Source organism: Vibrio sp. Vb0667 (assembly GCF_033391095.1).
The window spans coordinates 288,358-403,700 of record NZ_JAWPOL010000001.1; the positions used below are offsets into that span (position 1 = coordinate 288,358).

106 protein-coding genes and 1 riboswitch (2 of these 107 only partly in view) are annotated in these 115,343 nt (G+C 44.1%); of the genes, 49 read left to right on the forward strand and 57 right to left on the reverse strand.

Features of this window, described 5'->3' with window-relative positions; translation table 11 throughout:
* The 5 genes from R8269_RS01350 to R8269_RS01370 form a co-directional block, all read right to left on the reverse strand.
* Nucleotides 1-110, reverse strand: the 5' portion of a protein-coding gene (locus R8269_RS01350; RefSeq protein WP_017635149.1) for a diacylglycerol kinase. 247 nt of this gene lie to the left of the window's left edge; the window shows 110 of its 357 coding nt (coding positions 1-110); it begins with the start codon at nucleotides 108-110; the stop codon falls past the left edge of the window.
* Between the two features lie 127 nt (nucleotides 111-237).
* Nucleotides 238-630 carry a hypothetical protein gene (locus R8269_RS01355; protein WP_033906355.1) on the reverse strand — a complete coding sequence of 131 codons (393 nt, stop codon included), beginning with the start codon at nucleotides 628-630 and terminating at the stop codon, nucleotides 238-240.
* A 119-nt stretch (nucleotides 631-749) separates the two neighbouring features.
* Nucleotides 750-2,048 (reverse strand): ATP-binding protein, encoded by a 1,299-nt coding sequence (locus R8269_RS01360; protein WP_005373675.1) that lies wholly within the window; start codon nucleotides 2,046-2,048, stop codon nucleotides 750-752.
* Nucleotides 2,048-2,761, reverse strand: coding sequence for a response regulator (locus R8269_RS01365; RefSeq protein ID WP_005373673.1), 714 nt, complete (start codon nucleotides 2,759-2,761; stop codon nucleotides 2,048-2,050). Before R8269_RS01365 ends, R8269_RS01360 begins: the two co-directional genes overlap by 1 nt.
* Before the next feature lie 213 nt (nucleotides 2,762-2,974).
* Entirely contained in the window at nucleotides 2,975-3,271 is a 297-nt protein-coding gene (locus tag R8269_RS01370) for an isoamylase early set domain-containing protein (protein ID WP_005373671.1), read from the reverse strand.
* A 278-nt stretch (nucleotides 3,272-3,549) separates the two neighbouring features.
* On the opposite strand from R8269_RS01370, the gene R8269_RS01375 reads away from it, so the two are divergent.
* Nucleotides 3,550-3,930: a hypothetical protein gene (locus R8269_RS01375; protein WP_005373669.1), complete on the forward strand. Its 381-nt coding sequence runs from the start codon at nucleotides 3,550-3,552 to the stop codon at nucleotides 3,928-3,930.
* A gap of 83 nt (nucleotides 3,931-4,013) precedes the next feature.
* Nucleotides 4,014-4,613: a thiol:disulfide interchange protein DsbA/DsbL gene (locus R8269_RS01380; RefSeq protein WP_137282779.1), complete on the forward strand. Its 600-nt coding sequence runs from the start codon at nucleotides 4,014-4,016 to the stop codon at nucleotides 4,611-4,613.
* Nucleotides 4,614-4,683: 70 nt separating this feature from the next.
* On the opposite strand, the gene R8269_RS01385 is transcribed toward R8269_RS01380, so the two are convergent.
* The 14 genes from R8269_RS01385 to R8269_RS01450 all read right to left on the reverse strand — a co-directional run bounded on the left by R8269_RS01385 (nucleotide 4,684) and on the right by R8269_RS01450 (nucleotide 19,345).
* Complete coding sequence (locus R8269_RS01385) at nucleotides 4,684-4,929, reverse strand: hypothetical protein (protein WP_318222434.1); 246 nt, start codon at nucleotides 4,927-4,929, stop codon at nucleotides 4,684-4,686.
* Nucleotides 4,930-5,081: 152 nt separating this feature from the next.
* Nucleotides 5,082-5,525 carry a DUF3429 domain-containing protein gene (locus R8269_RS01390; protein ID WP_064376220.1) on the reverse strand — a complete coding sequence of 148 codons (444 nt, stop codon included), beginning with the start codon at nucleotides 5,523-5,525 and terminating at the stop codon, nucleotides 5,082-5,084.
* 10 nt (nucleotides 5,526-5,535) lie between these two features.
* Nucleotides 5,536-6,081: a glutathione peroxidase gene (locus tag R8269_RS01395; RefSeq protein ID WP_033906358.1), complete on the reverse strand. Its 546-nt coding sequence runs from the start codon at nucleotides 6,079-6,081 to the stop codon at nucleotides 5,536-5,538.
* Nucleotides 6,082-6,186: 105 nt separating this feature from the next.
* Nucleotides 6,187-6,843 (reverse strand): 3,4-dihydroxy-2-butanone-4-phosphate synthase, encoded by a 657-nt coding sequence (gene ribB, locus R8269_RS01400; protein ID WP_213906687.1) that lies wholly within the window; start codon nucleotides 6,841-6,843, stop codon nucleotides 6,187-6,189.
* A gap of 113 nt (nucleotides 6,844-6,956) precedes the next feature.
* A riboswitch (FMN riboswitch) is annotated at nucleotides 6,957-7,097 on the reverse strand.
* A gap of 104 nt (nucleotides 7,098-7,201) precedes the next feature.
* Nucleotides 7,202-7,819 (reverse strand): hypothetical protein, encoded by a 618-nt coding sequence (locus R8269_RS01405; RefSeq protein WP_005373653.1) that lies wholly within the window; start codon nucleotides 7,817-7,819, stop codon nucleotides 7,202-7,204.
* A gap of 117 nt (nucleotides 7,820-7,936) precedes the next feature.
* Nucleotides 7,937-9,790 carry an MFS transporter gene (locus R8269_RS01410; protein ID WP_193837919.1) on the reverse strand — a complete coding sequence of 618 codons (1,854 nt, stop codon included), beginning with the start codon at nucleotides 9,788-9,790 and terminating at the stop codon, nucleotides 7,937-7,939.
* Nucleotides 9,791-9,936: 146 nt separating this feature from the next.
* On the reverse strand, nucleotides 9,937-10,695 hold the full coding sequence (locus tag R8269_RS01415; RefSeq protein ID WP_213906686.1) for a helix-turn-helix domain-containing protein: 759 nt from the start codon (nucleotides 10,693-10,695) through the stop codon (nucleotides 9,937-9,939).
* The gene (locus R8269_RS01420; RefSeq protein WP_017819864.1) at nucleotides 10,696-11,334 is read right to left on the reverse strand and encodes an HD domain-containing protein; all 639 of its coding nucleotides are present in this window, start codon (nucleotides 11,332-11,334) and stop codon (nucleotides 10,696-10,698) included.
* A gap of 248 nt (nucleotides 11,335-11,582) precedes the next feature.
* Nucleotides 11,583-12,860: a cytosine deaminase gene (locus tag R8269_RS01425; RefSeq protein ID WP_213906748.1), complete on the reverse strand. Its 1,278-nt coding sequence runs from the start codon at nucleotides 12,858-12,860 to the stop codon at nucleotides 11,583-11,585.
* A gap of 9 nt (nucleotides 12,861-12,869) precedes the next feature.
* Nucleotides 12,870-14,108 (reverse strand): cytosine permease, encoded by a 1,239-nt coding sequence (codB, locus tag R8269_RS01430; RefSeq protein WP_213906749.1) that lies wholly within the window; start codon nucleotides 14,106-14,108, stop codon nucleotides 12,870-12,872.
* Between the two features lie 804 nt (nucleotides 14,109-14,912).
* Complete coding sequence (locus tag R8269_RS01435; RefSeq protein ID WP_213870048.1) at nucleotides 14,913-16,259, reverse strand: magnesium transporter; 1,347 nt, start codon at nucleotides 16,257-16,259, stop codon at nucleotides 14,913-14,915.
* Nucleotides 16,260-16,371: 112 nt separating this feature from the next.
* The gene (locus R8269_RS01440; RefSeq protein ID WP_258477210.1) at nucleotides 16,372-17,694 is read right to left on the reverse strand and encodes an ABC1 kinase family protein; all 1,323 of its coding nucleotides are present in this window, start codon (nucleotides 17,692-17,694) and stop codon (nucleotides 16,372-16,374) included.
* Nucleotides 17,695-17,795: 101 nt separating this feature from the next.
* A complete protein-coding gene (locus tag R8269_RS01445; protein ID WP_318222435.1) occupies nucleotides 17,796-19,019 on the reverse strand; it encodes an HlyD family secretion protein in 1,224 nt (407 codons plus the stop codon).
* A complete protein-coding gene (locus tag R8269_RS01450) occupies nucleotides 19,019-19,345 on the reverse strand; it encodes an MFS transporter (RefSeq protein WP_017635162.1) in 327 nt (108 codons plus the stop codon). Before R8269_RS01450 ends, R8269_RS01445 begins: the two co-directional genes overlap by 1 nt.
* A gap of 107 nt (nucleotides 19,346-19,452) precedes the next feature.
* Between R8269_RS01450 and R8269_RS01455 the strand changes: the two genes are divergently transcribed.
* Nucleotides 19,453-20,454, forward strand: coding sequence for an AraC family transcriptional regulator (locus R8269_RS01455; protein ID WP_005373633.1), 1,002 nt, complete (start codon nucleotides 19,453-19,455; stop codon nucleotides 20,452-20,454).
* 86 nt (nucleotides 20,455-20,540) lie between these two features.
* On the opposite strand, the gene R8269_RS01460 is transcribed toward R8269_RS01455, so the two are convergent.
* On the reverse strand, nucleotides 20,541-21,230 hold the full coding sequence (locus R8269_RS01460; RefSeq protein ID WP_186585458.1) for a hypothetical protein: 690 nt from the start codon (nucleotides 21,228-21,230) through the stop codon (nucleotides 20,541-20,543).
* 12 nt (nucleotides 21,231-21,242) lie between these two features.
* Nucleotides 21,243-22,784 (reverse strand): hypothetical protein, encoded by a 1,542-nt coding sequence (locus R8269_RS01465; protein ID WP_213907771.1) that lies wholly within the window; start codon nucleotides 22,782-22,784, stop codon nucleotides 21,243-21,245.
* A gap of 366 nt (nucleotides 22,785-23,150) precedes the next feature.
* On the opposite strand from R8269_RS01465, the gene R8269_RS01470 reads away from it, so the two are divergent.
* Both R8269_RS01470 and R8269_RS01475 read left to right on the forward strand, forming a co-directional pair.
* Nucleotides 23,151-23,843: a response regulator transcription factor gene (locus R8269_RS01470; protein ID WP_005373624.1), complete on the forward strand. Its 693-nt coding sequence runs from the start codon at nucleotides 23,151-23,153 to the stop codon at nucleotides 23,841-23,843.
* A gap of 3 nt (nucleotides 23,844-23,846) precedes the next feature.
* Entirely contained in the window at nucleotides 23,847-25,169 is a 1,323-nt protein-coding gene (locus R8269_RS01475; protein ID WP_053307230.1) for an ATP-binding protein, read from the forward strand.
* On the opposite strand, the gene R8269_RS01480 is transcribed toward R8269_RS01475, so the two are convergent.
* Entirely contained in the window at nucleotides 25,150-25,806 is a 657-nt protein-coding gene (locus tag R8269_RS01480; RefSeq protein WP_167416153.1) for a pyridoxamine 5'-phosphate oxidase family protein, read from the reverse strand. The two genes, R8269_RS01475 and R8269_RS01480, sit on opposite strands and share 20 nt — an antisense overlap.
* Nucleotides 25,807-25,906: 100 nt before the next feature.
* Between R8269_RS01480 and R8269_RS01485 the strand changes: the two genes are divergently transcribed.
* The gene (locus tag R8269_RS01485; RefSeq protein ID WP_053307231.1) at nucleotides 25,907-27,352 is read left to right on the forward strand and encodes a PLP-dependent aminotransferase family protein; all 1,446 of its coding nucleotides are present in this window, start codon (nucleotides 25,907-25,909) and stop codon (nucleotides 27,350-27,352) included.
* On the opposite strand, the gene yjeH is transcribed toward R8269_RS01485, so the two are convergent.
* On the reverse strand, nucleotides 27,353-28,615 hold the full coding sequence (yjeH, locus tag R8269_RS01490) for an L-methionine/branched-chain amino acid transporter (protein WP_042522677.1): 1,263 nt from the start codon (nucleotides 28,613-28,615) through the stop codon (nucleotides 27,353-27,355).
* 327 nt (nucleotides 28,616-28,942) lie between these two features.
* Here yjeH and R8269_RS01495 point away from each other — a divergent pair, with 327 nt between their 5' ends.
* The 4 genes from R8269_RS01495 (at nucleotide 28,943) to R8269_RS01510 (ending at nucleotide 31,736) form a co-directional block, all read left to right on the forward strand.
* Nucleotides 28,943-29,398 carry an Lrp/AsnC family transcriptional regulator gene (locus tag R8269_RS01495; protein WP_258477200.1) on the forward strand — a complete coding sequence of 152 codons (456 nt, stop codon included), beginning with the start codon at nucleotides 28,943-28,945 and terminating at the stop codon, nucleotides 29,396-29,398.
* Between the two features lie 40 nt (nucleotides 29,399-29,438).
* The gene (locus tag R8269_RS01500; RefSeq protein WP_005385616.1) at nucleotides 29,439-30,353 is read left to right on the forward strand and encodes a LysR family transcriptional regulator; all 915 of its coding nucleotides are present in this window, start codon (nucleotides 29,439-29,441) and stop codon (nucleotides 30,351-30,353) included.
* 109 nt (nucleotides 30,354-30,462) lie between these two features.
* Nucleotides 30,463-31,077, forward strand: a complete 615-nt coding sequence (locus R8269_RS01505; protein ID WP_005373611.1) for a LysE family translocator — start codon at nucleotides 30,463-30,465, stop codon at nucleotides 31,075-31,077.
* A 329-nt stretch (nucleotides 31,078-31,406) separates the two neighbouring features.
* Nucleotides 31,407-31,736: a hypothetical protein gene (locus R8269_RS01510; protein WP_005373609.1), complete on the forward strand. Its 330-nt coding sequence runs from the start codon at nucleotides 31,407-31,409 to the stop codon at nucleotides 31,734-31,736.
* Between the two features lie 125 nt (nucleotides 31,737-31,861).
* Here R8269_RS01510 and R8269_RS01515 read toward each other — a convergent pair whose 3' ends face one another.
* Together R8269_RS01515 and R8269_RS01520 are read right to left on the reverse strand one after the other, a co-directional pair.
* Nucleotides 31,862-32,083, reverse strand: coding sequence for a hypothetical protein (locus R8269_RS01515; protein WP_005373607.1), 222 nt, complete (start codon nucleotides 32,081-32,083; stop codon nucleotides 31,862-31,864).
* A gap of 240 nt (nucleotides 32,084-32,323) precedes the next feature.
* On the reverse strand, nucleotides 32,324-33,757 hold the full coding sequence (locus tag R8269_RS01520; RefSeq protein WP_005373606.1) for a glyceraldehyde-3-phosphate dehydrogenase: 1,434 nt from the start codon (nucleotides 33,755-33,757) through the stop codon (nucleotides 32,324-32,326).
* Nucleotides 33,758-34,372: 615 nt separating this feature from the next.
* Between R8269_RS01520 and R8269_RS01525 the strand changes: the two genes are divergently transcribed.
* The gene (locus R8269_RS01525) at nucleotides 34,373-37,009 is read left to right on the forward strand and encodes an ATP-binding protein (RefSeq protein WP_064369364.1); all 2,637 of its coding nucleotides are present in this window, start codon (nucleotides 34,373-34,375) and stop codon (nucleotides 37,007-37,009) included.
* A 71-nt stretch (nucleotides 37,010-37,080) separates the two neighbouring features.
* On the opposite strand, the gene R8269_RS01530 is transcribed toward R8269_RS01525, so the two are convergent.
* On the reverse strand, nucleotides 37,081-38,424 hold the full coding sequence (locus R8269_RS01530; protein ID WP_182015838.1) for an MATE family efflux transporter: 1,344 nt from the start codon (nucleotides 38,422-38,424) through the stop codon (nucleotides 37,081-37,083).
* A 121-nt stretch (nucleotides 38,425-38,545) separates the two neighbouring features.
* Nucleotides 38,546-38,860 (reverse strand): DUF496 family protein, encoded by a 315-nt coding sequence (locus R8269_RS01535; RefSeq protein WP_005373603.1) that lies wholly within the window; start codon nucleotides 38,858-38,860, stop codon nucleotides 38,546-38,548.
* A 220-nt stretch (nucleotides 38,861-39,080) separates the two neighbouring features.
* Between R8269_RS01535 and R8269_RS01540 the strand changes: the two genes are divergently transcribed.
* The 8 genes from R8269_RS01540 (at nucleotide 39,081) to R8269_RS01575 (ending at nucleotide 47,334) form a co-directional block, all read left to right on the forward strand.
* On the forward strand, nucleotides 39,081-39,305 hold the full coding sequence (locus R8269_RS01540) for a hypothetical protein (RefSeq protein ID WP_005385630.1): 225 nt from the start codon (nucleotides 39,081-39,083) through the stop codon (nucleotides 39,303-39,305).
* 165 nt (nucleotides 39,306-39,470) lie between these two features.
* The gene (locus tag R8269_RS01545) at nucleotides 39,471-40,121 is read left to right on the forward strand and encodes a YceH family protein (protein ID WP_005373594.1); all 651 of its coding nucleotides are present in this window, start codon (nucleotides 39,471-39,473) and stop codon (nucleotides 40,119-40,121) included.
* On the forward strand, nucleotides 40,118-40,435 hold the full coding sequence (locus R8269_RS01550) for a GIY-YIG nuclease family protein (RefSeq protein WP_005373593.1): 318 nt from the start codon (nucleotides 40,118-40,120) through the stop codon (nucleotides 40,433-40,435). The genes R8269_RS01545 and R8269_RS01550 overlap by 4 nt, the downstream gene beginning before the upstream one ends.
* Before the next feature lie 330 nt (nucleotides 40,436-40,765).
* Nucleotides 40,766-41,863: an autoinducer 2-binding periplasmic protein LuxP gene (locus R8269_RS01555; RefSeq protein ID WP_005385634.1), complete on the forward strand. Its 1,098-nt coding sequence runs from the start codon at nucleotides 40,766-40,768 to the stop codon at nucleotides 41,861-41,863.
* The gene (luxQ, locus tag R8269_RS01560) at nucleotides 41,863-44,439 is read left to right on the forward strand and encodes a quorum-sensing autoinducer 2 sensor kinase/phosphatase LuxQ (RefSeq protein ID WP_158155831.1); all 2,577 of its coding nucleotides are present in this window, start codon (nucleotides 41,863-41,865) and stop codon (nucleotides 44,437-44,439) included. The genes R8269_RS01555 and luxQ overlap by 1 nt, the downstream gene beginning before the upstream one ends.
* A gap of 295 nt (nucleotides 44,440-44,734) precedes the next feature.
* Nucleotides 44,735-45,190, forward strand: coding sequence for a transcriptional regulator SlyA (gene slyA, locus R8269_RS01565; protein ID WP_005373589.1), 456 nt, complete (start codon nucleotides 44,735-44,737; stop codon nucleotides 45,188-45,190).
* Nucleotides 45,191-45,225: 35 nt separating this feature from the next.
* Entirely contained in the window at nucleotides 45,226-46,284 is a 1,059-nt protein-coding gene (locus R8269_RS01570) for an HlyD family secretion protein (RefSeq protein ID WP_017635178.1), read from the forward strand.
* A gap of 12 nt (nucleotides 46,285-46,296) precedes the next feature.
* Nucleotides 46,297-47,334: a DUF2955 domain-containing protein gene (locus tag R8269_RS01575; protein WP_017635179.1), complete on the forward strand. Its 1,038-nt coding sequence runs from the start codon at nucleotides 46,297-46,299 to the stop codon at nucleotides 47,332-47,334.
* Nucleotides 47,335-47,336: 2 nt separating this feature from the next.
* Here the strand turns inward: R8269_RS01575 and R8269_RS01580 are convergent, their stop codons facing one another.
* Both R8269_RS01580 and R8269_RS01585 read right to left on the reverse strand, forming a co-directional pair.
* Nucleotides 47,337-47,999 (reverse strand): flagellar brake protein, encoded by a 663-nt coding sequence (locus R8269_RS01580; protein ID WP_213891466.1) that lies wholly within the window; start codon nucleotides 47,997-47,999, stop codon nucleotides 47,337-47,339.
* A 94-nt stretch (nucleotides 48,000-48,093) separates the two neighbouring features.
* Nucleotides 48,094-49,020 carry a DMT family transporter gene (locus R8269_RS01585; RefSeq protein ID WP_053307237.1) on the reverse strand — a complete coding sequence of 309 codons (927 nt, stop codon included), beginning with the start codon at nucleotides 49,018-49,020 and terminating at the stop codon, nucleotides 48,094-48,096.
* 148 nt (nucleotides 49,021-49,168) lie between these two features.
* On the opposite strand from R8269_RS01585, the gene R8269_RS01590 reads away from it, so the two are divergent.
* Nucleotides 49,169-49,624 carry an Lrp/AsnC family transcriptional regulator gene (locus R8269_RS01590; RefSeq protein ID WP_005373581.1) on the forward strand — a complete coding sequence of 152 codons (456 nt, stop codon included), beginning with the start codon at nucleotides 49,169-49,171 and terminating at the stop codon, nucleotides 49,622-49,624.
* A 5-nt stretch (nucleotides 49,625-49,629) separates the two neighbouring features.
* Nucleotides 49,630-50,253, forward strand: a complete 624-nt coding sequence (locus R8269_RS01595; RefSeq protein ID WP_017635182.1) for a class I SAM-dependent methyltransferase — start codon at nucleotides 49,630-49,632, stop codon at nucleotides 50,251-50,253.
* A gap of 526 nt (nucleotides 50,254-50,779) precedes the next feature.
* Here R8269_RS01595 and R8269_RS01605 read toward each other — a convergent pair.
* Nucleotides 50,780-51,328 (reverse strand): hypothetical protein, encoded by a 549-nt coding sequence (locus R8269_RS01605; RefSeq protein WP_064354859.1) that lies wholly within the window; start codon nucleotides 51,326-51,328, stop codon nucleotides 50,780-50,782.
* 103 nt (nucleotides 51,329-51,431) lie between these two features.
* Here R8269_RS01605 and R8269_RS01610 point away from each other — a divergent pair, with 103 nt between their 5' ends.
* From R8269_RS01610 to secF, 4 genes are all read left to right on the forward strand, one after another.
* Entirely contained in the window at nucleotides 51,432-52,100 is a 669-nt protein-coding gene (locus tag R8269_RS01610) for an SH3 domain-containing protein (RefSeq protein WP_005373574.1), read from the forward strand.
* Nucleotides 52,101-52,268: 168 nt separating this feature from the next.
* Nucleotides 52,269-52,748, forward strand: a complete 480-nt coding sequence (locus R8269_RS01615; RefSeq protein WP_005373572.1) for a hypothetical protein — start codon at nucleotides 52,269-52,271, stop codon at nucleotides 52,746-52,748.
* A gap of 164 nt (nucleotides 52,749-52,912) precedes the next feature.
* Complete coding sequence (gene secD, locus R8269_RS01620; RefSeq protein ID WP_005373570.1) at nucleotides 52,913-54,751, forward strand: protein translocase subunit SecD; 1,839 nt, start codon at nucleotides 52,913-52,915, stop codon at nucleotides 54,749-54,751.
* Between the two features lie 2 nt (nucleotides 54,752-54,753).
* A complete protein-coding gene (secF, locus tag R8269_RS01625; protein ID WP_005373567.1) occupies nucleotides 54,754-55,656 on the forward strand; it encodes a protein translocase subunit SecF in 903 nt (300 codons plus the stop codon).
* A 58-nt stretch (nucleotides 55,657-55,714) separates the two neighbouring features.
* On the opposite strand, the gene R8269_RS01630 is transcribed toward secF, so the two are convergent.
* Together R8269_RS01630 and R8269_RS01635 are read right to left on the reverse strand one after the other, a co-directional pair.
* Nucleotides 55,715-55,981 (reverse strand): hypothetical protein, encoded by a 267-nt coding sequence (locus tag R8269_RS01630; protein ID WP_005373566.1) that lies wholly within the window; start codon nucleotides 55,979-55,981, stop codon nucleotides 55,715-55,717.
* Between the two features lie 15 nt (nucleotides 55,982-55,996).
* On the reverse strand, nucleotides 55,997-56,617 hold the full coding sequence (locus R8269_RS01635; protein WP_021035942.1) for a LysE family translocator: 621 nt from the start codon (nucleotides 56,615-56,617) through the stop codon (nucleotides 55,997-55,999).
* 739 nt (nucleotides 56,618-57,356) lie between these two features.
* Between R8269_RS01635 and R8269_RS01640 the strand changes: the two genes are divergently transcribed.
* The 4 genes from R8269_RS01640 (at nucleotide 57,357) to phaC (ending at nucleotide 61,552) form a co-directional block, all read left to right on the forward strand.
* Nucleotides 57,357-58,097, forward strand: a complete 741-nt coding sequence (locus R8269_RS01640) for an SDR family oxidoreductase (RefSeq protein ID WP_005373555.1) — start codon at nucleotides 57,357-57,359, stop codon at nucleotides 58,095-58,097.
* A gap of 12 nt (nucleotides 58,098-58,109) precedes the next feature.
* Nucleotides 58,110-59,318, forward strand: a complete 1,209-nt coding sequence (locus R8269_RS01645; protein WP_318222444.1) for an acetyl-CoA C-acetyltransferase — start codon at nucleotides 58,110-58,112, stop codon at nucleotides 59,316-59,318.
* Between the two features lie 44 nt (nucleotides 59,319-59,362).
* Complete coding sequence (locus R8269_RS01650; protein ID WP_005373550.1) at nucleotides 59,363-59,710, forward strand: phasin family protein; 348 nt, start codon at nucleotides 59,363-59,365, stop codon at nucleotides 59,708-59,710.
* Nucleotides 59,711-59,776: 66 nt separating this feature from the next.
* Nucleotides 59,777-61,552: a class I poly(R)-hydroxyalkanoic acid synthase gene (phaC, locus tag R8269_RS01655; RefSeq protein WP_017819891.1), complete on the forward strand. Its 1,776-nt coding sequence runs from the start codon at nucleotides 59,777-59,779 to the stop codon at nucleotides 61,550-61,552.
* Nucleotides 61,553-61,722: 170 nt separating this feature from the next.
* Here phaC and R8269_RS01660 read toward each other — a convergent pair whose 3' ends face one another.
* From R8269_RS01660 to napF, 6 genes are all read right to left on the reverse strand, one after another.
* Nucleotides 61,723-61,857 (reverse strand): TIGR02808 family protein, encoded by a 135-nt coding sequence (locus R8269_RS01660; protein ID WP_005373546.1) that lies wholly within the window; start codon nucleotides 61,855-61,857, stop codon nucleotides 61,723-61,725.
* A gap of 11 nt (nucleotides 61,858-61,868) precedes the next feature.
* A complete protein-coding gene (locus R8269_RS01665; protein WP_005373542.1) occupies nucleotides 61,869-62,447 on the reverse strand; it encodes a NapC/NirT family cytochrome c in 579 nt (192 codons plus the stop codon).
* Nucleotides 62,448-62,475: 28 nt separating this feature from the next.
* On the reverse strand, nucleotides 62,476-62,931 hold the full coding sequence (locus R8269_RS01670) for a nitrate reductase cytochrome c-type subunit (RefSeq protein ID WP_005389061.1): 456 nt from the start codon (nucleotides 62,929-62,931) through the stop codon (nucleotides 62,476-62,478).
* A 78-nt stretch (nucleotides 62,932-63,009) separates the two neighbouring features.
* A complete protein-coding gene (gene napA, locus R8269_RS01675; RefSeq protein WP_005389060.1) occupies nucleotides 63,010-65,499 on the reverse strand; it encodes a periplasmic nitrate reductase subunit alpha in 2,490 nt (829 codons plus the stop codon).
* Nucleotides 65,496-65,804 carry a chaperone NapD gene (locus R8269_RS01680; protein ID WP_005373535.1) on the reverse strand — a complete coding sequence of 103 codons (309 nt, stop codon included), beginning with the start codon at nucleotides 65,802-65,804 and terminating at the stop codon, nucleotides 65,496-65,498. Before R8269_RS01680 ends, napA begins: the two co-directional genes overlap by 4 nt.
* A gap of 47 nt (nucleotides 65,805-65,851) precedes the next feature.
* Nucleotides 65,852-66,337: a ferredoxin-type protein NapF gene (gene napF, locus R8269_RS01685; RefSeq protein WP_080276949.1), complete on the reverse strand. Its 486-nt coding sequence runs from the start codon at nucleotides 66,335-66,337 to the stop codon at nucleotides 65,852-65,854.
* 247 nt (nucleotides 66,338-66,584) lie between these two features.
* Here napF and narQ point away from each other — a divergent pair, with 247 nt between their 5' ends.
* Entirely contained in the window at nucleotides 66,585-68,321 is a 1,737-nt protein-coding gene (narQ, locus tag R8269_RS01690) for a nitrate/nitrite two-component system sensor histidine kinase NarQ (protein WP_025767926.1), read from the forward strand.
* 4 nt (nucleotides 68,322-68,325) lie between these two features.
* Nucleotides 68,326-68,940, forward strand: coding sequence for a response regulator (locus tag R8269_RS01695; RefSeq protein ID WP_031777156.1), 615 nt, complete (start codon nucleotides 68,326-68,328; stop codon nucleotides 68,938-68,940).
* Between the two features lie 90 nt (nucleotides 68,941-69,030).
* Here the strand turns inward: R8269_RS01695 and R8269_RS01700 are convergent, their stop codons facing one another.
* Entirely contained in the window at nucleotides 69,031-69,204 is a 174-nt protein-coding gene (locus R8269_RS01700) for a hypothetical protein (protein WP_005373524.1), read from the reverse strand.
* Between the two features lie 261 nt (nucleotides 69,205-69,465).
* Here R8269_RS01700 and R8269_RS01705 point away from each other — a divergent pair, with 261 nt between their 5' ends.
* Entirely contained in the window at nucleotides 69,466-70,329 is an 864-nt protein-coding gene (locus R8269_RS01705; RefSeq protein ID WP_085569143.1) for a DUF6279 family lipoprotein, read from the forward strand.
* A 170-nt stretch (nucleotides 70,330-70,499) separates the two neighbouring features.
* Nucleotides 70,500-71,729, forward strand: a complete 1,230-nt coding sequence (pepT, locus tag R8269_RS01710; RefSeq protein ID WP_017819893.1) for a peptidase T — start codon at nucleotides 70,500-70,502, stop codon at nucleotides 71,727-71,729.
* Between the two features lie 82 nt (nucleotides 71,730-71,811).
* On the opposite strand, the gene R8269_RS01715 is transcribed toward pepT, so the two are convergent.
* Nucleotides 71,812-72,276, reverse strand: coding sequence for a dCMP deaminase family protein (locus R8269_RS01715; protein ID WP_005373515.1), 465 nt, complete (start codon nucleotides 72,274-72,276; stop codon nucleotides 71,812-71,814).
* Between the two features lie 419 nt (nucleotides 72,277-72,695).
* Here R8269_RS01715 and vmeY point away from each other — a divergent pair, with 419 nt between their 5' ends.
* Complete coding sequence (vmeY, locus tag R8269_RS01720) at nucleotides 72,696-73,823, forward strand: multidrug efflux RND transporter periplasmic adaptor subunit VmeY (RefSeq protein ID WP_054574704.1); 1,128 nt, start codon at nucleotides 72,696-72,698, stop codon at nucleotides 73,821-73,823.
* An 8-nt stretch (nucleotides 73,824-73,831) separates the two neighbouring features.
* Nucleotides 73,832-76,984: a multidrug efflux RND transporter permease subunit VmeZ gene (gene vmeZ, locus R8269_RS01725; protein ID WP_017635194.1), complete on the forward strand. Its 3,153-nt coding sequence runs from the start codon at nucleotides 73,832-73,834 to the stop codon at nucleotides 76,982-76,984.
* A 90-nt stretch (nucleotides 76,985-77,074) separates the two neighbouring features.
* Here vmeZ and R8269_RS01730 read toward each other — a convergent pair whose 3' ends face one another.
* Complete coding sequence (locus R8269_RS01730) at nucleotides 77,075-78,844, reverse strand: methyl-accepting chemotaxis protein (protein WP_005373505.1); 1,770 nt, start codon at nucleotides 78,842-78,844, stop codon at nucleotides 77,075-77,077.
* 100 nt (nucleotides 78,845-78,944) lie between these two features.
* A complete protein-coding gene (gene arfB, locus R8269_RS01735; RefSeq protein WP_017635196.1) occupies nucleotides 78,945-79,358 on the reverse strand; it encodes an alternative ribosome rescue aminoacyl-tRNA hydrolase ArfB in 414 nt (137 codons plus the stop codon).
* Between the two features lie 76 nt (nucleotides 79,359-79,434).
* On the opposite strand from arfB, the gene R8269_RS01740 reads away from it, so the two are divergent.
* Complete coding sequence (locus R8269_RS01740; RefSeq protein ID WP_205461075.1) at nucleotides 79,435-80,037, forward strand: beta-phosphoglucomutase family hydrolase; 603 nt, start codon at nucleotides 79,435-79,437, stop codon at nucleotides 80,035-80,037.
* An 88-nt stretch (nucleotides 80,038-80,125) separates the two neighbouring features.
* On the opposite strand, the gene R8269_RS01745 is transcribed toward R8269_RS01740, so the two are convergent.
* Nucleotides 80,126-81,118, reverse strand: a complete 993-nt coding sequence (locus R8269_RS01745; RefSeq protein WP_017635198.1) for an OmpA family protein — start codon at nucleotides 81,116-81,118, stop codon at nucleotides 80,126-80,128.
* Between the two features lie 202 nt (nucleotides 81,119-81,320).
* On the opposite strand from R8269_RS01745, the gene R8269_RS01750 reads away from it, so the two are divergent.
* From R8269_RS01750 to R8269_RS01765, 4 genes are all read left to right on the forward strand, one after another.
* Nucleotides 81,321-81,572, forward strand: coding sequence for a hypothetical protein (locus R8269_RS01750; RefSeq protein ID WP_017819898.1), 252 nt, complete (start codon nucleotides 81,321-81,323; stop codon nucleotides 81,570-81,572).
* Nucleotides 81,573-81,577: 5 nt separating this feature from the next.
* The gene (gene aroG / locus R8269_RS01755; RefSeq protein WP_017635200.1) at nucleotides 81,578-82,630 is read left to right on the forward strand and encodes a 3-deoxy-7-phosphoheptulonate synthase AroG; all 1,053 of its coding nucleotides are present in this window, start codon (nucleotides 81,578-81,580) and stop codon (nucleotides 82,628-82,630) included.
* A gap of 159 nt (nucleotides 82,631-82,789) precedes the next feature.
* On the forward strand, nucleotides 82,790-83,962 hold the full coding sequence (locus R8269_RS01760) for an MFS transporter (protein ID WP_021035943.1): 1,173 nt from the start codon (nucleotides 82,790-82,792) through the stop codon (nucleotides 83,960-83,962).
* A gap of 209 nt (nucleotides 83,963-84,171) precedes the next feature.
* A complete protein-coding gene (locus R8269_RS01765) occupies nucleotides 84,172-85,734 on the forward strand; it encodes a methyl-accepting chemotaxis protein (RefSeq protein ID WP_065275191.1) in 1,563 nt (520 codons plus the stop codon).
* A 140-nt stretch (nucleotides 85,735-85,874) separates the two neighbouring features.
* Here R8269_RS01765 and tkt read toward each other — a convergent pair whose 3' ends face one another.
* Together tkt and tal are read right to left on the reverse strand one after the other, a co-directional pair.
* Nucleotides 85,875-87,866 (reverse strand): transketolase, encoded by a 1,992-nt coding sequence (gene tkt / locus R8269_RS01770; protein WP_042522667.1) that lies wholly within the window; start codon nucleotides 87,864-87,866, stop codon nucleotides 85,875-85,877.
* 125 nt (nucleotides 87,867-87,991) lie between these two features.
* Nucleotides 87,992-88,942, reverse strand: coding sequence for a transaldolase (tal, locus tag R8269_RS01775; RefSeq protein ID WP_005373488.1), 951 nt, complete (start codon nucleotides 88,940-88,942; stop codon nucleotides 87,992-87,994).
* Nucleotides 88,943-89,408: 466 nt separating this feature from the next.
* Here tal and R8269_RS01780 point away from each other — a divergent pair, with 466 nt between their 5' ends.
* The gene (locus tag R8269_RS01780) at nucleotides 89,409-90,410 is read left to right on the forward strand and encodes a sugar-binding transcriptional regulator (protein WP_005387670.1); all 1,002 of its coding nucleotides are present in this window, start codon (nucleotides 89,409-89,411) and stop codon (nucleotides 90,408-90,410) included.
* 165 nt (nucleotides 90,411-90,575) lie between these two features.
* On the opposite strand, the gene R8269_RS01785 is transcribed toward R8269_RS01780, so the two are convergent.
* From R8269_RS01785 to moeA, 5 genes are all read right to left on the reverse strand, one after another.
* A complete protein-coding gene (locus tag R8269_RS01785; RefSeq protein ID WP_005373484.1) occupies nucleotides 90,576-91,406 on the reverse strand; it encodes a sulfurtransferase in 831 nt (276 codons plus the stop codon).
* Between the two features lie 140 nt (nucleotides 91,407-91,546).
* On the reverse strand, nucleotides 91,547-92,041 hold the full coding sequence (locus R8269_RS01790; protein ID WP_005373483.1) for a hypothetical protein: 495 nt from the start codon (nucleotides 92,039-92,041) through the stop codon (nucleotides 91,547-91,549).
* A gap of 12 nt (nucleotides 92,042-92,053) precedes the next feature.
* A complete protein-coding gene (locus R8269_RS01795) occupies nucleotides 92,054-94,159 on the reverse strand; it encodes an LruC domain-containing protein (RefSeq protein WP_031778828.1) in 2,106 nt (701 codons plus the stop codon).
* A gap of 176 nt (nucleotides 94,160-94,335) precedes the next feature.
* Nucleotides 94,336-95,085, reverse strand: a complete 750-nt coding sequence (gene moeB / locus R8269_RS01800; RefSeq protein ID WP_005373481.1) for a molybdopterin-synthase adenylyltransferase MoeB — start codon at nucleotides 95,083-95,085, stop codon at nucleotides 94,336-94,338.
* 9 nt (nucleotides 95,086-95,094) lie between these two features.
* A complete protein-coding gene (moeA, locus tag R8269_RS01805) occupies nucleotides 95,095-96,330 on the reverse strand; it encodes a molybdopterin molybdotransferase MoeA (protein ID WP_005373480.1) in 1,236 nt (411 codons plus the stop codon).
* A gap of 287 nt (nucleotides 96,331-96,617) precedes the next feature.
* Between moeA and folE the strand changes: the two genes are divergently transcribed.
* Nucleotides 96,618-97,271, forward strand: coding sequence for a GTP cyclohydrolase I FolE (gene folE, locus R8269_RS01810; protein WP_005373478.1), 654 nt, complete (start codon nucleotides 96,618-96,620; stop codon nucleotides 97,269-97,271).
* Between the two features lie 45 nt (nucleotides 97,272-97,316).
* On the opposite strand, the gene R8269_RS01815 is transcribed toward folE, so the two are convergent.
* The gene (locus tag R8269_RS01815; RefSeq protein ID WP_005373475.1) at nucleotides 97,317-98,264 is read right to left on the reverse strand and encodes a TDT family transporter; all 948 of its coding nucleotides are present in this window, start codon (nucleotides 98,262-98,264) and stop codon (nucleotides 97,317-97,319) included.
* Nucleotides 98,265-98,525: 261 nt separating this feature from the next.
* Entirely contained in the window at nucleotides 98,526-99,929 is a 1,404-nt protein-coding gene (clcA, locus tag R8269_RS01820; RefSeq protein ID WP_258477188.1) for a H(+)/Cl(-) exchange transporter ClcA, read from the reverse strand.
* 455 nt (nucleotides 99,930-100,384) lie between these two features.
* On the opposite strand from clcA, the gene R8269_RS01825 reads away from it, so the two are divergent.
* Nucleotides 100,385-100,999, forward strand: a complete 615-nt coding sequence (locus R8269_RS01825; RefSeq protein ID WP_080996737.1) for a hypothetical protein — start codon at nucleotides 100,385-100,387, stop codon at nucleotides 100,997-100,999.
* Here the strand turns inward: R8269_RS01825 and R8269_RS01830 are convergent.
* Complete coding sequence (locus R8269_RS01830; RefSeq protein WP_005387686.1) at nucleotides 100,980-101,393, reverse strand: helix-turn-helix domain-containing protein; 414 nt, start codon at nucleotides 101,391-101,393, stop codon at nucleotides 100,980-100,982. The genes R8269_RS01825 and R8269_RS01830 overlap by 20 nt on opposite strands.
* Before the next feature lie 95 nt (nucleotides 101,394-101,488).
* Between R8269_RS01830 and R8269_RS01835 the strand changes: the two genes are divergently transcribed.
* The 5 genes from R8269_RS01835 (at nucleotide 101,489) to R8269_RS01855 (ending at nucleotide 107,314) form a co-directional block, all read left to right on the forward strand.
* Complete coding sequence (locus R8269_RS01835; RefSeq protein WP_005387688.1) at nucleotides 101,489-102,397, forward strand: aldo/keto reductase; 909 nt, start codon at nucleotides 101,489-101,491, stop codon at nucleotides 102,395-102,397.
* Nucleotides 102,398-102,764: 367 nt separating this feature from the next.
* Nucleotides 102,765-103,769 carry a response regulator gene (locus tag R8269_RS01840; RefSeq protein ID WP_005373466.1) on the forward strand — a complete coding sequence of 335 codons (1,005 nt, stop codon included), beginning with the start codon at nucleotides 102,765-102,767 and terminating at the stop codon, nucleotides 103,767-103,769.
* A complete protein-coding gene (locus R8269_RS01845; protein WP_005373463.1) occupies nucleotides 103,769-104,206 on the forward strand; it encodes a PAS domain-containing protein in 438 nt (145 codons plus the stop codon). Before R8269_RS01840 ends, R8269_RS01845 begins: the two co-directional genes overlap by 1 nt.
* Nucleotides 104,207-104,292: 86 nt before the next feature.
* Complete coding sequence (locus R8269_RS01850) at nucleotides 104,293-105,834, forward strand: NAD(P)H-hydrate dehydratase (RefSeq protein WP_225474088.1); 1,542 nt, start codon at nucleotides 104,293-104,295, stop codon at nucleotides 105,832-105,834.
* 436 nt (nucleotides 105,835-106,270) lie between these two features.
* Nucleotides 106,271-107,314: a GMP reductase gene (locus tag R8269_RS01855; RefSeq protein ID WP_005373458.1), complete on the forward strand. Its 1,044-nt coding sequence runs from the start codon at nucleotides 106,271-106,273 to the stop codon at nucleotides 107,312-107,314.
* A 146-nt stretch (nucleotides 107,315-107,460) separates the two neighbouring features.
* On the opposite strand, the gene R8269_RS01860 is transcribed toward R8269_RS01855, so the two are convergent.
* From R8269_RS01860 to R8269_RS01870, 3 genes are all read right to left on the reverse strand, one after another.
* Nucleotides 107,461-108,750 (reverse strand): linear amide C-N hydrolase, encoded by a 1,290-nt coding sequence (locus R8269_RS01860; RefSeq protein WP_017635214.1) that lies wholly within the window; start codon nucleotides 108,748-108,750, stop codon nucleotides 107,461-107,463.
* Nucleotides 108,751-109,221: 471 nt separating this feature from the next.
* Complete coding sequence (locus R8269_RS01865; protein WP_005373454.1) at nucleotides 109,222-109,548, reverse strand: hypothetical protein; 327 nt, start codon at nucleotides 109,546-109,548, stop codon at nucleotides 109,222-109,224.
* A gap of 87 nt (nucleotides 109,549-109,635) precedes the next feature.
* Nucleotides 109,636-111,327, reverse strand: coding sequence for an FAD-binding oxidoreductase (locus R8269_RS01870; protein WP_005373452.1), 1,692 nt, complete (start codon nucleotides 111,325-111,327; stop codon nucleotides 109,636-109,638).
* Between the two features lie 283 nt (nucleotides 111,328-111,610).
* On the opposite strand from R8269_RS01870, the gene R8269_RS01875 reads away from it, so the two are divergent.
* Nucleotides 111,611-112,084: a DUF1842 domain-containing protein gene (locus R8269_RS01875; RefSeq protein ID WP_005373450.1), complete on the forward strand. Its 474-nt coding sequence runs from the start codon at nucleotides 111,611-111,613 to the stop codon at nucleotides 112,082-112,084.
* Between the two features lie 134 nt (nucleotides 112,085-112,218).
* Here R8269_RS01875 and R8269_RS01880 read toward each other — a convergent pair whose 3' ends face one another.
* Nucleotides 112,219-115,343, reverse strand: partial view of an AAA family ATPase gene (locus R8269_RS01880; RefSeq protein WP_017819913.1) — the 3' portion only. Its footprint extends 49 nt past the window's final position; only the last 3,125 of its 3,174 coding nucleotides appear in the window; its start codon lies off the right edge, out of view — the gene reads right to left on this strand; it ends in the stop codon at nucleotides 112,219-112,221.

Below are 115,343 nucleotides of genomic sequence, written 5' to 3' on the forward strand. Positions count from 1 at the left end.
ATCAATTCTTGTCTAAAAGCGGCTTCGTGTGTCCATGCGGCTTTCAATCCTTGAAATGAATAGCCGGTCGCATCCATGACACGGCGTATACCTGTTTTACCTGGCTTCAAAATATGACCTTACTATTTAAGCATTGGGATGGAACACATATCCCAGAGAGGTAACGAGATTAATCGTTACAGCGTGAAACATTTGTGAATAGAATCCATCGCGCGATAATTTAAGAAAAGTGCTTATTTAATCAAGATCGTAGACGGTATAGCCTTTGTGCTGGAGGCATTTACGCAATACGAGAGATTGAGTTTTGGTTGAATCATTTGTTGCACTCAAAGCACCAGCTCCAGCTCCTACAGCACCGCCGGCCGCAGCACCGACAGCCGCTCCACCTAATCCGTCTTCTAGCGCACCAGCAGCTGCGCCGATCAATGCGCCTGTAACTGCCCCATTAGTGGCTTCAGATTTCGCTGCCTCTGATTTGTCGACATTTTCTGCATAGCCTTGGCAGTAAAGAAAGTCTTGTTCATATGTACTAGGGTCGACATTGGTCATGTCGACGACAGGTTTTTGGTTGTAGGCGCAAGCTGTAAGCGTAGAAGTAAGCGCCATAATCAGGATAAAAGATTTATACATGAGTACTATCCATTTAGTGTGTGAATCTTATGGATTAAATGTACACTGTTTTATTGTTGGGCTCTGTCGCTTGAGTGTATTGAAGTGTCGTCTTCTGTAAACGGGGTAGGAAGGTTAAGTTAACTGTCTGATTTTTTGAGGCTAAGTGTGAAGCAAGCTCCTCCAAGTGGGCTATGGCAAATCGAAACTTCTCCACGTTGAAGCTCCATTATCTGTCTGACAATCGCCAAACCGAGCCCAAACCCGCTCGTCTTTTTGTTGCGAGATTCATCCGCGCTGTAAAATGGTTCGAATAGATGAGGCCAATGCTTTTCTTCAATACCTATGCCATCATCATGAACATTGATGAAGCAGCGGTGCTGATCGTGTTTTATCTCTACTAAAATCTGCTTATCTGCGTATCGCATTGCATTGCGCAGCAAGTTATCTAAGGCTCGCTTTAACAATTTTGGGTCAGCAAACGCAAGAACGTTTTCTGAGTTTACTTCTTGAAGCGAGATAGCGAGCGTAGTCTCTTTTTGCCATCTCTGTCGTAACTCTTTGACTAAGTTGAATAGGACGACTTCTTCTTGAGTTTGTAATGCTGTGTCAGGACGCTCCATCTTTGCGTAGTAAAGCAATTCTTCAACCATTTCTTCCATCTCGTCAATGTCTTCGACGATACTGTAAACATACTTTTTCTGTTGTTCAGTTAAGGTTGAATCCGATAACAAATCTGCTTGCCATTGTAAGCGGAAGATTGGGGTACGCAATTCATGTGCAACGGCGTTAGTTAGCATTTTATTGCTAGTGATCAAGCGAGATACTTTATCGGCCATCGTGTTAAAGCTTTTGTTTAACGTCCCAACAGACTTAGCGCTTGAGGTACTAGCTCGAGCCTTGAAGTTACCTGAGGCAAACTCAACGGTCACTCTCTCTAGCTCTCGAATCCGACGGCTTAAGAACCAGATCAACAATATGCAATACAGAGCAAATCCAGCTAAAAAGAACAACCAAACGATATTGTCATCAAAGTTGGCAGCTTTAACCACAGGACTATTCGGATTATCGCTCATTTTAAAGATAGGCGTGCTCGCATCTAGGCGGAACCAGATATCCCTTTCTTCATCGTAAGCGACGTTAACGGAGGTATCACTTTCAAACGCCTTTTTGATGTCTGTTGGAAGCTCTTCAAGCGTATGAGGCACCAACAAACGATGGCTTGATGTGGCAAATTGTTCCAACTGTTGTTGAGTATATTCTAATCCGTGTTCTTTATAGATAGGGTAGATCAGATCGTGAAAAGCTTGACCCTCATGCTCTTGTAATAGGTAGTCATAATCTGTGTTGATCTCATAAACTAAGAACTCGTATCCCCACAAGCTAGCCATAAACAGAATGATAAGGCCAACAAAGCTTTCCAGATAAATCCGTCTCATTATTCATTCCATGCATCAGGCATAAATAGGTAGCCTTTGCCGCGAACGGTAATGATTTTTTGTGGTGAGCAAGAAGCATCGCCTAGCTTCTTTCTCAGTGTCACTATGCGATTATCAATGGTGCGGTCTGTTCCATCGTATTCAATACCACGTAGTGTTTTGGTCAGCCACTCACGTGATAGTGTTTTTTCAGCATGCGTAGCAAGAACCCACAACAAATCGAACTCGCCGTCTGTCAGCGCAATTTCTTCTTGGTTCATTACGCACGATTTACGCAATCGGTTTAAACACAGAACACCAATTTGTAGGCCGTTTTCGGACTCGGTAGGCGCCGCCTCTTTTCTTCTTAATAGCATGCGAATACGAGCCAGCAATACGCGAGGTTTGATGGGTTTAGTAACAAAGTCATCTGCGCCTATTTCTAATGCGGCGACATGATCGAAGTCATCATCACTTGCTGTCAGCATCAACACTTTGCCTTTGTAGCATTCTCGGATTTGACGACATACACTCAGACCATCTTGCCCGGGTAGCATCAAATCTAACAGCACCACGTCTGGTTGTGTGTCAATAATCGCATTGGGTGCGTCCGTCCCATTGTCGATACATTTGACCTGAAAACCTTGTTCAACAAAATACTCTCCCAACATAGTTTGTAATTTGGGATCGTCTTCCACAATGATTAGAGATGGTTTGATTTGTTGTGCGTTCATTTAAGTGATGTATACAATATTTAATATCAATGGAACTTAAACAAATTTACGAATTATTTCAAATAAAGCTTTCTCAGAATAAGGTTATCGGATGAGTTAACTGGATAAAATTGCCAATTAATGATTTAAATCTAATCACCAATCACATTTCGAGAGATGTAAAAAGGCGCAACGTTTGCGCCTAGGTATGGAATCTTAAAGCGAAATTACCGCTTATTCGGTGGTACATACGACGCTGTTGTCGCTGCCAAATGCATTTGGAACGTAAGCATCAGCTTGTGGGTCATTTTCCCACTTCGCGTCATCGAGCAAGTAACGGAACTGAACATTCTGCGCTTTAGGTAAGCGGGTTTTAAATTTAAACTGACGACTTTTCTTCACTAATTTCATCGGTTCTGGTTGCCAGTTGTTGAAGTCTCCAGCAATTTGGACAGAGTCCCACTGATCTTTATCTAGCTCGAACGTGACTTCGACTTCATCTTTTGTCTTAAAGAATCTCTTTTTAAGCATTGATCTTTCCTTGTTCGTACAAAAACTGTTCTAACTATTACTCGTGTTTCATAATGATTTCAAGTTTTATCGAATTGTTGCTGGTATCTGATGAGGGGAGTATCCGAACGGTGAATAGTTCGTTGTGCTGGTTTCGTGTACTGAGGGATCGTTAGAGAGAAAATTCACTAGCCTAAAATGGTCAAAGAACAGAGTTTGTTAGCGAGCCGAGAGTCCGTATCTTGAAGTCAAACCGTTATCATGTATTATCTTAAATCACCATTTTCCTTGATGTAGCTATGTTGAAGTTTAACCGTACATTGTTGACTGCGATAGTTTGCTTAGTTGCTATGCTTTTGAGTAGTGTCGCTCCTGTGGCGCAGGCTTCCGCTCCGATGAAAACAATTGAAGTACGCGATCTTATTGTTCAACAGGCTGCTCTGCACAAACAACTTGGCGTCAATGACGACTGCGTAGAATCACATCACGATGAGTCAGCCATCAATAAGGCACAACAATCTCACACGAGTTGTAGCTCTTCCTGCATGGTCAAAATTCCCGCCAACTTATCTCAAAACGACTTACTGCTTCTTCCTTATAGCCTTGCTTTGATTGATAGGCCTCTAGTCGAAAAAGTAGTGACAGTGATCACCAAGCTTTATCGTCCTCCGATTGTTTAATTCCTCATCTCAAATTACTTGGGGTTTACCCCTTTTTACCAAATGAAATGATTTGGCATTTGAATGCCACAAGGAAATAAACAATGAAAAAACTACTTGCCTTATGTAGTGCAATTTTACTGACTTTTACCGCTCATGCAGCGCAATTTGAAGAAGGGAAGCACTACAAAGTTCTGGATGTTAAGAAAGCATCGAAACCTGTTGTGACGGAATTCTTTTCTTTTTATTGCCCACATTGCTACAAGTTTGAGTCGCTTATTGAGCGTTTAAAACCTGCTCTGCCAAAAGAGGCAAAGTTTGAAAAGGTACATGTGGGGTTCATGGGCGGAGATATGGCGATTCCGATGGCCAAGTCCTACGCGACGATGGTGTCGCTCGGGGTTGAAGATACAATGATTCCTGCCATGTTTGCCCAAATTCATCAAAAGCGACAAGCGCCAAAAGACGAAGCTGAGCTGAAACAACTCTTCGTTGATAATGGCGTAGAAGGTAAGAAGTTTGATGCGGCTTACAACAGTTTCGCCGTAAACTCAATGCAGAAAGGTTTTGATAAGCAATTCTCTGCCAGCACGTTAAGAGGGGTTCCGGGTGTGGTTGTGAACAATAAATACATTGTTTTGGCCAACGAAATTCGTACTTACGACGAGTACAATCAATTAGTTAATTACTTATTGACGCTGTAACTATAAATAGCATTGAAGCTTAAAAATGGCGACAGTAGAGTCGCCATTTTTTATGCTTATCACACTCGTATTATCTAAGAACGCTTGTACATGCTTGAGTCGGAACACTAGTCATAAATATGGCATGCGGATAAAACAAGCTAGCAGCAGTGATTGCAACATTACATGGCTGAGCAATCGTAGTTTTAATCACATTGGTAAGCACGGCACCTGTATTATTTACTGTTTGAGCGGCGGCTTGTTGTGCCTGGTAAGACACGCAACCTGTCGTTGTATTGATCATCGCAGTGCTAAACAAAAGTTTGCGAAAAAACATATTCATATCCTTTGTGAATGCTTTGAATTACTTATATGTGGATTGATTCATAAATGAAACAAAACAGTGTTCAAAATATGTGTGCATTCACGAAATGAACATTGTTTTATAAAAAGACGTTTTTTTGTGATCTTAGTACTGGACAGACCAGGTTATGAAACTAAAGCCAATCCGTGCATTACGATTACGCCGAAGGTCAGTTTGCTCCTCATTCCTTGATATCCCTTGGGCTCGGCGTCTTGTTCGACTTTCCTCACGAGCTTTTCTGCATACCAAACAGCAAGATACCCAATTGCTAAGAGTAGGGTAGCGACCGCGTAATGTTTGTGGCCCTGCAGTAATGCGCCCCAAGCCAGTAAGACAAAAAGGTTGCTGAGAATTAATACATTTCGGCTAAGGCGGTGGTAGTAATGCTCAATGCCATTACCCCAAAGGATGCCAGATAAAAAACTTAATATAACGGCGCTATATGCGATGAAAAATTTCTGACCACTTAAATTGAAGAGTGAGATGTCAGTGAAAATCAGCCCTAAACTAAACACAAATGGAACCAGGCCTAAGTAACCGAGTTGTAGCATGGTTGAGCGTGTTGTCATGGTCGTCACCTTACAATTGTTGCTCTATCATATTGGTAAGCGTAGTACTTGTCGGTGATGTGGAGCTTGGAAAAGTAGCAATAACTTTACCTTCAGAGCTAATCAGAAACTTGTAGAAGTTCCATTTTGGTTTTATGCCTGCTTGGTTAGTAATTTGGTTGAAGACTGGGTTCGCATCTACACCTAATACTGAAGAGCGAGCCATCATTGGAAAGGTTACCCCGTAATCGAGATAACAGACTTTCGCAGTGTTTGTTTCGCTTCCTCTATCTTGTCGAAAGTCATTGCTCGGGAAACCGATAACGGTGAAGTTTTGGTCTTTGTAAGTTTGATAGAGGGTTTCTAACTGTTCGAACTGAGGAGTGAAGCCGCACTGGCTTGCTGTATTGACGACTAGTAGTGTCTTTCCCTTAAAGCTTTCGCATAGATCGACTTCTTCCGTTGAGTTTAACAACCTTTGCTTACCTTGAAGAATATCAGGGCACTCAGATGCAAGAGCAAGCGAATTCATGGAGAGAAAGCTAACGAGAGCGGCGAGTTTCAGTAATCCTTTCATGGTGTTGTTCCCCTTGTTTTCAATAAGTATAACTACTCAAGTGCAAAGAGGATCGATCAAAAAAGCCGCACAAATGCGCGGCTTTTTTCAAGAGCTGAGATCTGACTATGCCAGTTTCAACTCGAACTGGTTCAGGTACATTACCATGTCTTCAATCGTCAGTACCGGCATGGCGTGCAGGCGACCGAATGCTACGATCTCCGGTGCCTTTGCCATCGTGCCATCTGGATTGGTCACTTCACACAGTACGCCAGCGGGTTGAAGCCCTGCCATTTGCATCAGATCAATCGTACCTTCTGTGTGACCACGGCGAGTCATTACACCACCTGGACGTGCGCGCAGAGGGAATACGTGACCCGGGCGAGCAAGATCTTCCGGTTTTGCGTGCGGGTTTGCCGCCGTTTTAATGGTCGTTACGCGGTCTGCTGCTGAAACACCCGTTGTTACACCAACTTTCGCTTCAATAGAAACCGTAAATGCGGTTTGGTTTGCGCTGTTGTTGTTTACCACCATTGGAGGCAGTTCCAGTTTGTCTGCTTGAGCATCTGTTAAGCACAAACAAACGATGCCGCTACATTCGCGGATCATCAATGCCATTTGCTCGTTAGTGAGGTGCTCGACTGAATAAATGATATCGCCTTCGTTTTCGCGATCTTCATCATCAAGAAGCAGTACGCCACGGCCTTCTTTTAAAGCGATAAGTGCGTTTTCAACGCGAGTAATTGGGTCGCCGAATTCGGCAAGTAGTGATGACTGATTCATGGTTAACTCCTAAATTTCACCAGAATCAGGGCGGTATGAGAGATCGCCGTAAAATACGATCAAAAAGAAGTGCACCAGCATTCTTAGCGATCTGACTCGCTATGCTGGTGTATTCTTATTCTCTTTCATCCGGACTATAACCGTCGGCTCTGGCATCTCACCAGATCTGCTGACCTCGACGAATCGAGCGCTCGCGGGCTCACTTGAAAAAGTATACCGCCGGTGGGGAATTTCGCCCCGCCCTGAGAACAATTAAAAATGTACCACTTCATCCAAGTTGTGAAGAAGTGGAGCTAGGATAGTACTGCGAACTGAATAGCTTGGAAAGTCGATTCCATCTGTATGATGGAAAAGTGTGCTATCGACGGAAATAATCTGTGCGAATAAAGTGATCAATCTGCTGCGGCACGAAGGTGTTGTAAATCAGGCTCGTATGCGTTTGCTTCACTTCGATATGATCTTGCATACCGTCCAGTCTTGTCTCTTCTACGGTAACGGTACCGTCCGACATGGTGTTGTCATTACGGATCAACAATGGGCGAGCGCCAATCGGCATCGTTCCTGCGATACTGCCGAGTTTTTGAGGGAAATCCCAAGCGTCATCATGTTTGTTTAATCCGTGGTGTGGCGAATTGCCTAAAATTGCACCCAATCCGAGATCTTGAATTCGACCTACAATGGACGCGCCTTTAAGAGGCGAACCGATAGCGACAACATGAGAGATTAAGTTAGTGCTCGGTTTTCTGTTGGCGAGATAGCGCTTAATCATCAAGCCCCCCAAGCTGTGTCCCACGAGCACGTTTGTGGTCAGTGGATTAAGCGAATGATCAATAGAATCAAACAGTGAAGACTCATCGATAGCAACAGTGTTATAGCTGAGTACTTGCGTTTCGTATCCGAGTTTTCTCAGCTTTTGGCTAAGAGGCTGCATGACCAGCCCATGCATATAAAGACCATGTAAGATGATGATTTTCATAATACCTCCTAGATTTATGACGTCGTAGATATCCTACTCTAATTGACAAGAAACTACTTGTGCTTTGTGGTGCATATTTACGTTTTGCTGCAAAGTTTGACTGCTGTAGCAAGCGACTCAGCCCAGTAAATCCTGTACTTGTTGTTGCAATTGATGACGATTTAAAGACGCAGGACTTAACACTTCACCGATAACAACATCCACTTTTGACCAAAAACGAGTCGGTCGTTTTGTGAGAGCATGTCCGCCTTTATGGCTGAAAAAAGAACCCCAAAGCCCTTTTAACGCCATAGGGATGACAGGAACAGGGTTACGTTCAAGGATTTTCTCTACACCAGGGCGAAACTCACCCAATTGACCGTTAGACGTTAAACGACCCTCAGGGAAGATACAGACAACCTCACCGTCGTAAAGTGCTTGTTCAATCTCCTCAAATGCTCGTCGGTAAGTGTCGGCACACTTACGTGGAGAACAGATCGGGATAACACCGGCATGAAGGAATACATATTTAAGAACAGGTAGCTCGCTGATGGACTTGTCCATCACAAAACGAACCGGGCGAGTAGAGGTTCCCATCAAAATCAATGCATCGACATAGCTAACATGGTTAGCCACGATTAACGCAGCACCTTGTTCAGGAATATGTTGGCGCCCCTTTACTGACACACGATACATACAATGGCTGAGTAAATAACTGATAAAGCGTTGTGTAAATTCCGGTACTTGGCGATAGACATAGATCGCCACGAAAAAATTACTTATTGCCATCATGGTAAACAGTTCCACAATAGAAAGCTCTAGTACGCTGAGTACAACGATCGAAACCAAAGCAGACACCACCATAAACAACGCATTCATGATGTTGTTAGCAGCAATGGCACGTGCACACTCCCCTTTGTTTGAACGCGATTGGATGAACGCATAAAGAGGAACAATAAAGACACCGCCGCTTACACCAACAAGGAACAGGTCAATCATGACGCGCAGATGTTTTGATTCAGCAACGAAGCTTTGCACATCATAAAAGTGCACCGGAAGTGATAGATAACTTGGGACTGCCCATAGCAAGTCGACGCCAAAGACTGTCAGACCAAGGATACCGAATGGCAAAATACCAAGCTCAACGTGGTTGAAAGAAAGTTTTTCACACAACCAAGAGCCTGTCGCGATACCAATCGAAAACAATGCCAACAGTAAAGAAACGACAGTGCTATCTGCGAACAAATGTTCGCGTGCGAAGTTAGGGAATTGAGTTAGGTAAGTCGCACCCATGAACCAGAACCAACTGATGGCAAGAATAGACATCCAGATGCCTCTCTGTTTTTTTGCCACTTTTAACGTGTTCTTTAAACCAGAAATCGGTTCAAATTTCGCTTTGTCATTCGATTGGCTAGGCATCGTTGGAATATTCACGCTGCTCATGAACCCAAGCAAAGACAAGGCAATCACGGTACAAGAAGCAATCAAGGTACCATTAGGAATGGCTAGCAGCAGGCCTGCGCTAAGCGTACCTATAAGAATCGAAAGAAACGTGCCCATTTCAACCCAAGCATTTCCTTTAACAAGCTCATTTGGTTTGAGCGCTTGTGGTAACAAGGCGTATTTCACGGGACCAAAATAGGCCGATTGAGTGCCTGTCATAAACAGCAGAACCAGCATCAGCATGGCACTTTGGGTGGCAATAGCGGTTGCTGCGCAAGACATGATAGCTAGTTCGATGAGCTTTAGACGTCGGATTAATTTGGCTTTGTCCATGCTGTCAGCGACGGCACCAGCATGCGCTGAGAATAGAAAGAAAGGTAGGATGAATAAGCCTGCCGCCAAATTAACGAATAGATTGACAGATATTGGTAGGTTATCAATTTGGCTGTATGTCACCATCAATAACAGAACGTTTTTGTAGATGTTGTCATTGAGTGCGCCAAGGCATTGCGTCACAAAGTAAGGAAAAAAGCGTTTTGAGAAAAACATGCTGGCTCCGATTAAACAAAGTCGAATGAGATGGGAGCACTTTATGCTCAATGAACGATTAAACCAGCTTTCTCTTTCAAGTGACGTTGTATGCCACCAAAAGTAACGAAATTCGTTACTTTCATTTCCATTCGTTTATTGAGTTACTAATTCCGAGACTTCTGAGCAGGTTTTCTTTCCCATGGTTCAAACAAAGGGAACGTCCAGCGACGCATCGCAATAATCAGAGAGGTGCCGTGTTTTTCGTCCATATCGAGAGAGCTATCACTTTGGCAAGCCTGATAAAACTCATCGATGACCTTTTGCAGTTTCTGTTGTAGCTTCTTGTTGCTTGGTACACTCATCAGTCCTGTTGCCATGGAGAACTTTTCATCTTCACCAGAAAAGTAGCTTTGGAAAAAGGCGTCTTGAACTTGCTGTTGGAAGAACCGTTGAATAGGGCCGCCCATCTGCCACTTAAATGTCGGAGATATACGCAAACGAATTTTGTTATTTGGCTGCAAGTCGATGATGTTCAGCCGATCCAAATGAGCAAGCTTTTGCACCAGTTCCAACTCATTGAAGGTGTATTGCTGAACGATTTGTTCAAACTGATAGCCATTTACAACACAGATCGCCACGAGCAGCAGGGCTTTATCGTCAACCAGCTGCTTTTCTTGCTCTAACGTTAGCGACTCCAGACCTTTATTGTGCGCAGCCGCGAGCTTAAATAGTTCCGCCATTTCTAAACCAATCAATTGGCAAATTCGTTCTAAGCGCTCAAGGCTAATGTGCTGACCTTCAGCGAGTAAACGTTTGACGCTTCCTTCACTTAAATCAAGGTGTTGTGCAACATCGGCATAATGCAGCCCAGCTAACTTTAGTTGGCGTTTAAGCTCTTTAATTAACGTATAGCTTTCTGACATTTACGCTGTTACCTCGTCGTGTAACTGCTCTAGGTACGTTTGCATAAAGGTTTTGCGTTTTTGCGCTTCGCGTCTTGCTGACTCTGTGTTCATGGTTTCAGCGATTTTGAATAACTTGGTCTGAAAGTGATCCAGAGTGAATTGTTTATCGTTAAGTTCACGTTCTTCGGCAAATATATCGCTGTCGTTGTAAAGTTGCGCGTTAAATTGAGTGCTGACTTGAATGCATCGCGTCACGCCAATTGCGCCTAAAGCGTCCAGACGGTCGGCATCTTGGACGATTTTGGCTTCCAACGTATTTGGCCTGATGTTTGCGCTAAAGCTGTGTGCCTCTATCGCATGAGCAATGGCATCATGATATTGCTGCGGATAATCGATACTCTCTAAAAATGCGACCGCTTTTTTGGCTGCGATGATTGAGCTCTCTTTGCGATTTGGGTGATCTTTCGGATAAGTAAAGCAATCATGCAAATAGGCAGCCGGTAATACAATCGCGATGTCTGCATTTTCTTCTTTGCAGAGCTGTTTCGCTGTTTTGACCACGCGTTTTACGTGTTTAAGATCATGAGCTGCATCCACTTGCATCTCTTGCTGCATAAATTCCAAAAATTGCGGTTCTATCTGGCTTAATGACGTCATGGTTCATATCTACAACTAAAATGAAGTCAGAAGTATGCCCAACGCTTAGAATAATTTCCAAGTGCGATGGTGTAATTGAGATTCAGCCACCAGAACCTTGTGCAACGTTTGGTACTGAGCCGTTTTATATGGCCTTTCAATGTGTTCAGCGGTTTATGAGACAAGAATAGACAGAGCGAGCAGTGATGTTTACCAGTAGAAAAAAGGCCTGACGATGTCGTCAGGCCTTTTTCTTTTCGCCGATCTTTTTAGCGTTTGAACGTTACTTGCTCTGCTTGTTCAAGATGAATATGAGTTGTCGCAGGCTGTGTTTCTGCAATCACTTTACCGTGACGGACAGAGTAACGAACCGGCACTTGGCGACGTACTGCGTCAAAACCATTTTCTGCGGGAAGAATCAGTAAACTACCAGGTTTGCCTTCTTCAATGCCGTGCTTATCTTGAATGTTCAGTGTACGTGCTGAATTGGTGCTGATCAGATCCAGTGAGTTGTTGATTTGGTCGTAACCCATCACCTGGCACACGTGCAGACCCATATGCAGCACTTGCAGCATGTTTGCAGTGCCTAGTGGGTACCAAGGGTCAAATACATCATCGTGTCCAAAGCAGACGTTGATGTTGGCATTCAGCATCTCTTTCACTCGTGTTACGCCGCGACGTTTTGGATAATCATCAAAACGGCCTTGTAAGTGAATGTTCACCAATGGATTTGCCACGAAGTTGATACCGGACATGCGTAATAAACGGAACAGGCGAGATGCGTATGCACCGTTGTAGGAACCCATCGCTGTGGTGTGACTGGCCGTGACTTTATTCCCCATATCAAACTTGTGCGCTAATGCTGCCAGTGTTTCAACGAAGCGAGATTGTTCGTCATCGATTTCATCACAATGCACGTCGATCAGACGGTCGTATTTTTGCGCTAATTCGAACACGTAGTGCAGCGATTCAATGCCATATTCGCGTGTGAATTCAAAGTGTGGAATCGCGCCAATCACGTCCGCACCTAATTTGACGGCTTCTTCTAGCAGCTCTTTGCCATTTGGGTAAGAGAGAATTCCTTCCTGCGGGAAGGCGACGATTTGGATATCTACCCATTCTTTCATCTCTTCACGCACTTCTACCATCGCTTTTAGGGCAATTAGGGTAGGGTCTGAAACATCGACGTGGGTACGAACGTGTTGTACGCCGTTTGCTATCTGCCATTTTAAGGTTTGTTTTGCGCGCGCTTTCACGTCTTCAATCGACAGCATTTCTTTGCGCTCAGCCCAACGTTCAATACCCTCAAACAATGTGCCAGAGATGTTCCAGCTTGGCTCGCCTGCGGTTTGAGTTGTATCTAAGTGAATGTGTGGCTCGCAGAAAGGCGCAACCGCCATACCGCCTTCAGCATCGATGAGGTCACCGTTATGACTAAGCTCCACATCGTTGCTTTCAATGCGCTTGAATTGACCATCTTCAATCAAAATTTGCTGCAGACCTTCTTGTCCTTTTAGCGTTACGTTTTTGATCAGTAGTGTTGTCATGATGGTTCCTTACGCTGGCTGTGTAGCCAGTGCTTTTTTGTTAAGAATAGTATTAAGAATCAGGAAGCTAATTGCGCCGCCAAGTACAGCGTTAATCGGCACTACGCCAGGCAGGAAGTGTCCCGCACCAACGCCAATCACGACAGCGATAATGCCAGCCCAGTTAACGTTTGGGAATTGGGCGGCTTCAAAGTTTGCGTAGCGTTTACGGTTCGTGAAGAAGTCAGCGATGATCACACCGCCAATCGGTGGAATTGCCAACGATAAGAAGGTCAGCCAGCCAACAAAGTTATTGTAGAGCCAGAGAGCGCAAAGTGTGCCAACAAGACCGTTCGCCATTGAGATGTATTTACTTGGTAAGCCAGTGATGTTGGAAAATCCAAGACCCGATGCGTAGAGCGCGTTGTCGTTGGTCGTCCAGATGTTCAAGCCAAGAACGATGATAGCTGGAATAAGAAGACCTTGCGCGATCATCACTTCAGAGATGTCTGATTGACCCGTCACCGACGCACCTGCCGCGCCAAAGATAAACATTAACGAGTTACCGATGAAAAATGCCACCATGGTGATCATCACGGCGCTGCGCGGCTTTTTGCCAAAGCGTACGAAATCCGCCGTTAATGTACCAGCACTGACAAAAGAGCCGACAACCATCGCGAGAGCTATTGAAAAATCGAGTGACTCGGTTGGTTGGACCTGTTGTAGTTCGCTTATACCGCCAACACTATTTACTGCCTCGATGACAGAGTAGCCGCCAAGTAGTGCAATGGCAGGAACGGCGATTGCTGACAGCACCATCAGTGCTGAGATTCCAAAGTAAACGGTCGCGGTCATGAGCAAACCGGAGACGAGGATCAAAGTATTGGTATCGATGCCCGTTGCTTTATGCACCGGAATCGCAAACATCGCGACACCAACTCCAAACCACCCAACTTGAGTACCGCCAAGAAGAGCGGAAGGAAGCCAAGAGCCTTTAGAACCAAAAGAGAAACGAGCAAGAAGGTGGGTAGAGAGACCAGTAGAAGCGCCGATGTAACCGAGGAAAGAAGTGTAAATACCGAGGATTAGGTTACCGATGAGAACAGCGAGGAAAAAATCATTAAAGGAGAGCCCAGTACCGAGAGAACCCCCTGTCCACATACTTGCGGAGAAAAAAGTGAGTCCCAACATCACCATGGTTAGTGACGCCACGCCTTTTCTGGCCGTGTTGGGAACTGGTCCAAGACTGTAGTTATTGTCTCCAGCCATTATTACCTCCGCACATTGAAATATTAAATTATAGCACCTGATTTTCAGGCAAACGGCGCGTATTATCGTGATGTAAATTTAATAGTCAATGATAAAATTGCAATTTAAACGTTTGCTTTGTTTTTGATTTGTATTTTTTCTTTTAATAACAATGGGTTGATTTTTAAATTCTAAAGGTGGAAATTTTGATTTTACGTATTTTCTATGATTTATAGACAGGTTTTCTATGTGAAATGAATGTTTTGAATTGCTATTTGTTTTTATGGATTAAATTTATCTATAACTCTGGATTGTTCAGTCGATTTCTATGAAAAGAAAACGATTTCATGATGAGGTTTTTGGTTTGGACGTTATTTGTTCTTTTCTGGGTGTGTTTTCTTGGTTTTATTTTATGTAGGTGATTTATTTTTGTTGAAGCTGGCATTTCTAATGGTTTAGTGGGCGAATATTTGAATTTTATAAACAGTAAACAATCTGTTGTGGGTAAGAAAAGTACAACCGAGCTCGGTCAGAGGATAAGAGGGCAATAGCCACATAAAAAAATAGCCAACCGCAAAGAGTGCGATTGGCTTATATACATGTGAACAAAATCAAGTTCACTAACAACGTCAGTTGGCTAGGTGACCCTCGGCTTAAGAAGGGTCGATTTATATAATGCAGTTACTGTGCCAACTTTAATATGCCCTAAAACACGTAGTTTCTGTGACATGCGTTGCTTAAAGTTTGAGTGTGTTTGCAATTTGCAACTGCGTTATGCAATTTGACTCTATTATGCTAATGATTGATTAATAAACAATGAACCTTTTAAAGCATGACTAAACTCGCCGTTCCTAAAAAGGCGAAAAAACCTACTACATCTGTCACTGTTGTTAGAATCACCGAGCCAGCCAAAGCGGGGTCCAATTTAAACTTATCCAGAATGATGGGAATCAGCACACCAAATAAAGCTGCGGTAATAATATTGACGATAATGGCCAGCGCGATGGTCCCACCTAGAACCGGAGATTGAAACCACAATCCGGCGAGCCCGCCGATGATTAACGCCCAAGCAATGCCGTTCAGAGAGCCAATACCCAACTCATTTTTCAATAGCTTGAAACGGTTACCTGGGGTGATCTGATTAAGCGCCATCGCACGAATCATTAGAGTGAGCGTTTGGCTGCCAGCAATGCCCCCCATGGATGCAACAATTGGCATGAGCACCGCCAAAGCCACCACCTGCGCAATTACATCTTCAAATAGTCCGATAGTGACAGACGCCAAAATCGCAGTAAGCAAATTGATGCCTAACCAAACACCGCGCTTTTGCGAGCTTTTTAATACTGGCGCAAACAAGTCATCGCCTTCATCCATACCTGTACCGGCCATCAAACGTGCTTCGTAGATTTCACGCTGTGTACTCAATGCAAACTGCCAATCGACTTCACCGATCAGTGTTTGGTCTGCATCAGTTACAGGGAGAGCGGGCAGTGTGCTGTGTTCTAATGCCTCTACCGCTTCAGGAAGCATCATTTTACTGTCTAGAACCGTCACAGCCTCAATAACGAGTGTTTTTAAGCGAGTATCGGGGTCACCACGTAAGATATCGAAGTAGTTGACCGTTCCACGATACTGTTTATTACGATTAATCAGATACACCTGTTGAGGCGTGTCGTAGCTATAGCGCTCCATTAACTGCTTAGCTGTCCCAATCGTAATGTTGAAGGGAAGGGTGATGATCTTACGTTCAGCCCAGTGGCCGAGTTCTTCATCAGCATACTCGTTTGCTTGATCGTAAAGTTCCAACTCATCTTTTTCTATCAACGAGAGCGCTTCGTTTATGATCGACTCTGGTAACGAATCGGCCCATTCGATGAGCGATAAGTTGTCGAGTTTAGCGAGAGTGAGTTTTAGCTCGACTTCAGATAACGCGTTGATGATAGAGAAACGTACGTCCGCACGCATTTCCGTTAACACGTCGATATGTAGCTCTAGTGGTAAAGCTCGCCATAAGCGAACACGATCGTCGATTGGAAATGCTTCTAGAATCAGGGCAACCGCGCCGGGCTCGAGGCCCGCTTCAATAGATCCATTGAGCGTTGCGACTTGATCCGCTTCTTCGGCTTGGCCAATTTGCTGGATTAGAGTGGAGAGATCTTGAAACTTGCTCACCGAGTACCCCGATAGTTAATTCGTTTTATGGAAGTATGGCATGTTATTGAGATGCACAACTATGCATCTTAACCTTGCTCAAGGTACTTGAAAGTAACAGAAAAACAATAGGCTATTCGCTGTTGATGGTGAGATATGGCTGTACCAATTGGCGAATGTTCACTTTTGCGCCAATACGGGCTGCCAGCAAGTACATTCCGCCGATTTTTCTGTGTAAAAATAGGGCATCTGCTGGTGGAGTATGCCAGTATTCTTGCTCCATGCTTAGAATGGTGCCAGCCTCGCGAAGCTTTTGTGCTAAGCCGCTGGCTTTGAAATCATAGGGCTCATCGACCAACATAGGTTCACATGCCATTTTCACTAGATCGAGAATCGCTTGGCGTTGGTCTGGAAGGATGGTTTGGCTGAAGAAGCCTATTTGTTCAAGCGCATCATTCAAGCCTTGTTCGTCATTGTTAACGACAGATGCGAAAGCTTGGCGATAACCAGTGCTGAACCGCTCGTTGTACTCGCGAGTGGCCCCGAAATCTAGCAAGCCGATTTGACGAGTGTTTTCGATATATAAGTAGTTGGCGAAATTTGGGTCGGTTTGTACCATCTTAAATTCGAACAGCTCTCGAAACAGTAATTCGAGTAGGCTGTGCATGACAAAATCTCGCGTACTCTGATCATAATGTTCGATTTGCTCAATCGGACTGCCATCAATGAATTCCATCGCGAGAACGGAGTCTGAGCAACTTTCAGTATGAATCTTGGGCACCACAAAATGAGGGTGCTCCTTCAAAGCGTCATGATAACGAATGGCAAATTGTGCCTCTCGTGCGTAATCGGCCTCGTCATGTAGCTGCTTTTTCGCTTCTTCGAGCAATCCTTTGTAGTCGACAGACTCGGGAATCAACCCAACGACCTTGAGCAGTGCACCGACATTATCGACGTCGCTATCGATACTTTTCCGTATGCCGGGATATTGCACTTTGACGGCTAGGTTATCGCCCGCATCGCTGTAAGCTTGGTGCACTTGTCCTATTGATGCACTGGCGATTGGTTTGAAGTTAAATGACAGAAACTCAGCTTTCCAATTCGTTCCTAGCGAACTTTCCATTACTGCGTTGAGTTGTTTTGCAGGCATTGGGTCTGCGTTGGAACGAAGACGGGAAAGAATATCGGCAAGTTCAGGTTCTAAAACATCACCAGCATCCATTGACAGCATTTGACCAAGCTTCATTGCAGCGCCACGTAGGTGAGCAAGTTGGTCAGTTAAACGCGCGATGTTCTGTGGCGTCAGCAAGAGGTCTTTCGCTTTTGGTTTGTTGCCTTTGGCTATCTGCTTCGTGCCTTCTGTAATCACATTGCCTGCGATACGGGTAGCAAGTGAAGCGAACTTGCTGAATCTTGAGATGCGATGGGTAGGTAGGCTTCTTTCCTTTGCCGACATGAATCTTCTCCGCTATTTACTAACTAATTGTTATACGGGAAAAGGATATGTTTGGATACAAATGAAAAGAAAACCGCCAGCGTAACTGGCGGTTTGCGAGTTTAGATAGAGTAGAAGAAGTACAGTTGAGACTTCATTCGGATGATGATCCCGCGAATCACATCCAAGAAGGCCATGAAGCCTATCGGTTTTTCACCGCTGACCCATGCGAGGCCAACAGAGCCAACAGGGATGTCGTAGCCTTCTGGCTCATCAATCTTAAGACGAACAAAGTGGTGTTTGTTCTGTAAGTTCTTTCCAGTGGTGACACGTACGGAATCATCGAAACCCAGTAGATTACCTTGTGACTCACCTGTTGCTTCAACAATGCCTTCGACGGTCGCTGAGAAGATCTTACCTGGGTAAACGGACGAAGAGAATTCCGCTGGCTGACCCGGTTTGATGTTACGAATCGCCTGGTGGTTCACTCGCATTAGTACGTACTTTTCGTTGGTGTACATGTTGATACGCGGCATCGTTGATACACGCTGACCTTCACGCAGGATAAAGTTGGTGACAAAGCCATCTGTTGGGGCATGAACTTTTGTGCTATTCAAATCCCATTGCGCTTTTGCAATTTGCTCTTTCGCTTGGCGCAGTTCGGCTTGTTTAGTTTCAACTGCAAGTTCCGCTTTATGAATCGCCAGTTTTGCACGGGAAATATCGACTTGTTTCTTCTTGATTTGAGACTCAAGGGTCAACACGTTGTGACGTGCCATATCAACCGCACTCGATTGTTTGTCGATATCGCTTTCCGTGATGGTGTTGTGCACCACTCGGTTTTGCTCAACATAACGATCTAGCATTTTTTTCTGCAATTTGTAGTCAACTTTCGCCGCTTCCAACTGGCTCTTTGATGTTTCTAGATCTTGCACTAGCGCTTCGTGGTTAGCTTCTTCAATCTCGATGTCGCCTTTTGCTGTAGCTAATGCAACGCGAGCAGAATCAGCGGATACGTTCGCTTGATTTAATGCGATTTTGTATTGCGTTGGGTCAAGTTCATAAATGAGCTGACCTTCTTTAACTTGCTGATTCGGCTCAATGTAAATGTGGTCAACTTTACCTTTTACATTGGTTGAATCTGGACGCAATTGGATGTGTGGTGACTGCACGACAGAACCGCCGGATAAATCCATCGGGGTGAAGTTAATCAAACCTACCCAGACGAACATCAGCCAACTCAAACCGCCAAGATAAGCGAACGATTTGGTTGCTTTGTTCCAAGGCATGCCAACCAAACGCAGCAGATAGATGAAGAGAGCCCATACCGCTAAACCTTCTAACATTATGCTTCCTCTTTTGGCTGTGTTTCTGTTTGCGGTTTACTTTTCCATGTATCACGCAGATTGATGATGGCTTTTTCCATATCAACAAATGCAAAGATCACGGCTAGCACCCAAACCCAGTGCCAGACAAACCCTATCCAGGTCAGCGCAGTGATGAGCCCTATCTGATGATGGTCTTTGCTGTGTGCTTTATTGATAGGCAATTCATGGATTTTCCAAAAGCCGTAACACGCGCCCGCGACACTCGCAATTAAAACGACAGCAGCGACAACATGTAACGCCGTATCTGCGCCTGTACCGACAAATGGGACACTCAGTAAACTCATTAAACACTCCTCTATCAAACTGTTGGCGTATTGTGATCTGAATTTGATTTGCGGCTTTCTTTGTGACAGATTCAATCACTATAGGATTAAATTTGATGTAATTGGTTATGAAAACGGTTCGGTTTATTCGCGCGATGGGCATTCTAAACATGCATAACCTCGCGTTATCTAAATACAATTTGGACTCGGATGAGTTAGGAATCCCAGTATCGGTGTTTCGTAACCCAATGACACTGATCCCGCTAAAAGCCGTTGCGGAATGGTATCGTTGTGTTGAACAAGCCAGTGCTGACCCGGATGTGGTGTTGAGTCTCAGCCGGGGTATTGAACTGCAAAAGCTAGGGCCAGTGGGACGCTGGTTATTCTCCGGCAATGATTTAGCCAGTACCATTCGGCGAGTGAATTATGGTGTGAGCAATCTACAATCAGGGGCGTTTTTTGCTGGCGAACAGTCGGGTAAAATCATCAAATGGACTTACCACAACCCGTTTATAGAAACGTCAGTAAAGGTGCACGATAGTATCCGCTGTGCGGTATTTATGATTAAGGTGTTACGCGAATTTCTTGGCAAAGATTACCAGCCTTTACGTGTCAAGGTTTCAGGCTCGAGAAAAAATACTGAGCGATACCGGGAATATTTCGGCTGCGAGGTGGAATGGAGTCAGCCAAAAACAGAGATATGGATCCCGGGAGATGACCGATTAGCCTCCCGCCAAGTGAGCCATCGAGAAGACAGCCGTCTAGCGATGAGTTTTTCCGACTTGGATGATTTGCTTAATATGCCCGATCCAGAAGACGAGTTGAAAGTGATTTATGAAGTAGTGAACTACAGCAGCCATTATGGATTGCCAACGTTAGAGCGCGTGTCTTCTCTGCTTGATTTATCTGAACAGCAGTTTCAACGTCGTTTGCATAAATTAGGGCTCAATTTTTCGACGGTTTCTGGCTATGTATTGAGTAATATTGCAGCTGGTTTGTTGAGTAAGCGCGTGAGTATTGATGACATTGCCACGCGCCTTGGTTACACCAATGTGGCGAGCTTCAATCGTATGTTTAAGAAACATCGTGGATTAACGCCCAAGCAGTATACGGGAAGATTAGAGAAGTAGTGCTCCACTTATCTCTATGAGTACAAGCAATAAAAGCCCTCAAAGTTGAGGGCTTTGTTATTTTTTTGTGTCGTTTTATGTGGTGGCTATTTCTTAGGACGCCAACTTAGTGCACTTGCAACAGCGCCGATGGCAATTACATCCTTTTTTTGTTCGCTAAGTTCAGGGAGCATCTGTACCGCAATGGTACCGTTCGTCTGCACAGCGGCAATTTCTTGTGTGCCTTCCTTAAAGCTATAACCCAATGGAATGTCTACCGCCATCATGGCGTCAGGACTAGTATGTACAGTTTTTACATTAAATTGGGTGCTACCAATACGCACTACGCCTGTCTCTTTTTTCTCAAAGCTGATGTCGATGAGAGCGGATTTTGGCTCCATCGCAAACTCACCGACTTTTTTACCATCTTGAGTAATGTCACAGGTGTAAGGATCATTCCCACCAAAATCGACGCCCATGTAGTTAACCGACATACCGCCTCCAGTGCAGTTCAAAAGCCAAGTTTCCCCGCTGTCGATACGAGTCACTTCTGCGCCCATTGAACCTTCTTTGAAAGAGATACGGTTAAACCAACTTGAGTTAGAAGCACTGCGTGAATACTTGCCTTTGTACTTACCAGCAAAATCAAAATGGCCATCCGCACCGAATCCCCAAAAATCACCGTCGGTTTTGATCAGCATTTCTGGTTGTGCTTTTACGGCATCAGTACGATCCATGACGGCTAGGCCACCACAACCAACAAGGAGCAAGGGAGCGAATAAAATAAGTTTCTTCATGTTTTTCATTGTTTATAGCTTGGTTACATCTAGGGTTTGGTCGGTGAATTGGATGTTCTGAATGTCGTACAACTCGTCAGTGCCTGTATTTGGGCACTCAACAGAAACGCTCTTTGCTTTGATAACAGTACATTCCGCCAGTTTGTGTGGCACGATATAGGTGTTGATACCGCCTTCACCATAAATGCTGTTGTCTTTGCTGTTGCCTTCAAAAGTATTGTTTTGATCATTACCGATCACATTCATCGCGTCGTCGCCAATGATCTTCACTTTTGTTAACCACTGAGATTTGTAGGTGTACGCTTCTATCAAACCGTCTTTGTTGGGAGCCATACGGAAGGTAGGTACTGTGCCTGGATTTGTCTTTTCTGTGTAGAGCTTGACGCCCGCAGAGTCGATATTCGCGGTATATTGCAAGTATCCGTGGAATAAGCCACTGATCCAATCAACGGCTTGTGGATCTTGGGTTTGCATTTCTTCACGCGTTAACGCTTGGTAGCCATCTAAACCATGTCCGTTTGCTTTTGCTACACCCATGTAAGCTTCAAAAGCGGCAGCAAAATATTCGTGAGAATATGAAGGGCCCGTTTGTTTAACACTTTCAGGATCGAAGTCGTCCGATTTCCAATCGTCCCAGTCATACTGAGTAGGGCGCCACACCGTCGGTTTGCCCGATTTAATATCGTTATAGATTGTTAACGCATGAGCTTGAATGTCATTTTGCAGTGCCGCAGTCTCCGTGTTAGGTGCAATACCTTGCGCTTGGACCAAGTGTAAAATTTCTTCAAAAGCGGCGTCTCGTTCGGCTTTTTTGCCAAGATTGGCGCAGTAATCGGCAAAATTACTCATGTAATGGCAATCGCCTTCAACTGTCAGTTCTCGATACATTAAAGATTGGCTATTCCTTAGCCAGTTTGGTGTTTCTTTACTAGTTACTAATGTTGACGCGATAGATGTGACAAGTGTATCCATATCATCTTCGCTAAGTACCATCATGCTTACAACAAACTTTTCTAGAGAACTCGTATCAAAAGAGTGTGCTAAGCCCGAGTTTGCAACTGCATCGTTCAATTTGTCTTGGCGAATCAGTTCGTTGATAAAGATTTTGGTTAACATCTCATCATTCTGTTCGTCGTTTTCGGTCAGCATTAGTGTGGCATCACGCTCGGCTAATGTCTTAGCGATACGAGACTTGTCAGCACCGTACTTAGAGTCTGGTTGGTTTGTGAGAAGGTGTTGGATGATTTTGGCTGCACGAAAGATTTTTTCATTATTCGCACCGTCATCAACAGCCACAATGTGAAATGTATCGTTGTTGTTTGCTTCGGAAAGGGAGATTTTCACATAGTGGGTGAAGCCCGAATCAGCAGCCACTTTTAACTTGGCTGGAAACTCTGTAGAAACGACAGTTGGGATTGTGACAGTGCTCAATGTTGGCATTGGTGGTGGTGGAGGTGTTGTTTTCGATGGTTTCGGATTAGATTCACTGCCGCCACAAGCAGTTAGACTTATCGCGCAGAATATGGCTAAAGGTGTTAATTTGGAATATCTCATTTCATGTTACTCGTAGACTTTATTAGAGCAAGAAACTTAGAAGCAACATAAAGTCCTGTCTATATAAGCAAACTAAGTCATATATGTTGATATTATTTTTTGGTAAGACCTATTATTCGATATATTTAAAAATATAGTGGATTTTTATTCCGAATTTTATTTTCTATGTGAAGCTATATTCTGATAATGAATAAAACCTCAGGTTATTGCATGGCTTTAGGGGTATAGAATGATTAGGATTATCGTATATGTATGGTTTGTAAGCGTATGTAAGCCTGCGTTTTATTAAAATTATCATTTAAGTAGGTTGCGCAGTATAGGACGAGCGATATACTCCCTCCATCATATTGGTGGAGTAAATGATTCATGGTGGGTAATACAATCTTACTGGTAGAAGACGACTCAGAGATTGCTCGATTAACCAAAATGTACCTCGAAGCCGAAGGATATACGGTAACTGTCATCGATAACGGTCAAAATGCATTAGAAACGATTAAGGGGCTCAAGCCGGACCTAGTGCTGTTAGATTTGATGTTACCAGGAAAAAATGGCGCAGAAATATGTCAAGAGGCGCGTAAGTTTTATCATGGTATTATCATTGTTTTGACTGCGACCGATGATGAAATGAGCGAGGTGAGCTTATTTAAGTTTGGTGCTGATGATTACCTTACCAAACCGATAAAAGGCAATATCCTTCTCGCCCGTATTGAAGCAGCGTTGCGTCGCTATTGTCGTCAAGTTGATATCGTTGAAGAAGAAAAGCTGAGCCGATATGGCATTAGTCTTTGTCTTCGTCGCTCCCAAGCATTTTATTTGCAAAAAGATATTGGTTTAACGAGTTCTGAGTTTGAAATTTTAGAGCTCCTGATGCTGAATGTCGATAAGCCAGTATCTCGTGAATCATGTTGCCGTCTTGCCCGAGGCATTGAATACTGTATTACTGATCGTTCGATTGATATGCGTATATCCTCACTAAGGAAGAAATTCTCTAAGGCTCATATCCATACGGCTACCATTAAAACCATACGTCACCACGGCTACATGCTGACAGGTAAATGACGCATGTTTTCCCTGTTTACTCGTCTATATGTGGGGTTAGTAACTGGCCTTGCGCTGACTGTTGCTTTGTTTCTCTTTATGGGGGAAGAGTACATGCGCAAAACAGAAGTCGGTGTTTTTTTGAGTGACGGTGCTTATTTTGTCGATCAATACATTGAGCAACGAGGCACTCCGGATTCTCTCTACAAGAAGTTAACCGAAAACGGCAAGCAAGATTTCTTTATCTTTGATTTAACATTGGTTGAAAACTGGGACGGATCACCGCCTTGTCGAGATTGTAATCTGCTGTACCGTATGCAAGGGATACCTGTTTATCTTATTGATGGCAGTACCTATGCTGCGGTATTCCCTTTGCCTAACACTTCGAAGAGTTTAGTTTTCAAAGAAAAAACGGATTTCTTTAGCCCACACGTTGATTGGAATGAAGATTCTGAGATTGTATTTATACTTACTCTGCTTTTGGTTGTTGTATGCAGTTTAGGCATTATGGTTTACATACCTGTACGACGTCTTGACCGCCAAATTCGGCAACTAACGGCTGCGCAACAACAATTTGGTTCTGGTGAGTTGAATACGCGAGTCGATCTAAAGCAATTTTCGCAACCCGTGAAAGAGCTCGCCCAAGGCTTCAACTGCATGTCTGAAGAGATTGAGAGACGAGTGCGCCAAACACACATCTTTACTCAAGCTATTCCTCATGAAGTGCGCACTCCGCTGAGTCGTATTCAGCTAGCGACGGATTTAGCTCGACGCACGAGTGGTGAAATGCAGGCAGAGTTACATGACGATATTGAACGATACGTTGATGTAGTGACGGATTTAACATCCGACATCGTCATGCTGTCTCGCTTGAGTGTGAAAAACCACTCATGGATCGATTCTGTTGAAACCATGGAACTGCCACTTTGGTGTAAAAGCCGCATGAATTACCTAGGCTTAGAGTCCGCCATGTTGAGAGCAGAAAATGAACTCGCGAACCAATTGATTCACTTTCAGCCTACTTTGGGTAACCTCGTCCTCGATAATTTACTGCAAAACGCCAAGCGTTACGGTGAATCCTGCGTTGAGGTGACGATTCGAACGGTAGCGGATTGCTGGAGCATCGATATTGAGGACGATGGTCCGGGCATCCCTGAGGCGATGCGAGAAGAAGTATTTATGCCATTTTCGCGCTTAGACAAAAGCCGCAACGCCGACATGAAAGGCTTTGGTTTAGGGCTTGCCATCGCTACCAGTGCAGCGCGGCAACTGGGGTGGGAGCTTTCTGTCGGCGAGAGTTACTTAGGCGGCGCACGTTTTACGGTGCTTATTCCTGCCAACGGTTAGAGTAGGCACTGCGGTAGTCTGGCTCTGCGATACCTTCATACAAATCGTCACAAGCTTGCAGCGGACCTACGACGGTTTGGTAGGGTAGGACACCTGCCCAAACAGGGATGTCCATGTCTTCCGCATCGTCGTTGACGCCAAAATTGCTGATTTTCACCGATGCTTCTGTGAGTGGAATACGCAGCAGCATGGTGGCTTTGAGTTCTTTTTCATTACTCAAACGGACTTGTTCTGTTCTCCCCGGAGCGATCTGTTCAATAAAGTGATTCAGCAACCTGTCTTTCTCTTGGTTATCTTCCACCACCTCAAACTGGCCAAAGACCACAGCACTGCGATAATGCGCACTGTGGTGAAACGCACTTCGAGCCAATACCCAACCATCAAACAAAGTAAAGGTTAAGCACGTTTGCACTCCTTGTTTGAGTGAGCGTAACAGTCGACTGTTGTTGGCACCATGGATATACACGTAATCATCGACGCGCCATGCCAGCATAGGGATGACCACAGGGCCTGACTCGTTGGTTATCGCAATATGAGCGATTAGGCTTTCATCTATGATGGCGTGCAGTTTGCTAACATCAGAGACGGCTTTATGTGCGCCTTTTTTAATTTCCGTTCTATTGGTGTTGGATAGCATTTTCTCTCCTTGCTTGCTCACGATTACGAGCGATTTATTCTCATTCTTTGATTGCAATGTAGCGTTTAACTGGTAGCTTAAAGAGAGCCAGTTTTAACTAATGGATGGATCCAGTTTGTCTTTGATTGATATCGGTGACCTACATTTAAAAGACAGTGAAGGAACGCGCCAGCAAGCGTTGTTTTTTGCTATTCGCAAGAAAATTGTTCAAGGACTGTGGATGAAGAATGGGAAGCTGCCTTCTACGCGGAAGCTTTCACAAGAGCTTAATCTAAGTAGGAATACCGTGATTTCTGCCTACGAACAGTTAGTGGCGGAAGGGTACTTGAACAGCCAAAAAGGTTCTGGTTTTTATGTTGCCGTAGAACTGCCAGAGCAGTACTTGCCTGAACCTAGTTCAGTTCAGAGAGACTCATCACCGAAAGCTCACTTTGATATCAACCGCGCATTTGCACCGGGTGTACCGGATTTGGACGCATTTCCGATGGCGCAATGGCAAAAGTTACTCACTCGCCATATGTCTCGTACTTGCTTGTTGGGGAACCAAGATATTCAGGGCAGTTGGACATTACGCTGTGCTTTAGCTGACTACCTTGCATCTAGCCGTTCAGTGAATTGTTCTCCAGAGCGCATCATTATTACCTCTGGGGCGCAGCAAGCGTTGTCGATTGCGACGATGGTAGTGCTCAAACAAGGTGATAAGGTTCTGATGGAGCAACCAGGTTACGCGCAAATGCGGAAGTTGATTCAATTCCAGCAGTATAAATTTGAGCCTTTATTCGTCCGAGAGAAACTAGGCTTTGATGTGGAAGCTGTGACCACAAGCGATGCCGATGCCCTGTATATCACCCCAAGCAATCAATATCCGATGGGCACCACACTCAATACTGAGCAAAGAGGGAAGATCATCAACTGGGCAGTCGAACAGTCACGTTGGATCATCGAAGACGATTATGACAGCGAATTCCAGTTTGCTCATCGTCCCTATACCAGCTTACAGGGGCTAGCAGCTCAAATGGGTCGAGATGATCGTGTGTTGTATGTGGGTTCCTTCAGTAAAGTGATGTTTAACGGATTGCGGCTTGGCTACCTTGTAGTTCCTGAACGTTTAGTAGAGCAATGCTTAGTGGTTAAGGATGCGTTAAGTGGTGATTCGCCGACGCATACACAAGAAGCATTGGCAGACTTTATTACTGAAGGTGGGTTATTACGTCATATTCGAAAAATGCGTCGACTGTACAAAACTAAGCATGAACAGATGCATGTATCCATTCAACAGCATTTTGGCGACCGTGTTTGCGTCGTTAGCCAAGCGGCGGGGCTTCATGTTACGTTGAAATGGCAAGACGGTATGGATGAGCAGCGTTTTATAAAACTAGCAGAGCATGAAGGGATCATCTTGCGACCTTTGAGCTATTATGAACACCCAGATTTTCAAGCACGTCACTGGCATGGTGCCGTGCTTGGTTACGGCAATATCGCGTTAGAGAACATAGACGCTGGTATCCAACGTTTAGCTCACATATTTCGAAATGGGAAGCGATGACTATTCAACTACACGTGTTTGTCGCTTATGTCGCCACTGTTTCCAAGGCAGTAAAAGTAGAGTAAAAATGCCAAGTGCATAAAACATTGACCAGCCTAAACATATAAAAACACCGGTACAAAGCAGTAGGGACAGTCCCGCAAGTGTTTTACCAAATCCTCGAAGCAATTTGAAAGCGGCTAACATCGCCAACATGTAAACCAGAACGAATACACTGTTTGCGAGTTTTAGGAAAAACTCCAGATCGAGCTGTGATAGGGTTCCGATCACACAAGATATCAATAATATACCGCCAACTAATATGGTGGCTGAGAAAGGGACACCACGACGCGAAATCTTGGCTAGTGGACTAGAAGGACGATGTTCCCGAGCTTGAGCCCAGACCATTCGCGCTAGGCTCTGTGTGTATAAGTTAACGCTCGCGAAACAAGCGGAGAAACCTATCAAGCTGATTATCCATTTGGCTCCATCGCCTAGTAGTTGGGCACTAAGCCAGGGGATGGATGCGTTATCAAATTGAGCGTTACCATACGCGCCAAATTTTAAAATAACGACAGAGCATGCCCAATAGGTAGCCCCTGCTACAAAACAACCGACCACAATGGCAATAGGGAAATCTCTTTGAGGGTTTTTGAACTCTTCCCCCATATGGGCAAAAGCCTCTATGCCAACAAAACACCAGAACATCACGCCTAACGCTGCGGTAATAGGCCAAATTGACTCTTGTGTGATGGCGGGCATCACAAGATCGGCGCTGTTAACGTCGCCTTTCCATAAAAATGCGCCAACAAGTGCGAAGACACTCAAAGCAATAAGAGTTTGTAAATGACCTGATGATTTTGTGCCCATCAAGTTGACGAACACAAGAAGTACTACCGTGAGAACTTGTGCAAACAGATTGTTGCTAATAGGCTCTGGCAATATTTGTTGTAGAAAGCCTGCGGCGAGTGCAATCGCGGCCGGAACCCCTACCGGAATGACACTAACAAATAGCCAAGCGACACTACTTTCCAGCTTGGCGTTAAAGGCTTTGCGTACAAAAAAGGCTGTTCCGCCCGCGTTGGGGTATCGTTTACCCAGTTGAGCAAAAGTCAGCGCAATAGGACAAATCGCGATGAACAATAAAATCCAAGCCCATAGTGAAAAATAGCCAGCTATACCTGCTGCGATAGCCGGGATCATAAACAGCCCCGTTCCCATTAATGTGGTGGATAACTGTGCGATACCTGATGTGAGTGAAATGTCTTTTTTGAGCTCTTCCATGCGAATTGATTCATCCAATGTTATGAGGCTTATTACGAAAAAGCTTGTAGCTTCTGATTATTTCGTTTTATGTGTTTAAGCGATGCTATTTATGTGTTGAGTGTATAAGGTGGGAATTTGATTTCAATGTGTTATCTATTTTCTGTTGAAATGGATAACAGCACTCATCTCATGCCCGCCAAATAGCATATCCAAAATGTTAATAACAAAATGATTTACTAAACCGTCAATATGACGGTTGTTTTAAATAATTCCAACAAAATGTTGGTTTCTTATGCAGTTAGAATCGGTATAGAATGAGAAAAATAAGGAAAGCTTGGTAACGGTATGGACAAGTTTGATCATAAGATTGTGGATCTGCTCAGGCACAACGCTCGGCTGTCGGTGACTGAAATTGCGGATAAAGTAAACCTTTCTCGTTCTGCGGTAACGGCCCGTATTCGTAAGCTAGAGCATGACAAAGTGATTCTAGGGTATCACGCTGAAATTGCGCCTTCGGGTGGGGATTCGATTTGCGCCTATTTTGCCTTCAAGTTCGATAAATCAACCTCTACGTATTATTGCGAATCATACGCGGACGAGTTATACAAAATTGATGGCGTAAAATGGTGTCATGCGATCAGCGGTGAGACGGACATGATGGTTTTTGTCGAAGTGCCTACGATGGCTCGCTTGAACGAAATCAGAGATCAAATTCAACGATATCCAGAGCTTCGAAACCTGATGACTCATACCGTCTTAGCTGAATTCTTTAACACGACTGGGAACCTGTTTGTGAAGTGACCATGAATGGATGCCATGTTGAAAACCCTTCTGAGCGAATATGTTAAACAACATTAATTTGAATCTACTTAGATCCTTGCATGTACTTTTAGAGGAGTGTCATGTCAGCCGGACCGCAGAACGTTTGCACATTACGCAGTCTGCCGTCAGTCGACAGCTTGCACAATTGCGCGATCTGTGTGGTGACCCACTGCTTATTCGTCAAGGTAATCAACTGATACCAACGCCACGAGCAATAGCGTTAAAATCAAAGCTTGATGCATTACTGGCTGAGTTTGACCATTTACTCGATGACCAACCTTTTGAGCCGCGGCAGTGGCAAGGTGAGCTTGTTATTGCTTCTAGTGACTACGTGGCGCAATACGTATTGCCCGATATTGCCTCTCACTTGGGTGAACAAGCGCCACAGCTAGATATGGCGTACCGACTGTGGCAACCCAACTTTCTTGATAAACTTCATGAGACGGGCATCCATATCGCGTCTTCTATGTATCCAGAAAAACCACAGAGTGTGTCGAGCGTTAAAATTGGTGAGGATTCATCAGTTTGTTTGATGAAATCTTCTCATCCGTTAGCAAAGCAGGACCAGATCAGTATTGAAGACTTGATTTCATATTCACACATCAAAGTGACTGGCGGCGGAGACAAAGATTCCTACACTGATTTAGCATTGAAAGAGCTAGGGCACACCCGCCACGTTACCTTTAAGGTTCCATTCTTCTCTGCTGCGATCAATCGCTTAGTTGCAAGCGAGCACCTGATGGTGGCTCCTGAACATATTGCCGTTAACCTCGCTAAGCATTGGGACTTAACCCATAAAGCATTACCACTCGAAACACCTATTCATCAATATTGGTTAATGTGGCATCCCAAATACGACACGGATCCTGCGCATAAATGGGTGCGAGAAGAGATTCGCTCAGTAATGCAAATCTCTGAATATTCCATTCGCTAATACGTACACCGTTTAGCTATGACTTTAAGTCATGATTAGTATGAATAACTTTGATTTCTAATTATACCTCTTCCGTTGATAGAGTGAGCTTCAAAGAGGGGAGATTCTTATGACACTAACAGTTTGGTTATCACTTTTTACCGTGTGTTTATTAGGGGCTATGTCACCAGGTCCCAGCTTAGCTATTGTCGCTAAGCACTCGTTGGCTGGTGGACGTATCAATGGATTAGCTACGGCTTGGGCTCATGCGTTTGGCATTGGTATATATGCGTTTATTACTTTGATTGGGCTCGCTGTTGTTTTGCAGCAAAGCCCGATGCTGTTCAAGACGATTAGCCTTGTGGGTGCGGCATATCTTGCGTATTTAGGGTTTAATGCTTTGCGTTCAAAAGGTGGTGTGGCTGCGAAGTTGGAGTCAGGTGAGGAAACAACGGTAATCCAGTCTGCGCGAGAAGGCTTTTTTATCTCGATTTTAAGTCCCAAAATTGCTTTGTTTTTTATCGCATTATTCAGTCAGTTTGTCGCGCTCGGTAATGATTTGAGTAATCAGATGATCATTGTTGCCACGCCGTTTGTTGTGGATGGGCTTTGGTACACCTTTATTACCCTAGTGCTATCGAGCTCTAAAGTCGTTGACAGAATTCGCTCTAAGGCAGTGTTGATTGATCGTTTGTCAGGGGTAGTACTCATGCTGCTGGCTCTTAGAGTGGTCGTAACGGTATAGACAAGCTCGCAAGACAGAAATACTAAAAGCAGCCCGTGTGGCTGCTTTTTTGTCTACTCTCAGTAACCCTTACACAATTTACGTAATTCTGACGCTAAACGTTGCTAAAATTAATATTATCAATAGTGTTACTTTGGTTCATATTCTCATTTGCTGTGAAAGCTACTTTCCAACGCATTGTTATAATGAGAACGATAGCCACTTAACGTTAATACTAACAGTGTCGCATATTAAGTCGAGAGTGCTTTATTGGATAAAAACGGACTTTCCTCTTACTTACCCTATGAAAGGGGTAGAGACTCCATGACCGTTTAGAAGGTGAGAGCAATATGCAAAGAATAGTAGATTTAGCTCCAGTAGTAATTTTGACCAGTGTTTGCAGCGTTGCTTGGATATTCTTTTCAACAAAGAGCATTTGGGTGTTTTTTGAACTGTTTGTATTTACGATGCTTGGCTTTGGCCTTTTGTACGGGTTACTACAAAAGGCTGATCCTAAACACTTTGACTTTGTTTTAAATCACATCGATGAAATTAAGAAGGAAGGCAAAGATGCTTGCCTAAGCGGCGCTCCGAAAGAATCCAACCCATACTCTGGTGTCGATGGTGATTTATGGGAGGCTGGTTACACAGCCTCCTACAACAAAAAGATAAAGCAATAAACCGCTAGGTGCTTATTCAATATTGTGCTTTTCAAAAAAGCACCCTGCCATTTTAAGGACAGGGTGAAAGCAAGAAGTTTCTCAGGAGCGGTCGGGGGAGAGAAACTCATCTAAATCTTATTTACTTACCGGCGAACCTCTTCAAATTCACCTTCAATCGCATCTGCTTTACCTGTATTAAACTCATACTCTTCGTGCATTTCTCTCTGCATTTTCTTGACGCGCTTTTCAATACGTTTACCGGTAATTAATGCTGCGATGGTCAACGGAATCGCAATGATCAAGCTAAATACTAACGTAAAAAAACCGGTAATCAGTGCTAGTGCAGTTACAATAATCCGATTCATAATCATGACCTCTCTGTAATTTATGTGCTCAGATTAATGCTGTGAACATGAACAAAACATGAATGCTGACGTTCACTTTGTCCGGAGAGTGTCAAATGAATGAAACGAAAAAACGCCTGAGGGTGATCAGGCGTATAAACGGGGAAAAATATTAGTAATGCGCATGGCGCTTATTATTTAGAACAAATATGAGATATTGTCCGCTACGCTATGTGGTTAACGTTGTGGAGCAAAGTTCACCTATCGAGGGAATGTTTGGTAACGAACACCCATCATTTGTTCCATACAGTGCACAACTTGGCAGCTGTAACCGAATTCGTTGTCGTACCAGATGTAAAGTACACAACGCTTGTCTTGTGCGATAGTCGCTTGACCATCTACGACGCCTGCATGACGAGAACCAACTAAGTCAGTTGATACAATTTCTGTTGAATCGGTGTAGTCAATCTGTGCCGAAAGCTCAGAGTTCAACGCCATTTCACGCAAGTAATCGTTCAGTGAATCACGGTCTACGTCTTCACCTAAGTTTAGATTAGCGACTGCCATAGAAACGTTTGGTGTCGGTACGCGAATCGCGTTGCCTGTTAGCTTGCCTGCAAGCTCTGGCAATGCTTTAGCAACTGCTTTTGCCGCACCTGTTGAAGTCAGAACCATGTTTAGTGAAGCACTACGTCCGCGACGGTCACCAGAGTGGAAGTTGTCGATCAAATTTTGGTCGTTTGTGTATGAGTGCACGGTTTCAATATGGCCAGAAAGAACACCATATTTATCGTTCAGAGCCTTAAGGACTGGCGTGATTGCATTTGTTGTACAGCTTGCCGCAGAGATGATGGTGTCATCTTCTTTAATTACCGACTCATTTACACCGAATACAACGTTTTTGATGTCACCTTTACCTGGTGCTGTTAGCAGTACTTTCTCTGCGCCTTGACACGCTAAGTGTTGGCTCAGGCCTTCAGAATCACGCCAAACACCTGTGTTATCAACAACTAGCGCGTTATTGATACCGAAAGCTGAGTAATCCACTTCGCTTGGGTTATTTGCGTAGATGATTTGGATGTAGTTGCCGTTAACGATCAGTGCTTTACGCTCTTCATCGATAACAATGCTACCGTTGAACTGACCGTGAACTGAGTCACGACGCAGCAAGCTAGCACGCTTCTCCAAATCGCCTTTTTTACCGCCACGAACCACAATCGCACGTAGTCTTAGTGGGTAACCTGGACCACTTTTCTCAATGAGAAGGCGAGTAAGTAGTCGACCAATGCGACCGAACCCGTAAAGAACCACATCACGCGCTTTCAATGAAGAATCTGCGTCGCGAGCACCATCAAGTGCAGTGATAAGGAAATCGTTTAGAGAGCTTGTATCGTCATGTTCATTCCAGTACATAGTTGCCAATTGGCCAACATCGACACGGCATGAAGAAATGCTCATTTCACAAAGCGCTTGAATAATAGGCATCGTGTGCTCAAGCGAAAGTGGGTTACCGGTATAACGTCTTGCAACGCGATGAGTTTTGAGAATGTCTATAGTAGTAGCATTAATAAGCGTTTTACCAAACAGAACCACTTCGATTCCTTTTTGACGATATAGCTTACCAATTAGAGGGGAAATAGATTCAGCAATCGTTTGGCTAGTTTGCCAGTCTTGGAGATATTTCTCTGGACTCATTGTTGTATTAGACCTTTCACGTTTTGGGGGCTAACCATACTCTCTGCTGTTGCCTCTTCGGCAGCGTGCAAGAGTGTGGTGGGTTATGTAATCGGGTTGTAATAGTTGTGTGTGCGGATTCTAAGGTCGGAGTCCTTATTCTGCTAGGAAAATTAAATCCAGTGTAAAACACTACTTAAGGGGACGTTAGTGGTGGATTAATGTGACTAAAGCAGTGGTTTTCACGTATTGACATTTAGAAAGTAACTTACTTTTTTTGCGATGATAACGTTTGCTTTCAAATTAGTTTTGTTGACAAAAATGGATATTTTGCATTTTTGTGTGATTTAACTCGATAAGGCAACTCAATAGGTAAACATACAATAGATGATTTCCTGAAAAGTGATGCGACTCTTAGTTGTGAGTGAAACTTTATTGTTTGCATCCAACTTTAAGATCAAAAAATATGACTTGAATCACAATTGCCACTTCATTAGCCGATGATAAAACACTCACAATAACCATAATCTAGGTAGGTGAATGTTGTTTGAAAGTAACAATGCCGTATATGCCTTTCAATGCCAGAAACTAGTCTAATATTAAATAAACGGATGAAATCAACCATTAGGCTGATGGATGTTGAGATTATCAATAAAAACACGCTTAGCACTCCTCGCACTATTACCCGCTGTGGTAATCGTGGTATTTGCAGTTCAGCAGTTTTCTGATAATGCGTTGCGCGTGAGCCGTCTCAATCAAACGGTTAGCAATATTCAAGGTTTCCAATTGATATCCAAGGCCTCCCACTTTATTTACTCCATAGAGAAAGTACGCCGACAGCCTGATCTTCAAGTCTCTGCAGCCATTAATATTGAAGAACAAGGTGAAGTTATTTCTTCTTTGCATCAAAAGTTTGTGAGTAACCCTAATACTGCTGAGTATGCTGATGACCTGAAAGAAGCCATGCTGGGGGTATTGTCAGGTAGATTGAGTGAGATGGACGACCTGGGTGATTGGGCATTTCAACAGCTCCAAAATATGTCGCGCTCTTTGTTGCAAAATCATCAATGGTATGGCAGTGACGACGGCATTCGCATGCAAAATTTTATTGCCTACCTTGCTCAGCTCTCTTTTTGGACACAGAAAGAAGCTTGGCTGACGAACCGTTTAGTCCAAGACCCTAAGAGTCGGCTAAGTCAAAGTATGTTTTATCAGGCGATTGACCGACAGCAGCAAAATTTGGATGCGTTTTTAAACTTAGGTGGGTCATACGAGCAAGTGGATAAATTGCTTGGCTTGTTTACTTCGCCGAGATATCAGAGAAACTTGGCGTCTCGCGGACAATTAATGTCAGGAGACATGTCACAAAGTGACTACGCCGCGTATTTAAAAGAACTCGATTTTCGTGTGCAGCGCTTACAAGTGCTCATTGATGGGTTCACCAAACAAACTGAGCAGTCGCTTCTCACGCAGGTTCATGAACAAAAGGCCAATATAGCGATGATCAGTTTTGGCGTCGCCTTAGTGGTTATCCTGCTTTGTTGGCTCGGATTTAGTACTTGGTTCCGAGTTAACAGCAAACTCGATGCGATCATTCATACTTTAAACGCGTTGATCAACTCCGAAGAGAAGCAAACAAAAGTCAAAGTTGATGGAAGTGATGAACTGACCATTTTTGCTCAGCAAGTGAATCGAGTGGTTGAAGAAATGCAGAGACAAACTGAAGAAATACTGCATGCAAAAGAGTCAGCAGTATCGGCTAATCGTGCAAAATCTGTGTTTCTTGCCAACATGTCACATGAAATACGCACGCCCCTTAACGGGATCATGGGCATGACAGAAATACTCTCTCAAAGTGAGTTGTCTTCGCATCAACAAGAAGTTGTTGATGACATTGACTCCTCATCTCAAACACTGCTTACTTTACTTAACGATATATTGGATCTCTCTAAAATCGAGTCTGGACGATTGGAGCTGTCACTAATAGAAGCGGATATCCGAGAAGTCGTGTATCAGTCGATGATTTTATTCCAATCCAAAGCAACATCTAAACAGCTAAAGTTAGGTATTAATTTAGCTGAAAATATCCCCATTCGCGTGATGGTCGATGATCATCGTGTCAAACAGGTAGTTACGAATCTGGTATCGAATGCGGTTAAGTTTACCGAAAGTGGGCATGTATGCGTTGATGTTAGTTATGAAGAGTTACTTGAGAAAGAACGTGGAGTGCTGACGTTTAAAGTAGAAGATACCGGAATAGGCATTGATCAAGATAAGTTAACCACGATTTTTGAACCCTTTACTCAGGAAGATGAAGGAGTGTCGAGGCAATTTGGCGGTACAGGGTTGGGTTTGGCAATTTGTTGTCAGCTTGTGTCGATGATGGGGGGCAAGCTCGTAGCAACATCTACAAAAGGAGTGGGCACATGCTTTGAATTCTCGATTGAGGTTGAAGCAATTCCGGTGTTTGGCTGGCGTTCGGAGGTGATTAATAAAGGGCTTTTGATCTGCTCAAATTACGACTACGCCGACCAAATATTAAAAGAGTGTCGCTTAGCGAAAATCAATCTCTTTGGCGTTAATAATGTGAATGAAGTGCAAGCGATAAATGATGACTTTGATGTCATATTTCTGTGCCACAGTAATGACGCTAATACCGATGAAGTCTTGGATAATCTATCATTTAATTACGATCTTCGCCGTGTGATTATTTGCCAGCATCATTTATCCACTCCCTACGAAAATGCAGAAAAAGTACATGCCGTACTCACATTACCTTTCCTTGGCAATCGATTTAAGCATGTCATTGATGATTTAGCTAAGGTTGAAAAGACTATATCAAGTGACAATGTCACCAATAATGTTGTCAGCTCTGAATATCGAGCGTCGCGCTCTCATCGGAGGATCTTAATTGCGGAGGATAATTTGATGAACCAGAAAATAGCGAGTTTTTTTCTGGATAAAGCAGGTTATGACTATTTGATAACAAGCAACGGCCAAGAAGCGTTAGAAGCCATCACAAAGGGAGAAGAATTCGATGCAATTTTAATGGACTGCATGATGCCCGTGATGGATGGACTGACCGCGACGAAAGAAATTCGTCGTTGGGAAAAGAAAGCAGGACGTGAAAAAACGATGATTATCGCACTCACTGCGAGTGTTTTGGAAGAAGACATCCACAACTGTTTTGCGGCAGGCATGGATGCTTATTTACCTAAGCCGTATAAATCGAACCAGTTATTTGAGCTCTTTAGTGAATTAAAACTCGCCTAGCTAACATTTCAACTTAGACAAGGCGTCAAAACGATAAAGCCCCACTTCAGGGGCTTATTAGTTCTGATTATTCATTGTTGTGCGTTGGCTTGAGCGCCTGCGAGTTTGCGTATGGTTTGGCGATAGGTTAGGTATGCGGAAACACCAGCTAACAGGTTGCCGATACAAGCGCCTAAGAGTAAACCTCGGATTCCATCCATTTGAGCGCCAACCCACAAGCACGGTAGGAAAAAGACAAACAAGCGCAGCGCTGAAATAGTGAGCGCGGTGTAAGATTTGCCTAATGCATTACAAAGAGAAACCATTAGCATACAAACCCCTAATGAACCCAAACTGATCGGCACTATCAGTAAATGCATTTCCAAGACTTGCTCGACTTGCACATCACTTGTCATCAATAATGCGAGTGGGTTTGCGACGGCAAATGTAATGGCAGCAATCAAAAGTTGGAAACCTAGAATGAATTTTACGGCAATACTGACGAGCCTTTGGATATCTTCATAGTTCTTTGCTCCAAGTAAGCGTCCAACCATTGGAGGCATAGACATTGTCAGCGCCAAGACCGAAACGATAGCAAAGAACTCATAGCGTGAACCAAGCGCCCAAGCGGCGACTGCTGCGGTTCCAAAGCTTGCCAATAATTTTGTTGCTAGCATGGAAGACAACGGTGGCAGCAGTTGGCTAATCATCGCAGGGCCCATAATGTTACCGATAGATGCAACACTTTTGGCTACGTTAAGATCTTGCCATTTTGTCGTTGCCCAGTGATTCTTTTTCACGCGAGGAGCGACGACTAAAATACCAAACCCAAAAGCGACGATGGTTGCTATTGCCGCTCCGTTAATACCCAAGTCAAACGTGAAAATAAATAGCGGATCGAGTACAAGGTTCACGCCGCTGGTTATCATCATCATTGTGCCAGGTAACATTGTATTGCCATTAGCTCGGCAGATACTGTAATAAAAATACAAAACCGCACCAGTCCATGAGCTTAATAACCACCAAGGCCAGTAACTGTCGATTATCGGCATAACAGATTCTGGAGCGCTTAATAGAGCTAAAATGGGGTAGCGCAAAAGCCAAATTAGCCCGCCAAAAATAGCGACACCAATTGAGCCGATCATCAATACCAATCCGCCAAGTTGTTTGGCATACCGACTTTCATTCGCCCCAAGAGCTTTAGAAATGACCGCTGTCGTTGCGATCCCTAGACCGACTTGAATGCCGATAATGACCATTTGCAAAGGCAGAGTGAAACCTTGAGCGGCTAACGGTAAAACGCCGAGCTGACCGATAAACGCGCTATCCACAAGCTGAAAGCTCATTAAAGACAGAACGCCAAAAAGCATTGGCCAGGTCATCGTAAATAATTGTTTTGCAAGCGTTGGTTGTGTACTTGTCGTAGTTGAAGACATAGAAAGCTGAATGCGTTAGGAATAAGAGTTAGATTGATTGTACACGGCGGTTAGTTTAGAGACAAAAATAAACCCCGAGGAAGATATTCTTGCTCGGGGTTCGAAAATCTAGCTTACGCGTTTATTTTTTGCCGCTAGTTTGCTTGTCTTCTTCAGTCAGCTCACGAATGCGACGGCTGATGTCACGACGTGCTTTAGAGATCTCAGCGCTTTTAATGATGTGGTCATCAACACGATCTTCATAGTCTGCTTTCATATTTTTGATGATTGCGACGATTTCATCGTGAGTCATTTCTGGTTTGATGTAGTCTAGAAGGTTTTCTAGAAGATCAACACGTTTGCGGTTATCACGAACTTTCTTCTCGTTATCAAGAAGCTCACGTTTTAGTTTGTTTTTACGACGAGCTTGGTTAACGATTTCAAATACGCTACTCATAGTTCTCTTTCCTAATTTTATGAATATCTTCCTCGATTAAAGCACAACATCCAGTGGCATAACAGTCTTTAGATCAATAGCAATGCAGAGTTGAACATTTCTCAACCAATTGCGCTGTGTCCATATAATCGTGCTGCTTTCTTCGAGTTTTGGCCAACATTGTAGAATCCATCGATTCATTGTCATAACGAGGCCTTCACTATATTATCAACACCATTGAATGCAAAATGATGAACTTGATATGGACTCTGGTAACACTGCGGAGCAAGTAAATAGTCAAGATAATGAGCAAGTCACTCGCTCTGTGGCTGAAAAGTTAAAAACGGCGTATATCAACGCCCGTGAGCAACTCGAAATCATCGAAGTTGAGCTTAATCGTTCAAAAATAATGATGGTCGACCAAGATGGCAATTTGACGAGAGTGCCGATTCTCTCGGAGCATTGATACCTGACCCTATTCGTAAGGGGTGTCAGGTCTTACGCTATGCTTTAGCCTGACACCAACACCTGAACCGCTAACGCTTCTTGCACTGCTGTGTGAATTTATGGAGTATGATTTCGAAGCGATTTAGGTACAAAGTCAAATGCAAAAATAATAAGGAAATGCATTATGAAAGTTGAGCTAACGGCAATTGAAGCACGAGTTATTGGTTGCTTGATCGAAAAAGAAGTCACTACCCCAGATCTTTACCCCCTCAGCCTAAACGCATTAACCAACGCGTGTAATCAAAAAAGCAACCGTGATCCCGTGATGTCACTCTCTGAGTCAGACGTTCTCGATGCCGTTGATGCTCTTATTGAGCGCAGGCTCGTCAGTGACGAAAGTGCGTTCAACAGCCGCGTCAGCAAGTATCAACACCGTTTCTGTAATACGGAATTTGGTGATTTAAAGCTGACAGAGCAGGAGAAGGGCATTGTATGCTGTATGCTTTTGCGCGGTGCTCAAACACCTGGGGAAATTCGTACTCGTACTAATCGTCTCGCGACATTTCATGATGTAAAAGAAGTGGAAACGGTCCTTGAGCATTTAGCAAGCGAAGAGAAAGGACCATTAGTGGTCAAATTACCACGTGAGGCTGGTAAGCGGGAGTCGCGTTATATGCATTTGTTCTGTGGTGATGTTGATGCGTCCGAACTTGCAGCGCCTGTGTCTGCTGCAAGCTCGAGCTCCGATCGAGTAAGTCAGCTAGAGCTCGAAGTCGCTCAGCTGAAAGAAGAGCTGGATGAATTAAAAGCTAAGGTTGAGTCACTGCTTTCATGATGGAAAATACAACGCAGCGTTGGAGTGTCTACCTGATACGAAATAACCGCAACGCGTTGTATTGTGGTGTTACCAATGATGTTGAACGAAGATTCAATCAGCACCAAACCGGAAAAGGAGCGAAAGCTTTGAAGGGAAAAGGCCCTTTGGTATTGGAATGGTCATCGGATTTTGACTCAAAGACGCTTGCCATGCGAGCAGAGTACTATATTAAGCAACTAACTAAAGCGAAAAAAGAGCTGCTCGTTATGTCAAAAGCAAATATTGTCGTCGACGAACATCAACAAATGATGTTAGAGATAGTGGCACTCTGATAAGCCCTTGCTACGCAAAGATACACGGAAACCGCCTATGTCACATTGGCGGTTTCTTTTTGTTTTTGGAGTACCATGTAGGAATAAACTGACGCATAATGGGCTGGTGTTCTGTTTAAAGGTCCTGAATATGAAAAGCGCGAAATGTCTCTACGTTATCGAGACAAAGGAAGCGACTCAATGTACTTTATTTGTATCCACTCAGACCAAGAACCAATTTACTATTGAAACAGGCACTAAGAGGAAGGTAGATTACAAGAGTATAGGATGACTCGGCTAGGTAATGAATAGAGCTGAATTAGGCTCATAAAAAAGCTAAAAGAGCAGTAGATGAAAAAAGCGTTAGTATTCTCCCTGATTTCAATGGCCGCTTTTGCGCCGAATGTGCAGGCCACCCAAGTTCTTAATGGGTATTGGGCATATCAAGAGTTTTTAGACCAGTTTCCACAACAGAAGCAGTTAACTAGTGCGTTGGCTGAAGTGGTAAGAGAAACCCCTGTACCCGTAGCAAAAGACAAAAAGCGTCCACTGAAAATTTCTGTTGTTTATCCAGGGCAGCAGATCTCTGATTATTGGATTCGAAACATCGATGCGTTTGAAAAACGCCTAGATAAGCTTGATATCGACTATCAACTAAATCAAGTGTTTACTCGTCCTAATGCAGATATAAAGCAGCAAAGTTTGTCTTTAATGGAGGCGCTGAAAAGCAACTCCGATTACTTGATCTTTACTCTAGATACCACAAGACATCGTAAGTTTGTTGAGCATGTCTTAGATTCAAAGAAAACCAAGTTAATTTTACAAAATATCACCACACCTGTTAGGGATTGGGAACATCATCAGCCGTTTCTTTATGTTGGTTTCGACCACGCAGAAGGAAGTCGTGAATTGGCCGTTGAGTTTGGCAAGCGTTTCCCTAAACATAGCCACTATAGTGTTCTCTATTTCTCGGAGGGCTACATTAGTGACATCAGAGGCAACACTTTTATCAACCAAGTGAACCGCGATAATCAATTTGAACTACAATCTGCTTACTACACCAAAGCAACAAAGCAATCTGGGTATGAAGCTGCAAAAGCCAGTTTGGAGAAGTATCCGGACGTTGACTTCATTTACGCGTGTTCTACCGATGTAGCATTAGGTGCTGTTGACGCTCTTAAAGAGTTAGGTCGTGATGATGTCATGATCAATGGTTGGGGCGGCGGTTCAGCAGAGTTAGAGGCGCTTTCTAAAGGGGAGTTAGACGTTACCGTTATGCGTATGAACGATGATACAGGTATTGCAATGGCTGAGGCCATTAAGTGGGATTTAGAAGGAAAGCCAGTTCCCACCGTTTACTCTGGTGATTTTGAAGTCGTTACCAAATCGGACTCTCCAGAAAGAATTGAAGCATTAAGAAAACGTGCATTTAGATACTCAGATAATTGATGACAACTACATCAAAAACAAGAAAGCGTCGCTCACTGTCGACGCTTATTACCAAAATAATTATTCTCGTACTTGCTCCGATCATTCTAGGCATCTTTGTTCAGAGTTATTACTTCTCGAAGCAGATTATTTGGCAGGAAGTCGACCGAACCAAGCAGCAGACCTCTGCCCTGATCCTGAACATTTTTGATAGCCATTTTGCAGCGATTCAGATTCATCACAACAGCAATTCGAAAAGTGATGTTGTATTGGATTTTTATACAGAACGTGATGAAGAGGCACTCAATTACTTTTTCATGAGTATTGACCAGAGTGATCCTTCCCATACACCGGAGTTTCGTTTCCTAACCGATCATCAAGGTATTATTTGGGACGATGGCAACGCGCATTTCTATGGCATCAACAACCTGATACTTAGCCGACTTGCCAGTCAAGTGACCTTTAGCAACAACTGGTATTATCTACCCTCACAGACCCCGATGGGAACTCGCCATCTTTTACTTCGTCGTGTACCCGTTTTACAACCTAAAACCGGTGAAGTGATGGGGTACTCTTACAATGTTGTTGTTTTAGATAATAACTTTGGGTTGATGGAAAGGTTAAAAAATGAAGGCAACGTCGACAATGTTGTGTTGGTCGCTAACAACACACCATTGGCAAGCTCATTAGTAGGAGATGAGGCTTATCAAATATTTGACGTACTCAAACGACGAGAGTCCCAGCACAAGCTTGACCAATTATTGATCATCAAAACCCCTATTGAGGTAAATGCCGCCGAGACTGACTTGTGCTTGCTTACTGTGCAAGACAATCAGAGCGTGGTGACATTGCAAATCCAACACCTGCTAGCAATGCTAGCCTCAGTTATCGGTATGGTTATGATTGCGCTAATGACTAAAGAATGGATCGAGAATCGAGTAGTTGAAGAGTTAGGATCCCTGATGGCATATACCCGCTCGGCTCGTGAAGAAAAAGGATTTGAGCGTTTTGAGGGGTCAGATATTGAGGAATTCGATCATATTGGTTCGACACTAGAAAACACTTTTGAAGAGCTTGAAGCACAAAAGCGGTCTTTCCGAGACCTGTTTAACTTTGCGTTATCACCTATTATGGTGTGGTCTGAATCGGGTGTACTTATCCAAATCAATCCGGCAGCACGCAAAGAGTTAGTCATGGAAAACGATATTGAAACCATGCACCCAGTGTTCAAAGGTTTCAAAGAAAAGTTGATGCCACACCTTCGCATGGCGGCTCAGGGAGCTACGTTGACAGGCGTTAATGTGCCAATTGGAGACAAAGTATATCGCTGGAACTTATCGCCGATTCGAGTTGATGGAGATATTAGCGGTATTATTGTTCAAGGTCAGGATATAACCACGCTAATTGAGGCGGAAAAACAGAGTAACTTGGCGCGCAAAGAAGCAGAGAAATCTGCTCAAGCCCGTGCCGACTTTCTGGCTAAAATGAGCCATGAGATCCGAACGCCAATCAATGGAATTTTAGGGGTTGCTCAATTGCTAAAAGACTCTGTGGAAACAGAAGAGCAGAATAACCAAATTGACGTACTTCGACATAGTGGTGAGCACTTACTTGCTGTTTTGAATGATATTTTGGACTTTTCGAAGATTGAGCAGGGTAAGTTTAATATCCAAAAGCACCCGTTTTCTTTCACTGATACAATTCGAACGTTAGAAAACATTTATCGTCCTATTTGTGAAAGTAAAGGCGTCAACCTTGTCATTGAAAACAAAATAGATCCCAATGTTGAAATCTTTACTGACCAAGTTCGTCTGAACCAAATTTTATTCAACCTAGTCAGTAACTCAGTAAAGTTTACGCCCTCGGGTAGCGTGCGCTTGCATGCTGAACTGGAGCAGTTCTATGGTGCTGACAATAGCGTGCTGGTCGTGGAAATTACGGATACAGGTATCGGCATCGAGTCTGACAAACTCGACCAAATGTTCGAACCTTTTGTTCAAGAAGAAGCAACAACGACTCGAGAATACGGTGGCAGTGGCTTAGGGCTGACCATTGTGAAGAGCCTTGTCGACATGCTGGAAGGTGATGTTCAAGTCCGCAGTCAGAAAGGCTTAGGAACGACTTTTGTCATTACAATGCCAGTGAAAGATCGTGAGCGAGTACTCACCCCTCTTGATTCGAGTTTGCGAGTTAAGCCAGGTGAACTATTTGCAGAGAGTCTCAAAGTGTTGTTGGTAGAGGATAACCATACTAACGCATTCATTCTAAAAGCGTTTTGTAACAAGTACAAAATGCAGGTTGATTGGGCGAAAGATGGGTTAGAAGCAATGGAATTCTTAAAAGATCATACTTACGATTTGATACTGATGGACAACCAACTTCCGCATCTTGGTGGAATTGAAACGACCAAAGAGATCCGACAAAAGCTAAAACTAGGCACGCCAATTTATGCGTGTACTGCTGACACCGCGAAAGAAACCAGTGACGCCTTTATGGAATCGGGTGCGAATTACGTGCTTCTCAAGCCGATTAAAGAAAATGCGCTCCATGAAGCATTTGTGGATTTTAAGCAGCGGTTCTTAGTCGAGCGAACATGAATAATTGGCTCACTACGGGATAACCCAATTATTCATTATCTGAAAAGCACAACACCATGACTGTGGGTTGTGCTTTTTTGTATCTGACCCTTTTACTCTTATACAAATCAGACTTTATTGGTCTCGACGTTTGTTGTGTACATCGCTGCATTTCAAATTCAAACATAGTGTTGTGTTACTTAGATTTCTGCCCCTTCACTGACACACCCAGCGTGATTTCAATCACAAAAAGATATTTACTTAGCGTGCTAACTATTTTATATTGCTTAGCACGCTAAGTAATTGAGTAGATCTTATGATTCAAGACATCAACAGTTTGCGAGACCTTTCTCTGGCTGAAAAATTATCTCGTGTTGCTCGTTTGTGGAAAATGGTTGCAGATCGCGAGTTAGAGCCTTTAAACCTGACGTATCCGCGTTGGACTGCGTTATGGAAGCTTTATCGAATGGGTGACAACATCAGTCAGAAGCATTTGGCTGAAGCGCTTGAGATCGAGTTAGCGTCGTTGATGCGAACATTAAAATTATTAGAAGAGCAATCTCTGATCACTCGCCATTGCTGTGAACACGATAAGCGAGCACGTATTGTTAGCCTCACAGAAGAGGGGAAAACCCTACTAAAGCAAATGGAGGCTCGGATTCTTCAAGTTCGAAGCAAGCTCCTAACGGACATCAACGACCAGGAACTTCAGCAGCTTTCATTGATTCTTGATCAGATTGCTCACAATGCGCTTGATTCACTTAGCGAATAAGTCAGAAAACCGAATAAAAAGAGAAGTAAACGCCTATGACTCCAGATCAAAAATTCGCACGTTGGATCAAATATTCTTGCGTCGCGTTTGTCCTTGTCTTTGCCTATTTTCTAGTTGCAGATCTCGCTATGCCGTTGACGCCTCAGGCAATGGCAACGCGTGTGGTAACTAAAGTGGCCCCCCGTGTGAGTGGGCAGATTACGCATCTTTATGTTGCCAACAACCAAGAAATAAGCCAAGGCGATCTACTATTTCAGATTGATCCCCAGCCTTATCAGCTCGCCGTAGAAAAGGCTCAGCTTAACCTCGAGCGTGTGATTCAAAACAACGAACAACTTGATGCTTCTATTGCTGCGGCAAAAGCAGACGTTGAAGCGAGCAAAATCGTGGCGGAACAAAAAGTTCGCGAAGCAAAACGTCTTAATACTCTGTTTCACCGTAATGGTACTTCGCAACAGCAGCGTGATGACGCACAGAGCAGTGCAACGGCAGCTAAAGCGAACTTACTGGCCGCACGTGCTCGTTTAAAAGAGTTGGAAGTAAACCGCGGTGATTTAGGCGCAACGAATGTGAATATCCGCGTGGCGCAAAACCAGCTAAAACAAGCGGAACTTAATCTGTCTTACACTCAAGTCTCGGCGGAACATGATGGCGTTGTCGCTAACTTGCAGCTGGAGACGGGGGCCTATGCGGCAGCTGGTACACCTCTTGTCGCTTTAGTCTCCGATGACGTGGATATCATTGCCGACTTTCGTGAAAAGAGTTTACGACACTTTAATCAGAACAGCCGTGCGTTAGTGGCTTTTGATAGCTTACCTGGTGATGTATTTGAAGCTCGTATTACGAGTGTGGATGCCGGGGTCAGCTCAGGTCAATTCGATGCGGACGGTCGCTTAGCAACACCAACTGACTCAAACCGTTGGGTGAGAGACGCGCAGCGCTTACGTTTACATTTAGCTATCGATGAACCTCAGCAGCGCGCATTTCCAGCAGGGGCACGAGCAACCGTGCAGTTGTTGCCAGAAAACTCATTATCTGGTTGGTTAGCGAGGTGCCAGATCCAATTCTTGAGTCTTCTTCATTATATTTATTAACGAGGAGGCGATATGAAGTTATGGGACCACCCCATGTCGGAAAACGACTTCCGTCAGTGTTTGCGCATTGCAACTGGTGCGACCATTGGTTTCACTTTATGTAAAGTATTTGGTTGGAACTATGGCGTATTCTTTACTGTAACCCCGATGCTGTTACTTGGAATGGTGCCAGTCATGAGTCTACATGCCGCACGACAACTGATTTTTTCAGCGGTTGTGTGTGGATTAGAAGTTGGTGTGCTTGGTGGGTTATTTGGTGGGCACCCAGGCATGATGACAATCATTGCATTCGGGTTGTTCCTGTATAAATTCGCCTGTATGTCAAAAGGGAGCTTATTCTTATTTGGAGCGAACAGCGTACTGAGCTTAAGCATCATGCTGCACTTTGCGAGTTATCCAACCACTGACTTAAATGACCTAATCTTTAGCAATCTGCAAGCGAATGTTATTTCAGTTATCGTTGCTTATGTGGTGACATTTTTGATTCCCGATGCGGAACCTCGTCAGCCACCAGCGAAACCGTCGCAGCCTAAACAGAGTCATCGCATGCGTCATGAAGCCCTTATGGGGGCGAGTATCGCTACAATGTCTTTCCTTGTATTCCAGCTATTTGACCTCAGTGACTCTATGTCTGCTCAGGCGACAACCTTACTTTTATTGTTTCCTATGCATTGGAACGGTGCTTTAGGGTATGCGCGAAAAAGAGCAATGGGGACCTTGATGGGGGTGACCTTTGGTATCGTCGGACAACTTGTATTATACGATTGGTCGGATACCTTATTGTTTATCGTCCCATTGCTTTGGATTGGGGCTATGATGTTCAGCTATATGCACGTGAAAGAGTCTAGCGGTTCGGGAGCCGGATTTGGCGGCTTAACCACATTAGGCATTTTGTTCGGCCAATATCTTACTCCGGATGGTGACTTAATGTTCAGTGCGCTGTATCGCGTGAGCAGTATTTTGTTTGCTATTGTTGCGACGCTGCTTGTGACCTATACGGTTCACAGAATACTCAACAGCTTTGAGGCGACGCGCTTTAGCGAGCAGTAAGTTCAGACGTTACTGGTTAGAAAGGATTGCTCCAGTAACTCTGTTTTTAGTTCGTGAGTCATCTCAATGGAACTAGCAAACTTAATTCCAACTACCCATCCCTTCGCCAATTTCTTAATGTTGGCAATGACACATCGATTTTCTTCTCCGATATAGTGGCTTAACGGGCATTCGATGGTAACACTCTCACCCACGTTGAATTCGGGCTCAATCCAGGTTGATATACCAACACCTGCTAGAGAGAAATCGATAAGGCTACCGTCGTAGACATTCCCTGCATGAATAACGTTACAGTCCATTTGCAACTTGTAACGCTCATGTTCTCGAACTGGTTTGGTTGCAAATGTTCCTGGAATGCGGATAAACAAAAGGGGGGATGGTCGAACGGTCGTCGTCAGTACGCTGGACTTAAACGCAATGACATGGCCTAACTCCGTATCTGATACACCACGCACGATGACATCGGCGTTGGGGAGTTTCCTCATCACTTGCTCTTCAAGCAAACGCATTGGTATATCAAGAATCAAATAAGCATTTTCTTTCATCCCAAGATAGGTGGTGGAATACGTATATTGATCCTTAGGCCCAAATTCGAAATTAGTAGAAAGTTTCATTCCCGGTTTGAGAAACCTATGCAGTTCATCTTTACTATGAGTGGCTGGCATCACATTGGCGTTTTAATTTTTAGTTAAGCTGAGGCTATCAAAACGCCATTTTGTTATTCAAGATAGTAAGGCATAAGTTTTTGTAAAATCATCGCTATCTGTGAAGTGGTGGGCGATAAGTTTGGTTCATTCCACCTTTCATAAAGATTTGGCTTGCCACAATACTGCCGCATGTGACCAACATCAGCGCTAACCAAGTGAGAGAATCTGGTTGTTCACCAAAAATTGGAACGGCAAGAAGTGTCGCGACGACTGGAGTTAATGAACCAAAAGCAGCGCTGGCTTCGGCACCGATGATCCTAATTGCATAAATGAAAGTGAAAGAAGCGATTAAACCTGCGCCAACACCTTGTAGCATCGCGTGGCCAAATAACTCCTCCCATGGCCACTGGCTGAACGGTGTTACCACCAAATAACTGTCTACCCACCCGAAACCAACGGCGATGATGAGCAGAGCCAAAGACGCGATTGCAACGAATCCTGCACAGACGTGTGCATTAAGATTGGCGACACGAGCGCTGATGGTGAAAGCAGCCCACATGATGCTGCCAGTTAGAAACAGGATATGCCCTTGCAACTGAGACCAGTTGTACTCTGCGCCGCTATTCGAAAGAAGAAAAACAAAAATGCCTAACAACACCGTAGAAAGCCCGATTAAGCGGTGAGCACTCAGCGACTGTTGATAACAAAGTACCGCGATAGCAGAAACAAACAATGGCAAAGTGCCAGGTACTAATGCACTGCCGTGCGCCACGGGAGCGAAATGCATAGCCGTTCCGACGACCAGAAGATAGGGAAGGCCGCTTCCAACCACAACACCAACCAGGTAGCGTTTAGGCACTACGCGCAGCGACTGTTTATGCTTAATCACAAATGGTAATAAAATTATACTTGGGATTAGAAAGCGAACTAACGCGATATCGGCTGGCTGCAAGGCAGAAATTGCGCCCCCTTTTAAAGAAATAAAGAAACCAGACCAAAGCAGTAAGGTCGTTAATATAGCTGCGTATCCCAAGATCATTATCGACATGTCCATTTGTAAATGATGTGTTAATTGTTGAATAAAACTCTTGCCAAAGGGAGGCAAAGTTTGACGTAATTAGGCTTGATGTTGGTGATAAATTGCGTATAAGTGTTAATTGTTGGTGATTAAAGGCACGGAAGAATAAATGGATAAAATTGACAGGCAACTTATCAACCTAATGCAGAAGGATGCCACTCTGACAACGGCAGAACTTGCTGACCAAGTAGGGCTATCGGCATCACCTTGTGCAAGACGCATTAAGCGTTTGGAGCAGGAAGGTGTAATAAGTGGTTATCGAGCTATTGTGTCCAGAGACACTGTAGGCATCGCGATGACTGTATTTGTTGAAGTGAGTTTAAATAACCACCAAGCTTCTTCGATTGATGAGTTTGAACATGCCGTTGTTGAGATGGATGAAGTGATCTCATGCCATGTCGTATCAGGGGCCTATGATTACCTGTTAGAGGTGGTCAGTAAAGATCTCGCTGGTTATGAAACATTTACTAGAAAGTTACAGCGATTAGAAAATGTGAAAGATATTCATACCCACCTGGCGATTAGACAAGTGAAAGGAAATGGCAGTTTACCCATTTATGCATAAGAAAGATGAAATTTTTCGATAGACTTAAGATTGCCCACTATCATCGAAAGCGATATAGACAGTTTGGTAAAGACAGAGCCCGAACTCTGGGATGGGCAGATAAGTATAGTCAGATCAGCCGTTTTGAGGCGTTGTGCCGAGGGTTAACGTTAGACGGTTCAAGTATTTTAGATATTGGGTGCGGCTACGGAGACTTGTTAGCGTTTATCGAACTTACGGGGGGGCTTCCTCAAAGCTATATTGGCATTGATCAGCAAAAACAGTTTATCTCTGAAGCCAGAAAACGAGATTTTCGTACGCAAAGTAAGTTTATATGTGGCGACTTTTCAACGTTGGTATTGCCTCGTTGCGACTTTGTTTTTGCTTCCGGATCATTGAACTATCAATCCACCAACCCAAATCATACCATTGAAATGATTGATAAAATGTACCGAGCGACAGAGAAAGGTTGTGTGTTTAACTTGTTGGATGAATCCAAACTACCCAGCATGAAAATGTTAGCGTCGCACAATAAAGAAGGTGTCTTTCGCTATTGTCGGTTGCTGTGTCCGAATACACGATTGATTGAGGGGTACTCCGAGCACGACTTTACGATTGCCATGATCAAAAAAGCGGGGTCCGTTTCCTGACTCCGCTTTATAAATTCTTAAGCCTTATTGGTTTTTGTATTGTGAGATTTCACAGTTACCTGTGTATCTATCAACCTTGAATGAGAACGCGGCTGAATGGTATTCCCTCCCATCACTCCATATTGTTTCTCCGAAGATTTTACAAAGATCCAAATCACTGATTGAACCGAACTCTTTTACGTGCCTAACTACTGACAAAAACTTGGCTTTGGTAGCATTAGGACATTCCCTGTTACTTAATCGATTGATAACCATGTTTGTAGCATCATCTCCAGCCAAATGTGACTTTTTATTAAATTTTATTAATGGCTAAACTAACCAAAAAATGTCCATAAGTAAAGCATTAATGTGACGTATGTCTCTATAAATTGATTGTCTTGGTCATGGTTTAGTCAAGTTTGTCAAAGGGAACAATCCCATTATTTACATTTGATATCATTCACGACTAAGGAAAGATAAAAAGCACGAATAACGTCCAATATTGGAGTGAAAAACCAACATCGTCTATTCAAAACTGGCTCTGTTTTTACTTCGAAACATCTTGAGCGTATTGAAGCGCTCGAGCTTCTTTATCATAGACTTGTGACAGAGTTTGATATTGTGAAGAGAGGCGCTTGTAATCTTCAGCAAGTTCCAAAGCGTTGGTGTTATACCATTCCGCAGTTATTTGATTGACGGTTTTGTTTGACTCGCGGCACTTTTGGGCCAGGATCTCCCACCCATTAGCTGACCATTGGGATTGTGTGCTCAATTTAAGCAGTTGATTCGCTTTAGTTGTGAGCTCTTCTTTGTATTGAATCGATGCTTTTAATTGCGCTTTGAACACATTTTGGTTCGACTTGGCACGCCAAAGTAGCACGAGCTCATGCAGTGAAAAGGTTTCGGACAATAACTGACGCTGTTTATGTTCGGTTAAAAGTGTATTGAATACCTCAACATGCTGATTGTAATTGGACTCTAAACGATTGAATTGGGTAAGATTGTCATTCCACGACGATGGGTTACATTGAATATTGGCGTGCCCCGTTATCGGGAACAGAAGAAATAGTAGTATCCAATTGAGTCTGTTGATCATTATTGCTCGCGTTAGTTGACCTGCTCTTTTGAGTATATACCCAAATTTCTACGACATGCGTGCTGCTGGTGGGATAAGAATAAAGAATGAAAAGGAAAAGGGCATGAAGAAAATTCTCGTCGCATTGATTGTCATGCTGTTGCTCGGCGGAGCGGGGGCTGGATACTATTTCTTCTTTATGCAGAAAGATGAACCTGAAGCACCAAAGGCTACACAAGTCGAGCAATCGTCACTGCAAAAAGAAACATCCAAACCGATTCTGGATTTAGAAGCCGCTCCCCCGGAAGTTACCGAGTACTACGTTATTGAGCGTCGTGTCAATGTTTACAACAAGCCTAACCTTAATGCTTTAGTTGTCGATACGCTCTATAAGGGAGAAAAAGTATCGGTGTTAGAAAAAGTAGATGGGTGGTACCGAATCTCCGGCTATCTTGTCTATGAAGAGGGTGGAGAAGAAAAAGCCGAATGGTTGAATGCTGAAGGGTTATCGGATGCAGAGCCAGTTATTAAAGAGCAAGAGCGCTTAGAGATATTGGATGAATACCTACAGAAGTCGGATGATTTAAAAGTTCACTTGGATATTTTCCGTAAGAAAACACAGCAATTGTTAGACGATGAAACCTGTGATCCGAGTGATTTTGAGGAGCTCGGGGGTTGGGTGCGTTCTGTGACGTTCAAAAAGCGCAACGTTTACTTCATCTATTGTGGCGGTTTGGAGCAAGAGAATAAGATCTACTTAGATGTTGATAAGGGCGATATTTTTTATCGATAACTCACCACCAATTACACTCGTTCTCTAAAGACGTTTTGATAAATGCAATAACGATGCAAACCTGAAATCAGAGATTTATAACTTTTTAGTTGTGAACCATAATCAATAGGAATACTATCAACGAGTCAAGTGACCTAACTTGGCTCTTTGTGTTTTTAGTGAGTTCCTATGCCTTGGATTTACCTTAGAAAGTTGATTTTGCTGCTATTTGCAATGGTATTGCTACCAGTGCATGTATCTGCTGCGCAAATCGACCACAAGGCTCACGTACCGCACTTTTCTAAGCTACAACCTTTTGTAGCCGTAAGTGTATCGCCAAACTCTTCCGTCGATTTTTCTGAAGTTTCAGAAGAAAGCTCTCAATCTCCAGTATCTGAAGGCCATGCAAGTCTCGATTCCGTTGCTTTGTTTAACTCTCAGCGCTGGACGTCTTACTTACGGGAAGGGCTTGATGACGAGCACGTAGATTTTGTCGGCGATCTCACTACTCCGTTTTACGCTGATGCGGGTTACGCATACAGCTTGATGGACATTAACTGGCGTCACAACCAGTCCACATTTTATCATTTCACAAGCGATCATCGCATTTCTGGTTGGAAAGAGACCAATGCCATGTACGTCGCACTCAATAGTCAGTTCTCTGCCTAAACACCATCTATTTGCACCATTGTGCACTCTTAACACGACGATTGTATTCGACAGGACGTGAGCGTTCTGAGCATTTCATACCCTGAATTTATTCTGGGAGCATCTGTCGTGTGTTAAGCCTTGTTATTAAAAGCTTCACTTCATCGTGAAGGGATGATGTTTACATGAAAAAAACACCAAAGCAGCAAAAGAACAGAAAGCTGATGAATCACTACTCAGCTTGGAAATATGTCGTATTAATCACGACGGTCATTATCTTAACTTTAAGTGCGATCCCAACTTGGTTTGGCGAACAGCCTTCTATTCAGTTGACGTTTGCGGATCAAAACAACAGTGAAATGTCGGTTGTTCATCTGAATCAACTGCTAAAAACCAACCATATTTCAGCCGACAAAATCATCGAAAAAGACGGCAAAACAACCATTGTATTCGATGGTGAAGATGCGCAAAGTAAAGCTCGTGCGTTGTTAAACAAAGAGCTAAATAAAGACGACAGCATCACTTTCTCATACGTATCGGTTGCGCCAGAATGGTTGAATGAGATGGGCTTTAGCCCAATTAAACTCGGTCTTGACCTTCGTGGTGGCGTTCAGTTCTTGTTGAATGTTGATGTGAATAAAGCGTTTGAAGAGCAACGTGATGCGTTGATTGATGAAATCAAAGCGAATTTACGTGATCAACGTGTCCGTGGTGTGCAAGTTCGAGCAGAAAGCGGCAACCGAATTACGGTAAACAGTGACAGCGAGCAAGCATTGTCGGAAGTGAACAAGTTCTTGCGTCAAAATTACCCTGGCTGGATTTCAAAAAGTTCATCTCGTGGCTTTGTGCTTGAACCGAGTGAACAAAATATCCAAGAATTTCAATCGTCGACTCTTCAACAAAACCTGAAGATCATGCGTGGTCGTATTGAAGAACTTGGTATCACAGAAGCACTAGTGCAACGCCAAGGTAAAGAGAGCATTCGAATTGAACTCCCTGGTGTACAAGATCCTGCTCAAGCGAAAAACGTTATTGGTGCAACAGCAAGCTTGGCGTTTTATGAAGTGAAAGATGCGAGCCAAGCACACAGCAGCCAAGATCTTGTTCTTCAAGACAATGACGGTCGTACGGTGATTTTGGCAAAACGACCAGTCCTAACGGGTGAGCACATCGTAAACGCTCGTGCTGGTGTCGACAAAATGGGTATGTCAGAAGTAAATATTTCTCTTGACCACGCTGGTGGTAAGAAAATGAGCGACTTCTCAGCAACTCACATCGGCAAGCCAATGGCGACCGTTTACCGAGAGTACAAAACAAACGATCGCGGTGTAACCGAGCGTAGTGAGCGCGTTATCAGCGTCGCGACTATTCAATCTCAACTTGGTAGCCAGTTCCGTATTACCGGAGCAGGTAGCATGGACGATGCGCAGCAGTTAGCGCTATTGCTTCGCGCGGGCTCACTAACTGCGCCGGTTACTATTGTGGAAGAGCGTACTATCGGTGCTTCTCTGGGTGCAGAAAACATTGAAAACGGTTTTGCAGCACTGGCTTTAGGTATGGGTTTAACACTGACCTTTATGGCACTTTGGTACCGCCGCTTAGGTTGGGTAGCGAACGTGGCGCTTTGTGCCAACATGCTTTGTTTGCTTGGCCTAATTGCTTTGTTACCAGGCGCTGTGTTAACGCTTCCTGGCATTGCAGGCTTAGTGTTAACCGTCGGTATGGCAGTGGACACCAACGTTATTATTTTCGAACGTATTAAGGACAAAATGCGCGAAGGCCGCAGCTTCGCTCAAGCAATTGATCTAGGCTTTGACAGCGCATTCTCGACCATCCTTGATGCCAACATTACTACCATGATCACCGCCGTGATTTTGTACGCCATCGGTAATGGCCCAATCCAAGGCTTTGCCTTAACACTCGGATTAGGTTTGTTAACCAGTATGTTTACAGGCGTATTTGCCTCTCGAGCAATGATCAATTTAATTTGGGGCCGCGATGCCCGTCGTGATGTGAGGGTTTAATCATGGTCGAAATGCTAAAACAAAATATTCGTAAAATTCGCTACTTTACTACGCTAGTTTCCATCATTTTAACGGTGATCGCGATCGTCGCTCTAGGCTTTAAAGGGTTGAACCTAGGTTTGGACTTCACTGGTGGTATGGTGACAGAAGTAAAGGTAGATAAGCAGCTAACTAACCATGATCTGCTTGACGTTCTGCAACCAAAGCTTGGTGAATCTGCGTCAGTGACACGCTCTGGTGAAGATGGCCGTTGGGTGATTCGTTACTCTGCGCCGGAAGATGGACAAACGTTGCCAAGTGTAGAAGAGGTGTTGAAGCCAATCTCTCACCAAGTTGATGTTGTCAGCAACAGTATAGTTGGCGCTCAAGTTGGCCAAGACTTGTTTGAACAAGGTGGCTTAGCATTGTTGATTTGTGTGTTGAGTATTCTCGGTTACTTGTGTTTCCGTTTTGAGTGGCGTTTAGCGAGTGGTTCACTGTTTGCTTTGGCCCATGATGTGATTTTAGTGCTTGGCTTCTTTGCAATTACTCAAATGGAGTTCAACTTAACCGTTTTTGCTGCTGTGCTGGCGATTTTAGGTTACTCATTGAATGACTCGATCATCATTGCAGACCGAATCCGTGAGCTGTTGATTGCGAAGCAGAGTTGGAAAACAGAAGACATCAATGACCAAGCTGTTATCGCGACGTTTTCACGCACTATGGTGACATCTGGTACGACATTGATCACTGTTGGTGCATTATGGATTATGGGAGGAGCGCCTTTGGCTGGTTTCTCAACCGCCATGTTTATTGGCGTTCTGTCGGGGACATGGTCTTCGATTTCGATTGGTACTGTGCTGCCTGAGTGGTTGAAACTGGAGCCGAAACATTATCTTCCAGTTGAGATCGACGCTGCGCCGTAGCATTATTTTTAAGGTAAAAGTGCTTGCGCCACTCATCTTGAGTGGCGCTTTTTTGTGCTTATTTCACGCGCATCAAGCGATGTTTCACAAGTCCCAAGTCGAACTCTAAGACTTGTGAGCGCTTCATTGCTTCGACTTTATTCAACATTGGCTCTTGGTAGCCTTTCTTCTTCATCCACTGAAGAGGTACAGAGAAAGCATCTTCATTAACGACATAAGACTCGCCTTTATGCTCACCGCTATAGACGTTCACAACCCAAACTCGGGCTTGAAAGTCCAATACTTCACCCATGACTTTAGCTATTTTATTCAGAATATTTTTCATTGTTTCCAGTTTGCCTTAGCTTAGTAGCAACCAGACACCAACTCCCATCATTAAAGTGCCTGCGATACGGTTCATTAGACGTACATTCTTAGACTGACCTAATACGTGTTTCAACCCTTTACCACCAGTAGCGTACAGAGACATGCAAATGAACTCAAACAGTAAAATAATGGAGACAAGTATGATCAGTTGCGGTGCAAGCGCTGCGTTTTGGTCTATAAAAGGCGGTAAAAGAGAAATCATAAATGCCCAGCCTTTTGGGTTTGCGATTGCGGTAACGAAGCCTTGCATGATCAGTGCGATATTGTCACTCTTTGGTGTTTCTAAGTTGTCGACATTAATCGCAAGTTTCCCTCGCGACCGCCACATTTCAACTCCAAGATAGAGTAAATAACCGCCACCAATGAACTTTAACGCGATAAACATCCAAGGATAATTGAGCATAATCGCAGCGATACCTAACACCGCAGAGACTGACACCAGCGCGACACCGAGAAGTTCTCCTATCATCATCCATAACGTGCGACGATAACCGATACTCATACCTAACGTTAGGGCGAGAGTCATGCACATACCAGGCGTGATTGAGACAAAAAAGAAAGTAGGGATGAACATACTGAGCAATGCAAGATTCATATCTGTTGATGATTTAGTGATTAAAGAGAAGCCACAAAGATAGTGCAAAGTGGAAAAGGATGCTACTACAAAGCGAACGATTACTTTCACTAGTAGCTAGTTGATGTTCTTCGAATATATAAATTTAAAATGAAATTATATTTTAATCTATGCGTCATAATAGTGCGTATTGCACCAGTATGAGACAAGCTCTTATATCATTTTTAGATTAAATATATTTAATTTATTATATTTTATCGGTATTAATCATCACTGTATTAAAATAATCGAATTGATAACTAAATTATCATTAAATGCAGTAATTAAATGATATGTTTGATAATTATTTTTACTGATAATTGAATTATTATTCTAATCTCAAGTTTGTTGTAATCATATAGGCTTAAAATTCAGATCTTAAATCATGACATAATGTAACGTCTACCATTCTGTATGTAAGTGCATGATATTTAATAATTATGTTTCTATTTCTGTTGGTGTGGCTTTTGTAGAAGTGTGATTTAAAACAATGACTTATGTAAAATTAACCATTTTATAACATTTCACGGGTAATGAGATCTAAATCAATCTTATGCAATTGGGTGAGTTTTTTATTTGAAATGTAATATTTCTAGGTTAACTTAAAATAAAGGCAGCACGGGATTGGTTGTCAAAAGAATAAATAAACACGTCAGTTGGTGAACTATTTCATCAGTGTATTAAGTTTGCTTTTAAAATGCCGTTAAGAATGGAGTCTTCAATGAAGAAAGTCGCTTTGATCACTGGATCAAAAGGCGGAATTGGTTCTGCTATTTCCTCTCAATTAGTTAATGACGGTTACCGTGTAATTGCTACATATTTCACAGGTAACTACGAATGTGCGCTGGAGTGGTTCAACAGCAAAGGGTTTACCAAAGATCAGGTTCGCCTTTTTGAGTTGGATGTAACAAACACGACAGAGTGTGCAGAGAAATTGGCGCAATTGCTTGGGGAGGAAGGAACCATTGATGTTGTTGTCAACAACGCAGGAATCACACGTGATGGCGTGTTTAAAAAGATGACTGCGCAAGCTTGGAATGATGTCATCAATACCAACCTCAATAGTTTATTCAACGTTACGCAACCCCTCTTTGCTGCAATGTGCGAAAAAGGCGGTGGTCGTGTCATCAATATCTCTTCAGTCAATGGTCTTAAAGGGCAGTTTGGTCAAGCAAACTACTCGGCGGCGAAAGCTGGGATGATCGGTTTCTCTAAAGCCTTAGCATACGAAGGTGCTCGCTCGGGTGTGACAGTTAATGTTATCGCTCCGGGTTACACGGGTACGCCAATGGTTGAGCAAATGAAGCCAGAAGTGCTGGAATCCATCACGAACCAAATTCCAATGAAACGTCTTGCGACACCAGAAGAAATTGCAGCATCAGTGAGCTTCTTGGTCAGCGATGCGGGCGCCTACATCACCGGAGAGACTTTGTCGGTGAACGGCGGCCTATACATGCACTAAGGAGAGAAGATGATGGAAAAAGTATTTATCGTAGCGGCGAAGCGTACTCCAATTGGTGCTTTTGGTGGCAGCCTGAAAAATACTTCTGCTGGCGATCTGGCAGCAGTAGCGATTAAAGGCGCGTTGGAAGCGGCAAAGTTGCCCGGCGACAAGGTTGACGAAGTGATTGTTGGCAACGTTGTTGGTGCAGGTCAAGGAATGGGTGTTGGCCGCCAAGCGGCACTGTTTGCGGGGGTTCCTGAATCTGTTCCTGCATATGGCGTAAACATGGTTTGCGGTAGTGGCATGAAAACGGTCATGGATGCCGTGTCCCATATCCGTAGTGGCGATGCTGAGATCGTTGTTGCAGCGGGTGTTGAAGTCATGTCTCAGATTCCGTTTGCCGCACCAAGCAGCATTCGTGATGGCAACAAAATGGGCAATCTGGAGCTAAAAGATCTGCTCGTAGCGGACGGTTTAACCGATGTTTACAACCAATATCACATGGGTGTGACGGCAGAAAACGTAGCAAAACAAATCGGCTTAACTCGCCAGCAGCAAGACGAATACGCGCTGTCTAGCCAACAGAAAGCGGTAGCCGCTATCGAAGCTGGCAAATTTCAAGACGAAATTGTGCCAGTGGAAGTAAAGCAACGCCGTGAAACCGTGATGTTTGATACGGATGAATACCCAAAAGCGAACGCGACAATGGAAGCCTTAAGCAAGCTACGTCCTGCTTTTGACCGCGAAGGCACTGTGACTGCGGGTAATGCATCAGGTATTAACGATGGCGCGAGTGCGATTATCGTGGCGTCTGAAAGCGCAGTTAAAGCGCATGGATTAACGCCGCTTGTTGAGATCGTAAGCTACGCGCAATCGGGTCTTGATCCGAAGATCATGGGCCTAGGTCCTGTTGAGTCCGTCAATAAAGCACTCGCAAAAGCGGAACTCAGTGTACACGACATCGACGTTTACGAGTTAAACGAAGCATTTGCAGCGCAAGCACTTGGCGTGATTCATCAGTTGGCGGAAACAAACCAAGTTCCAGTTAACGCGATTCAAGATAAAGCGAACTTTAACGGTGGTGCTATCGCGCTAGGACACCCGCTTGGTGCTTCTGGCAACCGAATCTTAGTCACGCTGGTTCACGAGCTTCATAAGCAAAATGGTCAATATGGCGTTGCTTCACTTTGTGTGGGCGGCGGCATGGGCACGGCTGTGGTTGTAAAGACAGTTAGGTAATTATTTAAACGGACATTTTTAATTCTTTCTCTAGGAGACAAACCATGTACACAGATTTCTTCAAAACATTTAGCGATCAAACTGAAAAAAATCTAGAACCTTACTTGAAGTTCAACAAGCTAGTGACAAAAAACGTAGAAGTGTTGACCGAGCTTCAATTGAACGCCATTCGCACATACAGTGAAGTGGGTCTAAACCAGATGAAAGCAGCGACAGAAATCAAAGACGTAACGTCATTGACTGCTTTCAACAGTCAGCAACTAAGCGTACTTACTAAACTTTCTCAACAAATGATGGATGACAGCAACAAGCTTCAAGCGATTGCAAAAGAGTTCAAAGAAGACGTTGAGAAAATGACTTCGGAAAATCTAAAGACTGTTACTCCAGCGTAATTTGTCCGATTCTCGCCGCCCCTAGATTTGGGCGGCGTTGTTTTTTCCGAATATAGGAGTAAGACTATGTTTCAACACTTCTTTTCGGACTATCTTGTGAAGCTTCAGGAAACCAATCATCAGTGGTGGCATGATTTCGAAGTGAACAAGGCAGTCGTGAACTCTCCTTTAAACAAGGCCATGCAAGAAGTGAACTTTGAGGATACTGCCAAACTGTTCGAACAAGCTGCGAATCAGCCTGCTGCGATTTTAAAGCTGCAAGCACAGTGGTGGGAACAGCAGCTGCAAATTTGGCAGAATGTTGCATTGGCAGGGAACCAAGCACAAATCGTCGAAGCTGAAAAAGGGGATAAGCGTTTCTCAAACGAAGCGTGGCAAAATGAAGCCATGTATAGCTTCATCAAACAATCCTACCTTTTATTTAGTAAGACCTATCTGGACACCATCGAGTCTTTGGAAGGCTTAGATGAAAAGACGAAAGAACGTATTATTTTTTTCTCTCGCCAAGCCATTAACGCCCTTTCTCCTTCCAACTTCATCGCCACTAACCCAGAGCTTTTGAAGCTGACACTTGAGCAAAACGGTCAAAACTTACTGGCAGGCTTAGAGCAGTTGAAAGAAGACGTTGAGTCGAGCGCAGACATTTTAAAAATTCGTATGACGAATAACAATGCATTCCGCGTGGGAGATGACGTTGCGACGACACAGGGCAATGTGGTTTTTCAAAACGAATTGTTTGAGTTGATTCAATATCGACCTCTAACAGAGAAAGTGAATGCGACGCCGCTGCTCATCGTCCCACCTTTCATCAATAAATACTACATCCTTGATTTAACAGCAAAGAACTCAATGGTTCGATGGTTGTTAGAGCAGGGGCACAGTGTATTTATGATGTCTTGGCGTAACCCAGGCAAGGCACAAGCGCACATAGAGTTTGGTGACTACGTGACAGAAGGCGTGGTGAAAGCCGTCGCTGCAATTGAAGATATAACAGGACAAGAGCAAATCAATGCGGCTGGTTATTGTATTGGTGGTACTGTTTTAGCAAGCACGGTTGCGTACTACGCTGCAAAACGTATGAAGAAGCGCATTAAGTCTGCCACTTTCTTCACCACGTTGCTCGACTTCTCTCAACCAGGTGAAGTCGGCGCGTATATCAATGACACCATTGTTAGTGCAATTGAAGCGCAAAATAACGCAAAAGGGTATATGGACGGCCGTTCCTTAAGCGTGACGTTTAGTTTACTGCGTGAAAACAGCTTGTACTGGAACTACTACGTAGACAACTACTTGAAAGGCAATAGCCCAGTCGATTTTGACTTGTTGTACTGGAATAGTGACAGCACCAACGTCAGCGCTGCATCTCACAATTTCTTGCTTCGCGAGCTCTATTTAGAGAACAAGCTGGTGCAAGATAAAGGCGTCAAAATTGGTGGAGTATGGATTGATCTAAATAAGATCAAAATTCCTAGCTATTTTGTGTCAACGAAAGAAGACCACATTGCGTTATGGCAGGGAACTTACCGTGGTGCGCTGAACACGGGTGGTAACAAAACGTTTGTCCTCGGTGAGTCTGGTCATATTGCGGGCATCGTGAACCCTCCAGCTAAAAATAAGTATGGTTATTGGTTGAACGATAATTTGGATGACTCTGCTGATGAGTGGTTGAATAACGCGGAACACAAAGAGGGATCGTGGTGGACACACTGGAACGAGTGGTTACTCCAATTCAACCCTAAAGAGCAAGTTGAGCCTTTCCCTATTGGCTCAGAAAACCATCCGGTTATTGATGAAGCGCCAGGACAATACGTCAAACAGGTTCTGCCAGTAAAAGAATCTTAAACAACTCCCTATAGCAGTAAATCTTAGCGGCCTTTATGGTCGCTTTTTTTATGTATGATTGCTTGTTTATTGTTGGCAAGTACCATTGAGCAATAAATAAAAAGCGCCGAGCATTTGCTCGGCGCTCAGTGTCAACAAATAGGCTAGTTGACGAGTAGAGATGCGTTACGTTACACCTCTTTATCCTTACCAAATGACAGCAGCCAGAGAGAGATTGCTGCTACCGCCACAAAGCCGGAAAGAATAATCACTGGCATAGCACTGTAGCCAAGGATATGCCAAATTACAGATTCTAATGTACTCATGGTAAGTCTCCTTAGTGCCAGCCTTCAACGCCGCTCATGTCTGGTAGTTTGTGCGCAATACCTTTGTGACAGTCTACACATGTTTTCTCGCCTGAAGCTAGAGCGGTGGAGTGTTGTTCTGCCGCACGTGATCCTTGCTGAGAGTAATCCATGAAATCAAACTCATGACAGTTACGACATTCAAGAGAGTCATTCTTTTTCATACGTGCCCACTCTCGCTCTGCGAGGTGTCCACGACGCTCTTGGAACTTCTCTGGCGTATCGATCGTCTTCGTTACGAAGTGTGCAAATAGCTCTTTAGATGCCTGTACTTTACGAACGATCTTATCCGTCCATTCATGAGGAACGTGACAGTCTGAACAAATCGCACGAACACCAGATCGGTTGGAGTAGTGAATTGTTTCTTGAATTTCAGCAACGATCGGCGCGTGACAGCCAGAACAGAATTCTTCTGTGTTGGTTGCTTCCATACCTGTGTTGAATGCGCCCCAAAATAGAAGGCCACCAGCGAAGCCTAGAAATAAAACCACACCAGCGGCAGCTTTACTCGGGCTCGACAGTCTCTTCCAAAACGCTTTAAGTATTTTCATAAGTAACCTCTTAGTACTCGCGTTTCAATTACTGAAGCGAATCGACTGCCTTAAACTCGTTTTCCACTAGTGGTTTTGCATCCGTTTGTGGAACGTGACATTGCAAACAGAAGTAACGACGAGGAGACATATCTGCCAGTACCGCATCTTCTCTGTTTACATAGTGCGTTACGCTAATTTTAGTCGCACCTGACTCTTTTGCATTTTTCCAGCTATGGCATGCAAGACACTTGTTAGCATTTAACGAAATTTCGTAGTGACGAATGCTGTGTGGGATCAACGGTGGTTGATAAACATAGCTGTCTTCAACGATTTGATCTTTAGGGAAGTCTTTGAACTCGTCTGCTGGACGCGTATCTTCCAATTGAGACATTCCACGTAAAGATTCTAGACCACCAATACCACCAGGATTATCCAACTCAGCTTGCGCAATGCCTGTCACTAACGCACCTACAGATAAAACTGCGACAAGTAATTTTTTCATCATTTCATCTCCGCCTTTGTGGCTTAAATTCTTTATTAGGCCGCCATAATGACGGCCGTAGCATTCAGTATCTGAAGGTTAAGCAATCTTAGTGATTTTGACTGGGCACTTCTTAAAGTCTGTCTGTTTAGACAGTGGATCAGTCGCATCTAGGATAAGCTTGTTAATCAAAATACGTGCATCAAAGAACGGTACGAATACCAAACCTTTTGGCGGACGGTTACGACCGCGAGTTTCAACACGAACGCGTACTTCACCGCGTTTGTTTGCCATGAGTACTTCTTCACCACGACGAACATTGCGTGCTTTTGCGTCTTCTGGGTGCATGTAACACACTGCGTCTGGTACTGCTTTGTATAATTCAGGTACACGACGAGTCATGGTGCCTGTGTGCCAATGTTCAAGAACACGACCAGTACATAACCACATATCAAATTCATCGTTCGGTACTTCTGGTGGCGCTTCGTATGGCGCGGAAATGATCTTCGCTTTGCCGTCAGCATTGCCGTAGAAGTCCCAACCAGAACCTTCTTTCGCGTATGGGTCTGAACCTTCTTTAAAGCGCCACTGTGTTTCTTTACCATCAACAACAGGCCAACGTAGACCACGTACTTGGTGGTAGCGGTCGTATGGAGCCAAATCATGCCCGTGACCACGGCCAAATGTTGCGTATTCCTCAAACAGACCTTTTTGAACATAGAAACCGAAGTGGTGAGCATCGTCATTCAGTTCACGAGCTTCTTCGATAGGGAATTTGTCGACGTTACCATTGCGGTAAAGTACGTCGTACATTGTTTTACCACGGTATTGAGGCGCTTTCGCTAGAAGCTCTTCAGGCCACACTTCTTCCATTTTGAAGCGTTTCGAGAACTCCATTAGCTGCCAAAGGTCGGATTTTGCTTGACCGACTGTGCCCACTTGTTGGTACCAAGCTTGGGTACGACGCTCTGCGTTACCGTAAGCACCTTCTTTTTCAATCCACATTGCGGTAGGAAGAATAAGGTCTGCTGCTTGTGCTGTTGCTGTCGGGTATGGGTCAGACACAACGATGAAGTTTTCTGGGTTGCGGTAACCTGGAAGACGCTCTGTGTTGATGTTTGGACCGGCTTGCATGTTGTTGTTACATTGAACCCAGTAACAGTTCAGAACGCCGTCATTCAGCATACGGTCTTGCAATACGGCGTGGAAGCCAGGTTTTGGTGGAATCGTACCTTCTGGCAGTTTCCAGATGTCTTCTGCAATCTTACGGTGTTTAGGGTTAGCAACCACCATGTCCGCTGGTAGGCGGTGAGCAAACGTACCAACCTCACGAGCGGTACCACATGCTGATGGTTGGCCCGTTAGTGAGAATGGGCTGTTCCCCGGAGTCGAGATCTTACCGGTTAGTAGGTGGATGTTGTAAACCAAGTTATTCATCCATACACCACGAGTATGCTGGTTCATACCCATCGTCCATAGAGACATCACTTTCGTGTTTGGATCCGCGTATTGCTTCGCAAGCTCGATAAGCTTCTCTTTCTCAACACCAGAGATTTCAGATGCTTTTTCTACTGTGTATGGCGCTACTGATTTCTTGTACTCTTCGAATGAGATAGAAGTGAGTTTGCCAGAGTTCGGGTTCTTCGCTGCTTTTTGTAGCGGATCATCGTCACGTAGACCGTAGCCGATGTCAGTGTCTGCTTGAGTGAAGTTCGTGTGTTTGTTCACGAAGTCCCAGTTTACTGCATCGTTTTCGATGATGTAGTTTGCGATGAAGTTAGCAATTGCAAGGTCAGACTGAGGATTGAAAATGTAGCCGTGGTCTGCCAACTCAAATGAACGATGGTAGTAAGTAGAAAGCACGTTCACTTTAACGTGAGGGTGGCTTAGGCGGCGGTCAGTAATGCGAGTCCATAGAACCGGGTGCATCTCTGCCATGTTTGAGCCCCAAAGAACGAAAGCGTCTGCGTTCTCGAAGTCATCGTAACAACCCATTGGCTCATCGATACCGAATGCGCGCATGAAACCTACAACGGCAGAAGCCATACAGTGACGAGCGTTTGGATCAATGTTGTTTGATCGGAAGCCTGCTTTCATTAACTTTGACGCAGCGTAGCCTTCCATTACTGTCCATTGGCCTGAGCCAAACATACCTACGCTTGTTGGGCCTTTTTTCTCGAGGGAAGCTTTCCATTTCTCAGCCATGATGTCGAAAGCGTCATCCCAAGAGATAGGTGTAAATTCACCATCTTTGTGGAATTTGCCATCTTTCATTCGTAGCATCGGTTGAGTTAGACGGTCTTGACCGTACATGATCTTAGAAAGGAAGTAACCTTTGATGCAGTTCAGACCTTTGTTTACTGGTGCTTCTGGGTCACCCTGTGTTGCTACCACTTTGCCGTTTTGAGTGCCAACAAGAACAGAACAGCCTGTACCACAGAAACGACAAGGTGCTTTGTCCCATGTGATTTTGGTTTGATCAGAGCTTGCAATCAGGTTGGCTGCAGATGCTGGTAGTGTCACACCTGCGACAGCAGCAGCTGATGCAGCCGCGTTTGCTTTCACAAACGCACGTCTTGTCATTTTCATACTTCACCCTCGATTTGGGAATGTTGTGTTCCAGTGTCTTCTTCATCCGTTTCTTCAAGCCCAGTTTCGATTTGGTGATAAACCAATACCGTGCTTAAGACGTTCGGTAAATTATTAATGGCATCGATAGTGTCTGTGATGAAACCTTGGTTCTCAGTTTCAAGTACGACGATAATCTTGCCTTCAGGACTGTCACCATAGATTTCCGCATTTTCGTGTGCTTCTATCTTTTGTTTGATTTCGTCCAAATGTTCCGGCAGCACATGTACTACCAAACTTGAAATATGCACTTCATTTAGTGACATATAGCTCTCTCATTTATTTTTATTGCCTTTGGCCGACGACATTCGGCTTAGGCTGTTATATTGCTCACATTGATGGATGAAGTCGGGCACACTGAAACACAGGCGCCGCAGCCGTTACACTCATCAAGGTCTAAATTGGGTTGTGCTACTTTCCCCAGTTCTAATTTGAACTGAATTGCCATCGGGTCGCACATATCCCCACAGCTTCGGCATTCGACATTTTGTTTTGCTAAGCAGTTATCGTTGATACTTGCTTTTGCTTGCCAAGGTTGTTCTGTTTCTGGCAAGAAAAGGGGCTCAGGACAGGCGTTTGCACATTGATAGCAAAATGTGCATTCATCGATGGAAAAATCGACCGAGGGGAATCCGCCATCACTTTTGGTTATAATCTTTGTTTCACAGGCCTCAATGCATTTACCGCAGCGAGTGCAATCGTCCGTAAACTGTTGCGGTTTAGTTAACCAAGGCAAACGTACGGCGTTGTCGGGGTGCGCTTTTCTTGCAAAGAGTCTTCTTCTGGAAAGGTCTACCACTTAGTCACCTCGAAACTTGGAACCCAAACTAAGCATAGTCCACAATTTTCATTAATAAACTGTCATTTAAACTAACGAAATTGTAGTTTTTGACATATTTGTATAAATACCTCTTAGGGGGTAAATGGTATGCAATATTGTTTTGGATCAATAAATTCCGTCGCAGGTGATCACATATTGATAAAGTTGAAAGGTAATGGGTTCATTGCACGTAAAAATAGGATTGTTAATGGGCGAGGAACTCAGATTGTTTAAAAATGTGAAAAAGTCGGTGACGCGCACGATTGCGTCCGCGATGCTTCTTATTTTGCTGCTCTCAGTCGCTACGACTGGTTTTGCAATTTTTACGTTAGCGTCCAGTTTGAACGATGCTGAAGCCGTCAATGTTGCTGGCTCGATGCGAATGCAAAGCTACCGTCTGGCGAATGATATTCAGGTTAAATCTGTTGACTATTCTTCACATATTGACGCATTTGAACATTCGATATATTCACCTTCAATGAAAGCGCTTCAGCATTGGTCTGTGCCAGAAGACATCACTCACGATTACTACCGTCTTATTATCAGATGGCATGAACTCAAGGCGGTGCTTAGAGGAGACAACCCGGCAGAATATCAACTCCTAGTGGCAGGTTTTGTTGAACAAATCGATGAGTTTGTATTTAAGCTACAAAGCTTTTCGGAGCAAAAACTGATTAACTTAGCCTGGATCGGCGGGTTAGGGTTGGGTGGCATTCTTTGTGTCAGTATGTTTGTCGTTCATTTTGTGCGCCTCGAAGTTGTTCGGCCTCTGCGTGCCTTAGTTTTTGCTAGCGAGCAAATTAAAAATCGCTCATTCAATATATCGCTCAATGTATCCAGCGATAATGAAATGGGAATACTGACTCGAACCTTTAACCGGATGGCGACAGACCTTGGTAAGTTGTACCGAGGATTAGAACAAGCGGTTGATGAGAAAACACGTAAATTGCAGCATGCCAACCAGTCTTTAGAAGTGCTGTACGACTCGTCAAAAGAACTCACGGCGTCGCGTATTAATCAAGACAATTTCCAGGCGATTTTGCAGCATATCGTCAGTCTTGAGGGCATTAAAGCGGTCAAACTTGAAATCGAGCAGCTAGGAGAACCGAGCTGGATATTGATGGAAGGAGAAGAATGCTGCCAAGATTGTGATGAAGATTGCCACGGTAAAGCCCTGATGCTAGATGGTGAGCACTTGGGCTATTTATATTGGAAAGCAGGGTTACCTTGTCCGAACGAGGCTCTTATTGACAACTTCGTGCAGATTTTATCACGCGCCGTGTATTACAATCGGGCGCAGCGCCAAGCAGAACAAATTCTGCTGATGGAAGAGCGAGCCACTATTGCTCGGGAGTTGCATGATTCATTGGCTCAAGCACTCTCTTACTTAAAAATTCAGGTCGCTTTGTTAAAGAGAAGCGTAAAGAACTTGCCTGACGAAAAGGCGATCGCGCAGGCTAATCAAGTTATTGCTGAGCTAGATACGGGCTTATCTGCCGCGTATACGCAGTTACGCGAGTTACTGACGACGTTTCGTCTTACGATTAAAGAGGGCAGTTTTGGCCAAGCATTGCAAGACATGGTTGAAACGCTCAGTGAACAAACTGCTGCGGACATTACGCTAAAAAATAGACTTTCATCAACTGAACTGGATGCACATCAGCAGGTTCATTTACTACAGTTGATAAGAGAAGCGGCAATTAATGCTATCAAACATGCGCAAGCAGATAATATTCACATTCAATGTCTCGATAATGATGGAAAAGTCACAGTAACCGTTAGCGACGATGGAATAGGCTTTGAACATCAAGACGAAAAATTAAATCATTACGGTATGAGTATCATGCAAGAGCGGGCCGCTAGACTGCATGCCGATCTTCACATCGAAGCATCGATAAACAAAGGTTGTACCGTAAAATTAGAATTCCAACATAGTAAGGAAGTAAACAGTGACAGTGTGTAAAGTAATGCTGGTGGATGATCATCCACTCATGCGAAGAGGTATCCACCAGCTTTTAAGCTTTGAGCCTGAGTTTGAGGTTATTGCAGAAGCAAGTAATGGCGCGGATGCAGTAGCGAAAGCGCATGAGCTGGAACTGGATCTTGTACTTCTTGATCTTAATATGAAAGGCATGTCTGGCCTTGATACTTTGCAAGCACTGCGTGCAGATGGCTGTGAAGCCAGAATTGTCATTCTAACCGTTTCAGATAGCCCAGCAGATATCGAAGCAATAGTTCGAAGTGGTGCCGATGGCTATTTATTGAAAGACACTGAGCCCGATGAGTTGGTTGAGTTGCTAAAACAAGCGCACCAAGGGGACAAGGCATACAGCCAAGAAGTTTCTAAGTATTTGAGTGAACGTTCAGAGCAAGAGGACGTGTTTGATACACTGACCGATCGTGAATCGCAGATCTTAAGAGAGGTGGCAAGAGGTTTCCGCAACAAGCAAATTGCCGATCGTCTTTTTATCTCTGAGTCTACGGTTAAAGTACATATGAAGAGTTTACTTAAAAAGCTACAAGTTCCTTCTCGTACTGCAGCAACCGTCCTTTATCTTGAGCGCTTTGGCGACATCAAATAACATTGTTGGATTTGAATCTGTAATAATAAATAAAATCAACCAGTTATATTGATTCTGACGAATAAAAAAACCGCCTGTTAGGCGGTTTTTTTACTTGTCTGGGCGAATAGAGTACAAGTCACTGTTGTGCTTACCACACTCCAAATAGTACTGATAAGCCACTTTTTTGCTTTCAGCAATGACTCTCATGCAGTGCATTTTCCCCTGTTCAAAATATCGAATCTCATATTCTACACTGGTATCAAGTTGCTCAGCGGCTGCCATACTTCGCCTCCATAAACCATCCAAAAAACATCCATGCAAATTATATGCCGTTATAGGGAGCGTCGTTCGGTACGTTTTTTAGCCGATAATTGCGCTCTAACTCACTTTTTTGCGGATAGCTGTGATCAAAAAGTTAATTTCAAACTCTATATATTATTAAGGTGGCAATCAATATTTGTCACACTGGTGTAAGTTTGCCGCAATACTAAGTGATACAGGTTGAGTATAGAACTTAATCAACAGAAAAGGGAATACGAATAAGTGACTAAATTAAAGGATGTATCTAATAAGGCGCTTCGTTATGGCCTTCTATTTTGTTTCGTATTTCTGCTTGCCGGTTGTGCGAAAAAGTTTTTATACAGCAATATCGATTGGTTCGTGCTCGATTACTTAGAGGACTATGTCTCGTTGCAAGGAGAACAAGAAGTCCTGGTGGAAGAGCGCTTATTATTGTTGGCAGACTGGCACAAGAAAGAGGAGTTACCAATATATATCGAACATTTAAAAGACCTTGAGAGATTAAAAGCGAGCGATATCACCTTAAATTACTTACAACAAAATCGAGATAGAATGCGAGCGCATTACGATAGAGTGGTCAGCAAAGCAGCACCAGATCTTTTTGCGTTAAGTTTGCAATTAACGAAAGAGCAAGAACGCGAGTTTTTGAGTAATGTACAAGAACATTATCAAGAGCGAAACGCAAAATATGCCGATAAGACAGAAGACGAAGTGCGTGAAATTATTCTGGATAACACTGAAGAGTGGATGGAAGAATGGCTAGGGAATCTATCAGGAAATCAGCGTCAATTAGCTCAAAGATTTTCTCAGCAAGTTATTTTAAACAGCCCTTTATGGAGAGATTATCGAGCCACGGTATATCAAGAGCTCGAATACTTGTTCGACAACAAATCTAATGTTGTGACTTATCAAGATATATTTATGCGACTCTTGTTCGAGCCAGAGAGTTATTATAGTGAGCAGCTTTCTCTGAATATTGATTCTAACTTTGCATTGGTTGATCAACTGACATTAGATGTTTCTCGTTCGATGACCGATAAGCAATGGCGTCATTTTCGTGAAAAGGTTAAAGAGTGGCGAGTACTGGCTGAGGAACTTTTAGATTAAATTCATACTTCAATGAGCGAAAGCAAAGCGCAAAAGCCTTTCTTATCAAAAAATGATTCAAAGCAAATTCTTATTGAGCTAAGAGCGTAACATAGCGTGAGGTTTGATGAGGCAACGTCAGCTTATCAATGCGTGATAAGGCCTCATCGTACAAAACAATGAGAATAAATATGAAACATTTAGTTGAAAGATTTCTTCGATACGTCACGTTTGATACCCAATCCAATCCACATGTGACGCTTTGCCCAAGTTCACCTGGCCAGCTTGTGTTTGCTGAGTTACTTAAAAAAGAGATGCTCGAACTTGGCTTAAGTGACGTGACTTTGGATAAAAATGGCTACTTGATGGCTAAACTGCCAGCCAATGTTGATTATGCGGTTCCTCCTATCGGCTTCATTGCCCATATGGATACCGCGCCGGATGCATCTGGCAAAAACGTAAAGCCGCAATTCATCGAAGATTACCAGGGTGGCGATATTGCATTAGGGTTGGGGGATGAAGTGTTATCTCCCGTGCAATACCCAGATTTACATCACCTACATGGCCACAATCTTATTACTACCGATGGCACTACATTACTTGGCGCGGATAACAAAGCCGGTATCGCAGAGATTCTTTCCGCGGTAGCTCTGCTACTGGAAAACCCAGACATTCCACACGGCGACATTTGTATCGGCTTTACTCCGGATGAAGAAATCGGTCGTGGTGCAGATTTGTTTGATGTTAAAAAATTTGGCGCGAAATGGGCATACACTATAGATGGTGGCCCGCAAGGTGAATTGGAATACGAAAACTTTAATGCAGCAAACGCTGATGTAATTTTTCATGGAGTTAGCGTTCATCCAGGTACCGCAAAAGGCAAAATGGTCAATGCGATGAACTTGGCTGCGAAATTTCAAGTTCAAATGCCCCAAGATCAAACTCCGGAAACAACCGAAGGTTACGAAGGGTTCTTCCATTTAAAATCGGCAGAAATGGGCGTTGCACGAAGCGAGCTAGGTTACATTATTAGAGACTTTGACCGTCAAAGACTTGAGGATCGAAAAGCCTTTATGCAGAAACTCGTCGATGAAATGAACACGGGTTTACGCCATGGTTCTGTAGAGCTAAAAATAAAAGACAGCTATTACAATATGAGAGAAATGGTTGAGCCTTACCCTCATATCATTGAGCTGGCAAAGCAAGCGATGGAAGCGTGTGATGTGGAACCGATTATAAAACCTATTCGTGGTGGTACAGATGGTGCTCGTTTATCTTTTATGGGTTTGCCGTGCCCGAATATCTTCACCGGTGGTTTTAACTTCCACGGAATTCATGAGTTTATTTCTGTTGAAATGATGGAAAAATCAGTACTCGTTATTGTCAAAATTGCTGAGCTCACAGCGAAAAAACACAGTTAAAAGACTACGTCGAGACCTCTTGCAGATTTAATAACAAAATAGCCCAGATCTCTCTGGGCTATTTAAATATTAAGATGGAATACTAGCGCACGTCTTTGTCTTCAATTTCAATGTCTTCTAGCGGTAACCAGTCGACTTTCACACCCGCTTGGTCGAACATATCTTGACTGACTTGGATTTTATCTCCCCAGCGAGATAAAAAGTCTTCAGACTGCTCAGGGCAGTGTACGTGTGAGATCCCTGTTTGAATGATCTTTGCCGCGCAGTTAGGGCAAGGAAAATGCGTTACCCAAATATCACATCCGTCTAAGTCACGTTTTGAGAACAAAATTGCGTTCTCTTCCGCGTGCAGTGTTTTAAGGTATTTCAACTCGCGCTCATCGGTGTCGACACTGTCAGAAACACCATGCGGATAGCCATTAAATCCAACAGATACAATGCGATTCTGTTTAGTAATAACGGCACCGACTTGTGTTGATGGGTCCTTACTCCAAGACGCCACTAGTTCTGCCATCTGGTAAAAGCGTTTCGCCCATTTAGAAATCATAGTCATCCTCTCTGTCGAAGGCGTTGAATTAATTGAATGATAACCCATTTATATTAAAAAAATAGTCAAAATCGGGGTCTTGAGTATGAAGGCGTCACTTTTTACCTTTTTAGCCACAAAACGTTCTTATCTTGAGCACTGAATCTCACTTTACGCCCGAATACAATACTCCCGTTAGTGTTTCCAAGCACACGCTAAAATTCGCGATCTCCTAAGGCGTATATTAAATAGTTATGATTGAGTTGTATGTATATTGCTCATTGAATACCACTGTTAACTAAATTACTTTATTTTCCTTTTGTTTCTCATGTTTACATTTAGAAACACCTTGGGCGCTTTTCAGTGAAGTTTTCAGTGGCAGCAAGGAGTAAGGTTGATAGGAATTCAACAATATCCTGTTCTATAAAGACGGTAAATACATGCAAAAGAAACCACTTGTCGCACTAATGGCGGCTACAGCAATCCTCGCTGGATGCGGGGAAGCTAATAATGCCCAAACGAAAGGTCAAGCGCCTCTCGTAGTGACTCAGGATGTCACGGTTATCGACTACCAACCGAGCAAGTCTTATATCGGTCGCATTGAAGCAGTAGAAGATACCAATATTACCGCGCAGATTTCTGGCTACTTAAAAGCTCGTCACTTTGAAGAGGGGCAAATGGTAGAAAAAGGGCAGCTCCTTTACTCTATCGAGCCATCTTCTTTTGAAGCCCAAGTCGCGAGTGCTAAAGCCGCACTTGCACAAGCTAAAGCGGCGCTAAAAAAAGCCGAATTAGATCATACTCGAGGTAAAAACTTGTTGCCTCGCGGTAGTATCTCTCAATCTGAGTTTGATGCTTTAACTGCGGCACTTCTTGGTGCGAGAGCAGAGCTAGAAGCGGCAAATGCTCAACTTAAGCTTGCTGAAGTTAACCTTTCCTATACTCAAATCCGAGCACCTTTTAGCGGACGTATTAGTGATACCAAAGTGAGTACGGGTGATCTGGTTTCTCCATCATCTGGCGTGCTGACGACATTGGTGAGCTTAGACCCAGTGCATACTTCATTTAGTGTGAGTGAGCGCGAGCGTTTAGCCATGGGTATGGATCAAGTCAAAGGCGACGGCTCAGCAGAATCAAACCGCGTTGAAGTTCAGCTTGAACTGGAAAATGGACAGTTTTTTGAGCATCTCGGTAAGCTTGATTTCTTAGGTAATCGTATTGACACCAAAACGGGTACGATTGCTATGCGCGCGCTCGTTCCAAACCCAGATCAGAAGCTACTTCCTGGTCAGCACATCAAAGTAAACTTGAGAGACAAGAATACGAAGGACGTTATTGTTATTCCACGACGTGCCGTTCAAACTGACTTAGAAGGTGACTTTGTGATGGTGATGGCTGAGGGAAATGTAGCAGAGCGTCGCAACGTCGAGCTTGGCCCTCAGGTTGAACAAGGCATTATCATTCGAGAAGGGCTCGATCAGGAAGATACAGTTATTACACAAGGCCTACAACGTGTGCGTAATGGTGTAGAAGTGCGCCTTCAAGCACCTGCTGAAGATAAGCAGTAGGGGGCACTATGTTAAGTCGTTTCTTTATTCAGAGACCTAAATTCGCGCTGGTTATTTCGATCATATTAACGCTAGCCGGCGCGATCTCACTGGCGATTTTGCCAGTGGCTGAGTATCCACAGATAAGCCCGCCATCAGTAAGCGTTTCGGCTTACTACACTGGCGCGAGTGCGGAAGTTGTCGAGCAGGCCATTGCGGACCCCATAGAGACCTCAGTCAACGGCGTTGAGGATATGATATACATGTCTTCAAAGAGCGCGAACGATGGCTCTTATAGCCTAAACGTCACGTTCGATGTTGGCACCGATCCAGATATGGCGCAAGTTAACGTGCAAAACCGCGTGTCACAGATTGAGTCAAAACTGCCTCAAGAAGTTCGCATGGTTGGTGTGACGGTGAAAAAGCGTTCACCTGACTTGCTGATGGTGCTTAACTTCTATTCACCTGATGGCAAATACGATGATCAGTTCTTGATTAACTACATTAACTTGAATGTAAAAGATCAGTTGGCTCGTGCGAAAGGTATCAGTGAAGTTAACGTGATTGGTGGTGGCGAATACGCAATGCGTGTTTGGTTAGATCCTGAAAAAATGGCCAACCTTAAGCTAACCACGTCAGACGTATACGCCGCTTTGGCTGAACAGAACGTTCAAGTTGCGGCAGGGCGTGTAGGTGCAGCACCATACAACAATCCGCAAGAAGTTCAGTTTAACCTTGTGACCAAAGGTCGCTTGGAAAGCGTGAGTGAGTTTGAGAACGTAGTCCTTCGAGCTAATCCCAATGGCTCTACGGTTTATCTGAAAGATGTTGCTCGCGTTGAACTAGGCAAAAAGTTCTACGATGGTAACGGTAAGTTCCGTGGCCAGGACGCGTCAATCGTTGCGTTGTCTCTTCAATCGGATGCGAATGCGTTAGAAAGTGGTCAGGCCGTCATGGAGCTCCTTGAAGGCTTGAGCAAAAACTTCCCAGAGGGAATGGAGTACGAGACCAGCTACGATACAACCGTGTTCGTATCTGAATCGATCAAAGGGGTAGTAAAAACACTGATTGAAGCGATTCTATTGGTGATTGCTGTAACTTACTTGTTCTTGGGTAGTGCGCGTGCAACGTTGATTCCTGTTGTCGCGATCCCCGTTTCTCTGATTGGTACGTTTGCCATCATGCAGGCAACGGGCTTCACCATTAATACGGTTACTTTGTTTGGCTTGATCCTTGCGATTGGTATCGTGGTGGACGATGCGATTCTGGTTATCGAAAACGTCGATACTACCATGGCGAAAGACCCAACCATTTCACCGCGTAAAGCGACGTTGCTAGCGATGAAAGAAGTAACGGGACCAATCATCACGTCGACCTTGGTTCTACTTGCGGTATTCATACCCGTCGCCATGCTGCCAGGTATCACCGGTATCATGTATCGCCAGTTCGCTTTGACCATCTGTATTTCGGTTGTTATTTCATCCATCAATGCATTGACGCTGTCTCCAGCACTTTGTTCTCTGGTATTGAAGCAGGGTGGGGGCAATACCGCTAACTGGTTCCAGGCTTTCAACCGAGGCTTAGAGCGCATCACTACGCGTTATGGCCAGATCGCTGGTTTCTTGGTGAAGAAGTCTTTACTGCTCGTGACGTTCTTTATAGTTGCTATCGCAGCGGTCACTTTCTTTGCGAAAACCACCTCTACAGCGTTTGTTCCTCAAGAAGATAAAGGCATTTTGCTGGTTAACGTACAGCTACCAGATTCAGCCTCTTTATCACGTACTGAAGAAGTCACCAATGATTTAATGAAAATGATCGGTGAAGAACCTGGTGTGGATGGTGTGACGGTTGCGAACGGTTACTCGTTTATGACAGGCGCCGCAGCATCAAACGGTGCTTCTGTATTTATCAAATTGCATGACTGGGATACTCGTAACTCGCTGCAAGGAGAGCACTCTGCTAATGCTATCGCGGCACGTATTAACGGTCGAGCGGCGACAGAGCTACCTCAAGCGGTTGTTTTTGCGATGGGACCACCGGCGGTTCCTGGTATGGGCGCTGCGTCTGGTTTTGAGTTTGTGCTTGAAGACACGCTAGGGCGAAGTCGTACCGATTTGTCGATGGTCATGGGAGAAATGATCCAAGCGGCTAACCAAGCGCCTGAAATTGCCTACACGTTTAGCACGTTCCGCGCGAATGTTCCGCACTACTACGTTGATATCGATCGTGAGAAAGCGCAGCAATTAGGTATTTCGCTGTCGTCTATTTTCCAAACCTTGCAAGGCAACTTAGGTTCGCTTTATGTGAATGACTTCACCATGTTTGGTAAGAACTTCCGCGTAACCATGCAAGCTGATAGCCAGCACCGTAGCAGCATGGAAGATCTAGAGCGTTTCCATGTTCGTTCTTCGAACGGTGATATGGTTCCGTTAAGTACGCTAGTGAGCTACGAGCAAGTGTTTGAGCCTGATGTGGCATGGCGTTACAACATGTACCGCAGTGCTATCATTCAAGGCCAACCAGCTCCGGGTTACTCTAGTGGTGATGCGATTGCCGCAATGGAACGCGTTGCTGCTGAAGTTCTTCCACAAGGGTATACGTATGAATGGACAGGTATGGCTTATCAGGAAGTGCTTGCGGGCAACCAAGCCATTTATGCGTTTGCGCTGGCTTTGATATTCATTTACTTGTTTATGGTGGCTCAGTATGAGAGTTGGAGTATTCCACTGGCTATTATTTTGGTGGTCCCAGTAGCAACGTTAGGTTCCTTTCTTGCGTTGAATCTAACTGGCACGCCGCTTAACTTGTATGCCCAAATTGGTCTTGTCTTGCTCATAGCCTTGGCGGCGAAAAACGCAATTTTGATTGTGGAGTTCGCCAAGCAAGAGCGTGAAGAAAAAGATGCTGATATCGATAGTGCAGCGGTTAAAGGAGGCACGTTACGTTTCCGCGCTGTGAATATGACATCTTGGTCATTTATCCTGGGTATCTTCCCGCTTATCTTTGCCGCTGGTGCGGGGCACGTGAGTCAAAACTCACTCGGCGTGTCGCTGATTGGTGGTCTATTGTGTGTGCTTCTAGCAGGTACATTCTTGATCCCAGGCTTCTACGCTCTGGTGCAAAGACAGCGTGAGAAAGTTCATGGCGGCAACACCAAGCTGGTTCCTCTTGATGATGAATAATCACATCCGAAGTGCGCAGTAAGCACGAAGTGACAATTGAAAAAAAGCCCGAAGCAATGGTTGCGTCGGGCTTTCTATTTTGAAAAAGGGTTATTTTAGCGCAGTTTTGAATTGTGCAACGGCTTCATCCATATCATGAGCTTGAGCAGAGACAGAGTTCACTTCATGCAAGCATTCCTGAGCGGATTGCATGTTATTCTCAGATATTGCGTTTAGCTCGGTGATTGAACCGCTAACTTGGTTCATCACGATACCTTGTTCTTCAATTGCTGAAGCTATGCGCTCCGAATTACCTTGAATTGAATGCATGTCAGTAATGATCTGTTGCAGGCTAGAATCCAGTTTTTCAGAAGCATTAAGTGTTTGTTGCCCTTGATCGTTACATTGATCAATATCAGCAACAACTGTAGACATTTGAGTTTGAATGTCTGCAACGACCCGCGTGATTTCCTCTGTGGATTGATGAGTTCGGCTAGCTAGGGCGCGTACTTCATCGGCGACAACTGCAAACCCGCGGCCTTGTTCGCCTGCTCGCGCGGCTTCAATTGCTGCGTTGAGAGCTAGTAGGTTGGTTTGCTCTGCAATTTCTTGGATGATGTTCACAGCACCACCAATTTTATCTACATGCTGATTCAGCGAGCCAATCGACTGCTGGCTGTTTGATAAAATCGTGGTTAGTTGACCGATGTTGGTTACCGTCGCCTCAACAACTCCTCGACCTTGTTCGGCATTATTCGCTGCCTGATGTACGCCTTCTACCGCAACTGATGTGCTTTCAGAGATTTCACCTATTGTGGCAACCATTTGCTGAACTGCCGTCGCCATTGATGCTGTGTGGTCAGTTTGCGTGTGGAATTGCTCCATAACGCCTTCTAACTCACGATGCATATTATCGGTACTTGCAGTGAGTTGCGCCGATTTTTCTTGGGTACTACTAATTAGATGCTCAAGCTTATCCAATAGGTCATTGAGGTGATGACTGATATCAAATAGCTCGTCTTGACCTTTCAAATCAGATCGAAGTCCCATGTTGTTCGTTTCGCTGATACTTCGAATGGTGCCAAGTAAGCTATTCACTCGCGTATTGATTGAACGTGAAATTTGCCAAATCAATGCGAAAATAACGACTAAGATCAGAGCTGTAATGACCTGCTTGATGGTCGACATTTGTTCATCACGTTGTGCGGCAGCAGAGCTAAGGGCTGTGGAAAAGGTTTCAAATTGCTCTTCTACGGCATGGGATAATGCGCGAGTTTCACCGAGTAGGCCTTTGTCATAAGCAATCCCAACAACTTGCTTTTGGGCCGCCAATTGCTTACCTGTTTTGATAAGCTCAGGAGCATATTGCCCCTCAAGCAAGTCACTATTGAATAGTCCTGCTTTTACCGCAGAGTCAAAACGGACTAATGCCAATAACTGCTGGTGGTCTGAACGTTGTTTTGCTTCTAATAGTGCTTGTTCGTAACCAGCGAGAAGCCCACTCTTTGAATCAAGCCCGTATCGTTGGTAAGCGCTGACCAGATTCTGAAAGCCCCTTTGGTATGCGAGCAAGTCTTGCTTAAATTGTTGACTGGAAGGTAATTCATTACTCTTGAGTATGTTCGCAAGCTCTTTTTCTGTGTCTATAAACTTGTCAACATTGGCGTCAAACTTATTTAGATATTTGTCATTACTACGTAGTAGGAAATCTTTTTCATTTCTGCGTAAGTTGAGTAAGCGTATTTCTAGATCACCAACGAGTTTGATGGCGTGATTAAGGTCATTGCTCTTATTTTCAAAATGGGATGACGTACCCAAAAGGGCCACGATGCCTAAAATGGCGATAACTCCGAGGAAGTAGAGTTTTTGCCTAATAGTCATATTGTTGTTTCCTGAATAAGTAACTAAAAAGAGAAATCCAATGAGATTTCCAAGGGCTAGCAAACGTTGTTCAACTAACATGTCGAGAAAACGACATGCACTAATACAGCACTTTTTTACGTTGCTGTTTTTTCGCTCCGTGCTTGTTTTTTGTATCAAGTCGTCGGCGTTGAGAAGCGCGGGTTGGTTTCGTTTTAATACGCTTCTTCTCCTGTAAAGCGGCAGCTTTTATCAATGCTTGAAGCCGATTTAGGGCGTCTTCCTTATTTTGTTCTTGTGTCCGAAATTGTTGCGCTTTGATGATGATCACGCCATCTTTACTTATACGACTATCAGAAAGTGCAAGTAATCGCTCTTTGTAAAAGTCAGGTAAGCTTGAATGCCGGATATCAAAGCGCAGGTGTATAGCGGACGCTACCTTGTTAACGTTCTGGCCACCATTTCCTTGAGCTCTAATTGGGGATAATTGAATTTCCCACTCTTGAATTGTGACGGAGTTCGAAATTTTGAGCATGATAAGTAAATGCCGGTAAGGACGATTGAAAGAGCTGATAAATTAACATTACAGATGCACAAATAGAAGAAAAGACATGAGCACGATTGATTTTAGACCCTATGAGGGATTCATATTTGATATGGATGGTACTCTAATCGATACCATGCCAGCCCACTTGGCAGCTTGGCAAGCAACTGCTGAGCGTTTTGATTTTCCGTTTTGCCAGGAATGGTTTCACAGTTTGGGAGGGATGCCGAGCTTTAAAATTGTTGAGGAACTAAATCGTGTGCATGAGCTTTCGTTAGATCCTAAAACTGTCGCGACATTTAAAATGGAAACATTCGCTGCTATGGAGCTTCATGGTGACGTTATTCCTTGCACGAACATCGTGTTAGAGGAATATTTAGGCCATAAGAAAATTGCAGTCGGGACTGGCAGCCAACGAGAAAGTGCCATGCGCTTATTAAGTCATGCAGGTTTATTAGACAAGTTGGATGTTGTAGTAACCGCAAGTGATGTAGAGAACCATAAACCCTTTCCAGATACCTTTTTGATGGCCGCGGAACAACTCGACTTGGAGGCGTCACAGTGTCTTGTGTTCGAGGATACTGAGTTGGGGAAGCGAGCGGCGCATGCAGCTGGTATGGATTGCGTTATGGTGCAAGATAATGAGTTGATCTTTTTCCCAAAACCATAGTGGCAATATCCCTTAATATGAGATCAAAATGGGGTGCAAATGCACCCCATTAATTTTTACCACATCATCGATCATGAATCATAGATGCTTATTCTGGTTGAACTAGCTCTTGGTATTCAAATGAAGGTACCACAACTTCTACGCGACGGTTTTTCTCACGACCTTCGCGAGTGCTGTTGTCAGCAACTGGGTTTTCTTCACCCATACCTTTAACTGTCAAACGATCTGAACCAATGCCAGCTGCGGTTAGGTAATCAGCAACAGATTGAGCACGACGCTCAGACAGTTTTTGGTTGTATGCCGCAGGGCCTGAGCTATCCGTGTAACCAGTAATCTCTACTTGAGCTTGAGGATATTCGTTCAAGAATGAAACAAAGTTGTCCAGACGTTCAGAAACGGAATCTGTTAACTTAGCACTATCGAATTCAAACGTACCTGTACCGTACTCTTCTTTGTGCACCTTGCTCATCATCACTGGTTCTGGATCTGGCTCGATCACTTCTTCCGTTACAACTGCTGCAACAACTGGAGCTGCTGCAAATTTGTAGTTAACACCGATACCAAAGAAGTTAGCATCCATGTCGTCCCACACGTCGTCAGACATGTCTTGGTAGCGTTGGTATTCAGCGCGAACACTCCAGTTTCTATCGATCGAGTATTCAGCCCCCAAAGAACCTGTTGGGACAAAGTCTGTTTCGTCATCAGACATCATGTAAGCACCACCGATCTTAGCAAACAGATTCCAAGAGTCGTTTAAGTGCCAGTTGAATTTAGGTGCAAGTGTTAAAGCCGTTAGATTGCCGTCAATCGTATTAACCGTGTTAGCCCCTGACATCGAGTTAGCTTTGTAGTCGCCTAAGAAGTCTACGCCGTACTCTAGCCCAATGATATCGGTAAAGTCATAACCGATATGTAGTCCTGCACCGAACGCTTCATCATCACAAGGGCTATTTAGATAGCAAGCGTCGTCAAGTGTAGTCATGCCCACTTTGCCCCCGATGTACATTTCAGCTTGAGCAGAGTTTAAAAGCGCGCTACTACCAGCTACCACTGCTGCTACTGCAATTGCTACTTTGTTCATAATGTTTCCTTGTATTGATTGCATATTAACTTCTACTTCGTTTTATCAAAAAATTAGAAAAAACCAGCGTTTATAAGAAATTAGTTTAATATTCTAATCATTTCATATCAAGCAACAATATATTTGAACTTGATCAACATTTACTACCCAAAAATACCTCACAAACTTCTGATATTTCTTACATTGTAGTAAAGATTTTTTGGTGCATAAGAAAATTGATGATTATTTTGAACTTTTTTTCGTAAACTTTACTTTACATTGTGCGTGGTGGTTAACAGGTGGTTTTTATTTGCATTTATTTGCAAAAACTGATTGCAAGTCTACGCCTAAGCCGATAAGTTACTTAAACGCTAGACAGAAAATGACCACAGCCCTTGATGCTGCTCGCTTTGTGAACAATGTTGCAATGAGTTCAGTTGGTAAAAATGGGGTCGGAAATAAAACCAGGAAGTAGAAGTAATGTTTCAAACTGATGATGTAAGAATAAATAGAGTAAAAGAGTTATTGCCACCTGTTGCAGTATTAGAGAAGTTCCCAGCGACTGAAACCGCTTCTTCGACCACTTTTGATTGCCGTAACGCCATTCACAATATTCTTGAAGGAAAAGACGATCGATTACTCGTGATCGTTGGCCCGTGTTCTATTCACGATCCGGCTGCCGCGGTTGAGTACGGTAAAAAGCTAAAAGTACTACGTGATGAACTGGGCGAGCAGCTTGAGGTTGTTATGCGAGTTTATTTTGAAAAGCCGCGTACAACCGTTGGTTGGAAAGGCCTTATCAATGACCCTTACTTAAATGACACCTATAAGCTAAATGATGGTCTACGTATCGGACGTAAACTTCTTCTTGATCTAACCGATATGGGCTTGCCAACGGCAAGTGAATTCTTAGATATGATCACACCTCAGTACGTGGCGGATTTGATCAGTTGGGGCGCTATCGGTGCTCGTACGACAGAATCTCAGGTTCACCGCGAGCTAGCTTCTGGTCTTTCTTGTCCTGTAGGTTTCAAAAACGGTACAGACGGGAATATTAAAATAGCGAGCGACGCGATTCGTTCTGCAAGCGCTTCCCATCACTTCCTTTCAGTAACAAAATACGGTCATTCCGCGATCGTAGAAACCGCTGGTAATCCAGACTGCCATATTATTCTACGTGGCGGTAAAGAACCAAACTACAGTGCAGCACATGTAGCTCAAATTAAAGATGAGCTGGACACCGCAGGTCTGCCGAAAAAAGTGATGATTGATTTTAGCCATGCTAACAGCTCGAAGCAGTTCAAGCGTCAAATGCTGGTGTCTGATGATGTATCCGAACAAATCTCTGCTGGCGAAGAAGCCATTTTTGGTGTGATGATCGAGTCTCATTTAGTTGAAGGTCGCCAAGACTTAGTGGATGGCAAAGCAGCCACTTATGGTCAGTCGATTACTGATGCATGTATTGGTTGGGAAGATACGGAAACGGTACTTCGTCAGCTTTCTGATGCAGTAAAAGCGCGCCGCAACAAGTAAGCTCAACAGAAAAACTTTTTAAAAGCGAAAAGTGAATAGTGAAGAGCCAGAGGTACTATGCCTCTGGCTCTTTTTGTTGAGAATTACTCTCATATCTTTCTATTGTTTCTGCTTTCCTATATGTTATCTGTATACGTTGTAACCAAAAGGAATTTGGAATTGAATCGTAATGTATGGCTTCTATCCCTCTGCCAAGCCTTATTAATGACAGGGAATATTTTACTCATATCTGTTATTGCCCTTATTGGCAAAACACTTGCGCCGTCATCAAGTTTTATCACATTACCAGTTGCACTGCAGTTTTTGGGACTGATGGCCGCGACAATTCCTGCGTCGCTAATTATGGGCAAGTTAGGGCGTCGCCTTGGTTTTAGCCTTGGTAATGTCATTGGCATTTTGGGTGCTAGTCTAGCGACGTATGCATTAAGTCAACAAAACTTCTATCTGTTCTGCATGTCTACGTTTTTGCTTGGTGTTGGTATAGGTTTCGGTACTCTATACAGGTTTGCTGCCATTGAAGTGTGTGAAGAGTCGGCAAGGCATAGGGCGATTTCGATATCTATGGCGGGTGGGGTGTTAGCGGCGATCCTTGGGCCTAATCTGGCCGTGTACTCGCAGCAGTGGTCAGATGATGGCTTATACATTAGTGCATTTGCTGTGCTTGTCGTGCTTTATATAACCGCGTTGGTTGTGCTACAAACCATTCGTTTTCCACCTGCACACACGCAGGCGCTACACGCTAAGGCGGATAAGCTGAGACTGATTATTCGTCGACCTAATTTCATGCTGGCAGTTATCGCGGCAATGGTTGCGTACGCGGTGATGAACATTTTAATGACAGCAACTCCTTTAGCGATGATTGGTTGTGGCTTTGATTTTGATAAAGCGGCGGGAGTGATCGAATGGCACGTGTTGGGTATGTTTGCACCTGCGTTTGTCACGGGCCGTCTGATAGAGCGGTTTGGCGCTAAGAATATGATTTTGGCGGGTGGATTGCTATTTGTTGCTTGTATTGGAATTAATATACATGGAGTGTCTATCTGGCATTTTAGTCTTGCTTTAATCCTGTTAGGAATAGGGTGGAACTTTATGTTTATCGCAGCAACCGGGCTGTTTAGTCAAAGTTATGAAGCGAAAAACAGAAGCAAGGCTCAAGCGTTTAATGAATTCTTCGTGTTCAGTTGTGTCACCATCACCGCATTACTATCTGGTTGGCTTGAGTCTACCGTAGGTTGGCAGAATCTTAATTTGTATGTTCTTCCATTTGTGTTACTCGTTATCGCGATGTTTGCGTTAAAAACGAATAAAAAGCCAGAATCACAAACCGCTTAATTGAGGCTTAATATATAACCCGGCCGATCGTGTCGGGTTTGTTTATTAGCTCAAATCAACAATCTCTTCTTTATCTTTTTATCGATAATGTGAATTCCCACAATAAAAATGTCGATTTGATAAGACTTTTTATCTAACTTTTTGTAATAAAAATAAAAATCCTGTATATATCTTGCCGAAAATCAATAAAAACTAAAGAAGTTTCGTCTATGTCAGCCAATATTTCTCATAAAGCTCAAGAAACTCTCGTGAGGGAGTCTGAGGAACTCGTCTCAACAACGAACTTACAAGGTGTTATTACATATTGTAATGAAGCCTTTTGCCGCGTTGCTGAATACACTCACGAAGAACTTGTCGGTCAGAACCACAATATAGTTCGTCATAATGATATGCCTAAAGCCGCTTTCGGTGATATGTGGGCACGCCTTAAACAAGGTAAAGCCTGGCGTGGAATGGTTAAGAATGCCACTAAGTCTGGCGGTTACTATTGGGTTGATGCTTATGTCACCCCTATCTACGAAGACAACCATGTTGTTGGGTATCAATCAGTGCGCGTGAAACCAAAGCGAGAGTGGGTTGATATTGCGACAAAAGCCTACAAAAGCATGCGTGCTGCAGAGAAGTCTGGTCGAACTTGGTCGTTGAAAATCAATGAAACCATTCGCTATGCGATTCTACTTGGTGCACTAACCGCACCTGCAACCGCATATGCGTTGTCTGTTGAAGGGCCGTTGGCTTGGCTTGCAAGTGCGTTACCTGCAAGTGTTCTGGCTCTGTTATTCCGCCAAGAGTTAATTGATACACCTCAGCAACTTAAAAAGTTACAAAAGCAATATGACAGCGTAAGTCGCTTGATCTATTCCGGTAACACGGCATTTTCGATTGCCGATTTCCATATCAAAATGCTATCCGCAAGAATTCGAACCGTGTTAGGAAGGATGACTGACTCCGCATTGCCTTTGCAGCATTGCGCCGAAGAGCTCAGTCAAACAACGGCAGAAGTCTCGGCTGCATTAAATCAGCAAAATACCGATATTCATCGTGTGCGAGATGCTACCCAAGAGGTGGAGTTGTCGGCAAATTCGGTTTCTTCGAGTACCAATGATGCCCATATGTTGATTGATGATACATTGAAGTCATGCTTGATGGCGAAGGAGACCATTGATCAAACGCACACCAATCTAGCGCAATTAAGTCTTCAAGCTGAAAAAGCGACGGAAACGACGTATCAACTGAGTGATCAGGCGCAGAAGGTGAACCATTTGATGGAAGAGATTGGTGGGATCGCAGAGCAAACCAATTTACTGGCACTCAACGCGGCGATTGAAGCGGCAAGAGCAGGGGAGCAAGGTCGTGGTTTTGCTGTTGTAGCTGATGAGGTCCGCGCGCTTTCTGGGCGTACATCCAATGCAACTGAACAAATCCAAGCTTCTATCTCCACTATGTTGGCAACGATTCAAAGTTGGCAGAAAGATATTCTGGCAAACAAAGAGCAAACCGATGCCTGTTCTCAAGTAGCAGAACAAAGCGCGTTGCGTTTGTCTGAAGTTGAACAGATGATGCAAACCATGAGTGGGCTGATGGTTGATGTAGCAGAAGCGGCGAATAACCAGTTAAAGCTATCTAGTGATGTAAACCAGCACATTCATTCTATCGCTTCGACCGCAGAACAAAACTTGGCAGCAACACATTCAGTTGAGCAAAATAGCCGACAGTTGAAAGACCAAGTACAAGATTTCTATCAGCTCGCACTTCGATTTGAAGACAAATAGTCGTAACGAAAGTTGTGATGTTTATGCCCTGGCTGCGTTTATGCGAATAGGAGCCAGATAAAGAAAGCCCCGCCATTGCTGGTGGGGCTTTTCAGTTTTCACATTCGCAATAGAGAAAACTGACTATCTTTTTACTGCAATTACGCGAGTAGCTCTTTTGCTGTGTTCACTACGTTTTCAGTTGTGAAACCAAACATTTTGAATAGTTCGCCAGCTGGTGCAGATTCACCGAATGAAGTCATACCGATGATGCGACCGTCAAAGCCTACGTACTTGTACCAGAAGTCAGCAATACCTGCTTCAATTGCGATACGTGCTGTTACGTCTGATGGCAGTACAGCTTCACGGTAAGCGGCGTCTTGTTTGTCAAATGCGTCTGTTGATGGCATTGAAACAACGCGTACTTTCTTACCTTCAGCAGTTAGCTGTGCTGCTGCTTCTACTGCTAGTTCAACTTCAGAACCTGTTGCGATAAGGATTAGCTCTGGCTTGCCTTCGCAATCTTTCAGAATGTAAGCACCTTTCGCGATGTCTGCTACTTGTTCTGCTGTGCGCTCTTGTTGCGCAAGGTTTTGACGAGAGAAGATAAGTGCTGTCGGTGCATCTTTACGTTCAATCGCTAGTTTCCAAGCTACAGCGGACTCAACTTGGTCACATGGACGCCATGTGCTCATGTTTGGTGTTAGGCGTAGCGATGCCATTTGCTCAACTGGTTGGTGAGTTGGACCATCTTCGCCAAGACCGATAGAGTCATGCGTGTACACTTGGATGTTCTGAATTTTCATCAGCGCAGCCATACGCATTGCGTTACGTGCGTACTCCATGAACATTAGGAATGTTGCGCCGTAAGGAACGAAACCACCGTGTAGCGCGATACCGTTCATGATCGCTGTCATACCGAATTCACGTACGCCGTAGTGGATGTAGTTACCAGAGAAGTCGCTTGCTTCTAGAGACTTAGAACCAGACCACATTGTTAGGTTAGAAGGTGCTAGGTCAGCAGAGCCACCCATGAACTCTGGTAGTAGAGCACCAAATGCTTCTAGAGCATTTTGAGACGCTTTACGTGATGCAATGTTTGCTGGGTTAGCTTGAAGATCAGCAATGATTTGGCTTGCTTTCTCTTCCCACTGTGCAGGAAGCTCACCGTTTACGCGGCGTTTAAATTCAGCTGCCAGCTCAGGGTACGCTGCTTCATAAGCTGCAAATTTCTCGTTCCACGCTGCTTCCTTAGCTGCGCCTGTTTCTTTCGCTGACCATTCTGCGTAGACTTCTTGCGGAATTTCAAAAGGACCGTGCTCCCAACCTAGTTCTTTGCGTGTTGCTGCGATTTCTTCTGCACCTAGTGGCGCACCGTGACAATCGTGTGAACCAGATTTGTTTGGTGAACCAAAACCGATGATAGTCTTAGTACAGATAAGTGTAGGACGTGGATCCGCTTTTGCCGCTTCAATCGCTGCGTTGATTGCGTCAGCATCGTGACCATCGACTGCAGGGATTACGTGCCAACCGTAAGCTTCGAAACGCTTAGGTGTATCGTCAGAGAACCAACCTTCAACGTGACCGTCGATAGAGATGCCGTTGTCATCCCAGAATGCAATCAGCTTGCCTAGACCAAGAGTACCTGCAAGAGAGCATGCCTCGTGCGAAATACCTTCCATCAGACAGCCGTCGCCCATGAACACGTAAGTGAAGTGGTCAACGATGTCGTGGCCTTCTTTGTTGAATTGTGCTGCTAGCGCTTTTTCAGCTAGAGCCATACCAACCGCGTTAGTGATGCCTTGACCTAGCGGACCCGTTGTGGTCTCGATACCTGGCGCGTAACCATACTCTGGGTGACCAGGAGTTTTAGAGTGAAGCTGACGGAAGTTTTTCAGATCGTCGATAGACAACTCGTAACCTGCAAGGTGCAGTAGAGAGTAAATCAGCATTGAGCCATGGCCGTTAGACAGTACGAAACGGTCGCGGTCTGCCCACTCAGGGTTTGATGGGTTGTGGTTTAGATGAGAGCGCCAAAGAACTTCAGCGATGTCAGCCATACCCATAGGTGCACCTGGGTGACCAGAGTTAGCTTGTTGAACACCATCCATGCTTAGCGCACGGATTGCATTTGCTAGATGTTTACGATCCATAGTGATTACTTCTCGATATTTGATTTAAATAGAGGGAACTCGCCGAAACAAGTTCAAATAGAATTTTTTGAAAATAGTGCTGATGGTAAAAGCGAGTAGACGGGCTACTCGCTTTTGGTAAGCAATTAAAGCTTAGCTTCGATCATCGCTTCTAGTTTGCCTTGGTCAACGGCGAAGTTGCGGATACCTTCAGCCAGCTTCTCAACAGCCATTGGGTCTTGGTTATGTTCCCATAGGAATTCAGCGTGAGTCATTGGTGCTGGACGCTCAGCTGCGCCTTTAGAATCAACTAGTTTCTCAACTACTTCACCTTCAGCTGCTTCTAGTTCTGCAAGTAGAGCAGGAGCGATAGTTAGACGGTCACAACCAGCTAGTTCTAAGATCTCACCGATATTACGGAAGCTTGCGCCCATAACTACAGTTTTGTAGCCGTATTCTTTGTAGTAGTTGTAGATCTTAGTTACAGATAGTACGCCTGGATCTTCTTGAGCTTCGAAGTCACGGCCTTCTTTCGCTTTGTACCAGTCCATGATACGACCAACGAATGGCGAGATTAGGAATACACCCGCTTCTGCACAAGCACGTGCTTGAGCGAACGAGAATAGAAGCGTTAGGTTACAGTTGATGCCTTCTTTTTCTAGGATCTCAGCTGCGCGAATGCCTTCCCAAGTTGAAGCCAGTTTGATAAGGATACGGTCGTTAGTGATGCCAGCATCGTTGTACATTTTCACTAGTTGACGAGCTTTCGCTACGCTGCCTTCCATATCGTAAGATAGACGAGCGTCTACTTCTGTAGAGATACGACCTGGGATAGTTTTTAGGATTTCTTTACCGATGTTTACTGCAAGCATGTCACAAGTATCTTGAACTTGTTGAGCTTTGTCGTTGCTCTGTGCTTTAGCGTATTCGATTGAAGCATCGATTAGAGGTGCGTACTCTGCGATTTGAGCGGCTTTAAGGATAAGAGAAGGGTTAGTTGTTGCGTCTTCTGGCTGATACTTTTTAATTGCATCAATCTCGCCAGTGTCTGCTACTACAGTCGTTAGTTTACGAAGTTGCTCTAACTTGTTGCTCATAATCGATCATCCTATTTAAATGGGCTTAAGCGTGATTTTTGTTATCACAGCTTGTGCATTTGCAAGCGAGTTAGCTAACCGTCTCATCGCATTTAATGAGACATCTGCTCAGCCAACTACGGAAAATTTCGTTACCGAACAAATGCTATGAACATTTGATCGATAGCTGAGTAAATGATGTGTCCATATTTATCCTATCTATGCTGAAAGTCAATCGCTGAAATGGACTTATAGTGAACTTCATCAACGTTTTTTTACTGTGTGTTTAGTGGTTAACCCAAATAAACGTTTGCCCTTATTGTTCAAAGCTTGAGCGTTGTCCAAGAGGGTAAAAAATTGTAGTGAGAAAATGTTATTGCGATGAGCAAATGTAGCGTTTAAATTGATAAAGAACATATGCTAAGTCAATGAGCATATGTTCACTTATTGCATACAATATCGATCCTCTTAAAGGGCGAGAGAAACCATGAGCAGTTCTAATCAAGATATTTCCATTGAAAACACGGATTTGTTGACAGAGATTTCCGTCGCGTATTATCAAGACGGTGCGACTCAGGAAGAGATATCGAGAAAATTTGCCATATCACGCGCAAAGGTCGGGCGAATGCTCAAGCAGGCGCGTGATGAAGGCATTGTTGAAATTACCGTTAAATACCATCCGGTGTTCAGCGCCAAGATTGAACAACGTTTGATCGAGCGATTCGGCGTTAAGCGCGCGCTTGTTGCTCTTGATCAACCGAATGAAGAAGCGCAACGACTACAGGTATCGGGATTGGTGTCCAATTATCTCACTAGCACGCTCAAAAACGGCATGGTGGTGACGGTCGGACAAGGGCGCAACGTGTCGTCTGTCGCTCACCATATTGGTGTTATTACGCCGCGTGACTGTAAATTTGTGTGTGGTATTGGTGGTATTCACCCGCGTGGCGGTATGTATAACGCCGACCATATTTGTCGTCAGTTGGCGAAGAAATATGGGGGGACCTCTGAAACCCTTTATGCGCCGGCTTACGCAGAAAACAGAGAACAGAAGTTGGCCTTTATGCAAAATGCAACCGTGAAACAAACGCTCGACCTAGCACGTAAAGCCGATGTCGCTTTGGTTGGTATTGGTGACATGAGCGAAAACAGTTACATGGTCGACTTAGGTTGGTTTACGCCTGATGAAGTGGTTCAGTCGAGACTTCAACAAGGTGTGGTAGGGGATTTTGCAGGTTATGACTTCTTTGATATTCACGGTAATGTAGCGAACACGGTAATGAGTGACCGAGTAATTGGACTTGGTATTGAAGAGTTTCGGCCGATCTCGGAAGTCATTGCGATCGCAGCTGAGAACAGCAAGCCACTCGCTCTACTCGGAGCATTAAGAACTGGAGCGATAGACGTGATCGCCACGAGCGTTAGCAACGCATTAACCGTGCTCAACTTAGATGAGCAAATGCACGGCAACGCGACATCTGAACGCTGACGGAAATAGTCGGCTTTTGATGTAGTCAGGCTATGAGGGGTGACAAATCACTCATAGCCAGTTTCTATTTCGAAATGACAAGTTTGGTTTAGAAGCTGCGTTTAGTTTATTGGAACACATCATCTTTAGATAAACGTAAGATACTTTGTTAAACAGACACTTGTCTTAACACTCGATAGGTAGAGAGTGGTCTGCACCCCATTCGGTCCAAGAACCGTCGTACACCGACAGATTGTCTAGACCAATTTGATACGCCGCGAGTAATAAAATGCATGCGGTTACACCGGAACCGCAACTAAAAATAATCGAATTGTCACTATCTATCGTTAGTGCGCTAAATATCTGTTGCAACTCTGAATTTGGTTTAATGTGACCGTTGGCCAAGAGTTCTTGAAACGGTAAGCAAACCGAATTTGGAATGTGCCCACTACGTAGACCTTCTCGTGGCTCAGGCACTTCACCAAGGAAGCGAGCTTTGGCTCTAGCATCGATGATATTGGCACTTTTATTGGTTGAATGAGCAAGAACATCTTGTGCACTCAAAAAGGCATTTTGGTTGAGCTTGCCCGCAAAGTTGCCTTCTTCGCTTGGTTGCGATAGGGCACTTTCGGCAGGGAGTCCTGCTTCAATCCAAGCTGGAAGACCGCCATTTAAGACTCGGACATTGTCATGCCCCATGGCTTTGAACATCCACCAAGCTCTTGGTGCCGCTAAAGTGCCTGAGTTGTCATAAACCACAATCAAGTCTTCGTTGTTCAAACCGAGTTGTTGCGCACTTTGGTTGAAGCCTTCTTCTGTTGGCATCATATGCGGTAGGGAGGAGCCGGGTAAGCAAAAGTCATTGTCGTAATCAAAGCGTAAAGTATTTGGAATCCACTTATCTTGAATCTTTTTACCTTCAGAAGGGATTTGAAACGCAATACTAGCGTCGAGGAGCTTGACGTTAGGTTGGCCGAGAAGGCTATTGAGTTCATCAGTACTAATCAGTGCTTGCATTGTCTTTAGTTTGCTAGGTGGATAATCTTACTGTTTTACAACAAAAAAATCGCATGTTCAAAAGAACGATGCGATTTTTAAGTTAAAGATTGAAGATTTGTTCTGAAAGGCTGCTTTCGCTATGCCTTCAATCTATCTAGTTACATGTTCCAAGTGTTGTCTCCAGAAGTAATCACTTTCTGAATTGGGTCACTGCCGTCATAGAACCAAATTTCAACAAGTAGGCTACCTTGGCTATCAGAAACATTAAAGTCGACGTTTGCTGTACCGTTGTTGAGTGGAACCGATGCGACTTTACTTGGGTATCTTGCATCGTAGTTACCTGAACTGTGCTCAACAAACTCTTTGTACACGCTTAGGTGTGCACGTTGTGAAGAAAAACCACTGATGTCTACATTGAGCGTACCTTCAGTCACTGGGTTGTAGCTAAAGCCATCCGGTACTACTAGGTCCTGCATGGTTGCATTTTCTACAGTTACGGTAGTCTCTTCTACGGTTGTTTCTTCCTGTTGGGTAGTCTCTTCCTCTGCAACGGTCGTTTGAGCTGGTGGAGGTGGTGTACTGTTACCACCACCGCCGCCTCCGCCACAAGCTGTTAGTGCTAATCCCATGATGATTGTGATAAGTGCTTTCATAATGTTATCTCCCTATGGAATGTAGCATTTGTTAGGTGTTGGAGCGGTGTGCCAATCTGTGCTTCGTTCGCCACCAGACTCGGCCCAAGTTTGGAATTGAGGGTATGCATCGACCATGTCTACACGCTCTAGCGGCCAATCCCAATCCTCTACTATCAACAGTGCCCAAGGTAAGTTGTTTGCTGTTTTGAAGTACACACCTTGTGCAGGGTCACTTGCATCGACGCCGACACCGAAGAGGTTTTGGTCATCAAACTGTTCTGTTGGTGCTTGGTCTGCTAAGTGAACTTCCCATTTACGACCTGGTTGGAAGGTAATCCCGTCGCCATGGTAAGTCCCCGGCGTTGCGAAGATGAACGGGTCGTATGGCATGGCTTGAATGGCTGAACGGTCAGAGCCTTCGGTGAAGTACACATTCAAGGTAAAGGTGAGTGAAACGTTATCATCACAGCCAGACTCGGTACGGAAGTAGCTACAGCTGCTAGCCGCGTGTGTGCTTAAGTCTTCACTGATGATGAAAATTGCTTCATCAGAAATACTTTCCAAACCATTAGATGCTTGTTCTACACCATTGAAGGATAGCGTTGTTAATCCGTTTTCAATCGAGCTTCTCAATACACCCGGTAGTCGGATTGCGAAGCCATTTTTGTAACTTGCGCCGTAGGCCGCTAGGTCACCTGTAATCTGGATATTCTCAACATGACCAGCAAGACTGGTTTCAGTGATGCGGAATTTCACGACCACATCGTTCATGTCGTAGTCTGCGGTGTATGGCCAGTTATCTTCGTAAGCCACGGTGGCGTAATCTTCTGCACTCGGGAAATACTCCACTGAGTAACCATTACCAGTGATGGTAATTGGGTAATCTTCCACCTCACCAGACGTCGAACCACCATCGTAGTTTAATCCGGTTTGTTGGCTAAAGCGGAATCGGCTCCAGCTAGACCCTTCCGTTGCAGCGGTTGAAACTACAAACGGTAGGGGATTATTACCCGCAGACAGTAATTGGTCGGTAAAGACTTGCTCACCTTCATCATCAAAGTCACCATCGCGGTTCCAGTCAAACCATGCTGATAGGTAGCCAGAAGTAGAAGCTGTCACATTCACAATTGAGCTTAAGCCTGGATCAAGTGCGGATACAAAACCAACACCATCTTCATCGGCTGTGCCCACAGAGTTATCGTTTGCCTGTCCGTCGGCATCACCATCTGGAGCAACAGAGCCAAGCCAAGTTGCACCGTCCACTTCGTGGCGAGGACCGTTTGACGCAAGCGTGGTGTGGTAGCTGTCTGGAGCATCACCAAAATCAATTGGCTCGTCTTCGTCAATCACTGGAGCATTTGCACAACGTGCGCCATCATTTTGGCTTGAGCTTGGACCGTTGGATACAAACTCAACCGCAGGAACGATACCTGCTGCGATATTGGCTGCGTTACCTTCCGAAAGGTCAACACGATAGATTTTGCCATCTTGGTTACGTGACACGTAGTAGTTGCCGTTTACATCGAAGTAGCCAGCACCAAATGTGCCTAACTCACCAGTGTCACCTATCGCAGTCGTATTACCATTCGATGGGTTGAACTGGTACAACACTCCAGAGTTATTGTCGATGCCGTATAGGGAGCCGTCGCCTGGATGGAATGCAAAGTCGGTTAGGTTGACAGTCGCTGTAGAGCTAATTTTCACGATGCTCAAGGTCGCATTTGGATCAGAATCGAGCGGAGAAAGGTCAATGGAGAAAAGGCCTTTGCCTTTGCGGTACAAGTAGTAGACGTGGTTGTAAACGTCACCTACGTAAAACGTGTGGTCGGTAGGAAGGCCCGAAACATCAAGCGTCTCTGCTTGGAAGTCTTTACCAAGACGAACAATCTTTTTGTTTGTGGTGTCGTAGCCGTAGATATAACGGTCAGTGAAGTTAAAGCCTACACCGTTGATGCCCGAAGCCAAACCTGTGTCGTCCTCTAAAAGAGTCGTAGAGCCTGTAACCAAATTGACGCCATAGATTTGAACCGGGGTTGATTGGAATAGGTATGCTTGGCTTGGGCACGTATCAAATGGCGCCGCTTGTGCATAAGCGCTCACTATTAGAGACCCAAGTAGTAGTGATGTCCTTTTCATAATTCGCCCTCTCATTGGTTCGTGATATATGCAATGAAAGGAATGTGCCAACTTTTAAATTGTTGAATTTTATGAAGTTAAAATTTGTAAGAAGAAGGGTTTTAAATCTGATTGTCAAAATGAGAAAAAAGCCCAACATCGAGTTGGGCTTTTTGGGAATGATTAGAGGTTTAGAACTAACTACAAACCGGACAGGTTGGCATTTTCATCAGATTCATTTCTCGCCAAGACATGCTGAGCGCGTCCAAAATCAGAATTTTGCCTTTCTTTGGTTGGCCGTAATCAGCAATCACTTTAATCGTCTCCATCGCTTGTACTGCGCCAACAATACCCACAACAGGAGCCATGACTCCGGCTTCGACACAACTTAACGCACCGCTGCCGAAGAGGGCACTTAAGCACTGGTAACATGGTTGAGTTGGGTCGTCGTAAGTAAACACACTCACTTGGCCTTCCATACGAATAGCCGCGCCTGAAATTAGCGGTGTTTTAGTCGCAAAACATAGGCGGTTAAGTTGATTGCGCGTATCGACGTTATCTGATGCATCGACAACAATAGTGTGTTGCTTAATCAGGCTCTCTAACGCGGTATCATCAAGACGTTTTGCGATGGTATCTACGACAATGTGCGGATTAAGTTCACGTAGTGCATCGGCCGCTGATTCTACCTTCTTACGACCAATATCCGCATCGTGGTGCAGCACTTGGCGCTGAAGGTTAGACAACTCGACGATATCATCATCAATCAGCGTGATTTTACCGACACCAGCAGTCGCCAAATATTGGCTTGATGCGCAGCCTAAACCGCCAGCACCAAGCATCAATACCGATGCTTGTTTGAGTGCTTCTTGTCCTTCAAAGTCAAACTGACGAAGAATGATTTGGCGGTTGTAACGCAACATTTCCTGATCGGAAAGAATATCCACAACGTCTTCCTAGTAAAGGGTTGAGTTGAATAGTTGAATCTGAACCGTTTCGCCCACTTCAACTCGGCCGCGTTCACGTTCCAATACAACAAAACAGTTCGCTAGGCTCATTGAGCGGAATGCACCAGAGCTTTGGTTACCGGTTGTTTCAACGACAAACTTGCCATCTTCCAATGTATAGATACCACGTTGGTAATCGGTACGGCCTGGCGCTTTCTTAAAGGCGGTTTTGGTTGTTGCCGGAATAGACTCGGGGGCTTTCCATTCGGTGTGGCCTGCAAGTTTTGCCAGCATTGGTTGAACAAGCACGTACATAGTAAGGACTGCAGAAACCGGGTTACCTGGCAGACCACAGAACCAAGCTGTACTTAGCTTACCAAATGCGAAAGGTTTACCCGGCTTGATTGCTAGCTTCCAGAAACCGATTTCACCAAGTTCCTCAAGGATGTCTTTGGTGTAATCCGCTTCGCCTACACTGACACCGCCTGAGGTCACAACCACATCTGCCAATGTCTGCGCTTGTTCAAAGGTTGCTTTTAGAGTCTCTGGGCAATCTGGAATGATTCCGAGATCAACGGCTTCACAACCGAAGTTCTCGATAAGCGGTTTAATACCGTAACGGTTGCTGTCGTAGATCTGACCTTCGTCTAGCGGTTCGCTCAGTGGTTTAAGTTCATCACCAGTAGAGAAGAAAGCAACTTTTGGCTTACGTACTACTGTCACATGGCTAACACCAAGCGACGCAATCATCGGAATATCGCGAGGTGTCAAACGTGCACCTTTTGCCAGTACGATGTCGCCTTGTTTGATGTCGTCACCTGTTGGGCGGATGTTGTTTTGCGGCTTCACGTCAGTTTGATTGAACTGAATGCCAGCATCCGTCACTTCTGTGTTTTCTTGCATGATAACGGTATCACAACCCTGTGGGATTTTTGCGCCAGTCATGATGCGAACACAGGTACCTTGAGGCCATTCACCTTCAAAAGGTTGTCCTGCAAATGATTTACCTGCCAGAGGCAATACAGAAGATGACTCAAGATCTTGAATGCGAATAGCGTAGCCATCCATTGCTGAGTTGTCGAATGGCGGTACGTGGATAGGAGACAAGATATCTTCTGCCAGTACAAAACCGAGTGCTTCAGCAAGTGGAAGAGAAAGCGTTGTTTGGATAGGTTTGATTCGCGATAGCATTTTGTCCATCGCTTCTTCAATTGGCATCAAGCCAGGTGCGTCGCAGCAGCCCATTGAGAAAATCCTGTGTTCTTTTGTTTTGTGGCAACTTTACCATAAAAAGGGGACCGAGTAAGAATGTCCACCTATAAAATATGGGTGTAATTATTCAAAAATCCGAGTATCCTTGTCAGCCATCCGAAAGGGGTAAAAAGCCCGCGGAGCTCAATAAAATCAGCTCAGTACCTATATTTGATGTGACTTGGTGTAAAGACACGAAACTGAGCAACTCAAAGCGAAAAATATGAATGCAATTTTGATTGGGTTTGTATTAAAGCGGAAGTAACAAAAGAGGAAGTGGAATGTCAGGTCTTAGCGAGTCAGCGAAGTTGGTAAAAGAAGCGCTAGAGCAACGCGGTTTGGAAACGCCAATGCGTCCAAACAACGTAAGTCGTGAAGAGAAGAAAGAGAAGATCGAACACCACATGCGTGAGATCTTAGGTCTACTTCAACTTGACCTCACTGACGATAGCCTAGAAGAAACCCCTCACCGCATTGCTAAGATGTACGTTGACGAAATCTTCTCTGGTCTGGATTACTCCAACTTTCCTAAAATCACGGTGATTGAGAACAAGATGAACGTGAGCGAGATGGTTCGCGTGAAGGACATCACAGTGACCAGTACTTGTGAACACCACCTTGTGACCATCGATGGCAAGGCTGCTGTGGCTTACATTCCACGTGGCAAGATCATTGGCCTGTCAAAGATCAACCGTATCGTTCGCTTCTTTGCCCAGCGTCCACAAGTTCAAGAGCGTATGACACAGCAGATTCTTGTTGCGCTTCAAACGTTGCTTGAGTCTGATGATGTGGCAGTGACGATTGACGCAACACACTACTGCGTGAAATCTCGCGGTGTGATGGATGCAACCAGCGAAACCACGACAACAGCATTGGGCGGTATCTTCAAAAGCAACCCAGCAACGCGTGCCGAGTTTCTGCACGGTTTACGTTAGGTAACCAAGCACTATTCTAAGAGGATGGCAAACGCCATCCTTTTTTTATGCTTGTTTAGAAAATGACTTCATGATTTCTGGCCAATACATTTTGACGTAACCTGCCGATACCCAAACAACCAATACAGTCGCGATACTGAGCTCTAGAAAACCAAAGTCGTGTAGCCAGTGCCAGTGAGGGTGCGATTCGGCGAAAAAAGAGGTCAAGCGATGCATTGCGATGGCGCTGATCACGGAAGGAAAGGTTACTGCCGCGATAGAAGGTTGAAACTTCAAGCGAAGTAAGCGGAAGTAACATAAGTAGATCAATAACGTCATAGTGATGGCGATCCCGGCCAATGCGCCTGTCAGTATCGGATCAGGTAAGGGAAAGTTCACCAAGTATGCTGCTAATGACAAGTTTACCGGCGCGGCCATAATCGCGAGGGTCGGTCTTGCTCGCCTTGGTAGAGAGCCGAAAAACACCAAACGATACAACACGAGTGGCAGCATGAAGAAATAAATGCCGATGCACATCATCGCTAACGTTTCGGAGAATAAGTTGTGACCTAGTTGAGAACCGGCTAGTGAACTACTGATCAGCCCCACCGGATAAAGAAACCAACTCGGTACGATATTGGACATTTTGAAGTTCATTAGCTGAAAGCTAAAAAACAGCACCATCATAGTAAAATGCAGCAAAAGCGCCATAAACCAAAGTGGATAAGCGATGATAGGCGCTACAGCGGCAAGATAATCTGCAAGGATCAGTAACGCCATACTCATTGGTGCCATTAAACTACCACTCAGCGGGTGACGAATGTCGACCATGAATAATCGTGGATTAGCGGCATATTTTATGAGTACAGGGGCGAGTAAAAGTGCGCCGAGTGACGCCAAAAATGGACGTATCGGTTCACCAATCTCAGGAACATAGAGTGCCCAAGCTTGCCCTAAACCTATCATACCTAGTGCCAACGCGGCTTGAGACGGCGGGACACTATAAAACTGCACAAGTCTTCTCCAGTTCAAATCTACTCCATTTGATTTTTGCCTGAATGAAACGAAACATGACGATTTGGATGAAATGCTCTATTTAAGTAGCGAATACTAACAAGTATGGAGAGGGGTTTCTCATGAAAGGTGGTGAGCAAATATCAGAGAATGATAATTTTGTGAGTTTGGTATCGAATATTTGGGAAAAGATGTAAAAATGCAGAGTTTATCGCTCCAAACCCTTCGATAGTCTGGAGCGAAGTGATAACAAAGAGAATGTTATGTTGATTGATTCTCCGGTAGATCCTGCTGGCGTAACTTTTCGTTTTTGATTGTACGATGCAGCAGCTGGCTGTAAATAGGTTGTCCACCCAACAATTGAGCAATAATCACAGCGCCCAAACAAGTAATGATCAGTGGCAGGATTAAGTAGTAGTTATTCGTCATTTCAATCACTAACAGAATACCAGTAATCGGTGCACGTACCGTTGCAGCAAACAGGGCACCCATGCCCGCAATCGCAAATACACCAGGCTCGATATCAAGCGCAGGGAGCAAGACATCAGCACTTGCTCCGAACGCATAGCCAAATAAGGTTCCCAGAGCAAGCATAGGTGCAAAGATGCCTCCCGGCGCACCAGAACCAAAACAGAGCAGGGTTGTAATTACACGACCAAAGAAAAGCAAAACTAAAATAGATACCGAGTAGTTACCGTTAGTAATGTCAGGAATAAGGCCGATACCACCACCAGTTAGTTGGGGTACGTACAAAAGAAGCAAACCAAACACGCCTCCCAGTAGCGAACCCACAATCAAGTAGCGCTTACGATCGTTTTTGTGAATTGCGACAAAACTGTCTTGTGCCACGGTAATCAGTTTATTGAAGATCACGCCAAACACGCCAAACAATGCGCCAAGCAATAAAAACAGCCATAGGGTTTGAAGCTCTGGCGACTGGTATTGCGGCATAATGATAACGGCGTCTTGCCCGTTGATGGCGCGAAACACTATGTTCGCCATAATGGCAGAAATGATCACTGCGCGAATTGAGATCAAAGAGTAGCGAAACTGAGGTCGCATTTCCTCCACAACGAACATAATGCCTGCGAGTGGGGCATTAAAAGCCGCAGCCAAACCGCCAGCAGCACCAGAAGCGAGCAGGGAGTGGCGGGTATCGTCATCCTTTACCCGGAATATATCGGTCACCATTCGACCTACAGCACCACCCATTTGAACGGTTGGGCCTTCACGACCCAGCACCATACCTGAGCCAAGTGCGCCCATGCCGCCGAAGAATTTTACTGGTAGAACTCGCCACCAGCGCACTGGACGAATATTATCCATTGCCCCTTCGATTTCAGGAATACCAGAACCTGCCGCTTCTGGCGCAAAGCGGTGCACAAGAAAATAGCCAATAAAAGCTAAAAGTGCGCTAATGAGAACCGCTGCCAGCCACAACGGTAGAACATTACCAATTTCGCTTCTTAACCATTCTGTTCGTGTTTCAGAAACGAAATGAACGGCAAGCTCGAAATACGTACCGACAAAACCAGCCAACGTACCCACAATGGCGGCCATAATGAGAACAGAAAATGGTGTTGACCCTCGAGAGACAAACTGGTTAATCGCATCTTTCGGTACGTGCGCCAACACAGATTTCACAATTCTCTCGCGTTTGGTCATTAACAAGCTCTCCTGTTGCTGGGGGAAGGGACGAAAGAAAGTATACGCTTCGCAGAGTCTAGACCTAATCAATAAAGATGCAATTTAGCTTTTCACTATTGAGTGTTTGAAGTGTCGCGATATTATTCATTCACTCAGATTGTGCTATTGCTCTCATAATTTAGGATAAAAAACTTGTTTTTTGAGAAAAATGAACCATGCTTTAAATGTAAAGCAACATGACTGCTTCAGAAGGAGGGATGTGAGGTTTTACACACAATTTGGATGGATTCAAACCCTACGGTAAGTCCTCGTTTTATGTTCGGGATGCATCAATAGACATCGCCGATTCGCACACTCACGATTGAGTAACGAGGTAGAGGCGCACGCACATGTGCGCCTTCTTAATTTCTGCGTTATAACTTTCATCACCACCTGCCACTATTTTTCTCTTGAACATTTTCTTGCAGTTAGTAATGTCTTGGTTCGATGTCAACCAACTAGAGCAGTGCATGCGCTTTTATCTTCGACTCTTACTTTCTTTATGTTGTTGTTCGGTAACGTTTCCGGCACTTTCAACGCCGAGCTGGTGGCAAGACACGTTGTCAGCAATGCCATATTCCAATTTAAAAGAACGTATAGAAAAAAGTGGAAGCTGGTATGGTTGCGAAGTGCAGTTGCGAGACAACTCAACGTTTATCAACGCATTTTGTTTGGATGATTTTTCGTACTACCAGCAGCACTTGTATGGTGAAGTGATTTTGAGAAGAGAAAGTGCTCAGTTCTCGTTTCTTACTGAATACGAGTGGCAGCGTCTGAATGACTTACTTCTCAACTTAAGAAAGGATGGGTTAGTTTTACGCAGAGTCACTATCGGAAAAGAGCAATATGATGTCGTTGAAGCTCTGGAAAAGAAATCTTCCGAGCTTGTCGATAAAGAAGTTATTTTGTTGATGAACCGCTATCCACAAGAAACGATTCGAAGTTTGCTTTGGGTAAAACCGGACGAGTTTCTGACGCCATCACCGTCCTTAAATGTGCACTTGCGCAGTGATGGCGAAATTATCGAGGTCAAAGTGACTCGTTTTTAGATTCTTTATGGAGAGATAGGAAGGTCGCCATTGCAGACTCATCCAAAAAACCATCCGATTTTTTGTGAGCGCGCAGGTATTGATAGCCTGCGATTAGCTTGCGGTGTAGCTCTTCTGCATCGTCTGACAACGGCTGATTCATAACGTGTTGAAAGGCAAGTTTGTACGCATCCATATCCACGACTTCAGCACGGCGATATAAATAACCACATCCCGTTGCTAACCATTCGAGAGAGCAATTGGCGCGCATTGCAATTTGATTTGCTTTGGTTAGGCTAGGTTCACTGCCTTTAAGGTATTTGCGTATTAAAGCTTCAGACACATCGACGCGTCGAGCGAACCCGCTGATGCTTTCTTCTCCGATCAGGGTGGCTAGGCGTTGGGCAAAAGACATATTTCGTACTCCAGTTCGAATTGCGAAAGTTTACCCGTTGAGCCGGTACGAAAACAAGACTACGATGAATGCAGATCAATTGAAGGAGAAAACCCATGGTTGCAAAAGTAGTAACTGCACCAAAAGGCCCAGAGTTCTCAGAGCTGGTTCAAGGATATTGGCGTGCAGTTGAGTGGGGAATGACGGCTCAAGAGCGTTTGTCATTTCTTAAGCAACACATTGAGTTAGGCATTACGACGGTCGATCACGCCGACATCTACGGTAATTACGAGTGTGAGGCGTTGTTTGGTGAAGCGTTAGCTTTAGACAAGAGTGTTCGTGAGCAAATTCAGATCGTGACGAAATGCGACATCAATTTGTGTGGCGATAAAACGCCAGAGCGTAAGATCAATCACTACGACACGAGCTCAGCACATATCTACCAATCGGTGAATAACTCGCTAGAACGTTTGAATGTGGATGAAATCGACGTACTTTTAATTCATCGTCCTGACGTGTTAATGGATGCAGACGAGGTTGCAGAAGCATTTTCTGAGCTTCACAAAGTCGGCAAAGTGAAGCACTTTGGCGTGTCTAACTTCACCCCACGCCAGTTTGAACTGCTGCAATCTCGCTTAGGTAAGCCGTTGGTTACTAACCAAGTGGAAATCAACCCACTTAACTTTGAGGTTGCACACGATGGAACGCTTGATCAAATGCAAATGTTGCGCACGCGACCAATGGCTTGGTCTTGCCTCGGTGGTGGTTCAATTTTTAGTGGTGACAGTGAGCAAGCTGTTCGTGTCCGTAACGAATTAGAAGCAATTCGTGAAGAAGTGGGCGCAGCGAGTATTGACCAAGTAATTTATGCCTGGGTACGTCGTTTGCCATCTAACCCTATTCCAATCATTGGCTCTGGTAAAATCGAGCGTGTGCAAACTGCAGTTAATGCATTGAACATCGAACTTACTCGAGAGCAATGGTATCGCGTATGGGTGGCTTCTAAAGGTCATGGTGTGCCATAGAATTGATATCTTATCGATGAAATTATTATTAAAGGCATCCTCTAGCAGGGTGCCTTTTTAGTTTTAGCGCGTTACTGTTTACCCATTATGGAAATAGAAAGAATGAAATTCGAGCAAAAATGGGCTTTGGATGTTAGCTGCAACTTTTTGCTTACTTTGGGTGGAGGAGTTTTACCCATGTTTGTTTTATGTCACTAAACAGCGAATGTGATGCTTGCTTTTTAGTCATTTTGTTCACTCATTCATTCATATTGCGTATGCTTATTGAATAATAAAGAAATAAAAAACTCGTCAGTTTTCTCGTATTACATGCTGTAACAATCTGTTAGACTCCGGCGCAGATTGTGGAATATAAAAAGGTGATTGAATGTCTTTTCCCGTACTCATCTGTGATGATTCAGCGTTAGCACGCAAACAGATGGCGAGATCACTACCAGCCACATTGAATGCCGATATTACGTTTGCTATCCACGGAAAAAACGCGCTAGAAGAACTCGAAAAAAACGAGTTTAAATTGATGTTTCTTGATTTGACCATGCCAGAAATGGATGGCTTTGAAACACTAGAGCACATGCAACGGTTGGGGGATAAAACTCCGGTGGTTGTGGTGTCGGGGGATATCCAACCTAAAGCGAAAGAGCGCGTGTTCGCACTGGGTGCAAAAGCGTTTATTCAAAAACCGATCGCCAAAGATGAACTCAAGAAGGCGCTTAAAGAGTTGGTCGAGCCAGAACCTCGTCCTCAAATTATCACGCCTGTCTCTATTGAGTTACCGATTTTACGTCGTCGCGATATTTACATGGAAGTGGCTAACGTTTCAATTGGTCGAGCAGCCGATGCGTTGGCGCGTCACTTTGATGTGTTTGTGCAACTACCTCTGCCGAACGTCAATATCTTTGAAGTGAGCGAACTTCACATGGCCCTACGCGACTTGGCGTCGCATGACAACGTATCGGGTGTTTGTCAGGGATTTTGTGGCGAAGGTATTGCTGGCGAAGCGCTAGTGATCTTGAGTGATTCAAGCGTATCTGATCTCAAAAAGTTGATGAAAGTACCAGCAGACAGCGAAGAGCTAGAAGAGCTTGAGCTGCTAATGGATATTTCTAATATTTTGGTGGGGTCGTTCTTAAATGGTTTAGGCGAGCAGTCTGAAGTCCGATTCTTCCAAAGTCCACCAGTACTCCTTGGTCAGCATATCTCAATTGACTCGATCATTGAATCTACAACTGGAGCATTCAGCCGCACGATGACATTCGAAGTGAGCTACAACATTGAAGGAACGTCGATTCGTTGTGACTTGTTGTTTATGTTTGTGGATGAATCCTTGCCGCTGCTTGATAACAAACTGTCTTATCTAATGGAGGAGTTCTAATGTTGAATATGCCAGCAGAGTTTGAACAATTCCATTGGATGGTGGATATGGTACAAAACGTCGACATGGGCTTAGTGGTCATTGATCGAGATTACAATGTACAGGTCTGGAATGGGTTTATGACTCATCACAGTGGTTTGCAGTCTCATGATGCGATAGGTCGTTCTATATTTGATATCTTCCCTGAAATCCCACAGGAGTGGTTTAAATTAAAAACAAAACCAGTGTATGACCTAGGCTGTCGCAGCTTCATCACATGGCGACAACGACCTTACTTATTCTGCTGTCGCAATGTTCGACCAGTTACGCAGCAAGCGGAGTTTATGTACCAGAATGTTACGTTGAACCCAATGCGCACACCGACTGGAAAAATCAACTCGTTGTTTTTGTCTATACAAGACGCGACGGCTGAAGCTCTGATGTCTCAGAATCAATAGCGATAAAAAACTTTCTCAAAAGCCAAGGTCCGCCTTGGCTTTTTTGTATACTTATAATTGTGTTTCCCAATGCGTAGAACGTGAACATGGACTTTAATCTCGCCCTAAAACTCTACACCGCAGAGCAAGTAAAAAACGGTGAAACGCTGGCTGCGCAAATGGCTGGTGTTTCTATGTATAGCTTAATGGAACGCGCTGGTATGGCCGTGTATGAGCGCTTTTTACATCTGTATCCTAAATCAAAAAATATCTTAGTGATTTGCGGTAAAGGGAATAACGGTGGCGATGGTTACGTATTTGCATCTCTTGCGAAACAAGCTCAACTCAATGTACATGTTTTCCAAATTGGTGATGTATCTGCGCTAAAAGGTGATGCTTTGCGCGCATACCAAGATTGGCAGTCAATCGACGGTGTTAACAATGATTGGGATGAATGGAATACCGCATTGTTAGAGGCAGATGTGATCATTGATGCCATGTTAGGTACTGGTTTAAGCGGTGAGGTTCGTTCGGAGTATCGTCGCTATATTGACCAAATTAATCAAATTCATACCCCTGTGATTGCAGTCGACGTTCCTTCTGGTCTGTGTGCTAATACAGGTGCAGTTTTAGGTGATGCTATTCGTGCCGAGCATACAGTAACCTTCATTGGGGTTAAGCAAGGCTTATGCACTGGACAAGCGAGAGATCGCGTTGGCGAGCTCTACTTTTGTGGTTTAGGCGTCAATACTAAGTTTGATACTATCGAAGTAGAAAGTGCATTAGGTATTGATCATCAGGTTGTTTCAAGATTAATGCCCAAGCCAAATCCAACGGTCCATAAAGGTGACAACGGGAAGTTGCTTTGTGTTGGTGGCAACCAAGGGATGTCTGGGGCGATTCGTTTATGTTCCTCCGCAGCGATTAGAACCGGAGCGGGTTTAACTGCCGCAATTACTCACACGAGTAGCCTTATTCCACTGCAGGTTGGTTGCCCAGAAGTAATGAGCCAGAGCATCACCACTGACTTGCTCAGGGATACTGAGAACGACTTAACTAAACGCATACGCTGGGCTGACGTATTAGTGTTTGGTCCTGGCTTTGGAGATGATGAGTGGGCTTATCAAGCCTATCAATATCTGGCTCAAGAGCAGAAACCTAAAGTTGTTGATGCTGATGGCCTCAATATTCTAGCGATGCTGAGCCAGCGATGCGATGGCACTCTAGTGTGCGACAACCATCGAGTGATCACGCCGCATCCTGGAGAGGCAGCTCGACTACTAAATGTAACCATTCAACAAATAGAAAGTGACCGATACTCTGCTGCAAGACAACTGCAAGAGCGTTATGGCGGTGTAGTGGTTTTAAAAGGCGCGGGGACGCTTATTTACGATGGAACGAGAATGTACGTCTGTCTAGCGGGTAACGCCGGAATGGCGACGGGGGGAATGGGAGATGTGTTATCTGGAGTCATTGGTGCATTACTAGCCAAAGGTTTACCAATTTCTGTTGCCGCACGTTTAGGTGTGGTACTTCACAGTCATGCTGCTGATATAAACGTGAGTCAGAATGGTCAAATTGGTCTTTTGGCAAGTGATGTCGTTAGCACTCTTCGTACCGCTATCACCCAAGAGCTCTATCGAAATTAATTAGATTTCATGCATTGCTGAGAAAATTGGTCGATTTTTTTGAGTACTTTTTTACGAATTAGCAGGGCATCTTAGTATTAGGTGATTGAGTTTTAGGCAGATTTGAGAGGTGATGCGTTTTAATTTTTAAGATATGACGCAAAGGTTTGCGCAATGGGTTAACTTAAGTGCTTTCTCAAGTTGTTGATAGTTATAAATAATAAGAGGTTTTGGTGACTTGGGGAGCGTTTTTGATATGCGATTTTCAAGATGGTATCACAAAAAAAATTCAAATATCAGACTTGTAGGAAATAAATCACAGCCTATAATGCTGAAAACCGGAGCGTCTGCCAACGCTCCGGTTTTTTTGTGTCCGAAGAACAGTGAACTCGTCTGCCAACGAAATCACTACGCACTCTGAAATGACACATATACATATGAATCAAGGAATTACACAATGCGTATCGAACAAGAACTTAAGTTAGGTTTTAAAGATGTACTGTTTCGCCCGAAACGTTCTACCCTTAAGAGCCGTTCTCAAGTAAATTTAACCCGCGATTTTACATTCAAGCATAGTGGTCGTCAATGGTCTGGTGTGCCAGTAATCGCAGCAAACATGGATTCGGTTGGTAGCTTTGCAATGGCTAAAGCTCTAGCTGAGCATGGTGTAATGACCGCTGTTCACAAACATTACACGGTAGAAGATTGGGCTGAGTTTGCTAAATCAGCAGATAAAGTAACCATGAATAACGTTATGGTGTCTACTGGGACATCTGACGCAGACTTCCAAAAAACCAAAGACATCATGGCACTTTCAGATGAATTTATTTTCATTTGTATCGACATTGCAAATGGTTACTCAGAGCATTTGGTCGAGTATGTTGAACGCGTGCGAGCAGAGTTCCCAGACAAGGTCATTTCTGCAGGCAACGTGGTTACTGGTGATATGTGTGAAGAGCTAATCCTAGCTGGTGCAGACATCGTTAAAGTGGGTATCGGCCCAGGCTCTGTATGTACAACTCGTGTAAAAACGGGGGTTGGTTACCCGCAGCTTTCTGCAATCATCGAGTGTGGTGATGCAGCGCACGGCCTTGGTGGCATGATCGTCGGTGACGGTGGCTGTTCTTGCGCGGGTGACGTAGCGAAAGCATTCGGTGGTGGCGCGGATTTCGTAATGCTAGGTGGGATGCTAGCGGGTCACGAAGAGTCAGGCGGCGAAGTGATCGAGAAAGACGGCGAGAAGTTCATGAAATTCTATGGCATGTCGTCGAAGAGCGCGATGGACAAGCACTCAGGTGGTGTCGCTGGCTACCGTGCGGCCGAAGGTAAAACCGTATTATTGCCATACCGTGGTAGCGTTCACGGCACTATTCAAGACATCCTTGGCGGCGTTCGCTCAACATGTACATACGTGGGTGCAGCAAAGCTTAAAGAGCTAACCAAGCGTACTACATTCATCCGCGTTCAAGAACAAGAGAACAACGTGTTCGGTAAAGAGTAAATCGACTGAATGTAACAAGTGTAAAAGCAACCATACGTTATATCTATAGCAGATAAAACTATACTATATGCAGCTATGAGCCAGAGTGAGATTGATTTCTTACTCTGGCTTTTTGCTTCTCATTTGTTTGCGCTTCAAAATTAACTCTAAGCGATTTTAATAGTTGGTCGAGATTCGACTTGTTCAAACGGTAATGATGTTGTAACTGGCATGAGCTGTAAAACGCTTGAAATCTGACAGTCTCTATTTAACCCAATATAGTCTTTGACATTAGCGACTCGCCAAGTCATGTCTCCGTAAGTACGCAGATAGAACGCGGGTGATTGATGACTGTTATGTCTAATAACGCTCCATTGGGTAATATCACTAAAAAAGACTTCAGGGTTATCGGATGTCTCAAACTCATTCGCCATGATGCCCAAAGGTATATCAACGCGATTAAGTAGCTTTTGTCCGAGTGAGAAGGCTTCGTCGAAGTTAGTTGGTTGTTCGCTTAACTGCTTAATTGCATAGGTTTGTACAAATCGAGACGGCGGTGTTGGGTCGGCGGGTAGACCCATCAAGCCAGCGCCATTGATTGATTGAAGTGGGCCAGGCACTTGGACATGACGTTGCATGGTTGCTTCATTGTTCGGTTCTGGGTTGTAGTTGCGCAAATTGGAAAAATAAGAGAGGTGATTGACATGCCAATGGTAATTTGGGCAGTTAGTCATTACTCCAACGTAGGAGTGGTCCACAACCACTTTATAATCATCAAAGTCGTATTCGGTACATTGATAGCGTGCTTGCTGATTTTCCTCTTTGCTGAACATATCGCTTTCTTTGAATGCTCGATAGATATGCATATTACCGTTAAGAAACTCAATGACGGCACTGTCATTATTTGCATCGTGAATCACGAAATGCTGGTCCAAAGCCATGTTGTCACTCTCTGTTTCACCAGTTGAAATAGTCGAGTTAAACACGTAAACGGGGTGGGTGGTGAAGTAGGTCACCATCTCGTCCACAGTATTAAACGTAGACAAGATAAAAGTACCAAACAGGCCGCTGCCTAATGCAAAGGCATCATCAGGGATGTGAGAGGTCGATACATTTTGATTGAGAATGGGCAAGTACAGTGACCCAACAGAAAGGCCAGATTCATTAATGCCATCAGCTGTTAAAAGAGGGTTATTATACCGGGTAATGGCATTGCAGTGTATGAAGCTCAACTCTCCCTGCCAATTTGCTCGAAACTCACATTCTTTACTGTGACGTTTTGGCGGCTGACCATTGAAAACACGGTCGGCTTTTCCGTCGGAAGTAAAGGTCGTAATTTGGTAAGTTTGTTGGGCTCTAAACCAAATCTCGGTCTGAAGGTTAACTGCAAACTCCATGGTTCTAGCGGATAAGGTTTGGTTGTTGCAACCATAATTGATATTAACATCTGTACACATAGCCATGCTTTCCGTTGTTTATCTTGAATGATGAATATCCAAGAAACCCTCTGAATCAAATGCTTAGAGATTACGTGGATATAGATGAATTGCGCTTTAGTAATGGTTTTAGCCATTGAGATAAGCGCATGCTATTAAGTTAAGCATTCAATCAAAAAACGTCAGTAGCAGTTTAGTATCAGTTGATAGAGTTAAAATAAAAAGTGATGTATTAAGTAAAACTCTTTGATCTTAGAAATTAATAATATATTTATTTTTTCAATCTTGGTTACTCTAGATTTAAAGTTTATTTTAAAAGTGATTTGTATTTATTCGATTATCTTGCAGTGGTGATATAAAGTGAGAACATAAAGTTAACAATTTCAGATTGTGATTGAAAATGGGGAGAGTCTTCAATCCAAATACCGAGAAATGAAACTGCCCGAGAAGTTGTGCAACTGTCTCGGGCGAAGTGATGAATCAGGTGAGCAGCTATAAAGTTTTCTCACAAGAACCGCTAAGTGGTGGAGATATTTTTAAATTATCATTAAAGATTTCTACAACGACGGGGCCTTTATTTTCATCTTTTGCATAGTATGCACAGGACTTGTCCCCAGTATAGGTTTTACCTGCCTTTTTGAAACTGTAATACCAGGAGTCATGGGTAGCGGCACCGGATTCAAAACTAGCAGATTCAGATTGTTCGCCAATATTCAAGTCGAAATGAACCTCCATTTCCGGAGAGTCTTTAAATCTCACATATCCGGTGATTTTATCGTTGGAGTTATTTTTAACGTAAAATGAACCCTTAGTTGTCATAATTTTTCCTCTTTTTTAATTTCTATACGTGATAGAACGGCCAAATGACGTTCTGTTAATATATGCTTTTTAAGATGCATATTGATGTTAAATGATGGTCTTATTAGTTCTAAGGTGATTAAACTTATCCTTAGCGTATTTTTCTTTTATACCGATTAAGTCGCGGTAGCTTCGATCAAAATAAACGCTTGTCGGAATTGCCGGATCTTTAAAGCTGATGAAGGCACCATAGGTTCCCGGTATATCAGCTTCTCTGGCTTTATCAATCCAGTCCATGGCTCTGTTTACATCAACAAGTACTGGGTTATTTTGTAGTTCTAGTTTTTGCTTTATCTCTTCATTCCACCAGGTTTGGTATTGGACTGTATATTGACACTGGCGGTAGGGGAAAGATATGTCTTCAAGGTCGTCTGAGTGATGATAAAAACCGCCAGTGATCGCCCCTAAGGTTACGTAACTAAATAGCCCTTGATCGCGGTTTTCTGGCTTTATCAAAGGTGAAGTTAAGCTTTGCAAAAGTGCAGTATAGCCTTCTGGTTTAAGACCTCGCTCTGACACCAATCGCGAAGTGATTTTGTGAGGTGCTGGGGCGTCATAATCGGGAGGGAAAGGAGAACCGTTTTGACACAAAGAATCGCGCCCCCATGTGCTCATCAGGGAGTGATCGTATTTCTTCCCGTCAAAGTCAGTGCCATGTGCTTCATAGACTTGAACTAAATCAGGGAAGCAAGCGCCAAATTGAACGGCTATAAATTGGTGAAGATCTTGTTCTGTTCCTTCCCAGTAGCCATACATGGTGCAGTGATGGCTGATGGTTTCAATATCACAGTGGTTAGATGATTCAGGCAGAGCATCAATTTGCAAGTTGGTGCCAAGAAGTTTAGGCGTATCGAGGCTTTTTATAGCCTGCTCCCAATTTTTTAGCACATCTATGGTAGGGTGCGTTGGTATTGGCTGAAGCATACCGTTGATTTTTGGATAGAGGTTCCACTGAAGCTCGAAGCGGTGGATCTCTTTGGGTAAAGGGAATGTTTTTACGCGTAGCTCGGTAACAATGCCATAGCTCATGCCTCCGCCGCCTCTTAGTGCCCAAAATAGGTGAGGGTTGGACTCTGCTGAGACTTCTGTGATCGTACCATCACCCAATACCACGGTTGCACTCACTAGGTGCTCACAACACATGCCGTATTTTCGCGTCCAAGGGCCCCATCCTCCGCCTTGAATATAGCCAGTCAACCCAACTGTGGCACAGGTTCCATGTGCAATCATTCGATCATGCTCTGCAAGTTTTGGTGTCAGTTGATAGAAGCGATAGCCAGCACCAATGGTGGCAATATTGTCACACAATTGGAAGGTCTTAATTCTGCTCACGTCAATCAAAATGACGTTGTCACCACTGCATTCACCTGCGTGATCATGCCCTCCTGAGCGAACACGAATCGGGAGATTGAATTGAGTTGCTGTTAGATAGGCTTGCTGAACTTCTTGCGTACTTTCGCACATGACAATGACAAAGGGTTGGTGTTGATAGCGAGTATTGAAGATGAGTGACTCGACTTGATATTGGTTCAAACCGGGAACCGGTGAAACCGTGTTTTCAAGAGGTGTCAGTAATCGTTCTTTAGGAAAACCGCACTTATCCATTTTCTGAATAAACAGTTTGGCATTATTGACTGAGATTGAGTACGCGCTAAGTACAGCGAGGCGTTGTATTTGAGGGTTAGGGTGCTGTTCTACCACTTGGTTTTCTTTAGTTCCCTGCATCCATTCATGTTCCATTATTTTTTCCATTTGGCTTATGTATTGAATAGTTGTTCAAATATTAAACCAAATGCATACATTCACCATATCAGTTTGGTATCAGTTGTTCTGTACAAATCGCCAAAAGCATCAGCGAGAGAGCAACAATATCTGGTTGATGAAAAGAACGATCGGCATCTGCGTGACCGTGGATAATTTATGTAGTCAAGTAGATCTGAGCCTAAATTGATACTGAACCAGAATGACGTGCTATCTACATTGAATGGGTCACTAACGACAATAAATTCAGTTGGAGAACACAATGAAAATGGACTCAAAAGAATCACAAGCAATTTTTACTGCTCATTATCAAATTGGTAACGGCTTACCTGGAGGAGTGAGCTTCGATGTTAATCTACTCGTGGCCAGCGAAGACAAATCAATAGTGGGTAAAGGACATATCTTTCAGGCCGTTAACCCACCGTTAAATGTGGTGTCTGATCTCAATGGTAGTTTCAACTATCAATGCACGATGCGTGATTGTCATATCATGGTGACGTTGCAGGGCTACCAGCCTTATCTAGGCATTGCTCCTTTAGGAGCTGATCTTCATAACGTAACGCTCAACCTCCTACTTAATGATGATTGGAAGTCAGGCGTGGCATTCTATCGATATAAAAATAGTTCAGGTAAATGGATTGAAGCAGCAAATCAACGCGTTACTCTACTTTTGCCTGAGCATGTTCCTAGCATCGAGAACTTTAAGGTGGAGCAAAATGATCTTGCGCCAGCATAAATCTCATCAGCGATGACACTGTGCCAAAACACAGATATTCGATGGTTTCGAATATCTGTGTTTGACGAGGTAAATCGAGTAAACACGATGACTTGACGGTGCAATTAATCGACTTTCTTCGTTTATTGAATATTTCATGGTTGAGTAGATGTGGAGAGCCAATGGTCGAGCTCATCAACACTTATTTGAGCCTGATTCAGTTGATGCTTACGCGCGGCCTGATTGAAGTTTAACAACTCAGAGACGGAGCTGGACTGGTCGAGTAAGGCAAGCATCAGATTCGCTTGTTCAATATAAAAATCACCCCATGGATGCGGATCTTCTTGGGTGAAGTTAGACAGCTTATCGCGATATTTTCGAAGTAGCGTAGGCTGCTTATACTGCCACGCTACTTGGATTCCTTGTTGGTAAAAGCGTAAATAGTTATGACCAACACAGGTAGATTCTAGCCAAGCCTCACCAGTGCGCAAAGCGGAGAGGGCCGTTGATTCATCGCCACAAATAAGTGCCTTGGTAGATACGAGCCAAGGACCAATAAAATTGTGTAGCTTATTGATATGAACAAGATCTAGAGCCGTGTCGATGTCCGAAAGGGCTTTCTCCTCTTTTCCCTGATACCAGTGCAATCTTGCACTGGACTCCAAAAGAAAAGCGACAAATCGATGAGCATTAAGCTGTTTTGAAAGTTGTAGAGCGGTCGAGATTTCGTTTTCAGCTTGCACCAAGACATTACGGTCGAGAAAGATCCATGCAGCCGTAAGCCTAGAAACAATTTCTGCTCGGCGGTTTGCCGTGAGATAGGCAAGATTCGAGGCATGCTGAGCCTGTTTTAGTGCTTCGTCAGATTGCAGTTGATAGATCATCACTGTTGCCAGCATGTAGCGATTAGCAGTTTCAATCGAAAGCAACTGATGCTCTTCACACAGTTGCAAACACTCGGTTAAGTGCTCGTATGAGCGAGCCATTTTTCCTTGTGCGTAGGCACAATCACCGAGGCCGCCAAGCGATTTTGCTTTCGCGCGAAAACAGTTTGCTCGTTGACTGTAATCTAATGCAAGTAAATGTTCTTTCTCACATTCGTCTAGCTGCCCAGTGGGGAACAGCATATTACCTCTCATCGAGTGAATTTCACACAAAGATTTATTTAACGTCAGCTTTTCGCACAGGGCTTGGGCTTGGTCTAAAATCGACATCGCTTGTACAAAGTTGTCGGTTAAACGGTAGGGGTTAATGAGGTCTAAATAGTATTGAACACGTTCAGAATCATTTTCTGTGTGATGAATCGCTTGCTCAAGAACCTCAATACTCTCTTTGATGCGTCCCATCGAATACAGGCAGTTTCCTTTCATATTTAGTGCATACGCCATCTGTGCTTTAGGTGACTCTTTAATAGCGTATTCAATAAGAGTCAGTGCTTTTTCAAATTGATAATTGCTCAGGTAATGTTTGGCGGTCTGGTCAAGAACAGTAAATACACCTTCGCCCTTGGCATGATTGATATGGACTGCATATAAGAACCGATCTCGGTTCTCATACCATTTTGCGCAGGCCATGTGTATTTTTGAACACTGTGACTTGTCTATTTGACGGAAAACAGCATTACAAATCAAATCATGATGGAAAAGGTATTGATCGCCATTGAGTTTTACTAAGCCAGCGTCGACTAACTTATCTGGTACGTAGCCGGGAATTCGAGTGATTTCACGCAGTTGCTCCAGTTGAAAGTACTGCCCCAACACAGATGCAGTACAGAGTGCTTGGCGATCTTGGGCTGGAAGTTGAGCTAATTGTATCGAAACTAAATGTTCCAATGACTCCGGAACGTCTTTATCAAACTGAGAACAAAGTAGTGTTTGGCGCAAGTATAGAGGATGGCCTTTCGCAAGCTTTATACAGTCATTGATATGTTTATTCTGTTGGCATGTGATTGAGCAAGCTAACTCGTAAGACTCTTCAGATGATAACTCCCTAAGTTCGATTAGATTCACGTTGGCAAACCAAGATTGTTTGGAACTAAGTCGTTTTTGCTGCCTAAACGTCAGAAAGAGTAAAATATTGGTGTTTGTAATATAAGGTAGCAGTGTCTCAAGAAATGCCAACATTACCTCGTCGGCCCAATGGACATCTTCAACAATAATCAAATGCGGTTTGCTGGTCTGCCGTTGTTGAATTAAGAAAGGGATAGATTGCTCTATCGTTTGTTTCAGCGTTTGGAACTCCATTAAGTTCAGCAGCTGTTTTTCTGATTCGTTGAGTGTTACCCCCATTAACCAATAAAGGCAGAGATGGAAAGAAGAGGGAATTGATGACTCGACAGTCTGCTGACGAATAGAATCATCGGTATCTTCACGAGTAAATGAACAAATTGCCCGAGTGAATATATTTTGAGGGGACAAGAGATCAGCACTGCCATGATTCAGGATTTGAATCTCTGTGGTTAAACACGAAGAACGACTCAAAGACGAAATGACCTGGTTGAGTAGGCTGGTCTTTCCTATCCCTGCGGTACCAGTAATACAATACGTTTGGCCTGCTTCTTGTTTTTGCCATCGCTTGATTCCGCTATTCAATGTTTCTAGTTCAAGTTTACGCCCTACGAAACAGTCAGTATGGTTTTGGTGTAAGGATACAAAATGCCAGTTGTTGAAGTCTGGCTCTCCTGTTAGAAAAGGTTTTATTGGTCTGGCACAATTGGACGAGATAAAGCAAGGACAAGCAGCTATTTCTCCCCAAGGGATTTTAACTAGGATTTCATTGATTGGGGTTATCGCATTTGGATGTTCCGATAGCTCAGTGATTCGATGCATGTATTTCACATTGATAAAAGACCGAATCGAAGCCGAAAGAGCAACCTTTAATTGAAGGGCTAGTTGTCGAATTCGCTCAAAAATATATTCGTCCGATTCCTGTAAAGACCAAGTAAGAACAAACGTTCGGTTTTGTATTATGGGTGTAGTGTTTTGGCTGAGAAGTAAGGTTTGCAGAGCCTTTGCGGTCAAATCACACTTTGCTTCGATTGCAAAAATAAAAAAATATGGTGGTGATGAAGATACATTTGTAAATAATGGTTCTGAGGCCCGATCTATTAAAAGGTCCTCTACGGGGACAGAAAAGTATTCCGCGAGATTGGATGCGGTACGATACAGCACATTCGCCCCAGACTCTGCTCGCTTTATAGAAGCAATAGATACGACAAAACCCTGTTGAAAGCATTCTTCCGCCAGTTTTTCTTGGCTCAGTCCTAATTTCTTTCTCAGTT

Coding starts and splice junctions, on each gene's coding strand:
- R8269_RS01495 (WP_258477200.1), top strand. CDS start 28,943: ATGGACAAGTTTGATCATAAGATTGTGGATCTGCTCAGGCACAACGCT.
- pepT (WP_017819893.1), top strand. CDS start 70,500: ATGAAACATTTAGTTGAAAGATTTCTTCGATACGTCACGTTTGATACC.
- R8269_RS01865 (WP_005373454.1), bottom strand. CDS start 109,548: ATGACAACTAAGGGTTCATTTTACGTTAAAAATAACTCCAACGATAAA.
- R8269_RS01410 (WP_193837919.1), bottom strand. CDS start 9,790: ATGTTTTTCTCAAAACGCTTTTTTCCTTACTTTGTGACGCAATGCCTT.
- R8269_RS01475 (WP_053307230.1), top strand. CDS start 23,847: ATGTTTTCCCTGTTTACTCGTCTATATGTGGGGTTAGTAACTGGCCTT.
- R8269_RS01610 (WP_005373574.1), top strand. CDS start 51,432: ATGAAGAAAATTCTCGTCGCATTGATTGTCATGCTGTTGCTCGGCGGA.
- R8269_RS01440 (WP_258477210.1), bottom strand. CDS start 17,694: ATGTCGGCAAAGGAAAGAAGCCTACCTACCCATCGCATCTCAAGATTC.
- R8269_RS01420 (WP_017819864.1), bottom strand. CDS start 11,334: ATGACGTCATTAAGCCAGATAGAACCGCAATTTTTGGAATTTATGCAG.
- R8269_RS01590 (WP_005373581.1), top strand. CDS start 49,169: ATGGATAAAATTGACAGGCAACTTATCAACCTAATGCAGAAGGATGCC.
- R8269_RS01465 (WP_213907771.1), bottom strand. CDS start 22,784: ATGAGATATTCCAAATTAACACCTTTAGCCATATTCTGCGCGATAAGT.
- clcA (WP_258477188.1), bottom strand. CDS start 99,929: ATGACCAAACGCGAGAGAATTGTGAAATCTGTGTTGGCGCACGTACCG.
- R8269_RS01615 (WP_005373572.1), top strand. CDS start 52,269: ATGCCTTGGATTTACCTTAGAAAGTTGATTTTGCTGCTATTTGCAATG.
- R8269_RS01520 (WP_005373606.1), bottom strand. CDS start 33,757: ATGAGTCCAGAGAAATATCTCCAAGACTGGCAAACTAGCCAAACGATT.
- R8269_RS01825 (WP_080996737.1), top strand. CDS start 100,385: ATGTCTTGGTTCGATGTCAACCAACTAGAGCAGTGCATGCGCTTTTAT.
- R8269_RS01385 (WP_318222434.1), bottom strand. CDS start 4,929: ATGTTTTTTCGCAAACTTTTGTTTAGCACTGCGATGATCAATACAACG.
- phaC (WP_017819891.1), top strand. CDS start 59,777: ATGTTTCAACACTTCTTTTCGGACTATCTTGTGAAGCTTCAGGAAACC.
- R8269_RS01470 (WP_005373624.1), top strand. CDS start 23,151: ATGGTGGGTAATACAATCTTACTGGTAGAAGACGACTCAGAGATTGCT.
- R8269_RS01380 (WP_137282779.1), top strand. CDS start 4,014: ATGAAAAAACTACTTGCCTTATGTAGTGCAATTTTACTGACTTTTACC.
- R8269_RS01780 (WP_005387670.1), top strand. CDS start 89,409: ATGAGCAGTTCTAATCAAGATATTTCCATTGAAAACACGGATTTGTTG.
- R8269_RS01745 (WP_017635198.1), bottom strand. CDS start 81,118: ATGAACAAAGTAGCAATTGCAGTAGCAGCAGTGGTAGCTGGTAGTAGC.
- R8269_RS01860 (WP_017635214.1), bottom strand. CDS start 108,750: ATGTGTACAGATGTTAATATCAATTATGGTTGCAACAACCAAACCTTA.
- R8269_RS01695 (WP_031777156.1), top strand. CDS start 68,326: ATGCTGGTGGATGATCATCCACTCATGCGAAGAGGTATCCACCAGCTT.
- R8269_RS01670 (WP_005389061.1), bottom strand. CDS start 62,931: ATGAAAAAATTACTTGTCGCAGTTTTATCTGTAGGTGCGTTAGTGACA.
- R8269_RS01650 (WP_005373550.1), top strand. CDS start 59,363: ATGTACACAGATTTCTTCAAAACATTTAGCGATCAAACTGAAAAAAAT.
- R8269_RS01575 (WP_017635179.1), top strand. CDS start 46,297: ATGAAGTTATGGGACCACCCCATGTCGGAAAACGACTTCCGTCAGTGT.
- R8269_RS01855 (WP_005373458.1), top strand. CDS start 106,271: ATGCGTATCGAACAAGAACTTAAGTTAGGTTTTAAAGATGTACTGTTT.
- R8269_RS01405 (WP_005373653.1), bottom strand. CDS start 7,819: ATGAAAATCATCATCTTACATGGTCTTTATATGCATGGGCTGGTCATG.
- R8269_RS01595 (WP_017635182.1), top strand. CDS start 49,630: ATGAAATTTTTCGATAGACTTAAGATTGCCCACTATCATCGAAAGCGA.
- secD (WP_005373570.1), top strand. CDS start 52,913: ATGAAAAAAACACCAAAGCAGCAAAAGAACAGAAAGCTGATGAATCAC.
- codB (WP_213906749.1), bottom strand. CDS start 14,108: ATGGCTGGAGACAATAACTACAGTCTTGGACCAGTTCCCAACACGGCC.
- R8269_RS01765 (WP_065275191.1), top strand. CDS start 84,172: ATGTCAGCCAATATTTCTCATAAAGCTCAAGAAACTCTCGTGAGGGAG.
- R8269_RS01375 (WP_005373669.1), top strand. CDS start 3,550: ATGTTGAAGTTTAACCGTACATTGTTGACTGCGATAGTTTGCTTAGTT.
- R8269_RS01450 (WP_017635162.1), bottom strand. CDS start 19,345: ATGAGTTTACTGAGTGTCCCATTTGTCGGTACAGGCGCAGATACGGCG.
- R8269_RS01455 (WP_005373633.1), top strand. CDS start 19,453: ATGAAAACGGTTCGGTTTATTCGCGCGATGGGCATTCTAAACATGCAT.
- R8269_RS01515 (WP_005373607.1), bottom strand. CDS start 32,083: ATGAATCGGATTATTGTAACTGCACTAGCACTGATTACCGGTTTTTTT.
- R8269_RS01555 (WP_005385634.1), top strand. CDS start 40,766: ATGAAAAAAGCGTTAGTATTCTCCCTGATTTCAATGGCCGCTTTTGCG.
- R8269_RS01545 (WP_005373594.1), top strand. CDS start 39,471: ATGAAAGTTGAGCTAACGGCAATTGAAGCACGAGTTATTGGTTGCTTG.
- R8269_RS01645 (WP_318222444.1), top strand. CDS start 58,110: ATGGAAAAAGTATTTATCGTAGCGGCGAAGCGTACTCCAATTGGTGCT.
- R8269_RS01875 (WP_005373450.1), top strand. CDS start 111,611: ATGAAAATGGACTCAAAAGAATCACAAGCAATTTTTACTGCTCATTAT.
- R8269_RS01680 (WP_005373535.1), bottom strand. CDS start 65,804: ATGTCACTAAATGAAGTGCATATTTCAAGTTTGGTAGTACATGTGCTG.
- R8269_RS01700 (WP_005373524.1), bottom strand. CDS start 69,204: ATGGCAGCCGCTGAGCAACTTGATACCAGTGTAGAATATGAGATTCGA.
- R8269_RS01630 (WP_005373566.1), bottom strand. CDS start 55,981: ATGAAAAATATTCTGAATAAAATAGCTAAAGTCATGGGTGAAGTATTG.
- R8269_RS01425 (WP_213906748.1), bottom strand. CDS start 12,860: ATGACAACACTACTGATCAAAAACGTAACGCTAAAAGGACAAGAAGGT.
- secF (WP_005373567.1), top strand. CDS start 54,754: ATGGTCGAAATGCTAAAACAAAATATTCGTAAAATTCGCTACTTTACT.
- R8269_RS01580 (WP_213891466.1), bottom strand. CDS start 47,999: ATGCCAGCCACTCATAGTAAAGATGAACTGCATAGGTTTCTCAAACCG.
- R8269_RS01480 (WP_167416153.1), bottom strand. CDS start 25,806: ATGCTATCCAACACCAATAGAACGGAAATTAAAAAAGGCGCACATAAA.
- ribB (WP_213906687.1), bottom strand. CDS start 6,843: ATGAATCAGTCATCACTACTTGCCGAATTCGGCGACCCAATTACTCGC.
- R8269_RS01550 (WP_005373593.1), top strand. CDS start 40,118: ATGATGGAAAATACAACGCAGCGTTGGAGTGTCTACCTGATACGAAAT.
- slyA (WP_005373589.1), top strand. CDS start 44,735: ATGATTCAAGACATCAACAGTTTGCGAGACCTTTCTCTGGCTGAAAAA.
- R8269_RS01445 (WP_318222435.1), bottom strand. CDS start 19,019: ATGTTAGAAGGTTTAGCGGTATGGGCTCTCTTCATCTATCTGCTGCGT.
- R8269_RS01390 (WP_064376220.1), bottom strand. CDS start 5,525: ATGACAACACGCTCAACCATGCTACAACTCGGTTACTTAGGCCTGGTT.
- R8269_RS01840 (WP_005373466.1), top strand. CDS start 102,765: ATGTCTTTTCCCGTACTCATCTGTGATGATTCAGCGTTAGCACGCAAA.
- R8269_RS01510 (WP_005373609.1), top strand. CDS start 31,407: ATGCAAAGAATAGTAGATTTAGCTCCAGTAGTAATTTTGACCAGTGTT.
- R8269_RS01870 (WP_005373452.1), bottom strand. CDS start 111,327: ATGGAACATGAATGGATGCAGGGAACTAAAGAAAACCAAGTGGTAGAA.
- R8269_RS01785 (WP_005373484.1), bottom strand. CDS start 91,406: ATGCAAGCACTGATTAGTACTGATGAACTCAATAGCCTTCTCGGCCAA.
- R8269_RS01635 (WP_021035942.1), bottom strand. CDS start 56,617: ATGAATCTTGCATTGCTCAGTATGTTCATCCCTACTTTCTTTTTTGTC.
- R8269_RS01790 (WP_005373483.1), bottom strand. CDS start 92,041: ATGAAAGCACTTATCACAATCATCATGGGATTAGCACTAACAGCTTGT.
- R8269_RS01740 (WP_205461075.1), top strand. CDS start 79,435: ATGAGCACGATTGATTTTAGACCCTATGAGGGATTCATATTTGATATG.
- napA (WP_005389060.1), bottom strand. CDS start 65,499: ATGAAAATGACAAGACGTGCGTTTGTGAAAGCAAACGCGGCTGCATCA.
- R8269_RS01605 (WP_064354859.1), bottom strand. CDS start 51,328: ATGATCAACAGACTCAATTGGATACTACTATTTCTTCTGTTCCCGATA.
- R8269_RS01665 (WP_005373542.1), bottom strand. CDS start 62,447: ATGAAAATACTTAAAGCGTTTTGGAAGAGACTGTCGAGCCCGAGTAAA.
- R8269_RS01660 (WP_005373546.1), bottom strand. CDS start 61,857: ATGAGTACATTAGAATCTGTAATTTGGCATATCCTTGGCTACAGTGCT.
- moeA (WP_005373480.1), bottom strand. CDS start 96,330: ATGGGCTGCTGCGACGCACCTGGCTTGATGCCAATTGAAGAAGCGATG.
- R8269_RS01530 (WP_182015838.1), bottom strand. CDS start 38,424: ATGTCTTCAACTACGACAAGTACACAACCAACGCTTGCAAAACAATTA.
- R8269_RS01540 (WP_005385630.1), top strand. CDS start 39,081: ATGCAAAATGATGAACTTGATATGGACTCTGGTAACACTGCGGAGCAA.
- R8269_RS01355 (WP_033906355.1), bottom strand. CDS start 630: ATGTATAAATCTTTTATCCTGATTATGGCGCTTACTTCTACGCTTACA.
- R8269_RS01570 (WP_017635178.1), top strand. CDS start 45,226: ATGACTCCAGATCAAAAATTCGCACGTTGGATCAAATATTCTTGCGTC.
- R8269_RS01370 (WP_005373671.1), bottom strand. CDS start 3,271: ATGCTTAAAAAGAGATTCTTTAAGACAAAAGATGAAGTCGAAGTCACG.
- aroG (WP_017635200.1), top strand. CDS start 81,578: ATGTTTCAAACTGATGATGTAAGAATAAATAGAGTAAAAGAGTTATTG.
- R8269_RS01505 (WP_005373611.1), top strand. CDS start 30,463: ATGACACTAACAGTTTGGTTATCACTTTTTACCGTGTGTTTATTAGGG.
- R8269_RS01730 (WP_005373505.1), bottom strand. CDS start 78,844: ATGACTATTAGGCAAAAACTCTACTTCCTCGGAGTTATCGCCATTTTA.
- arfB (WP_017635196.1), bottom strand. CDS start 79,358: ATGCTCAAAATTTCGAACTCCGTCACAATTCAAGAGTGGGAAATTCAA.
- R8269_RS01795 (WP_031778828.1), bottom strand. CDS start 94,159: ATGAAAAGGACATCACTACTACTTGGGTCTCTAATAGTGAGCGCTTAT.
- folE (WP_005373478.1), top strand. CDS start 96,618: ATGTCAGGTCTTAGCGAGTCAGCGAAGTTGGTAAAAGAAGCGCTAGAG.
- R8269_RS01585 (WP_053307237.1), bottom strand. CDS start 49,020: ATGATCTTGGGATACGCAGCTATATTAACGACCTTACTGCTTTGGTCT.
- R8269_RS01460 (WP_186585458.1), bottom strand. CDS start 21,230: ATGAAGAAACTTATTTTATTCGCTCCCTTGCTCCTTGTTGGTTGTGGT.
- R8269_RS01830 (WP_005387686.1), bottom strand. CDS start 101,393: ATGTCTTTTGCCCAACGCCTAGCCACCCTGATCGGAGAAGAAAGCATC.
- tkt (WP_042522667.1), bottom strand. CDS start 87,866: ATGGATCGTAAACATCTAGCAAATGCAATCCGTGCGCTAAGCATGGAT.
- yjeH (WP_042522677.1), bottom strand. CDS start 28,615: ATGGAAGAGCTCAAAAAAGACATTTCACTCACATCAGGTATCGCACAG.
- R8269_RS01365 (WP_005373673.1), bottom strand. CDS start 2,761: ATGAACGCACAACAAATCAAACCATCTCTAATCATTGTGGAAGACGAT.
- R8269_RS01415 (WP_213906686.1), bottom strand. CDS start 10,695: ATGTCAGAAAGCTATACGTTAATTAAAGAGCTTAAACGCCAACTAAAG.
- R8269_RS01715 (WP_005373515.1), bottom strand. CDS start 72,276: ATGATTTCTAAATGGGCGAAACGCTTTTACCAGATGGCAGAACTAGTG.
- luxQ (WP_158155831.1), top strand. CDS start 41,863: ATGACAACTACATCAAAAACAAGAAAGCGTCGCTCACTGTCGACGCTT.
- R8269_RS01640 (WP_005373555.1), top strand. CDS start 57,357: ATGAAGAAAGTCGCTTTGATCACTGGATCAAAAGGCGGAATTGGTTCT.
- R8269_RS01845 (WP_005373463.1), top strand. CDS start 103,769: ATGTTGAATATGCCAGCAGAGTTTGAACAATTCCATTGGATGGTGGAT.
- R8269_RS01360 (WP_005373675.1), bottom strand. CDS start 2,048: ATGAGACGGATTTATCTGGAAAGCTTTGTTGGCCTTATCATTCTGTTT.
- R8269_RS01395 (WP_033906358.1), bottom strand. CDS start 6,081: ATGAAAGGATTACTGAAACTCGCCGCTCTCGTTAGCTTTCTCTCCATG.
- R8269_RS01525 (WP_064369364.1), top strand. CDS start 34,373: ATGTTGAGATTATCAATAAAAACACGCTTAGCACTCCTCGCACTATTA.
- R8269_RS01850 (WP_225474088.1), top strand. CDS start 104,293: ATGGACTTTAATCTCGCCCTAAAACTCTACACCGCAGAGCAAGTAAAA.
- R8269_RS01835 (WP_005387688.1), top strand. CDS start 101,489: ATGGTTGCAAAAGTAGTAACTGCACCAAAAGGCCCAGAGTTCTCAGAG.
- vmeY (WP_054574704.1), top strand. CDS start 72,696: ATGCAAAAGAAACCACTTGTCGCACTAATGGCGGCTACAGCAATCCTC.
- vmeZ (WP_017635194.1), top strand. CDS start 73,832: ATGTTAAGTCGTTTCTTTATTCAGAGACCTAAATTCGCGCTGGTTATT.
- R8269_RS01535 (WP_005373603.1), bottom strand. CDS start 38,860: ATGAGTAGCGTATTTGAAATCGTTAACCAAGCTCGTCGTAAAAACAAA.
- R8269_RS01485 (WP_053307231.1), top strand. CDS start 25,907: ATGGATGGATCCAGTTTGTCTTTGATTGATATCGGTGACCTACATTTA.
- tal (WP_005373488.1), bottom strand. CDS start 88,942: ATGAGCAACAAGTTAGAGCAACTTCGTAAACTAACGACTGTAGTAGCA.
- R8269_RS01500 (WP_005385616.1), top strand. CDS start 29,439: ATGTTAAACAACATTAATTTGAATCTACTTAGATCCTTGCATGTACTT.